Source organism: Rhizobium aureum (genome assembly GCF_030182495.1).
GTDB lineage: Bacteria > Pseudomonadota > Alphaproteobacteria > Rhizobiales > Rhizobiaceae > Rhizobium > Rhizobium tropici_C.
This window is the reverse complement of sequence record NZ_JAQJCI010000013.1, coordinates 54415-164816: the sequence shown is the minus strand read 5'-3', so window position 1 is coordinate 164816 and position 110402 is coordinate 54415. Positions and strand designations below refer to the sequence as shown.

Genomic DNA, 110402 nt, shown 5'->3' with positions numbered 1-110402 from the left:
TTATATCGATAAATAAACCTCCACCTACGGTGGAGGACTGGACGAGTTCTACACGGTAGTTGAGAGACCTCCTGCTTGAACCGCTGGGGTGGCCCAGACTTCGAACAAGGAGGTTTTATGGATGAGCAAACGCTCTCGCATGCGACGTGGGACTGCAAGTATCACATTGTTTTTGGCAGCAAATACCGCACGAAAAGACTTTACGGGTCGGTTTCGCATATTGTCGGCTTCTTGAAGGGCAAGACGGCCCTTTACGTAGCGAACAAATATGCGCGCAAGCGCCGCTACAAAGGGTATCACTTTTGGGCACGCGGGTATTTCGTATCGACGACGGGCTATAACGAGCAGGTCGTCAGACAATATATCCGTAATCAGGAAAAGGCCGACAAAGCTTCCGACTTTGCCGACCTCTTCAATCGTAGCTACTAAGCGCTAACAATACCGCTTCTAGCGGTTCAAGCGCAGCGTTTCAAACCTCCACCTCTGGTGGAGGTCATGACTTTTCAGCGAATTAGGATGGTGGGCGTGACAGGGATTGAACCTGTGACCCCTACGATGTCAACGTAGTGCTCTCCCGCTGAGCTACACGCCCATCCGATGGCGGCGCATAGATCACAAAACCTTGGTGGCCGTCAATAGGCTTTTTTTCGGTTTTGTGACGTGGCCGCCGAAAGCCTTACGCGGCAAGGAGTTTGTTGACTTCGTCGACGAGTTCCCGAAGGTGGAAAGGCTTGGAAAGAACCTTGGCATCCTTCGGCGCCTTCGAATCGGGATTCAGCGCGACGGCGGCAAAGCCGGTGATGAACATCACTTTCAGGTCCGGATCGAGTTCGGTAGCGCGGCGCGCCAGCTCGATACCGTCCATCTCGGGCATGACGATGTCGGTCAAAAGCAGCGAGAACGGCTCTTCGCGCAGCCGGTCGTAAGCGCTGGCTCCATTGTCAAAGGACAAGACCTTGTAGCCGGCTTTTTCGAGTGCCTTCACGAGAAAGCGACGCATGTCGTTGTCGTCTTCGGCAAGAAGTATCTTCTGGGTCATCATCTCTATCGCTAATCAACTTTGTCTGTTGGACTTGTCCAGCTTTTAGGTTAGCGCAGCGCCGTAAACAAGCCGTGAATAGTCGGCCAAAACGCGCCAATCCTGCTTTTGTTCAAAGCATGACTTCGTTCTGCGAAAACGCCCTGCGTTTCCGCCGAGCGGACATCGGGAGATTTCGAATACGGCGCTTTGGATTAAGGCCATTTCGGTCAAGTTACTATGGACTTGCGGTCATGCAACTGGCAACATGATTACTGCGACAAGTTGTTGACATGGTAAAGACGTTGATGTCCGCGGAAATGCGTAGTTTCGAGATTTTCGAGGTATCGGAGCCCGCCTCCCAGACCATACCGTTTGTCTACAGCTCGCCCCATAGCGGTCGCATTTATCCCCCCGATTTCATCGCCCAGTCCCGCCTGCAGGGCATCGCCATCCGCCGCTCGGAAGACCATTATGTCGACGAGCTTTTTTCGGCGGCAAGTTCCCTCGGCGCACCGTTGCTGCTTGCCAATTTTCCGCGCGCCTATATCGACGTCAATCGCGAGCCCTATGAGCTCGATCCGCGCATGTTCGACGGCGCCTTGCCGCCTTACGCGAACATCAATTCGCTGCGGGTCGCCGGCGGGCTCGGGACGATCCCGCGAATCGTCGCCGAGAATATGGAAATCTATGCGCGGCGCGTGCCGGTCGAGGATGCGTTGAAGCGCATCGACACGATCTACAAGCCCTATCATGCAACGCTTCGGCGGCTGATTGCGCGCACCCATGTCAAGTTCGGCTTCGGCGTGCTGGTCGATTGTCATTCCATGCCAGGCAATATCCGCATCGCCGGCAGCAATATGCGGCCCGATTTCATCCTCGGCGATCGCTATGGCACCAGCGCCTCGGCAGAGCTTTCGCGTGCCGCCATGCAGATCCTCGAGGAACTCGGCTTCAACGCCGTGCGCAACAAGCCCTATGCCGGCGGCTTCATCACCGAGCATTACGGCCGTCCCTCGCGCGGGCTGCATGCGCTGCAGATCGAGGTCAACCGGTCGCTCTATGTCGACGAGACGACGCTGGAGAAACGGCCGGATTTCAACGAGGTCGCGGCTGCCATTACGCTTTTCATGAAGCGCATGGCCGAGCATGTGGAATCCTATACGGGCGATCCGGCGTTGGCTGCCGAGTAGGGATATCTTGCCCTTGGCGGGCGAGAAAGCAAAATTAGCATGTAGCTTCAGCCAAGTGCTGGATTTTGCAAGAGAGAGGGTAGGCGGGAGCGCTCGCAATCTCCGAATTGGGCGAGCAAGAAACGGACCCTCGCTCTTGCAATTTCAATGGCTTAGAAATTGCGTCAGACTTTTGAAGGCGACACGTCCGGTATCGCAATTCCTACACCAGTGAAATTGCTTTCTCGCCCGCCAAGGGCGAGATGCCCCTGCGCTTGCCGCTCCATCCCACAAAACAAATATAGCCTTAGCAAAAAAGAACCGCGCTCGTGGCGCGGCTAAGTCTAGGGAGGAAACACCCAAGGAGGGTATTTACAGTCAGAAGACTGTAGCTGGATACTGATATCGCATTGCACAAATGTCAAGCACTTTATTGCACTGCAAAATATTTGGGCAGATTCAAAAATCCTGCCTGATTGGCGGGCAGGGCGCCTGTTGCATCATCATCCGGTTTGCTTCAGGGCCTATATGGGATATGACATCGCCCATCCTGTCATTTACGTGGATTGACCATGCTTCCCGATCGCTCGTTCTTCTATCGTCTGGCCGAGGCGGCCAAGGCCGAAACCCTGCCGCGCTTTCGTACCGGTGTCGATGTGGTCAACAAGGAAGCCAAGGGCTTCGATCCGGTGACGGAAGGGGACCGCGCCGCCGAAGAGGCGATTCGCGCATTGATCGAGGCCGAATTTCCCGACCATGGCATTCTGGGCGAGGAGCACGGCAGCGTCGGGCTCGATCGCGAGCATATATGGGTCATCGATCCGATCGACGGCACGCGCGCTTTCATCTCTGGCGTTCCGGTATGGGGAACGCTGATCGGCCTGCAGAAGAACGGCCGCGCCCTCATGGGGATGATCGACCAACCTTTTACGGGCGAGCGCTATTTTGCCGATGGCAATGGTTCCACCTATTCGGGGCCGGATGGCGAAAAGCGGCTGCAGGTCCGCGATTGCGGCAGCCTTTCGAACGCCATCCTCTTCACCACCTCGCCGCATCTGTTCGTCGGCGAGGAGCTTGCCAAATATCGCGAGATCGAAAGCCAGGTCCGGCTTTTCCGTTATGGCACGGATTGCTATGCCTATGCGCTGCTGGCCGCAGGCCATATCGATCTCGTCATCGAGAATTCGCTGAAACCCTATGATGTCGGCGGCATCATTCCTGTCGTTGAGCAGGCCGGCGGCATCATGACCACCTGGGATGGCGGTCGGCCGGAAATGGGTGGAACGATCATCGCCGCAGGCAGCCGCGCTGTTTATGAACAGGCTTTGGCTGTGCTGTCTCGCTAGAGCAGCTCAACTTTCACGGAGTTTCTAAGCCGCTCAGGCTTCCGCTTCGATCTCATAGGCATTGGTTTCGGCGTCGCTGCCGGGGATGAAGGCGTGGATCGCGGCGAGTGCCTGATTGCGATAGATGTCCCGTTCCTGCAGGATTTCATGCTTGGCGCCGTGAATGGGAACGAGCTGGGCGGCACGGAAATAGCGTGACAGCCGTTCCTGATCGGCATAGGGCACGACGCCGTCGCGCGTCGGCGCGATCAGGACGGTGGGGACGTGGATTGAAAACAGGTGTTCGGGCTTATTGACCCGTTCGATCGCCCGCAAAGCCTGCGATAGCCAGCGCGCCGTCGGCGGACCCAGGCAAAGCTGCGGATAAGCCGCGCCGATGCCGATGTTGCGGCGGTAGCGCTGCTCGTCTGTCGTCAACGGGTTGTCGGCGAAGGGTCTTTCCTTGAATTTCTTGCTGAACTGCATGCGGCCCAGGCCGATGCCGCTGACCGCACCGGAGAGGAAGCGGATAAAGCCGGGTGAGACGCCGTGCCCGGTCAAGCCGATGAAGGGGGCAGACAGCACCATGCGCTCAATTCGGCTCGCAAGCCTCGGCGCGGCAGACAGGGCAATCAGCCCGCCCGTCGAATGAGCAAGGAGAAAAAAGGGCAGACGTGTATCCGGCAGGACGATCTTGTCGAGGAAGGCGGTCAGATCCCGCTCGTAATCGGAAAAATGGCGGATATGGCCGCGCAACGGGTCTTTCAGCAGTCGCTCGGATCCGCCCTGGCCGCGCAGATCGAAGGTCGCAACCCACAGGCCCTTGGCCGTGAGGTTACGGATCGTCTCGAAATATTTCTCGATGAATTCGTTGCGGCCCTGTAGCAGGACAACGGTTCCCTTCGCGACCGGCTGCTCGCAGCGGAAGACGGCGTAGCGCAGCTTGCGTCCGTCGAAACTTTCGAAGAAGCCTTCGGTGCGGTTTTCCGGTACCGGATTGTCTGCCGTGGAATAGAGGATCGAATCCATGACGGTGTCGCGCCTCGCTGACCAATGTTTCATCTCAAGGGGATAGCGCAGGCTGGGGGAATTGCAACAGGTTTGTTGGCGGCTCCGGCAATCGATTCCGTGCTCCTAAAGACGATAATCCTCAATCGGCGATTCCGATGGCACTATCGTTTTTCTCCGTTTCATCTTCTTGCGCAGCTTTGCGAATGTTCGGCCGTTGATATCACCTGCGGGAATGGAAGACATGGCAATCACCGAAATTGCGGATTCAAGAATTCTTATTGTCGGCGGCAGCTCCGGAATGGGGTTGGCGTTGGCGAAACGCGCGCTCGCAGCCGGGGCGGAGGTCATCGTCGCTGGACGGAACGCGGATAAGCTCAAGCGCGTTTCAACGGAACTTCAAAGCCCATCGCTTTTCGTCGAGACGGTCGATATCACGCAAGAAAGCCAAGTCGCCGGTCTGTTTGAGCGCATCGGCCGGCTCGACCATATCGTAAGCACCGCCGCCGATATCGAAGGCGCTTATGAGCTGCTGCCTTCGCTGGACCTCAGGGCTGCGCAGAGGGTCGTGGAAAGTAAATTCTACGGCCCGTTGCTGCTTGCGAAATATGGGTCGCCCTTACTCTCTGCCACTGGCTCCATTACGTTCACGTCAGGCATTGCCGCTTATCGTCCGGCCACCCGGGGGTCGGTGGTCGCTGCGGTCAATGCTGGCCTGGAAGGGCTGGTTCGCGCGCTTGCAGTCGAGTTGGCGCCCATTCGGGTGAATGCCGTTTCACCGGGGTGGGTCGATACGCCCATCTGGACGTTCGTTGCCGGCGACCAAAAAGAAGAAACCTTAGGTGCCATGGCAAAACGGCTGTTGGTCGGACGGGTGGGCCAACCGGAAGACATCGCCGACGCTATCAGCTTCCTGATGGGCAACGCCTTTACAACGGGGACGGTACTGCATGTCGAGGGCGGGCATCGGCTGATTTAGCGGACGCAAAGCCGGTGCTTGCGAACGCCAGGAACAGCTTCAAAGCTGGCGGCTGAACACGCCTGCGCCGCCAGATCATCACAAGCGAAGCTGTCCGCATCGGCCCCGGCCAGGGCATTTCGTCGAGTTCGCCACGATGGAGTGCGTCCGCGACGGCAAACCACGGAACCAAGCTCGATCCTGTACCGGCAGCCACGAGGCGAGCAATGGTACCGATGCTGCCGACTTCGGCGGCGAGCTTTGGTGCTGCCATCCCTGCCGCCTCGAATGCCTTGTCGAACAGGTGCCGGTAGACGCAGCCGGCTTCGGTTGCCACGAAGTTCATCGAAGCAAGTGCTGCCAGATCGCTTGTCTTCGATGATGCCTCCTGTGCGGGAGGGGTGATGAGGATCAACGGCTCCGTCGATATCACCCGCTTTGCGAGGCGTTCATCAACCTCGCCCCTGTCAAAACAGAAGGCGACGTCGATCTCACCGGTTTCGAGCTTGCGCAACAGGTCGCCACTGCCCGCTACCTTCACCCGCAGATCGATATCGGGATGATCGCGCTGAAGGGCCGGCAGCCATTGCGGAAGCTTCATGGAAGCAATGGTCTCAAGCGCGCCGATCGTCACCGTGCCAGCCGCAGCCGCCGAGGCTGCTTCAACGGTAGCGCGCGCCTCGTTGGCGATTGCCAATAATTCCTCGGCATAGGGTTTCAGTGCCTCGCCAGCCGCCGTCAGCTCCAGGCCCGATCTCGACCGGATAAAAAGCGCAGTGCCCAATTCGGCTTCAAGCGACTGGATCTGGTCGCTCACGCTCGATTGCGCGAGATGGACCTCTTCGGCTGCGCGGGTGAAATTCCGGTTCCGCGCGACCGCCAGAAATGTCTTGAGTAATCGGGGGTGCATCGAGCCGTGCCGAACCAAAATGACAAGCGCCATTTAAAGCTGGACGGCGCTCAATATTCGTCAGGCTGCCACATCCCTTGTATCGACGTCAATGCACGACGGGATGGCCGTCGGAAGATCAGAAAAAGCGGGCCAGCGGTGTCGGCAATTCGTGGTGCCCTTGAAGGCGCCTGCGGTATGACGTCGATCGCGATGCCTTTCCGTCAAGCCTTCGGTGTCGCTCCGCGCCGCTCCAGCGCGGTTTTGCGAATGATGTCTGCGATCTCCGGGCTGCTGCTCGATAGCATCTGGAAATCCGACGCATAGAGCGACAGCAGGGAGACTTCGGTCGCGGCGCTGACGGTTGCCGAGCGGGGCTCGCCGGTGATCAGCGCCATCTCACCGAAGAAACTGCCGGAGCCGAGTTCCACCGGGTTCGGCGTCGCGACGCTGACGCGGCCCTCGACGATGAAGTACATCTGGTCGCCGGCCTCGCCCTTGCGGCAGATGATGCCGCCTGCCGGCACGACACGCGGTCTCAGCGCTCTGACAATCTCAATAAGCGCGGCCGAACCAAGTTTCTGGAAGAGCGGCACCGCGGCAACCAGTTGCCAGTTGCGCACGAAATCCTGGCGGCGAACCTCTTCGTAGAAGCCGGTGGCGAGGATGCCGGCCCAGAGCGCGAAAATGCCGATTCCGCTCATCATGACCAGGCCTGCGAGGACGCGGCCGGCGAAACTTTGCGGAATCTCGTCGCCATACCCTGTCGTCGACAGCGTCACCACCGCCCACCACATCGCCAGCGGGATGCTGCCGAACTTGTCGGGCTGAACGTCGCGCTCGATGATATAAGCTACGAGCGCCGCGCCGAACAGAACGATGCCGAAGATCGAGGTGACGCCGATCAGGTTGCGCGCTTCCTTGGTCAGGACCCTGCCGAGCAGCCGGAAGAAGATCGAGCCGCGCAGTGGCTTCAAAAGCCAGATGGCGCAATAGAGGCTTTGGTCGCGGCCGCGGACGAGAAGGAAGGCGGCCAGAGGGACCAGAACAGCCAATATGTCGACGGCGATTTCCGGTGCGCTGCCGCGAACGCCTTTCGTCCGCTGCACGATCAGCGTCTCGATCAGTTGCAGACCGTAGGCAGCCCAGATGCCGGCGAGCAGAACTTGCAGGATGAGCCTGGTCTGTCCAGTTATATCAGGCGTCGTGAGTGCCGCCACGGTCAACAGGCCGATTGCAGCGAGCACCGCGTTCAGCGATGCGGAAATCTTCGAAAAAGGGAGCGCCGACATTCAATACCCCGGGGTGGGTCGCCACTTACCTGCAACAGGATGAACTAGAATAGGATGGCTTCAATCCAAACGTAAAGGGCTCGCAGGATATGCGTGGCCGCCAAGTGTCGTCGGCTATCGCTGCCCGACCTCAAGCGGAAGGCCCTTGAAAGGCTTGATTTCCTTGAGTACGAAGGTCGTCTGCATTTCCTTGATGCGTGGCAGCCGGCGAACGACCGCCATGGCGAAATCCGCATAGCTGTCGAGATCGGTCGCCACCACTTGCAGCAGGAAATCCGCGTCGCCGGCGATGCTGTAGCAGGCTACGACTTCGTTGAGCTTCAAGACGTCGCGTGAGAATTCCTCGGCCTCCGCTTCGCTGTGGCTGTCGATCTTCACTCTGATGAAGGCGAGAACGCCGAGACCGATCCGCCGTCTGTCCAATGTTGCCGCATAACCCTGGATCACACCTGTTTCCTCCAGCTCGCGCACGCGCCGCCAGCATGGCGACGTCGAGAGCCCGACTTTCGAGGAAAGCGCCTGATTCGTCAGGCGTCCGTCCTTCTGAAGCGCTTCGAGGATACGCAGATCGACGGGCTCAAGGGGCTTAGGCATATCCGACCTCAAATTCAACGGAATTTGGTACTCTCTACCATATTCACGTTATTATTTGCAACGAAAGGTAAGAATTCCCCTGATCTCGGAGATATCCTGTACGCCCATAACTCAATAGCAGCAGGTCGCCATGCTTCCCGATATTCGTGTTGCCATCATCATCAATCCGGCATTGCCGCTCGGTCTGATCGCCAATACCACCGGTGCCATCTCGATCGGGTTGGGTGCAAAGTTTCCCGCGCTCGCGGCCAGGCAATTGACCGACAAGGAGGAGCGTACGATCGACATCAGCTCGAACATGCCCGTTCCGATACTGCAGGCGGATGCGGAGACCATACGATCTCTTGTGTTGAAGACCTTGCCGGTGGAAAACGACCGCGCGATCGTTCCGTTTCCTGCCTTTGCCCGAGCGCTGCACGATTATAGGGACTATGAGGCGACGTTTCCGGATCGCGATCTCGCCGGCGAGGCGATCGACGGCCTGGGGCTGGCGGGGCCTTCGAAATGGGTGAAGTCGTTGACCGGTTCGCTGAAGCTTTTGCGGTAGGGTCGTCGCTAGGTCGCTGCGTAGCGAGGCATGGTTTTCGGCATCGGCGAGCTTGTCGTCCTCGTCCCATGCTGGTAACGGCTATAGGATGAAACTCCCTCAACCACCCCGTGCAGTCGTGTTCGACATGGATGGACTGCTCTTTGACACCGAGTCGCTCTACATACGTTCGCTGATCACGGCGACTGCGGAGTATGGCTATGAAATGACATGGGATTTGTACCGTCCCATGATTGGTTCGCCTTGGCATGTGAACCGCCATTCGCTGCTTCTTCTCTATGGCTCCTCTTTTCCGGTCGACGATGTGCGATCTCTCTGGCTCAAGCATTTCAGCGTCTTGGGCGAAACGGAGCTTGCTCTGAAAGCAGGGGTTTCGGAATTGCTGGATCTTCTGGACGAACTCGATATTCCACGAGCGATAGCGACGTCCTCATTCCGTCATAGCGTCGATCATCATCTCGAAGCCCACGGCTTGACGCATCGTTTCCATCAGATTGTCGCGTATGGCGACTATGCGGAAAGTAAGCCCGCTCCCGATCCATTTCTGGCGGCTGCCGCCCGGCTAGGTATCGAGCCATCTTCCTGTCTCGCTCTGGAAAATTCACATAACGGAATAAGATCTGCCTCCGGAGCCGGCATGATGACAATCATGGTGCCGGATCAGATGGAACCCAATGAGGAAATCCTGAAACTTTGCTTGGGCTCGGCTTCCAGCCTGCATGAAGTACATCGGCTCATAGCCGCGGCGAACGGACGACTTTCGATCTAAGCAATCAGTCTCGGTGGATTTCCATTCAAGACGGGCTGCTATCGCTCTCGTTCTGCGAAAAAAGGCCGGCTTGCGGAGATAGAGAGATCCGCTTCGCCGGCCGAGCAAGGACTGAAGAAGAAGGGACGATACACTTCAGTCATCGGACGATGGTTGTTCCGATGATTTGAAGATATGGCCGCCAGCCTGAACGGGTTCCGAACCATGCGTTCATCTGCGGTTCACGCAGGGTTTTTCTTGGAATTTCCTCAACCGCGCGGGGTCTTGAACTCCGCAAAAGCGATCACCATCTCTTTTTCGCGGGTGCCAAACGGGCTCGCAGAACCGTCCCGAGGCTGCCCGGAGTGGGGCCGTGGGGCAAAACTTGAAATCGCAATTGTCGCTCACAGGAGGACTTCATGCGTCACGTAGACTTCTCTCCCCTTTATCGTTCCACCGTCGGTTTCGACCGTCTGTTCACCATGCTCGACACCCTTGCCCAGCCGGATCAGGCACAGACCTATCCGCCCTACAACATCGAGCGCACCGGTGAAAACACCTATCGCATCACCATGGCCGTTGCCGGTTTCGATGAAAAGGAACTGAGCATCGAGGCTCACGCCCATGTCCTTCACGTCAAGGGCGAAAAGAGTGAAGAGCCGGCTGAAACCAGCGAATATCTCTATCGCGGTATCGCCAAGCGCGCCTTCGAGCGCCGCTTCCAGCTCGCCGACCATGTCGAGGTTCAGGCTGCTTCGCTAAAGAATGGTTTGCTGCACATCGATCTGCTGCGCAACATTCCGGAAGCCATGAAGCCCCGCCGCATCTCCATCGCGGCCGAACAGGTGGATGCTCCGAAGTCCATCGAGGCTCACATCAACTAAGGCGGGCCGGCGGTCCCCGACCGCCATGTCCGGGCCGGCGGATTTAAGCCGTCAGGTCCGGGCTGACGGACTAAAGTTCGTCATGCCCTTGATCCTCCCAAGATCAAAAAAGAAGCGGCGCTCCATCCGGGCGCCGCTTTTGTTTTGTCGCGATGTCGAAAGCTTCAGGCAGCGTTGGTGGCTTCGCCGGACTTTGCACCTGCTTGTGCCTTTTCAGCCTCGCGCCGCTTGGCTGCATCGGCATATTTCTGGGCAAGCACGGCGCAGGTCATCAGCTGGATCTGATGGAACAGCATGAGCGGCAGCACGATGGCGCCGATACCCTGGCCGGCGAAGATGACGTTTGCCATCGGTACGCCGCTTGCCAGCGACTTCTTCGAGCCGCAGAAGGTAATGGTGATCTCGTCAGCCTTCGAGAAACCGAGCGCGCGGCTGCCGAACATGGTGATGCAGATGACCATGGCAAGCAGAACCATGTTGGCGACGATCACGGTGGCGATGTCGACCACCGAAAACGTGTGCCACAGCCCCTCGACGACGGCTTCGCTGAAGGCGGAATAGACGACCATCAGGATCGAGCCGCGATCGACCGGCATCAGGATCTTCTTCTTCGAGCGGATCCAGTCTCCGATCCAGGGCTGCAGCAGCTGGCCGGCGATGAAGGGAGCGAGCAGCTGCAGCATGATCTGCCACAAAACATCCCAGGAAAAGCCGCCCTGACCGCCTACGGAAAACAGGATGCCGACGAGCAGCGGCGTCAGAAACATGCCGAAGATGTTGGAGGCGGAGGCGGCGCAGATCGCGGCGGGCACGTTGCCGCCGGCAATGGAGGTGAAGGCGATGGAGGATTGCACGGTCGAGGGCAGCACGCTCAGGAACAGCATGCCGGTATAGAGCGACACGGGCAGGATGCTGTTCGGGACGATATGCCCCATGGCCAGCACCAGCAGCGGGAAGATGCCGAAGGTCGTCAGCAGGATGACGAGGTGCAGCCGCCAGTGGAGCATGCCGGCGATGACGACATCGCGCGACAGGCGCGCGCCATGCAGGAAGAACAAGAGCCCGATGGCGAAATTGGTGGCGATGCCGAAATAGTGAGCGCTTGCCCCCTGTACCGGAAAGAAGGACGCCGTCAGAACGGTGAGCACCAGCAGCATGGTGAAGGTGTCAGGAAGAAAGCGGCGCATCGTGCCTACCCAATCGCATTGCAAGTGATGATGACTCCTTGCAGATAGACCTATTGTGATCCACGATGCAAGGAATAACAGTTATCGCAATACAGGATAAGCCATGCTTGATCTCACGCAGTTGCGCAGCTTCGTCGCCGTCGAGCAGATGGGCAGCTTCACACTGGCCGCGGAGCGGCTCGGTCTCGGGCAATCGACCGTCAGCCAGCATATACAGCGGTTGGAAACGGAGATCGGACGCAAATTGCTGGCGCGGGACACACATCGCGTCGTTTTGACCGATGACGGTGAGGCGCTGCTCGGACATGCGCGCCAGATGCTGTCGATCGAAGGGGAGGTGCGGCAGCTTTTTGCCGGCAACAGCCTGCGCGGCAATCTTCGGCTCGGCGTTTCCGAGGATTTCGTCACCAGCCAGCTCCCCGACGTGCTGGAGGAATTCGTGCGTTCGCATCCCTCCGTCGATCTGGAGTTGACGGTCGCGCTCAGCGGCACGCTCTATGAAATGCAGGACAATGGCGATCTCGATCTGGTGCTTGCCAAGCGCCGGCTCGGCGATGCGAGAGGCAAGCTCGTCTATCGCGAGCCGCTGGTCTGGCTGGCGCGCGATCCGGAGCGCATTCGCAGGCTTGCGGCACCTCTGCCGTTGATTGCCTTTCCCGCGCCCAGCGTCACCCGCGCGGTGGCGCTGGAGGCACTACGCCGGCAGCAGGTGCCATGGCGGATCGTCTGTACCTGTGGCAGCCTTAGCGGGCTGACGGCTGCCGCCCGCGCCGGCATGGGCGTTCTCGTCCAGCCGCAGAGCATGGCGCCCGCCGGCCTGAGCGAAATTGCGCCGGGCTGGCTGCCAGCGCTGGAGGATGTCGAATTCGTGCTTGTGCCACGCAAGGGTGCCAATCAACTTCTGATCGACGCGCTGTCGGAAGACATTCTGACAAAGGTCCGCGGGCCGAGATCGAACTGAGAGCAATACCGCTCGCAGCCTCGCGACAAAAGCAATCCGGATCATGCGGATAGCGCTGGGAATTTTCCGGGATTTCCTTTGCCGGCTGTCGTTTTCCTTCACGCTCTGCGCCTTGCGACACCTGAGATTCAGTTCAAAGTCAGCTTCCGCTGCTATCTTGGGTGGCGATAGGTGAACTGCTGGAGGATATTCGTCTCGATGATATATGGTGCCATCTTCATTTCCGGACTTGTAGCTTGCGTCGTGGCAATGACGATGATCGTTCATCATAAACCCGCGTCCGATCGCGATGATTTATCGAACTTTGCAATGTTCGCCCATCGGAATTAAAACTAACCCTCGTTGTCGCCATTATGAGCGCCGTCCGGTTGAATCCGGCTCCGGCGCTTTTTTCATGCGGGTCACGCAAGGCAGGCGAGGAAGTTCGCCACATCGGCCTCGGTCGTGGCGAAGCTGGTAACAAGGCGGATCAGGGTTTCATCATTGCCGATCAGGTCCGGTTGGGATTCCGGGATAGGCCATTCATAGAATTTTGCTCCCTTGTCTTCGGCCGTCTTGGCGGAGGATTTCGATATGATCGCAAAAACCTCGTTGGAAGCCGTCGGCCAGGCGAGACGGGCGTCCCGCACCCTTTCGATGCCGGCGCGCAGACGATCGGCCATGCCATTGGAATGGCGGGCCAGATCGAGCCAGAGGCCGTCCTGGAAATAACCGTCGAACTGGGCGGCAATGAAGCGCGACTTGGAGAAGAGCTGGGCGGCGCGCTTGCGGATGAAATGCATCTCCTTTGCCTTCTCCGGATCGAAGAAGACGATCGCTTCAGCGCACCAGCAGCCGTTCTTGGTTGCGCCGAAGGAAAGAATATCGACGCCGCGCTTCCAAGTCATTTCGGCTGGCGTGGTGCCGAGCGCGACGAGGGCGTTGGCGAAACGCGCGCCATCCATATGTAGCGGCAGGCCGTTCGCCTTGGCAACGGCAGCGATGGCATCGATCTCCGCAAGCGAATAGACCGTGCCGATTTCCGTCGCCTGCGTGATCGTCACGGCGGCGGCGCGGCCGTGATGGACGGCATCCTGCGGGAAACGGGCGATCTTGGCGGCGAGCGCCTTGGGATCGATCTTGCCGAGAGCGCCATCGACCGTTGCAAGACGTGCGCCGCTGAAGAAATCGGGTGCGCCGCATTCGTCTTCGGCGACATGCGCCTCGCTGTGACAGAAGCTGATGCCGCCTGGCTTCTGGACGCTGGCGAGCGACAGGGAATTGGCGGCCGTACCCGTTGCGACGAAGAAGACAGTAACCTCGCGCTCGAAAATATCAGCGAATTTGGCTTCGACATGCTGGTCGAGGTCGCTCGTGCCGTAAGCGGAGGCAAAACCGCTGGACTCAGCGAGCAGACGCTCGGCGACTTTAGGATGGGCGCCGGCCCAGTTATCGGAAGCAAAGAACATGAAGGTGCACCAGATGAAGGAGGAAATTGCGGTGAGATTAGATAGGGTCAGCCGGACATTACGCCAATGCTAAAACCTATCAAGAGGATGAGTTTGAGGAATGCATCACAGAAATTGATCTACGCAATCAACAAATAAAATGATGCGCCGCAGCGAAACTTTATTGCTCTATTTATGCAGCAAAGGCAATCTTACGTCTTTCGTTGACGAATTTTTGCCGTTTTGCTCTTGCGAAGACCTGAGCTTTCTGGCATAGAGCTGATGAATTAGGACAGGGTTGCTGTCCTATTTTGGCCGCCGAGGCCGAAGATGTGCCCGAGGGTCCTGACGATGTCGGGATTTCGAGCTATAGTTATCCGGAGCGTGCCCTTTCAAGCCTTTCAGGCGGCGGGCAATGCGGCGGTGGAATAGCAAGGCGCGGAACGCTGACGACGGGCTCCATTCAAGGGGCCGCGGTTCGCGGCCGGGATCTTCACAATGCAACAGCGCAGTCGCGCGTCGGCCCCGGAAACGGACCGCGCGGGACGAAGGAGCGCCCGCGATGCGGGCCTTATCGGAGGGAAGACGATGACGAACAGGACGACGTCCACGAGTTTTGACCAGACCGCTGCAGTGAACGCTGCCGCTACGGCCAAGACGTCGAAACGCGCTGTTGGCATCCCGCCGAAACAGGGCCTCTACGATCCGCGTAACGAACATGACGCCTGCGGCGTCGGCTTCGTCGCGCATATGAAGGGCCAGAAGTCGCACCAGATCGTGCGCGACGGCCTGTTCATTCTCGAAAACCTGACGCATCGCGGTGCTGTCGGCGCCGATCCGCTGATGGGCGACGGCGCGGGCATCCTCGTGCAGATCCCCGACCGCTTCTTCCGCGAGGAGATGGCCAAGCAGGGCGTGATCCTGCCGAAGGCCGGTGAGTATGGCGTCGGCCATTTCTTCCTGCCGCGCGACGAGGCGCTGATCGAGCATTTCAAGACCGCCATCACGCAGGTCGTTGCCGAGGAAGGCCAGGTTCTGCTCGGCTTCCGCGACGTGCCTGTCGACAACTCCTCGCTGTCGAAGGCGCCTGATATCGCCGCCACCGAGCCGCACCATGTGCAGGTCTTCATTGGCGCCGGCCGCGATGCCGGTACGAACGAGGAGTTCGAGCGCCGCCTCTTCACCCTGCGTAAGGTGATCTCCAACCGCATCTATGCGGAATATGAGGGCGAGGAGAGCAGCTTCTACCCCGTGTCGCTGTCGAGCTCGACCATCGTCTACAAGGGTATGTTCCTTGCCTATCAGGTGGGCGCCTACTATAAGGATCTCTCCGATCCGCGTTTCGAGACGGCGGTTGCCCTCGTGCACCAGCGTTTCTCGACCAACACCTTCCCGTCGTGGAAGCTTGCGCATCCCTACCGCATGGTCGCGCATAACGGCGAAATCAACACGCTGCGCGGCAACGTCAACTGGATGGCCGCCCGCCAGGCTTCGGTCTCTTCGCCGCTGTTCGGCGAGGATATCTCCAAGCTCTGGCCGATCTCCTATGAGGGACAGTCGGATACGGCGTGTTTCGACAACGCGCTCGAATTCCTCGTACGCGGCGGATACTCCCTGGCGCATGCCATGATGATGCTCATCCCCGAGGCGTGGGCCGGCAACCAGCTGATGGCGCCGGAACGCAAGGCGTTCTACGAGTATCATGCCGCCCTGATGGAGCCTTGGGATGGCCCTGCCGCCGTCGCCTTCACAGATGGCAAGCAGATCGGCGCGACGCTCGATCGTAACGGCCTGCGGCCGGCCCGCTATCTCGTCACCAGCGACGACCGCATCATCATGGCGTCCGAAGCCGGCGTTCTGCCTGTCGAGGAAGAGAAGATCATCCAGAAGTGGCGCCTGCAACCGGGCAAGATGCTGCTGATCGACATGGAAAAGGGCCGCATCATCTCCGACGACGAGGTGAAGTCGGAACTGTCGACCAAGCATCCCTATCGCAACTGGCTGAACCGCACGCAGTTGATCCTGGAAGACCTGAAGCCGGTGGAGCCGCGGGCGCTGCGCCGCGACGTGTCGCTGCTCGACCGCCAGCAGGCGTTCGGCTACACGGCTGAAGACACCAAGCTCCTGATGTCGCCGATGGCGACGACAGGGCAGGAAGCCGTCGGCTCCATGGGCACGGATACGCCGATCTCGGCCATGTCCGACAAGTCGAAGCTGCTCTATACCTACTTCAAGCAGAACTTCGCGCAGGTGACGAACCCGCCGATCGATCCGATCCGCGAGGAGCTCGTCATGAGCCTTGTCTCCTTCATCGGCCCGCGTCCGAACCTGCTCGATCACACCGGCATGGCCAATGCCAAGCGCCTGGAAGTGCGCCAGCCGATCCTGACCAACGGCGATCTCGAAAAGATCCGCTCGATCGGTCACACCGAGGATCGCTTCGACACCAAGACGCTCGACTTCACCTATGATGTCGAACGTGGCGCCGAAGGCATGCCCGAGATGCTCGACCGTCTCTGCGAGCGGGCGGAAGCGGCCGTTCGCGGCGGCTACAACATCATCGTGCTTTCCGACCGCCAGATCGGACCGGACCGCATCGCGATCCCGGCGCTGCTGGCGACGGCTGCTGTCCACCATCACCTGATCCGCAAGGGCCTGCGCACCTCGGTCGGTATCGTCGTCGAAACCGGCGAGCCGCGCGAAGTGCATCACTTCTGCCTGCTGGCCGGCTACGGGGCGGAAGCGATCAACCCCTATCTCGCCTTCGACACGCTGCTCGACATGCATCAGCGCGGCGAATTCCCGAAGGAAGTGGACGCGACGGAAGTCGTCTACCGCTACATCAAGGCGGTCGGCAAGGGCATCCTCAAGGTCATGTCGAAGATGGGTATCTCGACCTATCAATCCTATTGCGGTGCGCAGATCTTCGATGCCGTGGGCTTGCAGCAGGAGTTGGTCGACAAGTATTTCTTCGGCACGGCGACCATGATCGAAGGCATCGGCCTTGAGACGATCGCCGAGGAAACCGTCTCCCGTCACAAGGCTGCTTTCGGCCGCGATCCGCTGCTGGCAAGCACGCTCGACATCGGCGGCGAATATGCCTACCGCATGCGCGGCGAAAGCCACGCCTGGACGCCGGATGCGGTGGCTGCCCTGCAGCATGCCGTGCGCGGCAATGCCGAGGATCGCTATCGCGAATTCTCCGAAATGGTCAACGAGTCGGCACTCCGGATGAACACGATCCGCGGTCTCTTCAAGATCAAGGGTGCGGAAGCGCTCGGTCGCAAGCCGATCTCGGTCGACGAGGTCGAGCCGGCTGCCGATATCGTCAAGCGTTTCTCCACGGGCGCCATGTCCTTCGGTTCTATCAGCCGCGAGGCGCATACGACGCTGGCCATCGCCATGAACCGCATCGGCGGCAAGTCGAACACTGGCGAAGGCGGCGAGGAAGCCGACCGCTACATGCCGCTTTTCGACGGTTCGCCGAACCCGGAACGTTCCGCCATCAAGCAGATCGCCTCCGGCCGTTTCGGCGTGACGACCGAATATCTCGTCAACGCCGACGTGCTGCAGATCAAGGTCGCGCAGGGCGCCAAGCCCGGCGAAGGCGGCCAGCTGCCGGGCCACAAGGTCGATGCGACGGTTGCCAAGACCAGGCATTCGACGCCGGGCGTCGGCCTTATTTCGCCGCCGCCGCATCATGACATCTACTCGATCGAAGATCTGGCACAGCTGATCTACGATCTGAAGAACGTCAACCCGACCTCGGATGTCTCGGTCAAGCTCGTCTCTGAAGTCGGTGTCGGCACGGTTGCCGCCGGCGTTGCCAAGGCGCGCGCCGACCACATCACCGTCTCGGGCTATGATGGCGGCACCGGCGCTTCGCCGCTGACCTCTCTGAAGCATGCCGGATCGCCCTGGGAAATCGGCCTTGCCGAAACCCAGCAGACGCTGGTGCTGAACGGGCTGCGCTCGCGCATCGCCCTGCAGGTGGATGGCGGTCTGAAGACCGGCCGCGACGTCATCATCGGCGCGCTGCTGGGTGCCGACGAATTCGGCTTTGCGACCGCGCCGCTGATCGCGGCCGGCTGCATCATGATGCGCAAGTGCCATCTCAACACCTGTCCGGTTGGTGTCGCCACCCAGGACCCGGTTCTGCGCAAGCGCTTCAAGGGCGCGCCAGAGCATGTCATCAACTACTTCTTCTTCGTGGCCGAAGAAGTGCGCGAGATCCTCGCCTCGCTCGGCGTTGCCAAGCTGGACGATATCATCGGCGCTTCCGAGCTTCTCGAAAAGGATGAGATGCTTGCCCACTGGAAGGCTAAAGGCCTCGATTTCAGCCGTATCTTCCACAAGGTCGATGCGCCGAAGGAAGAGACCTACTGGACGACGGTGCAGAAGCACCCGATCGACGACATTCTCGACCGCAAGCTGATCGAGAAGGCGGAGCCGGCGCTCGCTTCCAAGACGCCGGTCGCCTTCGAAGTCGACATCAAGAACGTCGATCGTTCGGCCGGCGCGATGCTGTCGGGTGCGGTTGCCAAGCGCTATGGCCATCGCGGCCTGAAGGACGACACGATCAACGTCACCCTGAGGGGCACCGCCGGTCAGTCCTTCGGTGCGTTCCTGGCGCGGGGCGTGACCTTCAACCTCATCGGCGACGGCAATGACTATGTCGGCAAGGGCCTTTCGGGCGGCCGCATCATCATCCGTCCGCCGGAGAATTCGAAGATCGTTGCCGAAAACTCGATCATCGTCGGCAACACCGTGCTCTACGGTGCAACCGAAGGCGAGTGCTACTTCCGCGGTGTCGCGGGTGAGCGCTTTGCGGTCAGAAACTCCGGCGCGATCGCCGTCGTCGAGGGCGTGGGCGACCATGGCTGCGAATATATGACCGGCGGCGTCGTCGTGGTGCTCGGTGAAACCGGGCGTAACTTCGCGGCCGGCATGTCGGGCGGCGTGGCCTATGTGCTCGACGAGAAGGGCGATTTCGCCCGCCGCTGCAACATGGCGATGGTCGAGCTGGAGCCGGTTCCTGAAGAAGACGAGCTGCTGGAGAAGCTGCATCATCACGGTGGCGACATCATGCATAAGGGACGCGTCGACGTCTCGGATGACATGACGCGCCATGACGAAGAGCGTCTCTTCCAGCTGATTTCGAACCACGTCCACTATACGGGCTCGACGCGAGCCAAGGAGATCCTCGATCACTGGGCCGACTACCGCCCGAAATTCCGCAAGGTCATGCCGGTCGAATACCGCCGCGCCCTTGAGGAAATGGAGCGCAGCCGGATGAGCGTGGCGGCGGAGTAATCCGCCCCGGTTCTGAAACCAGCCGAGGGTTTCGCCTCGCATTGCGATCGCCATCATGGCGATCGCGACTGTCGAATAGCGGAATCGGATTTGAATTAAAGTGCCGGACAGGGAAACCGAGATGACCCTCAGGCACGGGAGCCATGAGCTCCTCTTTTAGAGTGAGGAAACGAAAGCATGGGCAAGGTAACAGGCTTCTTGGAAATCGACCGGCAGGTGGCGAAGTATCAGCCGGCGTCGGATCGCATCCGGCATTTCCGTGAATTCACGATCCCCATGTCGGACCAGGAAGTGCAGAAACAGGCAGCCCGCTGCATGGACTGTGGCATTCCCTATTGCCACGGCCCGACCGGCTGCCCGGTGCATAACCAGATCCCCGATTGGAACGACCTCGTCTACAACAACAATTGGGAACAGGCGATCCACAACCTGCATTCGACCAACAACTTCCCGGAATTCACCGGCCGCGTCTGCCCCGCGCCTTGCGAGGAAGCCTGCACGCTGAACCTCGAAGATGCGCCGGTCGCAATCAAGACCGTTGAGCAGGCGATTGCCGACAAGGCCTATGAGCTCGGCTTCATCCGGCCGCAGCCGGCAACCGTGCATACGGGCAAGAAGGTCGCGATCATCGGCTCGGGTCCTGCCGGCATGGCAGCCGCCCAGCAGCTCGGCCGCGCCGGTCACGACGTCCATGTCTACGAGCGCGAAAGCAAGCCGGGCGGCCTGCTGCGTTACGGCATTCCGGACTTCAAGATGGAGAAGAACTTCATCGACCGCCGCGTCGAGCAGATGAAGGGCGAGGGCGTGACCTTCCATTGCGGCGTCAATGTCGGCGTCGATATCAAGGTCGAGCAGCTTCTGGCCGACCATGATGCCGTGCTCTATTGCGGCGGCTCGGAAACCCCGCGCGAAGCCGGCATTCCAGGCACGACGCTGGCCGGCGTCCATGACGCCATGCCCTATCTCGTGCAGCAGAATCGCCGCGTCGGCCGCGAAAACATCGACAGCGTCGGCTGGCCTGCCGATCCGATCCTGGCCGGCGGCAAGCACATCGTCGTCGTCGGCGGTGGCGATACGGCATCCGACTGCGTCGGCACGGCGTTCCGTCAGGGCGCAGTGAAGGTGACCCAGCTCGACATTCGTCCGCAGCCGCCGGAAAAGGAAGACAAGCTCGCCGTTTGGCCGTTCTGGGCAACGAAGATGCGCACCTCGTCCTCGCAGGCCGAAGGCGCGGTTCGCGAATTCCAGGTCGCGACGCTCGAATTCATCGGCGAAGACGGCGTTCTGACAGGCGTGAAGTGCTGCGAAGTGGACGATCGCCGCAAGCCGATCGCCGGCACGGAATTCGTCATCCGCGCCGACCTCGCCTTCATCGCCATCGGCTTCCGCGGCCCGTTCACCGACAGCGTGCTCAAGGAACTCGACGGCAAGCTGACTGTGAATACCGACCGCCGCGGCTCGACCAACGTCGTTGCCAACGACAAGGACTACAAGACCTCGGTCGACAAGCTCTGGACCGCCGGTGACGTTCGCCGTGGCCAGTCGCTGGTGGTCTGGGCGATCCGCGAGGGCCGCCAGGCCGCGCGCGCGATCGACGAGGCGTTGATGGGTTCGACGGTTCTGCCGAACTAAGTTTCGCTGTCCTCTCGCTCAAAGTTATCGAAGGCCGGGTTCGTTACAAACCCGGCCTTTGTCGTTACCGGCTTGCGGCGATATTCCAGCTGTAGACACAACGGTCGAGTCCGATGGCGATTTCGAGCACCGCGACGTCATGGTCTATCGCCGGCCCCTTCTTCGGCTGGCTGCGGTAGCGCTGAGGGAAATCCGTGCGTTTCGAGATCGAGCAGACTTCCATCCATTTGTCGCCATTGTCGACCTCGATATCCATAGTGATTTCGGAATAGGCCGGGAGACGGTCGGAAGGCACGATTCGCGTCGGCAGATGGATCACCGAGGCGATCATCCGGCGGACCGGTTCGAGGGAGGCGGCATGATAGTCATTGCCGCTATCGGCGGTGAAGGCGCATTGGAATTCGAGCTGCCAAAACTCCTTGAGCCGCACATGCTTGCTCGGCTGGTCCTGTTCGCGGCGATAGGATTTCCCGGCCTGCCAGACGCACAAGGGCAGCCGCGTTCTGGAATGGTTTCCGAGAAGATGCTGCATGTAGACATAGGTTGACGGCGTCGTTTCCGGCCGAAGCACAAGTTCGGTCTCGGTGTTCGACATTCGCTCCTGCACCCATATGTCCGAATTGGAATAGGCATCTGAGACAAGGCTTCGAGGCATCAGGGTCGGAGCCTCGATCCTGCGGAAATCCCAGGCGGGGTTTGCGGATCGCAGGAAGTTCGCGACTTCATCGGAAAAGAAGCGGACGAAATCGTCGCGCAGCTTGATGTCCCGCTCTTCCCAGTGAACGAGCGAATTGACGTTATAGATATTGAGCACGTGCCATTCTCCATGGGCAACGTTGATATTTTGAGGTTGAGGGCTTTACGTCCAGCAGCCGCCGGACGCATCAACGCCTCCGGCTGTCACGACTGGACGCGGAGACCTCGGCCGGAGAAAGCGCACAAAACCGCAACCTGCAGGCAGGTGCGGTAACGATCGATCTGATCTGCGCTGTTGGTGCTCATGCAATTCTTCTATTGGCGGTCCGCGAGCTTGTCAAACCGCTCCGGCGCACCTATCGCGCCACCGATCCCGGCAACCGGTAGTCGTCCACGCGGCCGGCCGGCGCCGGATCCATTCGGCCCTTGTCGACGAGCAGATCGCGGGGCGAAGGTGTCGTCACGGCGGGGGCGGGCGCGCTGCCCAGCAGTTGCGAGCCGCCATCGAGATCGGGGTCGGAAAGGCTTATCGGCTGCGTGCGGGTTATTTTTTCCATCTCGGTTGCGGGCAGGTTGGCCTGCTGCGCCGGCAGTGGATTGCCCGTGTCGAGGCGGGTGATGTCGGGGCTCGCCTGATCTCCCAATATCCGGCGTGCCGGCTTTTCGACATAGAAGGCGACCTTGCGCTTGCCGGCCACCGTCAGGTTGACGCCATCGGCCGTCCTCAATCGAACTTGCTGGCCGTTTATATCGGAGCCGGTGACGATGAATTCGCCGTTCTGGTCGGTAAAGCCGTCCCATATGTCGATGAACTCACCGCCGACGCTGGTGGTCTGGCTCTGGTAGATCTGGTTGAGCTTGACCGCACCGGCGCTCAGCTGATCGGAGCCGAAGGAGGGCAGCCCCACCCAGAGCAGCGGGATATGGCGGCTCGTCACCAGCTTGGCGAATTGCTGCACGCGCTCTTCATAGGCGAGGAACCACGGATCTGTGCCGTATTTCTCGTTGAGCCCGTCGCCGATCATCTGCTGGCGGTCATTGGCGCCGATCATGACGACGACCATGGCCGGCTTCAGCTGATCGATCATCCCGGGCAGCTGCTGCGGCCAGTTGTAATAATCCTGCCGGACGAGGCCGGAAGCGACATTGCCGCGGGCCTGAATGACGACGCCGGGGGAGGTGGAGAAGGCATCCTCCAGTCCCGCCGCCAGGCCGCTCGCCAGGAAGTCGCCGACGACGAGGATGGTTTTGGCATCGGGAAGCTTCTCCGCCGGTGACGGCGTTTCCGGCTGTACGACTGGCTGCCGAGGCGGTGGGGTCGGCCGTTTGCGCGGTTGGACCTTTCGACGCGGTGGCGGCTGCTCGGCCGGCTGATCGAGGTAGTCGGGCTCGCGGGTGCCGAACAACATATCGAACAGGTTTCTGCGCGGCCGCTCCTGCGCTTCGGCTGTGCTCCACAAGCCGCCGAACATGATGATGATTGCAAGGAATGCCGTAAGGACAATCCTTGCTGTTGCCATGGTTGCGCGGGCAGGTCGTTTTGTCATAGCTATTTTTCCGCTGACGCCCCGCGATCGCATGAGGATAAATTTCCCGCCAAGCGATCTCCGGTTCGTTCCAGGCGGCCTACTTGCGCAGCGCCTTTAGCAGGCCCATCGAAGGCTCGCCATCCGCATCCATGCCCATGCGTTGCTGAAGGGCTGATATCGCAGCCTTGGAACCCGAGCCGAAATTACCGTCGACGACGCCGTCGTAATAGCCGAGCTCTTTCAGGCGCGTCTGCAGCTCGAATTTCTGCTTGACGTCGAGCGCGCCGCTCGGGCGCGGCCAGGATTGCTGCATGCCGCCATAGCCGGCGATCTGGTCCGCGAGCAGGCCGACGGCCAGCGCATAGCTGTCGGAAGCGTTGTAGCGCTTGATGGTGAAGAAGTTGCCCGTCATCAGGAAGCCGGGACCATCCGGGCCGCCTGGCATCTTCAGCTGCGCGCGGTCGGAGGTCGTGCGGAAACCCTTGCCGTTGGGACGCACGAAGCCGAGAGCCGCCCATTGAGCGATGGTATGGGTCTTGCCGGCCTGCGCGGCGCCGCCGGGCGGCACCACGACTTCATAACCCCATGTGCGCCCAGTATCCCAGCCGTTCTTGGCAAGAAGATTGGCCGTGGTCGCCAAGGCGTCGGGAATGGAGTTCCAGATATCCGGATGGCCGCTGCCGTCGGCATCCACGGCGTAGAGCAGGTAGCTGGTCGGGATGAATTGCGTATGGCCCATGGCGCCTGCCCAGGAGCCGTTCAACTCCTTGCGCGAGATATCGCCCTTCTGCAGGATCTTCAGCGCGGCGACCAGCTGCTTCTTGGCATAATTGGCCCGCTTGGGATCGGCGTAGGCGAGCGTCGCAAGCGCGCGGGGCACATAATGCAGCCGATCATTCTTGGCCAGGACGGCGCCGTAGTTCGATTCCATCGACCAGATCGCCAGCATGATATTTCTGTCGACGCCGAAGCGCTGTTCGAGCGCGCGCAGCGTGGATGCATATTTGACCGCCATCTTCCGGCCAATATCCACGGTATAGGGATTGACACGGGAGTCGAGGTAGTCCCAGATTTGGGACTTGAACTCCGGTTGATACTGCGCTTTTTCGAGGACCGTGGGGTCTGGGTCCGTCACGCCGGCAAATGCATCGCGATAGGTCGATTGTGTGATGCCGCTCTTTGCAGCGGTGGCGTAGAAGCCCGCGATCCATTTCTGGAACCCAGGGTCAGCATTGGCGTTAACGGGGAAGAATCCCGCAAAGGCGCCGAGCGCGAGCGCCAGAGCGAGACCACGAAGGGAGTTTTTGCGGTTTAAGGTCATCTACAGCCTGGTCCATCAATCGTTGGATTTCGGTGCGGCGAAGCAAATGGCATTCGCCCAAGCGTGACACTAAAGGAACGAAGTCAACAAATTCTTTACCATGGAAGTGAGGGCCAGTCATTATTTGCAAAACAGTAGCAAATCTAATCTACTGACGTTTCGAATGGCTTGGCGCCAGCGTTTAATGCCCAGGAGGTATGAGTGGGACAGCATAAGAAGGTGCGTAAGGCAGTATTTCCGGTTGCCGGACTAGGGACGCGGTTCTTGCCGGCGACCAAGGCGGTGCCGAAGGAAATGCTGACTGTCGTGGACAAGCCGGTGATCCAATACGTCGTCGACGAGGCGATGGAAGCGGGCATCGAGCATTTCGTCTTCGTGACGGGCCGCAGCAAGCACGTCATCGAAGATTATTTCGATATTCAGTTCGAACTCGAGCAGACGCTGCGCCAGCGCAACAAGAATGCCGAACTGTCTCTGCTGAACGGCCTGCTGCCGAAGGCCGGTACGGCGAGCTTCACACGCCAGCAGGAGCCGCTCGGCCTCGGCCACGCCGTCTGGTGCGCCCGCGAGATCGTTGGCGACGAGCCTTTCGCGCTTTTGCTGCCCGACATGGTCATGCGCGCCGAAAAGGGCTGCATGAAGGGCATGATCGAGCTTTATGAGCATAGCGGCGGCAACGTCATCGCCGTCGAGGAATGCGCGCCCGACCAGACCCATAAATACGGTATCGTCGGTGTCGGCGAAGCGATCGGCAGCGGTTTCCGCATCACCGAAATGGTCGAAAAGCCTGCCAAGGGCACGGCTCCGTCCAACTTCTTCATCAACGGCCGCTATATCCTGCAGCCGGAAATCTTCCGCATCCTGGAAAGCCAGGAACGCGGTGCCGGCAACGAGATCCAGCTGACCGACGGCATGCTGAAGCTCGCACAGACGCAGGATTTCGCCGGCTATCACTTCCAGGGCCAGACCTTCGACTGTGGCGCAAAGGATGGCTTCATCCTCGCCAACGTCGCTTTCTCGCTGGCGCGCGCCGATATCCGCCCGACCATCGAAAACGAGCTGAAGGCGCTGATCGCCGCCCTGAAATAAGCGCTTGCAATCTTCACAGGCAAAGCATCGAGGCCCGGTCATGCCGGGCCTCATGTCGTCTGCGCGGACAAAATTCACGGTACGGAGTGCAGTTTGAGGTCAGCGCTTCACCGTCAAGCCGACGCCGGCCTGAAGCTGGTGCGTGTCGTCGCCGGCCTTTCTGGTGGTCAGCTGATAGCCTATATTGCTGGTCAGATCGAGGTAGCGGTTGATCCCCCAGGTCAGGCCGAAAGCTGTGTCGTATTCGGTTTCGTCGGAGGCGCCGCCGTTGGAAGGATAGTCGCGCCAGATCGTTCCGCCCGTCACTTTGGCGGTCAAGTCGTCGCGCAGCTGATGGCTTACGGTGCTTGTCAGCTGGTAGGCGGTATAGCCGCTGAGGCCAGCCGTGGTGGAGGGCTGGACCGTGGTCGAGAGACCGATGCTGATATCCGTGCCGCGCTGCGGCGACCAGGCAAGATTGCCGTCGATCGTCGGCGAGTCCACGGACGCGAGGCGCGAATCATCGAATTGCGTGTGCTGATAGCCGAAGCCGAGCTCGCCCCTGAACTTTTCGCCAAGGTCGAATTCGACGCCGCCCTTGCCGCCATAGCTTTGGTTCGAGCGGGCATAGCCGTTGCTGTCGCGGGTCTGATCGTAGATTGCGCGGCCGAGATTGACTTCCACGAAGGGAATGATGGCGGGCGAGAGCTCGTAGCCGATACGTCCGCGCCAGGTGCCGGCCGTCTGGTCGCGGTCGCTGAGCGTGACCTTGGTTCCGTCGGAAAGCACGGCATCGGAATAGACCGTCCGCGTCAGCGCCAGTGCCGTCGTGCCACGCAGCAGGCCGAAGTCACGTTCCAGCGAAAGTCCGGTCGTGAATTGGTTGACCGCCGATTGCTTCGAGGCGCCGGCGATCGCGTTCGGGTCGCTCGTATCCTCGCGGTAGAACTGGTAGCCGGCGGTGAGATGCGCCGTGGTATCGGCGGGAAGATCGAGCCGCAGGTCGGCATTGAGATTGATGGTCGGCTTTTCTTCGCTCGTGCCGCTGAGGTTCTTTTGCCAGACGCCTTCGCCGGTGACGGTCAGGGCATGACGATCCCAATCCGAGGTCAAGGTGCTGCGCAGGTCAGTCTGCAGGAAAGTGCGATTATCCTTGGTCGAGCCGGTGCGATCCCGCTCGACATTGATGGACTGGTTGACGGAAGGGCGCAGGGTGAAGGTGCCGAGCGGTATGCCCTGGGCATCTGCGCGATCCGGATACTGGCGCGCCTTCAATCCATCGACGGTCGGTTCCGGCAGGTTGACGCGGCGCAGGTCGTTATCGAGCGTGGAGCCCGTGGTGGTGGGATCGACGCCGTCAAGGCGAAGGCGCATGTTCGGGGGTGAGTCGCTGTTCGACGCGCTGGCGGAGGCCGCGTTCGTCGGCTGGACCGGCTGCGCGCCGCTTGCGGAGGTGGTCGTCGGATCAGCCGGCGATGCCGATGCAGGCAGGCTGTCGTCGAGGTTCTGATCGGGCGAGAGAGATTGCGCATAGGCCGACATCGGCGCGGCGAATGCGATGCCCCAGCCGAGAACGGCAAAGGTCGCCCATGCCGTTAGCTGGAGGGCACCATGACCCGCCTTATCCTTGCCGATGTTCATTTTATTTATGTCTGACCCTGCTGGAAATGTCTTAAAATTCTTACCCAAGTGTAAAGCGGCGTGGTTAACGCTTGGTTGCCAAAGGACTACGCGCCGATGTGGATCGGCAATATTATCGACATGATATGGCCGGCCGGCGCTGCGGGCATAAGTCGATCTTTAGTGGACAGATTTGCAGAAAAGCGTTAGGCCTCGCTCATGAATAAGAGAGCTGTAAGACTCATCGAGAACGGTGCGATCGAATCCGCGATACGAACGATCGAGACCGAGAGACGGGGCATGGAGGCGCTGGAACGCGCTCTGACCAACGGTCTGGCCGAGCCCTTCAGCCGCGCGGTGGAGATCATCGGCGATATCAGCGGCCGTGTCGTCATCACCGGCGTCGGCAAGAGCGGCCATATCGGCAACAAGCTCGCCGCAAGCCTGGCCTCTACTGGAACTCCTGCCTTCTTCGTGCATCCGGTCGAGGCCAATCATGGCGATCTCGGCATGATCACCCAGGATGATGTGATCATCGCCATCTCCTGGGGCGGCGAAAGCGCGGAACTGCGCGGCATTATCAGTTATTCCCGCCGCTTCTCGATCCCGATGATCGCCATTACCTCAGGCGAGGCTTCCACTCTTGCACGCGAATCGGATGTGGTTCTGCTGCTGCCGAAGGAGCAGGAGGCTTGCCCGCACGGTCTGGCACCGACCACATCGACGCTGCTGCAGCTTGCCATCGGTGACGCACTGACCGTGGCGCTGCTGGAGGCGAGGGGCTTCACGGCCGAGGATTTCCGCACCTTCCATCCGGGTGGCAAGCTGGGCGCCAGCCTGTCGCATGTCGCCGATATCATGCACAAGGGTGATCGCGTGCCCCTGGTCAAGCTTGGCACCGGCATGCCGGAGGCGGCGATGACGCTGTCGCAAATGCGCTTCGGCTGTGTCGGCGTGATCGATGACGACGGTTGCCTCTGCGGCATCGTCACCGACGGCGATATTGCCCGTAATCTCGGCACCAGCCTCGCCGAGATGCGCGTGGACGAGGTGATGACCCGCAATCCGAAGACGGTCAAGGAAACGACGCTGGCAACGAGCGCCATGGCCGTGCTCAATCGCCACAATATCTCGGCGCTGATCGTCGTGGACGATGCACGCCGGCCGATCGGCGTCGTGCATTTCCACGATCTGCTGCGGATCGGTGTAGCCTGATCAGACGGGTTCGACCGTAAGCTCGCGGCCATTGCTGGCGACGACCTTGACGCGCGCGCCGATGGGCAGGTCCGGCCCGCTGACCGTCCAATAGGTATCGTTCAAGCGAATGCGACCCCGGCCCTCGCTGATCGGCTGATCCAGTGTTGCCGTTCGTCCGACCAGGCTGGCGCCGCGCTGATTGAGGAACGGCTCGTCCGTAACCTGGTCGTTGTTGTAGAGATAGCGTCGCCCGATCAGGGTGACGATCACGGCCGTGGCGGCGAAGACGAGCCCTTGCACCTGCCAGACCCAGAAGGCGCTGTCCCAGAAAAGCAGCGACAAAGCGCCGACGATGATGCCGGCCAGGCCGATCCAGACCAGGAAGAAGCCCGGAAGGATCAGCTCGGCGGCGAGCAGCACCAATCCGAACAGCCACCAGCTCCAGGGGCCGAGTTCCACGGCAAGATTGTCGAACATCTCAGCTCTCCCGAGATGGCAGCGGATTGACGGAAGGCGTGGTGCGAACCGCGCCCGACCGGGGGCGGGACGGTTGCGGGGCGCCATTGCCGTCGCCATTGTCACCGAAGACTTCGCGGGCGATGGCGCCGATGCCGCCGAGCGAGCCGATGATGGAGCTGGCCTCCACGGGCATCAGCACCACCTTCGAATTGCCGGCGGAGCCGATCGCGGTCAGGGCTTCCGTGTATTTCTGCGCAATGAAGTAGTTGATCGCCTGCACATTGCCTTCGGCGATAGCTTCGGAGACCACGCGAGTCGCCTTCGCTTCCGCTTCGGCGAGACGCTCGCGCGCCTCGGCATTGCGGAACGCCGCCTCGCGCTGGCCTTCCGCCTGCAGCACGGCTGCCTGCTTGGCGCCTTCGGCGCGTAGAATCTGTGCGTTGCGCAGGCCCTCGGCCTCCAGAACCTGCGCGCGCTTTTCACGCTCGGCCTTCATCTGCCGCGCCATGGCATCGACCAGGTCCTTCGGCGGCTGGATATCCTTGATCTCGACGCGCGTCATCTTGATACCCCAGGGTTCGGCCGCTTCGTCGACCACGCGCAGCAGCCGCTCGTTGATCATATCGCGGTTCGACAGCAATTCATCAAGGTCCATGGAGCCCATGACCGAGCGGATGTTGGTCTTGGTGAGATTGAGGATCGCATTTTCGAGATTGGTGATCTGATAGGCGGCCTGGGCCGCGTTCAGCACCTGAAAGAAGGCGACTGCATCGGCCGAGATACTGGCATTGTCCTTGGTGATGACTTCCTGCGTCGGCACGGATAGAACCTGTTCCATCACATTCATGCGGGCGCCGACCGTTTCGATGAAGGGCACGATCAGGTTGAGCCCCGGTTCCAGCGTGCGGGTATAGCGACCGAAGCGCTGGACCGTGTAGCGATATCCCTGCGGCACGGTCTTGATCCCCGCGAACAGGACCAGGATGACCAGGACGATCAGGGCAATCACGACGATGCTGAAACCACCGACTACCATCGAATTCCTCCATGGACGCGCCCGCCTGCGGCGGAACCGCGTCGCGTCAATCGCTGCCGCTCTGCCTCCAATCGCTCGCCCGAGCATAAGAGGCGGCAGCTCAATCAGATGTGGTGGGTTAGCATGTTCTCGACAAGTGAGGAATGGGCACCGAAGGGGAGGTGCTTGCAAACTCCAATCAATCAATTGCGACCGGGTCTTGCTTCCGGCGGTTGATCTTCATACTTTATTATGGAAATTTCCGGCTCCGCTGTTCCGCAGCCTTTCGAGCCAAGTCATCGCGCATCACCAGGGTGGAGCTATGAATATCGATAGGACCTTACGGTCGGTCGTGGCCGTGCACGCCTCAATTCCGGAAGATGCTTTCACAGCGGCAACGCTCGGCACCCGCAGGGAAGGCAGCGGCGTGGTTATCCGGGGCAATGGGCTCGTCTTGACCATCGGCTACCTGATTACGGAAGCCGACAATGTCTGGCTGACGACCAATAGCGGCCGCGTCGTGCCTGGCCATGTCCTGGCTTACGATCAGGAAACCGGCTTCGGCCTGGTGCAGGCGCTCGGCCCGCTCGACGTGCCTGCCCTGGAGTTCGGCGACGCCGACAAGGCCGAGATCGGTGATGAGGTCGTCGTGGCCGACGGGATCGGCCAGTTCGTCGAGGCGAAGATCGTCGCCAAGCAGGAGTTTGCCGGCTATTGGGAATATCTCGTCGATGAGGCGATCTTCGTTGCACCGGCGCATCCCTCATGGGGCGGCGCGGCTCTTCTCGATGAGGATGGCAAGCTTCTCGGCGTCGGCTCGCTGCATTTGCAGATGGCGACCCAGAATGGCGACAGCGCCGACATCAACATGATCGTGCCGATCAACCTGCTATTGCCGATCCTGGACGATCTCATCAAACGCGGGCGGGTCAACAAGCCGCCGCGGCCCTGGCTCGGCGCCTTCTCGGCCGAAAGCAATGGCGATGTCGTTGTCATGAGCGTCACTGAGGGCGGCCCGGCTGCCAAGGCAGGGTTGCGCCGGGGCGATATCATTTCGGAGATCCGTGACGGCGAGGTCGACGGTCTCGCCGACTTCTACCGCAAGGTATGGGAGAGCGGGCCGGCTGGCGCCGAGATCCCCATGCGGGTGCTGCGCGACGGCCGCGAAGCCTGGCTGCGCGTCAAGTCGGCGGATCGCAGCAGCTTCCTCAAGAAGCCGCAGCTGCAATAGGTTTCGAGCGGTTCAGCTTTTCACGGAATCTCTGAACCGCTTCATCTCTTTGTGCCGCGCTATTCCGGCCGGCCTCTTACACCCAGCCGAGCAGTTCCCGCCGCACGACCTTTTCCAGCACCTTCATGCCGTCTTCGCTGTCGTTGAGACAGGGAATATGGGTGAATTTCTCGCCGCCATTGTGATGGAAGGATTCAGCCGCCTGTTCGGCGATCTCTTCCAGCGTCTCCAGGCAGTCGGAAACGAAGCCGGGATTGAGCACCGCGATGCGCTTGGTGCCGTTCCTGGCAAGCTCCTCCACCGTCTTGTCGGTGTAGGGCTGCAGCCATTCCTCCGGGCCGAAGCGGGACTGGAACGTGACCATGAACTGATCTTCGGAGAGGCCAAGCTTCTCGCGCAGCAGCCTGCCGGTCTTCTGACAGAAACAGTAATAGGGGTCACCAAGCTTGAAGTAGGACATGGGTATGCCGTGGAAGGAGGCGATGATCTTTTCCGGCTGCCAGTCCAGCGTCGAGAGGTGACGGGTCACGGAATTGGCAAGCGCCTCGATATAGGTCTCGTCGTCGTGATATTGCGGCACGGTGCGGATCGCCGGCTGCCAGCGCATCTTCTGCAGTTTTTCGAACGCCTTGTCGTTGACCGTCGCCGTCGTAGCCGCCGCATATTGCGGATAGAGCGGAAAGAGCACGATGCGCTCGCAGCCATCGTCCTTCAGTGCCTGGATGCGATCGGCGATCGAAGGCTGGCCGTAACGCATGGCCCAGTCGACCTTGACGTTGGGCAGGTCGCGCAGCCGCTCGGCCATCAGGTCGGACTGGTTGCGCGTATAGGTGCGCAGGTAGCTCTCGTTCTTGTCCTTGTTCCAGATCGTCTCGTAGGCCTTGCCGACTTTCTGAGGCCGGGTATTGAGCACGATGCCGAACAGGATCGGGTACCATTTCCAGCGCGACCATTCGATGACGCGGCGGTCTGTCAGGAATTCGCGCAGGTAGCGGCGCATCGAGGAATAGTCTGTGCCGTCAGGCGTTCCCAAATTGATGAGCAGCACGCCGACCTTGCCGTATTTCACGCTGGGGTGATCGGGCGAAAGCGTGGTCAGGTCAGCTGTCATCGATTGAATTCCTCTCAAGATACGAAGCACTTCACATAAGAACAAAAGCCGGCCCGGGAAAGCCCGGACCGGCCCTCTCATACGAGACAAATCGTCCTCACTTGGTCGGGACCCTCAACTTTTCGCCGATCGTCAGGTGGTGCGGCTTGATATTGCGGTTGGCGGCCACGAGTTTGTGCCACTGATTGGCGTTGCCGTAATAGGTCTTGGCAATATCCCAGAGCGTATCGCCGGCGACGATGACATGAGTCGTCGGTGTCGTCGTTGGTGTCTTGGGCGGCTCGCTGGCGGCAGCTGCCGGTGCGGTTGTCTCCGGCGTTGTTGCCGCGGGCGCGCTCGTCGCGGGTGCCGACGTTGCCGGAGTTTCGGTCGCGGGTGCTGCCGTGGCGGGTGTTGACGCCGCCGGATCCGACTTTGGCGGAGTGGATGGCGTCGCCGTCGGATTTGTCGGCATGGTCGTGCTCGGTGTCGTGACGGTCGGTGGCGAAGAGGCGGGCGGCGTCGTGGAAGAAGCTGCGCCGCCATCCGCGGCCGGTGCCGGCTTCTGCTCGGGCGCGGCCTGCTGTGTCGCATCGGCCGGTTTTGCCGGCGCGGGCTGCGCCGTTGCCGCGACGGTGCCGACCTGGGTTATGCGGCCGTCTGTGTAGGGCTTGTAGGGGTTGTGGGCGCCAAGATAATCGGCGACCACCGATTCCAGATTGGGGCCGAAATCATAGGCGTTCTTGCCATCCTTGGCGAAGACCGCATAACCGTCGCCGCCGGCGCGCATGTAATTGTTGCTGACGATACCATAGGTTTTTTCCGGATCGATCGGCTTGAATTCCGTGCCTTCCTGTACCTCGACGGAGACGAGACGGCTGCCTGCGGGCTTGGTCTTGTCGAAGCTGTATTTGAGGCCGGCAACCTGGGGGAAGCGGCCGGCGCCCTCATCGATCTGGCTGAGGCCGTTTTCCAGCGCCGCCTTTACCTCCGCGCCGGTCAGCTGGAAGGTCGCAATCGTGTTCTGGAAGGGCAGCACGGTCAGAACATCGCCCATGCTGACATCGCCGGCGCCGATGGAGGCACGCAAGCCGCCGCCGTTCTGGATGGCGATGGAAATGCCCTGCGTCTTGGTGCGGTCGAGCATTGCATCGGCTACGAGATTGCCCATGGAGCATTCCTGAACGCGGCAGACTTCACGCGCGCCTTCAATGGGTCCTTGCGAGCTGCCGATGACCTTCTTGCGCAGTTCCTCGATCGGCTTGGCCATTTCCTGCACGCGGGCTGCGATCGCCGGATCGGGCTTGATGGAGGCATCGAGCAGGATCGGGTCGCCCTTGGCATCCTTGACGATGCCGTTATCGTCGAAGGTGACGACGAGGTCACCGAGATACTTGCCATAGGAGGCGGCCTGGACGACCGGCACCTTGTAGCCCGCCGGATTGTCGACCATGGTCGGGTAAGGGCCGGCTGCCTTCGGGTCGGTGTTCGACAGGAGCGTGTGGGAATGGCCGCCGACGACGATGCTGACGCCGGCGATCTTGGCGATCTTCTCGACATCGCGCGGATAGCCGACATGGGTGAGAGCGATGATCTTGTTGATGCCCTGCGATTTCAGCGCATCCACCTCGGCGCTGATTGCGGCGGCATCGTCGGTGATCTTCACATGCGGGCCGGGCGAGGCCAGTTCCGGCGTTTCGGTCGTTACCGCACCAACGATGCCGATCTTCTGGCCGCCGACATCGAGCACGATGGATTTCTTGATGCGCTCGCCGAGCTTCGACTGATCGTCGACCACCAGATTGGCGGTTACGACCGGGAACTGTGCCTTGTCGAGGAAAGCTGCAAGCGGGCCTTCGCCATCGTCGAACTCATGGTTGCCGACCGTCATGGCGTCGATCTTCACAGCGTTGAGGAATTCGACCTCGGCCGCGCCCTTGTAAGTGGTATAGAACAGCGAGCCCTGGAAATTATCGCCGGCATCGAGAACCAGCACATTCTGGCCGGCAAGTGCGGCGCGGCGCTGGTCGATGATGGTCTTCAGCCGGGCTGCACCGCCGAAGCACTCATTCTTGGCTTCCTCGGCTGCCGAGCAGGTCGCATCGAACTTGTTGATCGATTCCACGCGCGAATGGAAATCATTGAAATGCAGGATGTTGAGCTGATAGTCCGCGAAGGCGGCGCTGGTGCTGAGCGCCAGCAGCGTGGCGGCCAAAAGGCCCACTCCGAAGGGCTGCTTCATCTGTCTCTCCTGTTGGTCATCGCAATCCGGCCCGCCCGTGCCCATGGCGGTCCCCCCTGCCGATGTTTTCATCACGGGCAAGCGAGTGCAAGCAAAAGCTGTTGGCTTCATTAGGATTTTTACAAGCAGGGAAATGTGCGCCGGATCAGGCGCATGCCTCGGCGGAGGCGGGGCCGTAGGATTCCCGCAATGCCGCAGCGGCACTCCAGCCGGCGGCGCAGAAGATCAGCAGGCAGCAAAGGGAGGCTGCAAGATGAAAGCGCCGTTTCCGCTTCCGGTAGAGAAGGATCGCGCCGGCGCCATAGACCAGCAAGGCGGGCAAGGCGAAGATCAGGACGCCGATCGGGCCGTCGCAATCGAGCGCATCGATGCCCTGAGCCCGATAGGTATTGACAGGGAGAACCGTCGCCATAACAGCGGCGGGGAGAGCTGCGACAAGAGCGAGATAAAGGACCAGCACGCCGCGCATGATGCCTTATTCATCCGGCAGGCCCATATCAGCCCTGGCGATTGAGCGAGAAATGCCCGCCGGTTTCGGAGGTGCAATTGAGCTGGCTCGGATTGGCCAGGAAGCAATTCACCTTCGACGACGTGCGCTTGACGTTCGAATAAAGATTGATCTGGATCATGCCGGATGGATCGGTCGTGTAGGTTCCCGAGGCCATCTGCTGGTTCGTGCCATCAGTGGTATGCGTTTCGAATCGGCCGCTCGAGAATGTCGAGTTCAGCCCATTCGAATCGGCCCAGCGGCCTTCAACGGAATTCCCTTGCGGTTGGCCGCCGGTGTTCATTCCCATCGGCGGCGGCCTCGATCCGCCGAAATCGACGCAGGCGGACAAGGCTGACGCGGCAGCAACGAGGGCAAGCATGGTTCTTATCTTCATAAATGTCTCCCGCGAATAATGGCGGACTAAAGGCGCATCGGTTGCAAGGAAGATGACGCGACCATCGGGCTAAAGCAAGGCTCCACCACCGATCTGCTTGATTTATCTGGCTTGCGTAACAAAAATGCCCGCACGACTTGTGCGGGCATTCGGGTCTGGCATCAAGCTGACACTATACCCTTAGCGAACCAGAATGTTCCGGAACTGCCAGGGGTCCTTGGTGTCGATGTCCTCCGGGAAAAGGCCCGGGCGGCCATCGAGCGGGGTCCAGTCGGTGTAGTGACCTTCGACCGGGCCGAGATAGGGCAGCTGCACTTCGAGGCAGCGCTTGTAGTCGACTTCGTCGGCTTCGACGATGCCGGCCTTCGGGTTTTCCAGTGCCCAGACCATGCCGGCGAGAACGGCTGATGTCACCTGCAGACCGGTGGCGTTCTGGTAGGGGGCGATGCGGCGGGTCTCTTCGAGAGACAGGCGCGAGCCGTACCAGTAGGCATTCTTGGCATGGCCATAAAGCAGCACGCCGAGTTCGTCGATGCCGTCCTCGAGCTCGTCCTCGTCGAGAACGTGATGGACCGGCTGCGGCGTGCCGCCGTTGCCGAACATCTCGTGCAGCGAGAGCACGGCGTCGTTGGCCGGATGATAGGCATAGTGGCAGGTCGGGCGGAAGGTCACTTCGCCGTCCTTGTCGCGAACGGTGAAATAGTCGGCGATCGAGATCGACTCGTTGTGGGTGACGAGGAATCCGTATTGCGGGCCAGGCGTCGGGCACCAGGTGCGGACGCGGGTGTTGGCGCCCGGCTGTTCCAGATAGATGGCGGCCTGGCAGCCCTTCTTGTGCTTCTTGGCGTTCTTCGGCATCCACTCTTCATGGGTACCCCAGCCGAGCTCGGCCGGCTGCAGGCCTTCGGAGATGAAGCCTTCGACCGACCAGGTATTCCAGAAGACGTTGAGCGGCTTCGGATGCTTGGTGCGCTGCGTGTCCCGCTCGGCAATATGGACGCCCTTGACGCCGACTTTCTTCATCAGCTTGGCCCAGCCTTCGCGGTCGTGCTGATCCGGCTCGTCGAACTTCAAGCCGATATCCTTGGCGAGGTTGACGAGCGCCTGCTTGACGAACCAGGAGACCATGCCCGGATTGGCGCCGCAGGTGGAAACGGCCGTCGTGCCGCCCGGGTTCTTCGCCTTTTCCTTGCGGACGGTTTCGCGCAGCGCATAGTTGGTGCGGTCGGCATTCTTCATGCTCTTGTCGAAGTAGAAGCCGAGCCAGGGTTCGACGACGGTATCGATGTAGAGCACATCGAGCTTGCGGCAGAGCTTGATGAGATCGAGCGAGGAGGTGTCGACCGAGAGGTTGACGCAGAAGCCCTGGCCGCTGCCTTCCGTCAGGAGCGGCTTCAGGAGATCCTTGTAATTGTCCTTGGTGACATATTCCTTGATATGACGGACGCCATGCTTTTCGAGGATCGCCAGGTGCTCGGCGTCCATCTGCGGGTCAATGACGACCATCCGGCTTTTGTCGAATTTGAAATGGCGCTCGATCAGGGGCAGGGTGCCGCGGCCGATGGAGCCAAAGCCGATCATCACGATCGGACCGGTAATTTCGGCATATACCGGATAGTTCTCTTCCGTCATTCTTTTCTCCTTCGAAAGGCAGGACGCCGTTCGGTTTGCGAAATTCAATCAGAGTTGGCGCGAAAACGCGAGATGAGCGGCTCTAATCATAATTTGATGTCACAATAAAGAGCTGTTCAGGGTTAGCCGGGCAAAGTCAAGAAGGCCAACATACACGCCATATGCGACGAGTTTGTTGCCTTCAAGGTTTGTTTTTACTGACCTATGGGAAATGCAGCGCCGGCCGCGCTCAGCCTTTCAAGGCTTCCAGGTCATCGGTAACGGTGGTCAGCGCGATTTCCTGGATCTCATAGACGGCGATGCCATGAATGGTGAAGGGGTCGGCTGCAGCATAGGCCTCCAGTTCGGTACGCTCGCCGCGGGCGAAGATGACGCCGCCGGTGCGCGGCACCTTGCGGCCGGAGGCCAAAAACCATCCCTTGGCATAGCCTTCCTTCACCCAGGCCATGTGCGGCTCCATATACCTGTCAGCTTCGTCATTGCCCTTGAGATAGGTGAGTGAGAGGATGAACATTCAATCATTCCATAGGAGTTGCGCGCGGATCAGGCCGCGCAGGGAGTTTCCGACGTAAAGGGTATGGTCTTTAAGGTCGTCGACGCGGATGCGGCCGACGCGGGCCTTGCGCTGGCAGATGAGTTCCGTGCGCAAGACGCCGGCAAGCAGTCCGGCGGAAATCGGCGGAGTGCGCAGCGCGTCCGGACCATCCTCGATGAAGACCGAGGTGATCGTGCCCTCGCACAACTCGCCCTTCTCATTGAGCAGCAGCACCTCGTCTGCTTCGTCAGGCCGATATTCCGCGCGCGCTGCCTCATAAACTGCGCGGCGCGTGGTTTTGACGCGCAGCAGCTTGTCGGCGGAATCGAGCCGGGTTGCGGCAATGCGGACCCGCCAGACGGTGTCGGGTGGCAGCGGGACAAAGGGGGCCGTCGTCACTGCCGTCTGGCCTTCACGATCCAGCGTCAACCGAACCCTCAAAGGCACAGCGGTACCGGCAATCGCCTGTTCCAGTTTTCCGAGCACGTTCTTCGGAGCTGAAAAGCCGAGGCGGCGGGCGGAGCGCTGCAGGCGGGCGAGATGCAGGCGCAGGCGAACGAAGCCGGTTTCCGGCTCGTAGCGCAGCGTCTCGATCAGGGAAAAATCCTCTACCGGTCGATCCATCGGTCCCCCACGGCAAAGCGCGCCTTGAGGAGGCATTCCTCATATTCCGCTTCCGCCGTCGAATCGAAGACGATGCCTCCGCCGACATTGAACACCGCGCGGCCGTCTTCGAAAAGCGTGATCGTGCGGATCGCCACCGAAAAACGCATGGCACCACCAGGCGAGATCATGCCGATCGCGCCGCAATAGGCGTCGCGCGGGCTGCCTTCGAGGTCGTGCAGGATTTCCATCGCCCGCATTTTCGGCGCGCCGGTGATCGAGCCGCAGGGAAAAAGTGCTGCGAGGATATCGCGAATGGTGATGCCGGGAAGCAGCTTCGCCTGCACATGGCTGACCATCTGGTGCAGCGTGGGATAGGTCTCGATTTCGAAAAGCTTGGGAACGTCCAGCGTGCCGACTTCGGTGATGCGCGAGATATCGTTGCGAAGCAAGTCGACGATCATGCGGTTTTCGGCCTGCGTCTTCTCGTCGGCGAGCATGGCGGCGATGATCTCGTCGTCATCGGCGGCATCCTTGCCGCGCTTGGCCGTGCCCTTCATCGGATGCGTCTCGATCCAGCCATCCTCGTCCGTGCGGAAGAAAAGCTCCGGCGAGCGCGACAGGATGATCGGCCCGCCGAGATCGACGAGCGCGCCGTATTTCACCGGCTGCCGTTCGATCAGCGACCAAAAGGCAGCGCGCGGATCGCCGTTCCAGCGGGCACGGATCGGCATGGTGAGGTTTGCCTGATAGCAATCGCCCTGACGCAGATGCCAATGCAGCCTGTCGAAGCGCTCCTTATATATCTCGAAATTCCAGCCGGCCTTCGGCTCTGTGAGAAACTCCTGGTTTTCCGGGCGCTGCGCCGGCTGACCGAGTGGATGGCCGTCGGCGGCCGGCGCATCGAAAACGCCGAAACATAGCAGCGGTGTTTCCCTGTTTTCCTCGGCGAAGGATGCGAGTTTTTCCTCGAAGAGATGCCCGGCCTCGTAGGCCATGTAGCCGGCCAGCCATTTTCCCTCTTGCCTGGCCCTTTCCATGCGATCCAGCGCATCGAAAAACTGCACGCGCGTATGGGCCATGATGACCTCGGCCGGTTCGGCGAAGATCATCACCTGTCCTGTGCTGTCGTCCCTGAAGAGGACGTAGGGTATGGCATCGGCCATGCGCGGATTTCGATCCAGTCTTTGTTCAGTGATCCCGAGGCATGATTGCATATGCCGTTACGCTTGGCCTCTCACCCCAACTCTCTCCCCGCATCGGCGGGGTGAGGGGCCAAGCGCAAAGCTTCGGCAACAGCGAAGATGCCTGGCCTGCTTTTCCTTAGAGCAGACGGGATTTCAGTTCTTATCTAGCGCTTCCAGCTCGTCGATCAGCCCTTCGATCATCGACAGTCCCTTGCTCCAGAACGACGGATCGGTCGCGTCGAGGCCGAAGGGCTTCAGCAGTTCGGAGTGGTGCTTGGTGCCGCCGGCCTTCAGGAGCTCGAAATACTTGTCCTGGAAACCCTTTTCGGCGTTTTGGTAGACGGCATAGAGCGAGTTCACCAGGCAATCGCCAAAGGCATAGGCGTAGACGTAGAAGGGCGAGTGGATGAAATGGGGGATATAGGCCCAGTAGGTCTCGTAGCCCTCGGAAATCTTGATCGCCGGGCCTAAGCTCTCTGCCTGTACCGAGAGCCACAGCTCGCCGATATTGTCCGATGTCAGCTCGCCATTCTTGCGGGCAGTATGAACCTTGCGCTCGAATTCGTAGAAGGCGATCTGGCGGACGACCGTATTGATCATGTCCTCGACCTTCTGGGCGAGCATGGCCTTGCGTTCGCGCTTGTCGGTGGTCCTGTCAAGGAGCGCGCGGAAGGTCAGCATCTCGCCGAAGACCGAGGCGGTTTCCGCGAGCGTCAGCGGCGTCTGGCACATCAGCGCGCCCTGGCCGCCGGCCAGCACCTGGTGCACGCCATGGCCAAGCTCGTGCGCCAGCGTCATGACATCGCGCGGCTTGCCCATATAGTTGACAAGAACATAAGGGTGGGCCGAAGGGACCGTCGGATGGGCAAAAGCGCCCGGCGCCTTGCCCGGGCGCACCGGCGCGTCGATCCATTCCTCGTCGAAGAAGCGCTTGGCAATGGCGGCCATTTCCGGCGCGAAACTGCCATAGGCGGAAAGAACCGTGTCTTTCGCTTCGGTCCAGGGGATCAGGGCGTTGGGCGTCTCCGGCAGCGGTGCATTGCGGTCCCAGAAGTTCATCTGGTCCATGCCGAGCCACTTGGCTTTCATCTTGTAATAGCGATGCGAGAGGCGCGGATAGGCCTCGCGCACGGCCGCCGCCAGCGCATCCACCACCTCGCGCTCGACGCGGTTGGCCAGATGCCTGCTGTCGGCGATATCCTCGAAGCCGCGCCAGCGATCGGCGATTTCCTTGTCCTTGGCGAGCGTATTAGTGATGAGCGTGAAAGTGCGCAAATTGGCCTTGAAGGTTTCGGCAAGCGCCATGGCGGCCTTGCGGCGTATCTCCGGATCCTGCTCCTGCAGCATATTCAAGGCGACTTCCAGTGGCTGCTTCTCGCCGTCGATCTCGAAGCGCAGTTCCGCCATCGTTTCGTCGAACAGGCGGTTGAAGGCGGCGGCACTCGTCATGGATTTTTCCAGGAACAGCTGTTCCAGCTTGTCGTCGAGCTGATGGGGCTTGTCCTTGCGCAGGTCGACGATCCACGGGCGATAGTGGCCGGCGGCGGGGTCGTTCGCCATGCAGGCGTCCATCACCGCATCGTCGATACGGTTGAGTTCCAGCGCGAAGAACAGGAGATGCGAGGAGTAGTCCGTCAGCTTAGCCTGGACATCGCCATAGAGCTTGCCGTTGGCCGGATCGGCCGTATTGGAGAAATAGGTGAGCCCGGCATACGAGCCGAGGCGGCCCATGATGTCGTCAAGCGCTTCATACTCCTTGAGGGCCGCGCCGATACCGGCATCGCCCGATTTGGCGGCGGCATCGGTAAGCTTTCCCTTCCACTTTTCCTCGAAGGCGACGGCCATCTTGCCCGCCCTTTCCATGTCATTGAGGAAGGCCGGCGAGGTCGCGGACGGATAGAGGTCGCTGAGTTTCCAGGCTGGCAGGTCGCCAAGCGCTTGTCCGACGGCCTGGCTTGCGGAAAAGTTAAGGGATCGATGGAGCGAGGTCGGGCTCATGGGCGATATTTCCTCTGCTTTTATTTTTCGGAACGTCCGGTCCGTTCGTGTCTAATCGGCCGAAAAGCATGCTGCAAGGCCTGATTTCCTTGCATTGGCGCTTGAAACATAAGCGATATTACATTCGTCATAATGATTAAAATGCGATGATTTGGCAAAACTTCATGTTCAAGCCTTTCTGCGAGTGTTCGCTTCAGGTTTCGCATGAAGTGAGGCACCAATGACCGTTTACAATAGCGCCAAGGGGGGCGCGCAGATTCTCGTTGTTGAGGATGATCCGATTCAACGCCGTCTGCTGAAGAATGCCATCGAGCGGCACGGACACGTCGCTCATTTGGCAGAGAATGGCCGTCTCGGCCTCGAAGTTTTGAAGCGCAGCAGCGATCAGATCAATGTGATCGTGCTCGATCTCATGATGCCGGAAATGAACGGCATCGAGTTCCTGGGCGCCCTGAACGATATGGGCATCGATCTGCCCGTGATCGTTCAGACGGGGCAGGGCGGCATCGATACCGTGGTGCAGGCCATGCGGGCCGGCGCCTTCGATTTCGTCGTCAAGCCGGTATCGCCGGAGCGTATCGCGGCGTCGATCGCCAATGCGCTGAAGCTGGACCAGCGCGAGGCCAAGGCCCGCGCCGGGCGCAAGTCGCGCTCGAGCAGCATCACTTTCGACGATATCGTCTCGGCAAGCCCGGCGATGATGCGTGTGATCGACCTTGCCCATCGCGCGGCGCAATCGAATATTCCCGTGGTACTGGAAGGCGAATCCGGCGTCGGCAAGGAACTGGTCGCGCGCGCCATCCAGGCAGCCAGCGACCGTGCCGGCAAGCCGTTCGTGACGGTCAACTGCGGCGCCATTCCGCACAATCTGGTCGAAAGCATCCTTTTCGGTCATGAGAAGGGCGCCTTTACGGGTGCTGCGGAGCGCCATGTCGGCAAGTTCATGGAGGCCGATGGCGGCACGCTATTCCTCGACGAGATCGGCGATCTGCCGCTTGATGTCCAGGTCAAGCTGCTGCGCGCCGTTCAGCAGGGCGAAATCGAGACCGTCGGCGCGCGCGTCGCGCAGAAGGTCAATGTCCGGCTGATCTCGGCGACCAACAAGGATCTGATCGAAGAGGTCAAGGCAGGGCGGTTCCGCGAGGATCTCTATTATCGCCTCAACGTCTTCCCGATCACCATGCCGGCATTGCGACGCCGCAAGGAAGATATTCCCCATCTGGCACGCGCCTTCGCTGACCGATTCGCGCTCGAGCAGAAGCTCGACCATCCGCTCGGAATCAGCAACGACGCTCTTGCGCTGCTGACGGCCTATGATTGGCCGGGCAATATCCGCCAGCTCGAAAACGCGATCTTCCGCGCCGTCGTTCTGTCTGAAGGGCCCGAACTGCGCGATACGGATTTCCCGCAGATCGCCGCGCAGTTGCCCGGCTACTTCGCCGCCGAGCACCCGACGTTAGTTGTGGATAATTCGCAGGCGCACGCGGCGGATAACATTGCAACGGAGAGAGCGGAACGGGCCGCACGCCCCCTTCTTCAGGCTGCGGCTGCAACCTCTTCTCTTCCGGGCGGCGATGCTTCCGAGAGCGCTTCCGACAATGTCATCGTCAGCACCAATACATCGGGCGATGTCAGAAAACTGGCGGATGTCGAGGAAGAACTCATCCGATTTGCCTTGAAATTCTATCGCGGACAGATGAGTCAAGTGGCGAGAAAGCTCGGGATCGGCCGCTCAACTCTCTACCGAAAGTTGAAGGACTACGGCATAGACCCGGATGACCCGCAAAAAAACGCCGCATGAGTGGTGATTTAACGTTTAGGCAAGCATATTTTGTTACCCGTCGTAAAGCACTTGTTAGTGCATCGTTCACCATGTATGAAGAGGGCGACCATGTGTGGCATTTTTGCCATCGTGTCACCGCAATTGACAGCCATTTGGAACACGATGCGACATTGTCTGTCGGACGGGGATCGAATTGCCGAATTTGAGTGGAAATACCAAGCCTAAAAGCTTGAGCTGGCATTCTGCGTGCTCTGACTTATTTCGCAAGGTGGCCAAGGTTGCAGCCGTTGGCCTCCTTGCCTTGGCCGTTTCCACCCCTGTTTTCGTCGGCACCCCTTCGCAGGCCGGCGGTGAAACCCGCAGCCTCAAGATCTATTACGTCCACACCGGCGAAAAGGCCGTCATCACCTATAAGCGTAATGGCAAGTTCGATCCGGACGGCCTGGAGAAGCTGAACCGCATCCTGCGCGACTGGCGCAAGAATCAGCCGACCAAGATGAATCCGCGCCTGTTCGATCTGATCTGGGAAGTCTACCGCGAAAGCGGTTCGCATGAATTCATCTACGTGATCTGCGGCTTCCGTTCGCCCGGCACCAATGAGATGCTGCGCACGCGCTCCGCCCATACAGGCGTTGCCAAGAAGAGCCAGCACATGCTCGGCAATGCGATGGATTTCTATATTCCAGATGTCAAGCTCACCAAGCTGCGCGAGCTTGGCATGAAGCTTCAGGTGGGCGGCGTCGGCTATTATCCGACCTCCGGCTCCCCCTTCGTCCATATGGATGTCGGCGGTGTGCGCGCCTGGCCGCGCATGGATCGCCAGGATCTTGTCCGCCTGTTCCCGGACGGCAAGACCATGCATATTCCGGCGGATGGCCGGCCGCTGCCGGGCTATCAGCAGGCAGTTGCCGACTATAAGCGCCGCATGTCGTCCGACGATATTCAGATCGCTAGCTCCTCGTCGCCGCGCCGCGGCTTCTTTGCCCGCCTGTTTGGCGGCGGCGGTGCGGATGAGGAAGAGGACAATGCGGAAAGTGGCACGGCGGCAGCGCCGGTGGCCGTGGCTTCGGCAACGCGTAAGGGTCAGCCGGCTCCGGTTGCGAGCGATGATGGTGACGATAGCGCCGCTCCGGTCCAAACTCCCGCTCAGGTTCAGGTTGCGAGCGTAAACGCTCCCGTTCCGCAGGTTCGTCCGGCCTTTGGCAATCAGCCTGCCGGCAGCGATGTTGCGTCCGCCCTTGTCTCGCCGTCGCGTAACGCCGCGCAGGACGCGCTTGCGGCGGCAATGCCGAACACGGACGATCAGCCGCAATATGCCGATCTTCGCTCCTATCACGTGCCCGTTCCGGCCTTGCTCGATCGGCGTGCGCCTGGCGATGCCGAGCTGGCCTCGGCCGAGGCTGATATGAAGGGCCAGGTCGCTTCCGTACCGGTGCCGGCACAACGCCCCGAACTTGCTGAAAACCTTTTGGCGTCCACTGACGCGGATCAGGAAGCGCTCGACGATCAGGCCGATGTCGCCGCCCTTTCGCCTTCGGTCGTCGCCGCCCTCGAGCAGAGCCGTCCCGATCGGTCCGATGCGACTGCTGCGGTTACCCCGCCGCTTAATGATGTTGCCTCGAAAGATCAGATTGCGCCGGTCAGTGACGGGGCAGCGGGCGGGAACGGTGCCGCTCAGGCTATCGCGTCGGTCCTGCCGCAGCAGCGACCTGCGCAGCAGATGCCGATGCAGGTGGCGGCGCTCGCGCCGATCCGCAACGAGGTCAAGGCCAGCAGCCGTCGCTTCAACGACAGCTTCGATACTGTGACGCCGCAGGAACGTCCGATTGCCGCCGGCATAGCAACCAAGGGCTCGCGGCCGAGTAAACAGGATGCGGTAGAGGCCGATGCTGGCCGCGCTACCGTGACGACCGCGCCGACGCTGACGGAGAAGATGATTTCGCAGTGGGCGATCGCAAAGGCCCGCGTCGAGATCGTCAATCGCCCCGTCAAGGCGCCACGTTTCGTCAGCGCGACGCTGCGTGCCCAGCCGACCGCCGTCTACACGGATGGCTTCAAGATGCAGACGGCATCGATCGATCCGGAGCGTTTCAGCGGTTCCGCCGTGAACTTCCTTCAGGTGAAGAAGTTCAATTCGGTCGAATAGGCTGAGATTCCTATTCTATGCAGTCCTCGCGGAGCCGCTTGGGCTCCCTTTGCATATGGCGGGTGCAGCTGAGATACAGTGCTGTTGCTCACAGGTGACACCGCATCCGCTTTCAGGTTCAAGTCAGCTTTTATTCATCCTGGCCTCACGCTTCATTCAGCGTCGTTTCATTCAGCCGGATTAGGGCGGCAGTCTTTCCAAGGCTGGATATCCGCGTTTGAATCGAAAGACAGCAATCATCATCGGCAATGGCAAGCTGCCGCGCGATCTCTCGGAGATCGTGGACAGAGCGGATTTTACAATGCGCTTCAACGAGCCGAAGGCGTCGATCGGCATGAGCGGATCGCGCACCGATATTCTCATGCTCGCAACCTCCAGCAAGCCGATGCAACGCCGGCTGACGGATCCGGCCTTCCTGGCCAGCGCCACCTTCAGGGCCGCAAAGGAGGTCGTGCTTGCCTACCATCCCGTCATCATCGGCAAATATCACCCCAAGCCCAACTTCCTTTCGCGCCTGAAAGGCAGGAGAAGCGACTGGACGATGCGGACGATCGAACTCGTCGGCGCTGCCGGCAAGGAGATCCGCATCATGCCGCCACAATTCTATATCGAAGGCTGTGAGGAGCTTGGCGTGAGCGAATGCCGGATGCGCCAACTCTTTCCAAGCACCGGCTTTTTCGGCATCCGCTATGCCCTGTCGCGTTTGCCCGCCGACGAGTGGGATGTCAAGCTGTGCGGCTTCAGCTGGGAAGGATGGAAGCGTCATGCCTGGCTGGACGAGCGCCGCTGGGTCGACGACAAGATGGCGAGCGGGCGCATCAGCCTGCTCGTCTAACCTTCTTTCAGTTGTCGAGTCGATTGAAAACAACCGTTTTCAGTTTCGGCTCAGGTTAGCCTAAGTTCGCTTTCATTCACGGTTGCTAGAGCCTCGCGAAAAGGACCGAGGTACTCTTAATGCAAACCCACGAATTCAACCCGTCTTCGGCGCTGCCGCTCGAAAGATCTCATGCGGGATTCGAGTTCGATCATGCGCCCAATCCCGCCGACGCCAGACTGGAAGAAGCCAAGCAGCCCGTCATTCGCGGCTTTATCATTCATCTGGAGCGCGCCCGTGACCGCATGCCCCAGGTCGAGCGGCTTGCAGCCAGACTGCCGGTGCCAAGCGAGGTCATCGAAGCGGTCGATGGGCGCACTCTGACGGATAGCGCGGTCGAGCGCGTCTATCGCCGCCGACTGCAGAAGCCGTATTATCCCTTCGAAATGAGCATGGGGGAAATCGCCTGCTTCCTGTCGCATCGCAAAGCATGGGCCGCCATTGTCGAGCAGGGTATCGATGCTGGCCTCGTCTTCGAGGACGACGTCGAGATCGATGATGCGTTCCGGGCTGCCTTTGCCGCAGCCAAAACTTGCCTGAAGCCCGGTTCGTTCATTCGTTTTCCATTCCGCATGGGCAGGGAGCATGGCAAGTGCGTTCTCTCCGAGGGCGGGACCAATGTCATCCAGCCGATCCGGATCGGTCTCGGCATGGTGGCCCAGCTCGTCAGCCGCGATGCGGCTATCCGCCTGCTGGAGGCGACATCGGTTTTTGATCGCCCCGTGGATACGACCGTGCAGATGAGCTGGTTGACCCGCGTATCTCCGCTGGCGGTCCTGCCAGGCGGTGTACACGAGATTTCTCCGCAGCTTGGCGGCAGTACCATCAAAAGCGACAGGACGTTGGCGGAACGGCTTTCCCGAGAGGTGTTGCGGCCACTCTATCGCGCGAAAATTGCCCTTCGTTCGCGCCGCTTCATCTGAGACGCCATATCGTGACCGTTCCAATTCTCGCTTATCATCAGATTGCGGTGCCGCCGTCGCGCAAGGCGCCGTATAGAAGCATGGTCGTTCATCCCGAAGCCTTCCATCGTCAGATGGAGTGGCTGAAAAGGCTTGGCATTCAGGGCATGACGCTGCGTGAGGCAATGCCCTACGTCCGGGGAGAAAAATCCGGCAGGGTCGCCGCCATCACCTTCGACGACAGCTATGCCAATGTTTACGAGAATGCATTGCCGGTGTTGCAGGAGTTCGGCTTCACGGCCACGAATTTCGTGGTGGTGAACCAGATCGGCGGCAGCAATGTCTGGGATACGCCCATCGGCGTGGCGCATGCGCCCTGCATGTCGGTCGAACAATTGCGCCACTGGCACAGCCTGGGGCACGAGGTAGGATCGCACACGCTCGATCATGTACGCCTCCCGCGATTGCCGATGGAAGAGGCACGGCGCCAGATCACGCATTCGCGCGAGCTGCTGGAAGACCTGCTCGACGAGGGCATCTCGTCCTTCTGCTTTCCCTATGGTGACGAAACGCCGCTCGATCGCGTATTGACCTATGAGGCGGGCTATAGCGCCGCAACGACGACCCGGCGCGGCCGCGCGCGGTCGGCCGACGATCCGTTCGGTTTGCCGCGAGCGACCATCCGGCGCAACGACAGCTGGATGCATTTCGTCAAAAAATGCATCCTCGGATAACGGGCGGTCGCCAATTCACGGCGGCACCGGTCATGGCTGCTTTTCCGGTGCAGGAGCGCGATCCGCAATGGTCTGCCCATTGTGATCGGTGAGCGTGATGGGGCTGCCGACATGGTTTCTCATCGGCGTGGCCGGTGGCATGAGGGTCCATGTGAAATAGGCGATCAGGCCACAGACACCGAACAGAAAGACGGTGAGAATGGCCGGAAAGGACCATTCTTTCGTGAACATCGGTGTCTGCGGGTGAGGCTTGAACGTGGCGCGGCGGCCGGCGGCCGTCTTATTGAGCTGTGTCGGCATCATTGCCTCCAAAACTAGGCGTCCAGGCGGATTGGGAGCCGAGATATTTCAATGCGACGGCGCACGGGATGCGCACCAGCCATTGCCTTGTTGCGAAGACCCGCTTGCGCATGATCTCTCTCCATTGTCTGCCTGGATGAAGCACGTACGACATTCGCCGTTTCAGCTCAATGCGGCAATTTGGTATGGGCAACCGTGCCCGTTTACATGCTGTGTCGAGGTCGGCTACAGATGAGCGATGAGGCCTGCGCTGGCGGATTGGCGGGCCTCCCATCGTCTATTATCGTGCGCGGCGGATCGCTCTCCGGTGCATGCGCGCAAAGGAATTGGAATGCCCATCGAGTCCTGGAAAGGCGGCGAGGTCGACGTTGCCGTGATCGGTGCCGGAGCCGCAGGTGTGGGCGCTGCCCGGCAATTGCAGCGGCTTCGTCCGGATCTCTCTATCCTGTTGCTGGAAGCCTCCGATCGCGTCGGCGGTCGCGCGCGCACGGTCCATCCGTCCGGTGTGGGTGGAACCGCGCTCGACCTCGGCTGCGGCTGGCTGCATGGCGCGCGTACCAATGCCTGGACCGGAATCGCCGAAGAAGTCGGCCTGACCGTCGATCGCACGCCCGCGCCCTGGAGCGATGGCGGGCATCGGCTCGAGCAAGACGATCCCGGGGTAAAGGCCGCGGGCGCCGCCGTGAACGGATTTTTCGGACGCGCCTATGCTTATGAAGGCGAAGATGATGCGGATCTTTCGACCCTGGTGGCACCGGACGATCCTTGGAGTGAACGGATCCATGCCGTCGGCGCGTTCATGACCGGAGGAGAGCTCGACAAGTCCTCGGTGATCGACCTTGGCCGCTATGATCCCGGTCCTGGCCCGGATTGGCGGGTGCGGCAGGGCTACGGAACGCTGGTTGCGACCTATGGCCTGCCCGTGCCGACCGTCCTTGGCGTCGAGGTCGGTCACATCGACCATAGCGGCGCCGCCCACATCGTGCTTTCCACGAGCAAGGGCGAGCTGCGGGTAAAGACCGTCATCGTCACCGTCTCCACCAATGTCCTGGCGGCCGAACGCATCGCCTTCTGGCCGCATTTGCCGGAGAAGATCGAGGCCGCATCGCGTCTGCCGCTCGGCCTGGCCAACAAGCTTTTCATTCGCATTGCCGAGCCGGATATGTTTCCGGAGGATACGCATGTCATGGGATCGCAGCACAATCGCCGAACAGGTGCCTACCAGCTGAGGCCGTTCGGCGCGCCTGTGATCGAAGCCTATTTTGCCGGTGATCTTGCGCTTGATCTGGAACGGCAAGGCATGGAGGCGATGTTTGCTTTTTCAGTGGAACAGCTGAAGCGCGTCTTCGGTTCGGATGTCGGCGCAACATTGTCGCCCCTTATCAGGTCCGCCTGGGCGGGCGAACCCTTCGTCGGCGGGTCCTATTCCTACGCGACGCCCGGCGCGTCCGATCTTCGCGGGGTATTGGCCGCCGCCCGCGATAATCGGTTGTTCTTTGCCGGGGAAGCCTGTTCGAGGGCGCGATACTCGACGGCGCATGGTGCCTACGAGACCGGGGCGGCGGCCGCCGAAGCGGTTGCGAAAGCGCTGTGACAGGAGGTTGGTATGAGGGGCGCGCCGGCTGGGGAAGGGAAATGACGATTTGCCTCATAAATTTCTGAAAATCACTCTTAAACTTGCGCAGGAACAGGCGTAAACGCAATCAAATACCACCCGATTTGATTTAAACCATCCTTCGGGAGATGGGCGGCGAAAACCGCGATAAAAGAAGCATTGGAGGAGCCATGAGCAACGGCGACACGTTAACCTTCGCCATCGAGAAAAATCCGAATCCTGCAACGGCCAGCGAGCGCGAAGCGCTGCTGCAAAATCCGGGTTTCGGTCGCATCTTCACCGATCATATGGCGACCATCCGCTATTCGCAGGACCGGGGCTGGCACAGCGCCAAGATTGAGGCGCGCAAGGCGCTGCCTCTCGATCCAGCGACCGTGGCGCTTCATTATGCGCAGGAAATCTTCGAAGGCATGAAGGCCTACCACCTGCCCGATGGTGGGGCAGCCCTCTTCCGTCCGAGCGCCAACGCACGGCGTTTCCAGAATTCGGCCGAGCGGCTGGCCATGCCGCGCTTGCCGGAAGAGCTCTTCGTCGAGTCCGTTCGCGAGCTGGTCAAGATCGATCGCGAATGGATCCCGACTGCGGAAGGTTCGTCGCTCTATCTCCGGCCGTTCCTGATCGGCACGGAAGTCGCTCTCGGCACAAAGCCATCGGCAGAATACATCTACTGCGTCATTGCTTCCCCGGTCGCCTCCTTTTTCAAGGGCGGTGGATCGGCTGTCACGCTCTGGGTCTCGGAGAATTTCACCCGCGCGGCTCCTGGCGGCACGGGTGCGGCCAAGTGCGGCGGCAATTATGCGGCAAGCCTTGCCGCATTGGCCGAAGGTCAGCGCGAAGGCTGCGATCAGGTCGTCTTCCTCGATGCCGTCGAAAAGCGCTGGATCGAGGAGCTTGGTGGCATGAACGTCTTCTTCGTCTTCGATGATGGATCTCTGCAGACGCCGCCGCTGACCGGCACGATCCTGCCGGGCATCACGCGCGATTCGCTGATCAAGCTCGGGCGCGACATGGGCCTGACTGTCCGCGAAGAGCCCTATTCGATCGAGCAGTGGCAGGCCGATGCCGAGAGCGGGCGCCTGCGCGAATCCTTCGCTTGCGGCACGGCGGCTGTCGTGACGCCGATCGGCAAGGTCAAGGGCCGCAAACATAGCTTCATCATTGGCGATGGCAATGCCGGCGTGACGACACAGCGCCTGAAGGCCGCGCTGACCGATATCCAGTTCGGCCGGGCGCCGGATAAGAATGAGTGGCTGGACCGCCTGTTCTAAGCGGACCATGAACCGATACCCGGCGGGAAAGGCATATGAGCTCTCCCGTCGGCTCTGACACAAGAACGGTTCAGCTTTTCGTAAAATATCTGAACCGCTCAATCTCTTTGTTTCACGCAATTCCGGACGGAAAACAGCTGCGCACTTTTCCTGGAATTGCTCCAGAGATCGCATCGTCACCCGAAACATCGGAGTTGTTGTGATGACCAGCGTCAGCGAACGTTCCGGCGGTGAGCCGGGCGAGGAGATCGGTTTTGTCGGCCTTGGCGTCATGGGCCAGCCGATGGCTCTCAATCTTGCAAAATCAGGCACTAGGCTGGTGGTCTGGAACCGCTCTGCGGCAGCGGCCGATCCGTTGCGCGAGGCGAATGCCGCGGTGGCGGCGAGTGCCGAGGAGGTGTTTGCGCGCACGCGCGTCGTCATTCTGATGCTCGTCAACGAAACGGTGCTGGATGAGGTCCTGCAGCGCGGGACGCCGGGCTTTGCCAAGCTGGTCATCGGGCATGTCGTGGTTTCGATGGGAAGCAATTCGCCGGGCTATTCGCGTGGGCTTGCCGCCGATATTCTCGCCGCCGGCGGGCGCTATGTCGAGGCGCCGGTTTCGGGCTCGCGCAAGCCTGCAGAGACGGCGCAGCTCGTCGCGATGCTCGGCGGCGACGCGGAGACGGTCGCCGAAGTGCGACCGCTGCTTGCGCCCATGTGCCGCGAAACGATCCTCTGCGGTCCCATCGGCAATGCGCTGCTGATGAAACTGACAGTCAATCTCTATCTTTGCACGATGCTGGCGGGGTTGGCCGAGGCGGCGCATTTTGCCGAGAGAAACGGGCTCGATCTCACCACCTTCCAGGCCGCGATCGATTCCGGTCCCATGGCGAGCGACCTGACACGCGTGAAAATTCCGAAGCTCATCGCCAGGGATTTTTCAGTGCAGGCCGCAACCGCCGATGCGTTCAACAGCACAAACATGATCGCCCAGGCGGCGCACGCCGCCGGCATGGCGTCGCCAGTTCTCGATCTCTGCCGCACGCTCTATGGAGAAAGCGTGGACCTCGGCAACGGACGGCTCGATATGATGTCTGTGATTGCCGCCATCGAGGCTCGCACATCGGCCCTCGACCGATCCTAGGAAAGCGCTGTGCCGGCACCTATGTTGCATTGAGACGGAAACAGACACTGCCGAAAGGAAGACGGATATGCCGGCTGCTGCGGACCACAATCTCTTTCGCCAACTCGGTTTGAAGCACCCGCTGATCGTTGCGCCGATGGCGGGCGGTCCCTCATCGGTGGAGCTTGTGGCGGCTGCGTCGGCTGCAGGAGCGCTCGGTGCCATGGGGGGCGCCTATTCCAATGCCGCTGCCATCGAGGCCTTTGCGGATCAGGTGCGCCAGCGAACCGATCGTCCGTTTTCGATCAATCTTTTCATTCCGCATTCGATTCCCGAAGTTGCGGCCGATCGGCTTGAGCGCGCAGTGGCGGCGACCGCCCGGTACAGACAGGAACTGGAGCTGCCTTCGCCGCAGCTTGCGGCTCCCTATGAGGAGGATTTCGACGCGCAATTCGAAGCCGTGTTGCGCGTCAAACCGGCATGTTTCAGCTTCGTCTTCGGTCTGCTCCCCATCGACCATATCCGCGAGGCGAAAAAGGCTGGTATCCCGCTGATCGGCACGGCGACGACGCTTGAGGAGGCGAGGGCACTGGAAGACAGCGGCGTGGATGCGATCGTGCTGCAGGGCTTCGAAGCGGGCGGGCACCGCGGCATTTTCGATGCCGGGGCAGCGGATCCGGAAATCGGCATGCGCGATCTCCTGGCGCAATGCGTCGGCACCATTCGCGTGCCGCTGATTGCAGCCGGCGGTATCATGACCCCGAGCGATATCCGGGCGGCGCTGCAGGCGGGTGCGCAGGTCGTGCAGATGGGCACGGCCTTCCTTGCCTGCACGGAGGCCGGAACGTCGGCTCCCTATCGCAAGAAGCTTGTCGAAACATCGGAACGCAGGACGCGCACGACACGCGCCTTTTCGGGCCGCTTTGCGCGCGGGATCGAGAACCGCTTCATGGACGAGATGGATGGGAAGCCGGACGCCATCCTTGCCTTTCCGGCGCAGAACAAATTCACGCGGGACATACGTGCTGCGTCGACGGCGAAGGGATTGCCGGATTTCCTGTCTCTCTGGTCGGGAACCGGCAGGGGCGAGCTGTGGCAGGGGAGTGCCGCCGAATTGATCGGTCGTCTTTTCGCAGAGTGATGCGCTTAAAAAGAAAGGAGCCGGCAAACCGGCTCCCGATCGTCTCGCAAGGCTTGTGAAGCCTCGATTATTCCATGCCGAGTGCGGCCATGTAGGTCTGCAGGATGGATTCTTCTTCCAGACGTTCGTTCGCGTCCTTCTTGCGAAGGCGGATGATGGTGCGGATCGCCTTGGTGTCGTAGCCGCGGCCCTTGGCTTCGCCCATCACATCCTTGATATCGGACTGGATGGCGGCCTTTTCTTCTTCGAGGCGCTCGATGCGCTCGATGAATTGACGCAGTTCCGCCGCGGCCACGTTCTCGACGCTGTTCTCTTCCATGCACTTCTCCTAAAGGGTCTCAAAGGGTCGCTTACAGCCGGTCGCAGATGAGATCGGTCGGTCACCGATAGGGGCACATCGCTTCAGGGCTTGCGCGGGATTTCGAATTCGATCGGGCAGTTGACGTGCCGCGAATGGCGCGCAAGGTCAAGCCGGATTGGTGAAGGGAGCGTTAATCTTTTGGCTTGTTCTGCTCGAAAGCGGCTTTTTGCACAGGCGAGGCTTCTTTCTGGTGCAGGTTTTTCCAATCCTCGTAGGACATGCCGTAGATCATTTCCCGGGACTCATCCTTGCTGACGGGGAGGCCTGCCTCTTCGGCCGCTTCGCGATACCAGTTGGAGAGGCAGTTGCGGCAGAAACCGGCCAAGTTCATCAGGTCGATGTTCTGAACGTCGCTGCGTTCGCGCAAGTGTGCCACGAGGCGGCGGAAGGCGGCGGCCTCAAGCTCGGTCTCTTGTTCCTTGGTGAGCGTGGTCATCTGTTACTCCTCTGTTCGCTTGCCGGCCTAGTAGATCTCGTAAGGACCGGTGCGCGAAGGATATTGCTTATATTCATGGAGCGCCGGATCGGCGTTTATCTCCGCGAAAATCGGTGCCAGGCGATCGGCCCATTCGGCAATGCCGGCCTCGTCGCCGATCAGATCCTGCCGGACTTCCAACAGTGCATGCGGAATGCCCTTCATCATGCAATGGCGGAACATCGTGTCGTTGCGCAACGCACCGTCATACGGCTCATTGTCACCAATGACGAGATTGGTATCGGCGCCGAGCTTTGCAAGGAGCGGCGCGACGGCGCGATCGTCGTTATCCCAGAGCACGCTTGCATGCCAGGGCCGAGGAACACCCTTCCACGCCGGCGTGAAGGAGTGCAGCGACAGGATCAGAGGTGCCTTGCCCGTCGTTGTGGCCACCGCTGAAATCGTCTCGTCGACGGCTTGATGGTAGGGCCGGTGGAAGGCTTGGATGCGGTAATTCCACTCTTCATTCGTGATCGGGTGATTGCCTGGGATGATCGCCCCGTCCGAGATCTTCATGATCAGGGTCGGATCGTCCTCGCCGCGGTTCGGATCGATCAGCAGGCGGGAAAAGCCGCCGAGGACGCCAGGCACACCCAACCTCTCGCAGAGATGACGGCACAGGCTTTCGATACCGATGTCGTAGGCAATGTGGCGGGAGAAGGCGGCTTCCGGCAGGCCGAGGCTGCCATAGCGCTCAGGTAGATGCCGCATGGCGTGATCGCCAAGAATGACCATGCCTTTGTCACGATTGCCGGATATGATTTCGAATGGTCTGAAGTCGGTCATGCAGATTGTCGGTTATCGAAATTTTCAACTCTTTGTTTGATTGCATGTGCGGATGGAAGGTGCAAGGTTTGCAGCTTCGACCGGATGAGGAACGGCGCGGGGCGCCGTCACCATCCCGCGAAGAAAATATAATCGATTAGAGTTGCGTTGACATTCATGGGATGGCGGCGCAAGAAGACGCAACAACGAATAACCGGGAGCCAATTGGAAGCCGTGTCCAGCCAAGTCGCGCCACGTTTCGTTAAGCGGTCAGGTCCGCTCGCCCGAATCGCCTTCCTCATTCTCGCCGCGGCAGCGCCGTTCTTCTTCATGCCAAATGCGGCTCATGCCGACTTCCGCGTTTGCAACGGCACGCAGAATCTCGTCGGTGTCGCGATCGGCTACCGTGCGAAGGATGGCTGGGTGACGGAGGGATGGTGGCAGGTTCCGGCGACCACCTGTGCCACGCTGATCGAGGGGCCGCTTCAATCCCGCTATTATTATCTCTACGCAGAAGATGCGGCTCGCGGCGGCCGCTGGACGGGCGACGTCGAAATGTGCGTGGCGGAAAATGAATTCAAAATCCCAGGTGTGAAAGACTGCTACGCTCGTGGCTACCAAAAGATGGGATTCAAGGAATACGACACGGGGCGTCAGGCAAGCTGGATGGTTCAGCTCTCCGATACCTCGGGCAGCCAGGAAAGCCAGAATTGATGAGACGAAACCGCAAAGTCAAAATCCTCGCAACGCTCGGTCCGGCATCCTCTTCGGAGGAAATGATCCAGAAGCTCCATGAGGCCGGGGCAGATCTGTTCCGCATCAACATGAGCCATGCCAGCCATGACCTGATGCGCACGCTGATCCAGCGCATTCGCGCCGTCGAAGCCCGCTGTGGCCGCCCGATCGGAATTCTCGCCGATTTGCAGGGTCCCAAGCTGCGTGTCGGCAAGTTTGCCGAAGGCAAGGTCGATCTCAAGCCCGGCCAGACGTTTACGCTCGACAATCAGGATACGCCCGGCGACAACACGCGCGTGTTCCTGCCGCATCCGGAAATCCTGGAATCGGTTCAGCCCGGCCATCGCCTGCTGATCGATGACGGCAAGCTGGCGCTGCGTGCCGAGAAGTGCGACGGCAAGAGCATCGTCACCACGGTCATTTCGGGCACGAAGATTTCCGACCGCAAGGGCGTCAGCCTGCCCGACACGCTGCTTGGCGTCGGCGCGCTGACCGACAAGGATCGCACCGATCTCGATGCCGTTCTCGCCACCAACGAAGTCGACTGGGTGGCGCTTTCCTTCATCCAGCGTCCGGAAGACCTGACGGAAGTCCGCAAGATCTCCCATGGCCGCGTCGGCCTGATGTCGAAGATCGAGAAGCCGCAGGCCGTCGAGCGCATCGAGGAAATCATCGAGCTTTCCGACGCGCTGATGGTGGCCCGTGGCGACCTCGGCGTGGAAATGCCGCTGGAAGCCGTTCCCGGCATTCAGAAGCAGCTGATCCGCGCCTGCCGCCGCTCCGGCAAGCCGGTGGTCGTTGCCACGCAGATGCTGGAATCGATGATCTCCGCGCCGGTCCCGACCCGCGCTGAAGTGTCCGACGTCGCGACCGCCGTCTTCGAAGGCGCCGATGCCGTCATGCTGTCGGCAGAATCCGCCTCCGGCGACTATCCGGTCGAAGCCGTTTCCATGATGGCTTCGATCGCCGGCACGATCGAGCGCGAGCCGCATTATCCGGGCATCATCTATGCACAGCGTGCGCTTCCGGAAGCGACCGGCGCCGATGCGATCTCGCTCGCCGCCCGTCAGATCGCCGAGACTCTGAAGCTCGCCGCCATCGTCTGCTACACCTCGTCGGGCACGACCGGCCTGCGCGCCTCGCGCGAGCGTCCGCAGGTTCCGATCCTGGCGCTGTCGCCGATCATCCAGACGGCGCGTCGCCTGTCCGTCGTCTGGGGCATGCATTGCGTTGTTACCCACGATGCGACCGACCTCGACGACATGGTCAACAATGCCTGCCGTATCGTTGCCGAGGAAGGCTTCGGCAAGCCGGGTGACCGCATCATCATTTCGGCCGGCGTGCCGCTCGGTACGCCCGGTGCCACCAACATGCTGCGCATTGCCTATATCGGTTCGGACGGTCAGTCCGGCGTGTGATTGCCGACATCTGATTGCGGCAGCGCCTCAAACATCCGAAACCCGCTGTCGAAAGACGGCGGGTTTTTTCTTGAGCCGAAGCGCCTGCAATCCCAGGTAGGCGGATGAAGAAGGAGATATGCCAATGAAAGTCGGATTTATCGGATTGGGCCAGATGGGCAGTGCCATGGCCGTCAATCTTATCAAGGCCGGGCATGAGGTGACCGTCTACAATCGTTCGCGCGACAAGGCCGAGGCTCTGGCCGGCGAGGGCGCCAAGGTTGCGGCGACCGTGGCGGAAGCGTGCGCCGGCGAGGCAGTCTTCACCATGCTCGCACATGACGATGCGCTATCGGCCGTCGTCCATGGCGATGGCGGCGTTCTGGCAAGCCTTGGTAAGGGTGCAGTCCATATCTCTGCAAGCACAATCAGCGTGGCGATGTCCGAGCGGCTCACCAAAGAGCACACCGCGGTGGGCCAGCGCTTCGTTGCCGCGCCCGTCTTCGGCCGTCCGGACGCTGCTGCTGCGGCGAAGCTTTTCGTTGCCGCCGCGGGTGCGCCAGACGCCATCCAGTCGGTTACGCCGCTCTTCGACGCGATCGGTCAGCGGACTTTCGTCCTCGGCGAGGAGCCGAAGGCAGCCAATCTCGTCAAGGTCAGCGGCAATTTCCTCATCGCTTCGGTCATCGAGTCGCTGGGCGAGGCTATGGCGCTGGTCGAGAAGGGCGGTGTCGACCGGCATGCCTATCTCGATCTCTTGACCTCGACGCTCTTCAACGCGCCTGTCTACAAGACCTATGGCGGGCTGATCGCGGATCGCAAGTTCCAACCAGCCGGTTTCGCCGCACCGCTCGGCCAGAAGGATATCCGGCTGGCGCTCGCTGCCGGCGAGGCGCTGAACGTGCCGCTGCCATTGGCGAGCCTGCTGCGTGACCGGTTCCTCAACCTGCTGGCGCATGGCGGCGAGGAGCTGGACTGGTCGGCGATTGGCGCGCTGGCGGCGAAAGATGCGGGGTTGGTGGGGTAGTTCGGCAGCTGGGAGATTTATCCATAGCTGATCGAGTTTGCGGAGGTGCATACCCCCTCTGTCACTGCGTGACATCTCCCCCACAAGGGTAGGGGTATCGCATATGAGCGGAGATCGCCGCTGTCCCCCTTCTCCCCAGCGGGGAGAAGGTGCCGCCAGGCGGATGAGGGGGGTGCCCGCCAAGACCACTAAAATTCATGAATTCAAATAGATAACCCCCTCATCCGACCCTTCGGGCCACCTTCTCCCCGAGGGGAGAGGAGCTTATGGTGCTCGTCCGCCTCCATATGCGATAGCCCTGCCACAAGAGGGGAGATCGTTTGGAGTTTGCAGGCGCCTTTAACGATACAACGCGCTTCAGTCTCTGCGGATACAAAGTTGGTTGGAGGCGTGTCGATGCCGCGGGTCACCAATCTCCCCCCTTGTGGGGGAGATGTCGCGATAGCGACAGAGGGGGTATCATAGGTGCGGTAGACTGAAAGCCTCCGCCAAGCCCCCTTGCTAACCACCTTCCCACATGCAACCCTTGCTCATTCCAAAAGGAGGGGACTCCATGCATCTCACCACGCTGCTTGCCTTCGCCGCCGTTTCCTTCATCGGTATCGCGACGCCGGGGCCGACTGTGCTGCTGGCGCTGACCAATGGTTCGCGTTTCGGCGTCAGGCGCGCCTTGCCGGGCATGATCGGGGCCGTCCTTTCCGATGCCGTTCTGATCAGCGCCGTCGCTATCGGCCTCGGTGCCCTGCTTGCGGCTTCGGAATTCTGGTTCTCGGCGCTGAAGTGCGTGGGTGCGGCTTATCTCGCCTTTCTCGGCATCATGATGCTGCGGTCGAAGGGAAGTATCGAGGGTGCGTTGCAGGCGAGCGCGAGCCAGGCGAAGGGTACGGCCTTTGCCATCGGCCTGAAGAGTTTCATGGTCGCCGTGACCAATCCGAAGGGCTATCTCTTCTTCTCGGCCTTCCTGCCGCAGTTCATAGACCCTTCTGGGCCGCAGCTGCAGCAATATGTCGTGCTGGGCGCCGTCTTCGCCGCACTCGATTTTATGATCATGTTCGGCTACGCGGTCTTCGGTTCGCAGGCGGTCCGCGTCCTGAAGTCGGAAGGGGCTAAATGGCTGGAGCGCGCCTGTGGCGGCGCGCTGCTGGCTCTTGCCGGGTCGCTGGCGCTGTATCGTCGCGCCGTGAATTGAGGTTATTGACGGCTCAATGCCGCCTCAAAAACTTCCCTGTCGACATTGCCGCCCGACGTGACTGCGATCACCGTATCGCCGTCGATGTGCCTGCCGTGGAAGAGCGCTGCCGCGAGTGCGACGGCGCCGCCCGGTTCAACGACGATCTTCAAACGGGTGAAGGCGAGCGCCATGGCTTTCTGCGCTTCCTCGTCCGTGACGACTAGGCCGGGGCCGCAGAGGCGCTTCATGATCGGAAAAGTGATATCGCCCGGCTGGGGGCTGATGATGGCATCGCAGATCGAGCCTTGCAGCGCGGCATTGCGCTCGATCTTACCCGAAACCAGCGAACGGGCGGTGTCGTCGAAATTTTCCGGTTCGCACGGGCGTACCTTGAAACCCGGCGCGCGGGATTCGAGCGCGAGTGCGATACCCGAGGTCAACCCGCCACCGCCACAAGGAACCAGGACGCTGGCTGTCTCGATGCCTTCCTCTGCCGCTTGTTCGGCGATTTCCAGCCCGGTCGTTCCCTGGCCGGCAATCACCTGCGGTTCGTCGAAGGGCTTGATGAGAGTCAGGCCTCGCTCCTTGGAAATACGGGCGCCGATCTCGTCGCGATCTTCCTTCACGCGATCATAGAGCACGACTTCGGCGCCGAAGGCGCGGGTATTGGCGATCTTCAGCTTCGGCGCATCCGCCGGCATGATGATGACAGAGGGAATGCCGTGCAGCTTGGCGGCCAACGCCACGCCCTGGGCATGATTGCCGGAGGAGAAGGCGATGACGCCTCTCGAACGCACGGCCGGCTCCAGCGCCGAAACAGCCGACCAGCCGCCGCGAAACTTGAAGGAGCCGGAGTGCTGCAGGCATTCGGCTTTCACGAACAGGCGGCGCCCGGCGATCTCATCGAGAAAAGGCGAGGAGAGAAGTGGTGTGCGCCGCGCCCGACCGCCGAGGCGAGTGCGAGCGGCTTCGATCATTGCGATATCGACCATGGACGGATCACTCTTCTGATTAGAAAGGCTTTCCCTCCATAAAGCGCGCCGCTTCCCTTTGAAACAAGGAGATTGTCTCCGTGACACTTCAGGCGAGGTTGGGCAGCGAGAGATGCCCGACGTCGTAGATCTGCAGACCAGACCTGGCCGGATCTTTCGGCGGCTCGGCCAGCAGGCGGAAGCGCACCAACGTCCAGTGGGTCGGCTCGAAGGCGGCGACCGAGGCCAGTGCTTCGCTGTTCGAGAGGGCTTGCGCTGCCGCCTCAGTTTCGCTCGCGCGGAGCTCGGCGAGCGAGGTTCCGGCATCGATCGTGACCACCTCGCGTGTCGCGAATTTGGCGCGGCGGATACCCGCAGATATCTCGGCGTGCCAGGCGATCCAGGTGTTGACCTGGGGGCGGCCGAAATTCTCGGTCAGGGCGAGGAAGCCGGGGCCGCAGACGAAGTCGCTCAGGCCTTCTCCCTCCTGCCACACGTAGAAGGGGGAATAGAAATTCTGCTGGCTTCCCGTGACGGCATCGCCCTTTCTCGCCGTCAGGTAGGCCTTGAATTTCAAGCCCGGAAGGTTGTCGAGCAGGGGACCTTTGTCGCGGATACGGCGATCGATGATCGTCATGTCGTAATCCGCGGGGAGGGGGAAGTTATATTGCATGGCGATCATCGGTCATTCCTCCAGCCAGGTCACGGCGCTGCCATCCTGCGCCGCCTGGATGCTGATATAGGAGAAGGCATTCTCCGGCGCCGCACCGTGCCGATGGCGCTCGTTGGGCGCGAAGCTGATACAGTCGCCGGCGCGCAGTTCCTCCGCCGGGCCGCCGAAACGTTCGGCAAGCCCGACGCCGGACAGGACATAGAGGATCTGTCCGTGCGGATGCGTATGCCAGCGTGTCATGACGCCGGGTTCGAGTTCGCAGCGCATGGCTGTGAGGCCGCCGTTCTCGCCATTCTCCACCAGCGACTCCACCAGGAAGGAGGCCGTGGCGATGCCCTCGGGCGATGGCCGCATATTCGTGCCGGCGCGATGGATGGCGGGCGACGGGGTAGATGTGGTCTGAGGCATGGCTCTCAAGCCTGTTCGATCATTTGCGCGATGCCGTCCGAAAAGGACCAATCCTCGCGTGTCGCCGTCGTGATGGTGATCATGATGTCCTCGGGACGGATACCGGGCGAATCGGCAAGAAGTTCGGCGACCCGGCGATAGAAGGTCTTCTTGACCTCGGTACTGCGGGGCTTGCCGATGGTGACGTCGAAGAAGATGTAGTTGTCCGAACGCGGCTTGCTGGCGAAATAGGTCCGATCGAAGATGAGCTCATGTGGCTCCAGCTGATGAATGGACTGGAAGCGATCTGTCGGCGGCACGTCGAAGGCTTCGACCAGAGCGCGGTGGAAATTATCCGAAAGCGCCTTGAGATATTCCGGCGACTTGCCGCGCAGAAGGGTGATGCGGGTGAATGGCATGGGGTGCTCCTGTTTCCGTTTCACTTGACGAGCACTGAATGCCAGCGGATAATCATCCTGAAAATCAGATAATTCTGGATTTATAGTCCCAAAAATATGGATGATTCTCCATGCGAAAAGTCATCTTCGATCTCGATGTACTGCGCAGTTTCGTCACCGGCATGGATCTCGGCAGCTATGCCAAGGCGGCCGACAGGCTCGGGCGTTCGACCTCCGCCATCAGCGCCCAGCTGAAGAAGCTGGAGGAGCAGGCGGGTACGCCAATCTTCCGCAAGGCGGGGCGTGGGCTGGCGCTGACGGAGGCCGGCGAGACGATGCTTGGCTATGCCCGGCGGCTGCTGGATCTGAACGACGAGGCGGCCACGGCGCTGCATGGGACCGAGCTTGAGGGCTGGGTGCGCCTGGGTCTGCAGGAGGATTTCGGGGAAACCCTATTGCCCGAAGTGCTTGGCCGTTTTGCCCGCGCCCATCCAAAGGTGCGCATCGAGGCGCGGGTCGTACGCAATGCGGAACTGATTGAGCGGGTGACCTCAGGCAAGCTCGACTTGGCGCTTGCCTGGAGCGACGGTTTCCGCACTGCTTATACGGACCGTATAGCCGAAGTACCGCTCTGCTGGGTCGGTCCGGCCAATGGCACGATTCAGTGGCGTGCCGATAGCGGTGAGGTCATGCCATTGGCGTCGCTGGAAGCGCCATGCCTGTTGCGTAATATCGCCACGAAGACGCTCGATCGGGCTGGTATCGGCTGGCGGATATCCTTCGTCAGCCCAAGCCTCGGCGGCCTTTGGGCTGCGACGGCAGCGGGCCTCGGTCTGACACTGCGCACGCCGCTCGGCCTGCCGCAGAAGGTGCGGCAATTAACGCCTAATGAAGCGGGTCTGCCGGCTTTGCCGAAGCTTGATCTCGTGCTGCATCGTGCCGAGGCGGAGGCTAGCCCGGCGACGGAACGGCTGGCGTCGATCATGCTGCAGGCGGTGCGGCAGACCATCGAGACCGTGCCGAAGAGCCGGATATTGGAGGATGCGCCGGCTCATGATGTCATCACCGCCTGAGATCCGGCGCTGGATTTGGAAGGTTCTTTCGACAGGTTGGCTATACGGATTTCGGCCTCGGCTGCCACTATTTCCAGATCGCGCGGCTGGCCCCCCAGATGTTCGATGGCCGCGATCGCAACATCCGTCGTCACATAATCCGGCTTGTGGCCGAGATTGCGGATGGTGATGAGTTTGGCACCGGCGATATCCTGCGCAAGCCCGCGCGAATGCAATTCCTCCAGCACGATATCATCGCTGTCGCCGGTAATGATGACAGTAGGTGCCTTGATCTCGCTGTAGCGCGGCGCATGGGTAGAGACATAGGCAAAGAGATTGACGACATCGATTGCGTTGTTGCGGAAGGTCCGCGGCCGCAATACGAGTTCCGGCGCTGTCTTCATGACGTAGTCCGCCGGCCGGGCATTCGGATGGAAGATGTTGAGCGTGCCGGTATCGACCCGGCGCAGGCCGATCGGGATGACGAAGAGCTGGGTAAAGAGCCAGCCCAGGACGGGCATGGCGGCGAGCGTGTAGTACCAGTCGACGCCGCCGGACCAGGGATGTGTTGCCGGGGCGAGGAAGAGCAATCCCGCCGTTTTTTCGGGATGGCGCATGCCGAAGGCGGCGGCGATGGCGCCGCCGAAGGAGTGACCGATGATGATGGCGCTCTTGATGCCGCGCCCATCCATCAGCCTTGCGATAGCATCGGCCTGGCCGGAGGGAAGGGCATTTTCAGCAGTCCCGCGTTCGGAATAGCCGTGGCCCGGCCGATCGACGAACAGCATCTCGGCCCGGCCGCGCAAAGGTGCCGCAAAGGCTTCGAACTGATCGCGCAGATTGCCGCTGGCGCCATGGATGAAGACCAGAGCCGGCAGGTCCGCCGTCGCCGGGCGCGGCAGATGCACGGCGTTGAGGCGATAGCCGCCGATGTCGGTGAGCTCGCCGATATTCGGATAGGTCTGCTCGATGGCGCGCGTCTTGTAGGCGGAGAAGCCCGCGGCAATGGCAAGAAGCAGGACAATGGCGGCGAGAAGAGAATCGAACATTGCGGCACAGATCAAATATCGTAAGACACTAATCTAGCGCATTCCTGCGGTTTTTCATCCCTTCCAATCAGCCAAGGGATGAGCGTTCGCGGCCACGGTATCAGGTGCGGCTGCCGGCAACCTTTTCCGAGAGCTTGCCGGCTTCTTCCTGCGCTGACCGATTCGCCGGATACACTTCCAGAAAGCGCTCCCAGGCCCTGAGGGCGAGCGCATCATTATCACGTTCGGTCAGGATCGCCGCCATGCCGGCCAGTGCGCCGAAATGGCGCGGCTCTATGCGTAGGACCTGATTGATGTCTTCCATCGACTTGCGATAGTCGCCGATCGCGAAATTCAGAGTCGCGCGGCGATTCCAGCCTTCAACATAGTCTGGTTTCAGCGAGATCACCTGATCCAGATAGTCCATGGCGGCGGCATTGCGCTTCTCTTGGATGGCCTTGTCGGCCCATTGCATCAGGAGATTGATCGTGGCGCTGCCGGAATCGCTGAGTTCGGCATTGATCTGATCTGCGATCAGGCTGGCCTGATCGGGATCGCGCTGGCGCTTCAGCGCCGTAAAGAGATTATCGAGCCGTTGCTTCGGCGACAGGCTGCCGGAGGGATCATCGGGACCCTTCTTCTCCATTATGTTCGGTTCGTCCGCGAACGCCGGATGGGGAGCGGAGGCCGTCAGAGCAAGCAGAATCGGCAGGGCTAGATATGACAAAGCAAAAACGCGCATGGCGGGCATAGTAGCCCGCCAATGTCGAAGATCAAAACCAAATTTGATGCGATCAACTAAAACTGAGCGTCGGATCCATAGGATCCGAGCCGCGCGCTATATCAGCCCTGACGAGCCTTGTAGCGCGGGTTCAGCTTGTTGATGATGTAGATACGGCCCTTGCGGCGAACCAGACGGTTGTCACGGTGACGCGCCTTGAGCGACTTGAGCGAATTCTTGATCTTCATTTTTCTGATCCGCGATCTCTGAGGGGGAATGTCACATTCGCCCGGGTCTTTTAACAATCAAAAGCGCGCTCGGGGCGCGCTCTTTAGGGTGGGGAGCAAATACCCTGTCATACCGGGCCTGTCAACCATGTCAGGGGCTTTTTCCCACGGCTCTCAGCGCAGAAGCTGTGTGACATGCCCCATCTTGCGGCCTGGCCGTGCTTCGGTCTTGCCGTAGAGATGCACCAGCGTGTCGTCAAGGAGCAGCCATTCCGGCAATGCCTTGATGTCATCGCCGATCAGATTGGTCATGACACAGTCCGAATGACGCTGAGGATTTCCGAGCGGCAGGCCGGCGACGGAACGGATATGCTGCTCGAACTGCGAGATGACGCAGGCGGCTTCCGTCCAATGGCCGGAATTATGGACGCGCGGCGCCATTTCATTTGCGATCAGGCTGCCATCGGCCAGCACGAAGAACTCGATGCCGATGACGCCGACATAGCCGAGCGCCGTCAATATCTTTTCCGCAGCTTCGCGCGCGGTGTTCGCCGTCTCCTGCGAAATGCTCGCCGGCAGCGTGGAGGTGTGGAGAATGCCATTGCGATGGACGTTCTCGGCCGGATCGTAGCAGGCAACCTTCCCGTCACTGCCGCGAGCAGCGATGATCGAGATTTCGCGCTCGAAAGAGACGAAACTCTCCAGAATCAGCGGCACGCTGCCCAAGGCCGCATAGCCGCCCTCGGCGCTGTCGGCGGTGGAGCGATAGACGCGCTGGCCCTTGCCGTCGTAACCGAGGCGGCGCGTCTTGAGCACGCCCTGACCGCCGAAATCGGCGAGCGCCTTTTCCAGGTCTTCCTGGCTGTCGACGGCATGGAAGCGGGCCGTCGGAATGCCGCAGCCATTGATGAAGCGCTTCTCGATCAGCCGGTCCTGTGCCATTTCAAGCGCCTTCGGCGGCGGATAGACCGTTACCTGCAAGGCAAGATCCTCGGCGGCGGTCACCGGCACGTTTTCGAACTCATAGGTCACGACATCGCAGCGCTTCGCCAGTTCGGCAAGCGCGGCCGCATCGTCGTAGGCGGCGGCGATCTGCTCATTGGCAACATGGGCTGCCGGACAATCGGCCTGGGGCTCGAGGATGACAGTGCGGAAGTTCAGGCGTGCGGCCGCCATGGCCAGCATGCGGCCAAGCTGGCCGCCGCCGATGATGCCGATCGTCTTCGCGTTCATAGGTCGTCCATCGGATATTCGGCGACCGCGGCACTCTGGCGGGCGCGCCATTCGTCGAGCCGATCGGCGATCTCTTCATCGCCAAGCGCCAGCACGGCGGCTGCAAGCAGGGCGGCGTTGACCGCGCCGGCCTTGCCGATCGCCAGCGTACCTACGGGAATGCCGGCCGGCATCTGCACGATCGAAAGAAGACTGTCCTGCCCGGAGAGCGCACGGGATTGCACCGGCACACCGAAGACTGGGAGCGGCGTCATGGAAGCCGCCATACCCGGCAGATGCGCCGCGCCGCCGGCGCCGGCGATGATGACCTTGAAGCCTTCATCCTTCGCCCCCTTGGCAAAATTCACCAGCCGGTCGGGCGTACGATGAGCCGAGATGATGCGCGCATCATAGGTGATTTCAAGCGCTTCCAAAGTATCCGCGGCATTCTTCATGGTTTCCCAGTCGGACTGGCTTCCCATGATGATGGCGACAGGCGGTCTTTCGGTCATCATCGTTGCTTTGCACTCCTCAGGCTATGATATCGGGGATGATTTGGTCTTCCAGCTTGGTCAGCTTGTCCTTGATGACGAGCTTCTTCTTCTTCATGCGCTGGATTCGAAGGGCATCGCAGCCCGTCTGGATCATGGCATTGATTGCGGCGTCATAATCCTCGTGCTCCTGGCGCAGCCGCGCCACGATCAGCCTGATTTCCGCCTGTTCCTGATCGGCCATGTTCATTTCCCCAGCATATAGCGGAATCGTATTCGTTCCGTCTCGTGAATCCCGCAAGCTCCTATCACCAAATGACGGTAACTGGAAGTTATCCTTCATCACGAATTTGCCGTCTATAGGCCACGTTTTCGCCTTCGACAAAGGCTTGATATTATGGCACAGTGGGAGGGTTGACACCTAGAGCCTTGGCGAATGGATGGTCAGGGCTCTTAAAGAGGAAGGAAGGGTCATATGACTGTTCAAGCTCATCTTGAATCGCTCGAAAAGAAACATGTCGCGCTCGAGGAGGCGCTGCATGCGGCAATGTCATCTCCCTCTAGCAATGATACGGAAATAGCCGACATCAAACGCAGGAAGCTGCGCGTCAAGGACGAAATCCAACGTCTGCGTTCGTCAGTTCACTGACATAACGCCCTAAAGTTCAAGAAGCCATCGATCTTGGGGGCAAGGGAGGCAGATCGAAATTTTTCCAGCCAGGATCGATGAGCATTTCCGCCAAAAAAACGGATGCGCCAACATCATAGTGTCAAGGGTAGAGGTTGGCGCAATTTTCTTGAAGTCGCGAAAGCGAAGATAATTTCAGGACCAGAACTGATCCAGCCATAAATTCAGCTTGTCGAAACCGCGGCTGTTGACGGCGTATATGCGCTTCGTGCCTTCATTGGTGACGGAAACGAGATTGCTGTCGAGGAGCGCCTTCAAGTGCTGCGACACCGCCGGGCGGCTGATCGGCAGGCCCTGCGCCAATTCGTTGACCGTCTTGGGTGCGCGGCGCAATTCCTCCAGCAAATAGCGCCGGTTCGGATCCGCGATGGCTGCGAAAGGGTCCATGGTCGACATGGCCGAAAGCTACGTCAAACACCAAGGGGCGGCAAGTTAATTGTGCGCTGCATGATATATTGCGCGACGGGCTTATCGGCTGCGCCGAGAATGTCCCGGATTTACGCCACAGATCGCCGTTTCAGCCGCTGCCCCTTGTCAGAGAGAGCTAACGGATTTACTCACGACTATCGAACCGGTGCGCCATCGCTGACGATGGAAGCCGAAACCATGGAAGCTCGCATGACCGTGCCCGAAGATCGTTGCCGCCTCGTTCTCATCGTTCCCGACATTGCCGATATCGAGCAGCAGGTAAAGGTCGTGGCCGATGCGCTGAGGGGCGGGGATGTCGCCTCGGTGATCATTCCCCAATACGGGCTGGATGACGGCACGTTTCAGAAACATGCGGAAAGGCTGGTGCCGGTGGTGCAGGCGGCGGGTGCGGCGGCGCTCGTTGCCGGGGACAGCCGCGTAGCCGGCCGGGCCAAAGCCGACGGGCTGCACATTGCCGGCAATATTGCCGAACTTACCGAAGCCGTCGAAAAATTCGTGCCGAAGCTGATCGTTGGCGGCGGCAACGCGGCCGACAGGCATAACGCGCTGGAGATTGGTGAGCTCAGACCGGACTACATCTTCTTCGGCAAGCTGGACGGCGACATCAAGCCGGAGGCGCATCCGAAAAACCTGGCGCTCGGCGAATGGTGGGCCTCCATGATCGAGATTCCCTGCATCGTCATGGGCGGCACCGATCCGAAGTCGGCGCTGGACGTAGCCCTGACGGGTGCCGAGTTCGTCGCACTGCATAAGGCGGTTTTTGCCGATCCTGCGGCGGCTCCGTCCATCGTTGCCGAAGTGAACGCGCTTCTGGACGAAAAAGCGCCACGGTTTGAGGATTGATAGCGGTTCATGTCGTCAAAGCCTCGATTCCGCCATAGACCTTTTCTTGTCGCGCTCACGGCCGGGCTGACGATATTTCCACTGCTGGCTGCAGCGCAATCGGATAGTGGCGCCACGTCGTTGCCGGGCGTCAAGGCGCCGGCAGAGAAAGGCGCGCGGCCTGATGACAAGGTTCAGGCCGATGACGCTTCCTCTGTGCCGGATGCACCGGCAGCCAACGAAAGCGTCGTGACGCGGCCGCTGGGTGCCGATGCCGGCACCTTCAAGACCGAGAAGATCCAGCCGGGCAGCGAGCCGAAGGCCGAGGGCGACATGAAGCCCTCGGAAGGCGTCGGGGTGTTCGAGCGCATGGGTGCCAATCTGCCTGCCCTGCCGCCGGAAAAACCCTTCAAGGGCAAGGTCGACGACGCCTATGGCGCCTTCCAGCGCGGCTACTATCTGACCGCCTTCCAGCGGGCTCTGCCGCGGGCGCAGCTCGGCGATCCGGCCGCGCAGACCCTCATTGCCGAGCTGATGTCGCAGGGATTGGGTGTCAAGCGCGACACCAAGGACGCCGCTTTCTGGTACAGCAAGGCCGCCGAAGGCGGCGATGCCACCTCCATGTTCAAATACGCGCTGATCCTGATGGAAGGCCGCGATGTGCCCCGCGATCAGAAAAAAGCGGATGAATGGATGAAGAAGGCTGCCGAAGCCGGGCAGCCTTCGGCCGAGTTCAACGTGGCGCAGATGCTGACGGCTGAAAATCCCGGCGCGAAGGGCCTGCAAATGGCGCTTCCCTATTATGAGAAATCCGCCGAGCAGGGCATTGCCGACGCGCAATATGCCGTCTCGCAGCTCTATCTCAACCTTCCCGACCTGCCGCCCGAGAAAAAGGCCCGCGCGCGGGAGTGGCTGTCTCGCGCCGCCAATTCAGGCTTCGACACCGCGCAGCTCGACATGGGCCTCTGGTTGATCAACGGCATCGGCGGCAAACAGGATCTCGAAAACGGCTTCAATTGGATGCGGGTCGCCGCCTATCGCGGCAACGTCGTCGCCCAAAACAAACTCGCGCATCTTTACATCAATGCCATCGGCACGAAGCAGGATCCCGTGGCTGCGGCCACCTGGTATGTCATTTCCCGCCGCGCCGGTCTGAAGGATGCAGAGCTCGAGGATTTCTATCAGGGCATCGAGGACTATCAGCAGAAGGCGGCCATCGATGCCGCGAACAAGTATCGTCGCGCGCGGTAGCAGCCGGAGGTGAAACCAGCGTGACGGGCCTGATGTGATGTCAGTTTGCGCGTGCCATAGCCTCGCCACTTGAAATTCTCCCGATTTTATGGTCTTGAGGCCGCCAATCTTTATTTCCGCTGACGCTCCCGCTCCGTCGGGGCCTGCTTTCGGGCCGCCCGGTCAGCGCTTTCTGCATTATCCAAGGAAACCCGATGGCCCGTTCTGCTCTTCTCAATGTCATGGTTCAGGCTGCCCTCAAGGCAGGCAAGTCGCTCAGCCGCGATTTCGGTGAAGTGCAGAACCTGCAGGTTTCGGTGAAGGGACCGGGCGATTTCGTCAGCCAGGCGGATCTGAAGGCGCAGAAGATCATCCGCGACGAGCTGATGAAGGCACGCCCCACCTACGGTTTCCTCGGCGAGGAAAGCGAAGAGGTCAAGGGCACGGACGGCGCTCATCGCTGGATCGTCGATCCGCTCGACGGCACCACCAACTTCCTGCACGGTATTCCGATGTTCGCCGTTTCGATCGCGCTTGAGCGCAATGACGAGATCGTTGCCGGCGTCATCTTCAATCCGGCGACCGATGAACTCTATACAACCGAACGCGGCGGCGGCGCATTCCTCAATGACCGTCGTCTGCGTGTCGCTTCGCGCCGCGTGCTGTCGGACAGCGTCATCGGCTGCGGCGTTCCGCATCTCGGCCGCGGCAATCACGGCAAGTTCCTGGTGGAGCTGCGCCATGTCATGGGCGAAGTCGCCGGTGTGCGCCGCCTCGGCTCCGCATCGCTCGATCTCGCCTATGTGGCGGCCGGTCGTTTCGACGGTTTCTGGGAAACCGGTCTTTCACCCTGGGATATCGCGGCCGGCATTCTGCTGATCCGCGAAGCCGGCGGTTTCGTCTCGGATTTCCACGGCGGTAACGACATGCTCGGCACGAGTTCGATCATCTGCGGCAATGAGCACATCCAGAAGGCGCTCGCCGAAGTGGTTAAGCGTCCGATCCCGACGAAGTAAGCCATTCCCCCATTCGCTTTTTCGAATGACAAAACAGTCTGTTGCCAACGGGCTGTTTTGTGCTTTCCGTCTCTTCAATTCGGCACAATGTTGCTCTAGTCTCCGCCTGCGGAAGATACGGTGGCGGAGCGTGTGATGGAAAATGTGAATCTGTCGGATCTCGGATCGACCGACAACGTATCGGGCAATTACACCTACAAGCTCTCAAGCCCGATGGCCTTCTTCTGGACGATGGTTCTTTTTCTGGTCATCGTCGGCTTCATCGTGGCCATTCTTTTCCGTCAGGCCCAGGTCGCCTTCCTGCACAATCCCGGGCTCAACGGCCTGATCCTCGGCGTTCTGGCCGTCGGCATCCTGCTGGTCTTCAATCACGTGCTGATGCTGAGGCCGGAGGTTCGCTGGTTCAACCATTTCCGTGCCGTCGGCAATGCGGACAAGGTCGGCCGCAATCCACGGCTGCTCGCGCCGATGCGGGCGCTGCTCGGCAACCGCCGCGCGATGCAGCTCTCCACCGCGACGCTGCGCTCCATTCTCGATTCGATCGCCACGCGCCTCGACGAATCGCGCGATACGTCGCGCTATCTCATCGGCCTCTTGGTCTTTCTGGGTCTGCTCGGCACCTTCTGGGGTCTGATCGGCACCATCGGTTCGATCAACGACGTCATCCAGGGCCTCGATGCCGGCACCGGCGACACCGGCGATATTCTGAGCGCCCTGAAGACCGGGCTTTCCGGCCCGCTGGTAGGCATGGGCACGGCCTTCTCGTCGTCGCTGCTCGGCCTTTCCGGCTCGCTGATCCTCGGCTTCCTCGACCTGCAGGCCGGCCGTGCGCAGAACCGCTTCTACACGGAGCTCGAAAACTGGCTGTCGTCGGTCACCGATGTCGGCTCCGATATCGCCCCGGTCATCGAAGGCGCGGCCGGCGCCTCTTCGGAGGACGTGCGGGCGCTGTCGGATTATCTGCGCAAGATTGCCGAGGAGGGCGGCGGCCAGCGCTCGGTGACCGCCATGGCCAATCTTGCCGAAGGTATTCAGGGCCTGGTCAAGAACATGCGCAACGAACAGCAGATGCTGCGTGACTGGATCGAGGCGCAGCAGGAAGAGGCGAAATCGATGCGCCGCACGCTCGATAGGCTCGCCGACCGCATCGGCCACACCGAGAAGACCGGGAGCAAGTAAGCCATGGCGCTCGCCCGCAACCGACGCCACCAGAGAAGCGTCGACTATTGGCCAGGCTTTGTCGACGCGCTCTCCACGCTGCTGATGGCCATCATGTTCCTGCTGACGGTGTTCGTCGTCGGCCAATTCATCCTCAGTCGCGAAATTTCCGGGCGTGACGAGGTCCTCAACCGCCTCAACAGCCGCATCAACGATCTTGTGGAGCAGTTGGCACTCGAAAAGAACGGCAAGCAGGATCTGGAGGATACAGTTGCCAACCTCCAGGCGTCGCTGTCATCGGCGGAAAGCGAACGCTCGCGTCTGCAGTCTCTGCTTGCCGCGGGTTCCGGCAGCAGCCAGGCCGCCGAACAGCGGGCCGGTACGCTGACGCAGCAGCTCGACGAGCAGAAGCAGGTGAGTGCGCGGGCTCTCACCCAGGTCGATCTCCTCAATCAGCAGATTGCCGCACTGCGCAGCCAGATCGCGGCCGTAGAAGCCGCACTCCAGGCTTCCGAGACCAAGGATCAGTCGTCGCAGGTGAAGATCGCCGATCTTGGCCGGCGGCTGAATGTGGCGCTGGCGCAGCGCGTACAGGAGCTGAACCGCTACCGTTCGGATTTCTTCGGCCGCCTGCGCGAAATCCTCTCCGACCGCGATAACATCCGCATCGTCGGCGACCGTTTCGTGTTCCAGTCGGAAGTGCTGTTCCCATCGGGCTCGGCCGATCTCAATCCGGCCGGTCAGACGGAAATGACCAAGCTTGCGGCAGCTCTCATCGACCTTTCCAAGGAAATTCCGCCCGAGATCAATTGGGTGCTGCGTGTCGATGGCCATACCGACAATGTGCCGCTTTCGGGCAGTGGCCGCTATCCGGACAACTGGGCTCTGTCGTCGGCGCGCGCCATCGCTGTCGTCAAGTTCCTGATCTCGCAGGGCGTCCCCGCTGACAGGCTTGTTGCGGCCGGTTTCGGCGAATTCCAACCGATCGCACCGGGCGATACGCCGGATGCTCGCGCCACCAACCGCCGTATCGAACTGAAGCTGACCGAAAAATAATTGGTCATTGCTGGGGCGACGCGATCTTATCGAGGCGTGCCTGCAGGAACTGCCGCACGGCTTCGCTGTCACTGAGGCCGATCGCGGTGCGATACGCGTGGGAGGCGCTTTCCGTATCTTCGGCCTCGGTCAGCAGGTGGGCGCGCACGGCCCAATAGGGCTGATAGTTGACAATGTCGCGCTCGGCTATCCGGTCAAGCAGAGCCAAGCCCGCTGCCGGACCTTCCACTTTGCCGGTAACGGCCGCGTGGCTGACGCGCGCGCCAGCCGTCGGCGTCATGATCACGAGCGCTTCATAGAGCTTGGCCAGAGCGGCCCAGTCGGTCGCGCCGGAGCGTCGCCGGTCGGCATGCACGGACTGGATCGCAGCCTGGCACTGGAACGGACCGAAACGCCCGAACACGCCGGCCTTTCGCAAGAGATCGTCGGCTTCCAGAATCATTTCGGCATCCCAAAGGGCCATGTCCTGTTGATCGAGAGGGATATATCGTCCATTCGCGTCGCGCCGCGCTTCACGTCGGGATTGGCTGTAGAGCATCAGCGACAACAAGCCCGCCGCCTCCGGCTCCTGGGGCAGTGTCGCGAGCAAAGTGCGGCCGAGCCAGATGACCTCCTCCGCGAGGGATCTTTGCTTGCCGATCTCTCCGTCGACCCCATCCCAGCCGAGCCCATAGGCGGCATATATCGCCGAGAGCACGCTTTCCAATCGGTCCGGCAAGACGGACCGTTCCGGAACGATAAAGGGAATATGTGCGTCGCGGATCTTGATTTTTGCCCGCACCAGCCGCTGGCTCATGGCTTGCGGCGAAACGAGGAAGGCCTTGGCTATGGTTGCGGCATCGACGGCCAGCACGGACTGCAGCATCAGCGGCGTGTGGGCCGAGCGATCCAAAGCCGGATGGGCGCAGACGAAGAGGAGCTTCAGGCGCTCGTCCGGAAAGGTGGAATTGTCGGCATTCATGCGTTCCTCCGCTTCTTCGAAGGCCATCATGATCCTGTCGCGCGCTCCGGCCTTGACGTTCTCGTGCCTGACCCCGCGAAGGAGGTTACGCTTGGCTGCAACCAGCAGCCAGGCTTCCGGATTGTCAGGGATGCCGCGTTCCGGCCAGGTGCTCAGCGCTGCTGCGATCGCATCGGACAAAGCATCCTCGGCCGCCGGCACGTCACGGAAGCGCGCGGCGAGAAAAGCAACCAGCTTGCCGTAGGATTGACGCGCCGCTTGCTCGGCAGCGCGTCGGGCATCCGATGCCATGATGGCTACATCTGCAATCGCGGCCGTATCTCGACCGAACCTTGCTGGGAGATCGGTACGCGTAGCGCCCATTCCAGCGCAGCATCGAGATCCGGCACATCGATCAGGTAGAAGCCGCCAAGCTGTTCCTTGCCGTCAGGGAAGGGACCGTCCTTTACCTCATGATCCTCGCCCTGGCGACGGATGACCGTTGCCGTCTCCGGCGCAGTCAATCCCGCGCCTCCGGTCATGATGCCGGCCTGGATCAGCGCCTGTGTGTAGGCGATCCAGCCGTTCTTGTAGGTCGGATCGGCGCGACGCCCAAAATCCTCGGCTGATTCACGGATGATCAAAGCATATTGCATGAGATAAGTCTCCCATTTGCAGTTTTGACGATAGCCGGACGGCGCACACCGGAAAGCTGAATGCCGGAATATACAACACCGCTGGCAAAACGGCTTCCTGCCGCTTCGATATAATGAGCCGCAAGACCGACCGAGTTCGACACTCGCGGAAAGATTTTTTTGAAATTGATAGCCGAAATCAAAACGGCCGGCATGCCCAAGGGCAGTCGGCCGAAATGGCGTTACAACGGATGCTGACGCGAAATCTTAGGCGGTTGCGGTCGTCTGGTCGTCGATGACGGCGCCGCCGACATGCGCCTTGATCGATTCGATGGCATGCAGGGCCGAAGCCTTCGCCTTGTAGCCTTCGGAACCGAACATGGTTTCGCCGTTCGAGGCTTTGAAGCGGAAGCGAAACTCGCCGGCCTTGTCCTTGTAGACTTCAAATTTATACATGGTGCACGTCTCCTAGAATCGCATCAGCGCGGGATAACGCGGAAAATCTAGCTCAACTTCAAAGTTATTTCCATATGGTTGTATTTTCGGCAATGGAGCACCGTACACACTATTCTGTGGCAAGCATGTGTTGCTCTATGCCCGCATCGAACTGCAGGCGCGCAAGCTTGGCATAGATGCCGCCGTGGCGGATCAGGCTCTGATGCGTGCCTTCCTCGACGATACGGCCCTGATCCAACACCAGAATGCGGTCGGCCTTCAGCACGGTTGCCAGGCGGTGGGCGATGACGAGGGTGGTGCGTGTTTCCATGAGGCCTTCCAGGGCCTTTTGCACCAGGGTTTCGCTTTCCGCATCAAGGGCGGACGTCGCCTCGTCGAGTAGCAGGATCGGCGCATTCTTCAGGATGGCGCGGGCGATGGCGATGCGTTGCCGCTGGCCGCCTGAAAGCGTTACGCCGCGCTCGCCGACTTGCGTGTCGTAGCCCTGTTCCAGACGCGAGACGAATTCGTCGGCCTGTGCGGCGATGGCGGCGGCGCGCACTTCCTCGCGAGAGGCATCCGGGCGGCCGAAAGCGATGTTGTCATGGATGGAGGCTGCAAAGATCGTCGTCTCTTGCGGCACGATGGCGATGCGCTCGCGCAAGGCGTCCGGCAAAACATCCCGAGCGTCGATGCCATCTATGGCAACACCGCCCTTCTGCGGATCATAAAAGCGCAGCAGCAGCGAAAAGATCGTGCTCTTGCCGGCTCCGGACGCGCCGACGATCGCGACCGTCTCTCCCGGCTTCACGGAGAAGGAGAGCCCATGCAGCGCCGATCTGTTCGGTCGCGACGGGTAGGAGAAGTGGACGTCGGAAAAATCCACGCGGCCCTGGGGCGGCTGCGGCAAGGGGAGGGGATTGGCCGGAGCTGCGATCGGCGATACCTCTGCAAGGAGCTCGCCCAGGCGATCGGCAGCACCTGCGGCCTGGGACAGCTCGCCCCAGACCTCCGACAGCGAGCCCAGCGAGGAACCAGCGATGACGGAATAAAGGAGGAACTGGCCGAGCGTACCCGCCGACATCGTGCCGGCGAGCACGTTCTGCGCCCCGACCCAGAGAACGGCGACGATGCTGCCGAAAACCATGGCAATGGCGAAGCCCGTCAGCAGCGAACGGGATCTGATCGCCGCGCGTGCCGCCTGATAGGCATCCTCGACCGCGCTGCCATAGCGCCGCGAGGCGGCGATCTCGCCATTATAGGCCTGTATGGTGCGGTTGGCTGCGATGGTCTCGTTGGCATAGGCGGATGCCTGCGCCAGCGTCTCCTGCGCGGCACGCGAGCGCTTGCGCACGGAACGGCCGAAACTGACCAGCGGCAGGACGATGATCGGGATGGCGATCAGGACGATGCTGGAGAGCTTCGGGCTGGTGACGATCATCATGATCACGGCGCCGAGACAGAGGATGAGGTTGCGTAGCGCCACGGAGGCGGTAGCGCCGACCGCGGACTTGATCTGAGTCGTATCGGCCGTCAGGCGCGAGACGATCTCGCCCGACTGGTTGACATCGAAGAAGGAGGGCGACAGTCGCGTGACGTGGTCGAAGACCTCGCGGCGCATGTCGGAGACGATGCGCTCTCCGATGGAGATGACGAAATAATAGCGCAGCGCGCTCGCCGCGGCGAGCACAAGGGCCATGCCCAGGATCGCAATGAAATAGCTGTCGATCAGTCCACGATCGGCCTGATCGAAGCCGTGGTCGATCATGCGGCGCACGGCGACCGGCAGAGCGAGCGAGGTGACGGCTGCAAGGACGAGCGAAACAAGCGCTCCGGCCGCCATGCCGCGATATCGCCTAAGGTATGGCGCCAGTCGTCCAAGGGGACGGATTGTACTGTTTTTCTTTTCCTCTGCCGGGCCAGTCTCTGACAAGTCGTCTCCAATCCCCATATCAGCAAGGGACTCGACGTTTCGCCCCTTGTTATCGCCGCTGCCTTCATGTATAGGCACGCCATCTTAATTGGAAGCCGTGGCCTTTAACGGACTGCGGCTTCATTTATTCAATCGGTTCGGTTGCCGCAATGCCTTGCGACAAATGGACCCTGGCATGACAGGAAGATTGTTATGAAGGCCAACATTCATCCCGACTACCACACGATCAAGGTAGTCATGACCGACGGCACCGAATATGAAACCCGCTCGACCTGGGGTTCTGAAGGCGCTGTCATGAACCTCGAAATCGACAGCAAGTCCCATCCGGCTTGGACCGGCGGTAACCAGCAGATGATGGACCGTGCCGGCCGCGTTTCGAAGTTCAACAAGCGCTTCGGCGGTCTCGGCATCTAATCGCTCTGCGATGTGCCGTTTGAAAAGAGCCCGGTTTTGCCGGGCTTTTTTGCGTTGATACAGAGCCTCGCACCCTCATCGCACGCGCCGCAGGTAATCTGCGCGGTCGAACGGGTTTGCTGCTGCGCGCTCCCGAACGCGGTGCGGACCCGATAGCGGTGCATAATGATCGAAGGCGTGATCCAGGACACCCGCTCCGGCCGACAATCCCGGCAACTGCCTTTGAATGGCTTGGATCATGGATGATGCCACGATGCCTTCCAGCCGTGCCAGCCCACCGTCGATCAACGATTTTTTCACCGATGCCCCGGATTTTGCCAGCAAGCTATGCACGCCGGTCAGCGCCGTCGCTGGTATCTCGATATGAAAGTGCTCGATGGGCTCGCACAGGATCGTGCGCGCGGACGAAAGCGCCGATGCCAGCACCAGCGGCGTCAGCTTGCGGAAGTCCACCGCCGTCGTGGCCGGCGAGCTTTGACGCGCCGCCGTGATGGCGACGTGGCAATCGATTACTTGCCATCCGAAAAGTCCTTCTTTCAATGTTTCGAACGTGGCTTCCTCGACGGCCCGGTAGAAGCTTGCCGGCATCTGGCCGACGTCCACTTCCAGGGCAAAGCTGTTGCCGGTGCCTTCCGGCCGTGGCTCGACGCGCAATCCCACGGTTGCGAGAAACGGATTGGGTTCCCTGAATATATGCTCAACCGCGCTCCCCGTTCCGACCGGCCTTTCGACATAGATGACGGTGCTTTCCTCGAAGGCGATGTCCAGGCTGAACTCGTTCGAGAGCGTCGCCTGGATGACCTCTTTCTGCACCTCGCCATAGAGCGAAACGTATATTTCGCCGGTTTCCTCGTTGGAGCGCAGGTTGATGAGCGGATCCTGTTCCGCGAGTTGACCAAGGGCGAGCCAGAGCGCCGCGGTTTCGGAGGGGCGCATCGGGCGGATGCGTGTTTCCAAAGTAGGCGGCGCAAAGTGGCGAAGACCTCCAAGTGACGTCTCGGTGCCGATCCAATCGCCGATGCGGGCATTCGCGAGCCCGCCAACCTTGGCGATCTGCCCCGCGCTGATCTGCGTGACCTTGTCCGCTCGGCCGCTCCGGAAAAGCTGAAGGCTGCTGATCTTTGCCGGGCCGCGAGAAGTTTCGATGTCATCTCGAAGGTTGATCGTGCCCGATGCCAGATAGAGATAGGCGAGCTTCTCGCCGCCCCATCCGCGTTCGATCTTGAAGATCGTTCCGGAAACCGGACCATCAGGATTCGGACGCCGGCTCGGAAGCAAGGTTTCGATTGCCGAGATCAGGGGGGAGATGCCAAGGCCCCGTGTCGCCGCACCGGCAAATGCCGGGTGAATCAGAGATTTTGCCACCTGATCGACGAGGGCGCGCTTCAGCCTTTGTCTCGTCAGGCGCTCCGGATGAAGCACGCAATCGGCCAGCATGGCGTCGTCGTTGACTGTAAGCGCTTCACATAGGTGCGAGAAATGAGGATTGCTTCCAATATCTGCGGCTTCCACGACAGCGAGCCTGCCGCCGGCATTGCGGACATCCGACATCGTAACCGGGCGAACCGCCAGCTGGGTCGCAAGATCCTTGAGAACGTCATCGTAACGCGCGCCGAGGCGATCGATCTTGTTGATGAAGAACAGGAAGGGGATGCCCAGGCGCCGCAATGCGCGGACGAGCACGCGCGTCTGCGGCTGCACGCCCTCCACCGCCGAAACGACGACCACGGCCGCATCGAGCAATTGTAGGATCCGTTCGATCTCGGCGATGAAGTCCGGATGGCCTGGTGTGTCGATGAGGTTCACCGTCACATCGCCGATGGCAAAGGAAACCACCGCCGCGGCAATGGTGATGCCGCGTTGTTTTTCGAGTTCGAGACTGTCGGTCTGCGTATTGCCGGCATCGACACTGCCGAGTTTGTCGATTATGCCGGTGTCGAAAAGGAGTCGCTCCGTGAGGCTAGTCTTGCCTGCGTCTACATGGGCGAGAATGCCCAGATTCAATGTGCGCATAGTCCATCATCTTCTCAGAATTTCGGATTTGATTTTCGTGAGAAGTGAGTCGGCGCATTGGGTCCTCCACGCACATCGATATCGGCTTGCCAGCCTTTCGTATGAGAAAGACTGGCACTTCTTTTTACAGATGTTTCGCGGAATCCGTCAACCTTTGCCCGGTTTCTACTCTGGGCTTAACTTTGCGTGCAGTTTTTCCGGGTGTGGAATAGCCGCCAAAACGAAACCGGCCGCGCCAGGCGCGACCGGTTCAAACTCATAACCGACAGTTCGAGTAGCTCAGTTGCCGCCGAAGGCAGTCTGCAGCAGGGTCAGCTGTGCTTTGACGCTGTTCTGGTTATCGGGAACCATCGCAGTCTCGGTCGGGCGATAGATCTCGCGGTCGAGCAGGGCGACGCGGTTCTGCAGGCGCAGCGAACGCTCGACCAGATCGCGGAAAGCTTCCGGCAGATCGTTCCAGCCCGGAGCGCTGCGGTCGACATTGAAGCCGTCGAGACGAACCTTGTTCTTTTCGGCCAGCACCTGGTCGCGTGACATTTCGCCATTGTTGACGGCGCGCTGCAGCAGCAGCCAGGAGGCCATCTGCATGAGGCGGGTGGTCAGCCGCATGGATTCGGCGGCATAGAGCACGGAAGCCATGCGCGGCAGAACCTTGGAGGCGGCGCGGCCCTGGCCGTCGAGATAGCCTGCGGTTTCCTCGACCAGCGACATGCCTTCAGAATAAAGTGCCCTGAACTGCGCCGACGATGCGGCATGGCCAGCAAAGCTGATCGTGTTCAACCCAAGTTCCGACATCGAATAAATCCCTGCTTCACGCAACACTTTTGTTCAGGAAAAGCCGGTCAAGTCCCTAAGAGCTTTCGGCATCCGCTTTTATGACTTTAGGATGCTGGTTTTAACTGAAATCCGCAAGGCGATTCTTAAGAAAGGGTTAATCTCCACAGTTTCGATGGAAGCGGTGTTACAAGATGAAAAAAGAAGAGCCGCAAAAGCGGCTCTCAAGGTAAAACAGGGAGAAAAATCAGACCAATTCGCCAAGTGGAGGAACTGTCTGAGTCCAGAGCGAATCTGGATGATCATAGTAATATGTCGTAAAGCTTAACATTCGGTTGAGCATGTATTGATTCCGGGCTCGGCCGTACGGATTTCATGCTGTCGCCACGCGCCTGGAACAAGGGCTTCATAAACGGAAGAGGCTCTCCGCCGCCTTTCGTCCGGATGCCTTGGTTTCGATTTCCTCTTGCAGCCGGGCGATCTCGCCCTCAAGCAATGCTATGCGGTTTTTGAGCTCGTCCACCGATAGCAGCGATAGATCGCTGCCGATTTCATGGGCTGACGGCTGTTGCGGACGATCATCATCGAATAAGCTCATTTCGGCTCCTCCTTTCCCTTTTGGGGGATCAGGTGCCGTAATTTACAGTTATATCGTCCTTTTTTGAAGTCTCGCTCCGCGCGAGCGCCATGCTCTCGGGCGTGATCATCTGCGCATTGGCTGAAGGCATGGTCGTATAGGCGTCGCGATCGCCCGCGGGCTTGGCGGCGCGCATGCGGCTGCGGAAGATCGAATAGGCCGTGATCAGCACATGAGCGATGGCCGTCACGAAGAACAGCGCATAGGGGCCGATGGCGGACATGACCGGTCCGCCGAGCGTCGGGCCGATGATGGTGCCGATGCCGTAAAGCAGCAGCAGGCCACCGGAAACCTTGACGAAATCTTCCGGTGCGGCGAAGTCGTTGGCATGGGCAACCGCGATCGGATAGAGGGTGTTGGCCACCGAGCCATAGATTACCACCATGCCGATGAGGAAGGCGGGACTGCCGGGCTGCACCAGAAAGAGCAGCAGGCCGTCGAGTGCGGCAACGGCGGCCATGCCCGCCAGCACATAGCGTCGGTCGATGCGGTCGGAAAGGCGACCTGCCGGCAGCTGCATGACGGCGCCCGCAAAGATGGTCAAGCTCATCATCAGCGCGATATCGCTTTGGGAAAGGCCGGCATTGGCGCCGAAGACGGCGCCGAGCGTACCATAGGCGCCGTTGGCGATGCCGACGAGGAGGATGCCGATCGAGGCGACGGGCGAATTGCGGTAGAGCGCCTTCAGGTCGAGGCTGACGGCCTTGAGCGGCTGCGGGGAGGCGGCGGTCGACAGCGTCGTCGGCAGCATGGCGACGCAATAGCAGATGCCGCACATCATGAAGAGGATGGGCGTGTGGATGTCGGCAAAGGGCACCATCATCTGGCCGGCAACGGCGCCGATGAGGGTGATGCCGATATAGAGCGAGAAGATCGCGCCGCGGCTCTCATTGGTGGCGCGCTCATTGAGCCAGCTTTCGATGATCATCGAGGTGCCGGCGGTGCAGAAGCCGGTGACGGCGCGCAGCGCCACCCACCAGATCGGGTCGACGATAATGCCGGTCAACAGCGCGATGATGGCGATAACGGAGATGAAGCCCGAAAAGGCGCGAACATGGCCGATGCGCCTTACCAGCTTCGGCGCAGTCAGGCAGCCGAGCACGAAGCCGGTGGCCCAGGTCGTACCGAGCAGACCGAGCGTCGTGGTCGCATAGCCTTCGGCGGTGCCGCGTACGGGCAGCAGCAGGCTGTGCAGGCCGTTTCCCGTGAAGAGGAAGAGCGTGCCGAACAGCAGAGCGAGTACGGGCAAAATATTTCTTTTCATGCTCCCCACCTTCGTGCGGCTCCGCTTAAGGAACCGATAAGACAGGATCCCGCCCTGTCTGTTTTCAGTATTGATTGTGTCCCGGATTGCCGCTATCGGCCTGTAGAAACAGTCTGTTGGCGCGGAAAGATGTCCGTCCTGTGGCGATTACAGCATGAACGCGAAAGCTATGCAGCGGTTTTTGGTCGCGGCGGCTCTCACTCTTGCGAAAATGGGGAAAAAGAGCGTGACAAAAGCCATAGCGGTGCTGCTTCTGCTCGCCATGGCGGTGCACATCATCAAGCCCCTGGGGCTGCCGGGACTGAAGCGCAGGGCTGATTTCTGGAAGATCGCCATCTTCGCCTTTGCCATCTGGACAGTGGCGTTGGTCATCAATGAAGTATTTTAGGGCGCTGCAGGGCTGGATTCGGGCTTTCGGCGGGCCGCTCGTGGCAGCCTAAAGCAGGACCTCGCCGCGCATGACGCGGACGCTGCTGCCGGACAGCAAGACTTCATTTACCGTGCCGGCAGTTTTCTTGACCTCGACGCCGATGAGGCTGCGTCTTCCCATCTCCACGCCCTGCTCGATGGTGATCTTCACGTCCGCATCCCGGGCCGGCAGCAGTGAGGTGAGGTAGGCGCCGAGGGCGGCGGAGGCGCTGCCAGTCGCCGGGTCCTCCGTCACATTGTCGAGCGGCGCAAACATGCGGGCGCGGATTTGCCACGGATTTTCAGCTGAACGCAGGTAGAGAAAGAGCGAGAAGCCGGTCTTGTCTTCTTTGTGCCGCGCGGCCGCTTCGGCAAAAACAGCCGCGTTCGGCCTTGCCTTTCCAAGCGCCTCGAGACTGTCCAGTTCGGCAAAGGCAAAGGGCAGCCCAACGGAGGCGAAGGTCGGGGCATGCGTGGTTTTACGGATCGATCGCGGATCGATCTGGACGCAACGCGCAATCAAGTCATCGGCAATCGTTTCGCCGATCGTCAGGCTCGCCGGCGCGCGTATGCTTGTGCTTGTAACGGCGCCATCGGTGCGCAAGAGCGTCACCTCCACCAGGCCGGCATCCTCCTCGAAGGTCAGCCTGTCACCTGTGGGCTTTCCGAAGATCCCCTGCTGCTGGCCGAGAACGAAGGCGGTGCCTACATTCGGGTGGCCGGCAAAGGGAATCTCAGCCGTCGGGGTGAAGATGCGAACGCGCGCAGTGTGATCGGGCTTTTCGGGCGGCAGCACGAAGGTCGTTTCTGAATAACCGAACTCGGCTGCGATCTTCTGCATGGCCTCGCTGCTGAGACCACGGGCATCGGGGATGACGGCCAGCGGATTGCCGACGAAACGCTCCGATGTGAAGACGTCGACGGTAACATAGGCAACAGTGTTCATGGCAGCCCCCAGAGCTTCGGTAGATCTGTGAGGATTTAGCCGCTGGCCGGCTGGTGCTGGAAGTGCGAACTTGTGCCGGTGACAACTTCACCAGCGGTCACCATTGAAGGTCTGGCTTCCGTATCAGCTTTAAGGCCCCATCACGGCGATTGCTTTAATTGCTCTGGAACTGCTTGAGCACGCTGGACCAGAGCTCGACCAGCTCGGCACTGCCCGTATCGCCGGGCTTCGCACGTACAGCCGTGTGAACGAGAACCAGATGTGTTGTCGGATCGACGAGAATGCGCTGGCCGGCTCGTCCGTCCAGAAAGAACGTTCTGCGCGGGCCGGGCATCAGCCAGGTTTGATAGCCGTAGCCCCATGGGTTCGTCTCATGATTGACTGCGAGGAACGAGCCCTGCTTGACCGGCTGCGTCGCATCGAGCAGCCACTGGCGGGGTATGATCTGCCGGCCGTTCAAGGTGCCGTCATGGGCGAGCAGCATGCCGAAGCGGGCATAGTCGCGAAGTGTCGCGCTGAAACAGCAGTAGCCGACTTCCTGGCCTGTCTTGTCGACCTGCCAGTTCGCGCTGGCTTCCGCACCCATCGGCTGCCAGATGCGGGTCTGCAGATAGTCCGCCATGCTCATGTGAGTGGCGTGGGTGAGGACGAGGCTCAGTCCTTCGGTATCGAGATTGCTGTAGTGCCAGACCGTATCCGGAGGCGCGACCCGCTTGTTGAAGCGGGATATGGCTGTAATGGGGTCGAGCTTTTCCGGGCCAAGTAGTGAATTGCTGAGATGAATATTGTCGTCGGGGTTGCCGAAGTTCTCGGTGAAGGCAATGCCGGAGGCCATGCGCAGCAATGCGCAGCAATGCGCGGATCGGCGTGGCGCCCATCTCCGTGCCTTTCAGCTCCGGCACATAGGTTTCAACCGTATCGTCGATCGAATGAATGGCGCCCTCGGAAATCGCAATCCCGATCATCATGCCTGTCAACGTCTTCGCCAGGGATTGCGAAACGAAGCGGTCGTGATCGTTGCGGCCGTATTGATAATGTTCGAACAGGATCGTGTCGTCGTGTGCAATCAGCAATCCCGTGGTGGGATTGGTGTCCAGATACTTCGACAACGAAGCAACTTCCGTGCCGAAGGTGAACTTGATTGAAAGTTCGGAAGGGGCTCGAAGTAATGGCAACGGGTGCTCGGCGGCTGCGATCGTGTGCGTTGGTGCGAGCTGATCGGCGTGACTGAAGTTGCCGATCATGTTCTTTTGTTCGCTCAGCGGCAGACCGACGGGATAGCCGAGTTTCTCGCCGTAGGCCTCTGCGTCTGGCCCGGTCGGTGAGAAGACGGGAACAGCCGACTGAAATTGCTGGGCGCGAGAAATGTTTATTTGTGCAACTAATACTACAGCAAGAACAGCAACAAAGCTACGCCAAGCAAGCATATGGCAACCCCTCTATTTGGCCCGTTTATTACAAGTGGGACAACCAGTGCCGCGTTTTCGTAACATCCATTTGACATGGTTTGTTTTCCGATATCACGGCAAGCCTATTCTTGTCATTGGGACAGATGTGACTTGCTCTGTTCTGAACGTCCGGCTGGATATTCCTCGAAAGCAAAAAACCCCGATCGCATCGCGATCGGGGTTTTTCGTTCATTCGAATACTCAAGCGGTTCAGCTTTTCACAGCGTCATCGAACTGCTCTATCCCATTGTTTCCACGCAATTCCGGGAAAATTGCAGTGCACTTTCCCCGGAATTGCTCCAGCTGATATCAAGCAGCCTGTTCGCGATCCTTCGTCCAGCTGCCCTTGGCGGCGAGATAGTTCATCTCGGCGCGATGGGTAAAGGCGCGCTGGCCGGCTGCGACGTTCTCGGCCTTGCCGCCCCAGGCCTTCAGCGCGCTGTCCTGCAGGGCGCGGCCGTAGGAGAAGGTCACGTGCCAGGGCAGATCGTAACCGGAGTTGATCGCGGAGAGATGGGCGGTTGCCTCTTCCGTCGACTGGCCGCCGGAGAGGAAGGCGATGCCGGGAACGGCTGACGGAACGGTTTCCTTCAGTACCTTAACAGTGCGTTCGGCGACCTGCTCGACGGAGGCCTTGCGGACCTTCTTGCCGTCGATGACCATGCTCGGCTTCAGGATCATGCCTTCGAGCTTGATGCGGGCTTCTGCGAGCTCCTGGAAGACGATCTGCAGCGTCCAGCGGGTGACTTCCTCGCTGCGGTCGAGGCTCTGCGTGCCGGGTTCGCCATCCATCAGCACTTCCGGCTCGACGATCGGGACGATCTTGGCCTGCTGGCAAAGAGCGGCATAACGGGCGAGCGCGTGGGCGTTGGCCTTGATGGCGCCATAGGTCGGCAGCGTATCGGAAACGGCGATCACGCCGCGCCACTTGGCGAAGCGGGCGCCGGCTTCATAATATTTCGCCAGGCGGTCGGCGAGGCCGTCGAGGCCTTCGGTGACGGTTTCGCCGGGGAAGGCGGCGAGCGGCTTGGCGCCGACATCGACCTTGATACCGGGAATGCTGTCTGCAGCCTTGATGATATCGACGAAGGGGGTGCCGTCCGCTGCCTTCTGGAAGAGGGTTTCCTCATAGAGGATGACGCCGGAGATGTACTTCTTCATGGCGTCGTCGGAGCGGAAGAGCATTTCGCGATAGTCGCGGCGGCTCTCTTCCGTTGATACGAGAGAGATGGCGTCGAAGCGCTTCTTGATCGTGGCGGTGGATTCGTCCGCCGCCAGGAGGCCCTTGCCACCAGCAACCATCTTTACGGCAATGTCTTCAATTCGTTCGCTCATTTTGTTTCTCCAAGGCGATTTCAATCGGCGACAGGATCAATATAGATCGGCGATAACAGAAGTGTAGAAGGAGGGAAATGGCTGGCTAACTAATTGAAACGATTGAAATGATTTCAACCGTTTGAAAGTTTTAGACGCTATCCTAGCACTCATGGAAAAGCCGCGAAAGCTTTAGCTTTCGCGGCTTTGATCAATCATCGCGAAGAGGTTTTCTTACTTGCCGTTCTGCAGAACGGCGACGCCGGGAAGAACCTTGCCTTCCATCCATTCGAGGAAGGCGCCGCCGGCCGTCGAGACATAGGTGAAGTCGTCGGCAACGCCGGCGTGGTTGAGTGCCGAGACGGTGTCACCCCCGCCGGCGACCGAGGTCAGCTTGCCGGCCTTGGTGCACTCGGCAGCATATTTGGCGACCGCGACGGTGGCGGCATCGAAGGGAGCGATTTCGAAGGCGCCGAGCGGGCCGTTCCAGACCAGCGTCGTGGCGCGGCCGATCCAGCCATTGACGGCTTCGACCGACTTCGGGCCGACATCGAGCACCATGGCATCGGCGGGGATGGCGTCGATCGCCACGACATCGTTATCGGCTCCGGCCTTGAATTCGCGCGCGATGACGCCGTCTTCCGGCAGAACGATCGCGCAGCCGGCCGTGGCGGCTTCGATCATGATCTGCTTGGCGGTGTCGGCGAGATCGTGTTCGCAGAGCGACTTGCCGACATTGGTGCCGCGCGCGGCGAGGAAGGTGTTGGCCATGCCGCCGCCGATGACAAGCGCATCGACCTTCTTCACCAGGTTCGTCAGAAGGTCGATCTTGGTGGAAACCTTGGCGCCGCCAACAATGGCGACAACCGGGCGGACCGGATTGCCAAGACCCTTCTCCAGGGCTTCGAGCTCCGCTTGCATCGTGCGGCCCGCATAGGCCGGCAGCAGGTGGGCGAGGCCTTCCGTGGAAGAGTGGGCGCGGTGCGCGGCCGAGAAGGCATCGTTGACATAGATATCGCCATTGGCGGCGAGGGCCTTGGTGAAGGTTGCGTCGTTCTTTTCCTCTTCCTTGTGGAAGCGGGTGTTTTCCAGCAGCAGGATGTCGCCATTGTTCATCTTGGCAACGGCGTCGGCGGCCGGAGCGCCGATGCAGTCGGAGGCGAAGAGAACGGCGTGGTCCAGAACTTCCTCCACGGCGGGCACAATCAGTCCGAGGGACAGATCCGGGGAGGGGCCATCCTTCGGGCGGCCGAAATGGGCAAGCAGAATGACCTTGGCACCCTTTTCCGACAGTTCGAGAATCGTCGGAGCGACACGTTCGATGCGGGTCGCATCGGTGACCTTGCCATCCTTGACCGGCACGTTGAGGTCGACGCGCACGAGCACGCGCTTGCCGGTGATGTCGGTGAGATCGTCGAGAGTTTTGAAGGCTGCCATGGGAGGATCCAATGTTGTTGGTGGCGAAAAGTGCGCCGACCATACTACGGATGATCGGAGACGCAAGGCCATTCAGGCGTCGTTTTTTCCGGCATTTGAATCGTTTGAAACGCTTGCTTCCGGGTGTTCCCGACGCCTCTGCAGGTGAACGCGGATGCTCTTAAAAATATCGTGGAGATTGATGAAGATCGGCATCAGAACAGGCGGCTCCACCGCTTCGAGCGACATGCCGACCGACTGGATGTGGTCGTTCTCGTCGAGATCGCGGACGATCAGAATGATCTCGCCCAGGCGAACGCGATCCGCATAGTCGGCCTTGCCACCCAGGCGATGGCGCATGAGTTCAGCGATGGTAAGCCCCTTCTCCTGTTCGCTCAGCAGGCCCGGCCCATAGGCGGCATCGAGATCGGCGGCGGGGCGCAGCGGCGAGATCGAGAAGGCGCCGAAGAACTCGGCATCGTCGGGATCGACCGGGGCGCGGCTGGCAAAGAGGCGGTCGAGAAGCCGGGAATAATTGGGCGAGATGAAGAGATAGACGATATCGTTTTCGCGCAGGCGACCGGCATATTGATAGCGCATGGATTTGCCGTCGCGCACGACGAGCGAAGGCATGGCCCAGCGCGGTATGCGTTCGCCGCGCAGGACCGGGCTGTCCTTTACGACACGATAGGAGAGGAGTTCGTGGTTGACGGTGCCGGGCAGGTCGACCTCGACCTTGTCGATCGCTCCCATGCGCGGGGGAACGATGAGGCCGAGGCGGCGCGCCATGGGTTTGATGGTCCAGCCCTGTACGAGCAGCGACACCAGCACGACGATGAAGGCGACGTTGAAATACGTCTGGCCTGATTGCAGGTTGCCGAGGATGGGCATGATGGCCAGCAAGATGGAGACCGCGCCGCGCAAGCCGACCCAGGCGACGAAGCCGGTCTCGCGCTGGGTGTAATCGAAGGGCAGCAGGCAGAGCCACACGGCGATCGGTCGGGCAATGAAGATCAGGAAAAGAGCCAACGCCGCGGCGGGTATGGCAATGGCCGGAAATTGCGACGGCGTGGCGAGCAGGCCGAGAACGAGGAACATGATGATCTGCGCCAGCCAGGTCATGCCGTCCTGGAAGCGCTTGATCGAGGCTGAGGCCGGCATCTTGCGATTGCCGGCGTAAATGCCGGCGACATAGACGGCCAGGAAACCGCTGCCGCCGACAGCGCCGGTGAAGGAGAAGACGAGGAGCGCCAGAGCCAGCACGAAGATCGGCGTCAGGCCGCGATCGGTTTCCAGCCGGCTGACGATGAGCACGATCATCATGCCGCCGAGCAGGCCAAGGACGACGCCAAGCCCCATCTGCTGGATGAAGGTGGCGAGCATGGCGAGATTGATGCCGGCATAGCCTTCGCCGCTTGCGAGCAACTCGACCAGGGCGAGCGTCAGGAAGATCGCCATCGGATCGTTGGTGCCGGATTCGACTTCGAGTGTCGAGCGAACCTTGTCGCGGATATTGATGCCGCCGATGCGGAGCAGGAAGAAGACGGCCGCGGCGTCCGTCGAAGCGACAATAGAGCCGAGCAGCAGCCCCTGCAGCCAGGTAAAGCCGAGCAGCCAGGTGGCGGCAAGGCCGAACAGCGCCGCCGTCGCGATGACGCCGACGGAGGCGATGGTCAGCGCCGGTGCCGCGGCAAGCTTGAAGGCCTGGATCGGCGTGCCGTAGCCGGAATCGAAGAGGATGATGGCAAGAGCCAGCGAGCCGAGAATATAGGCGAGATAATTGTTGGAGAATTCGATGCCGAGCCCGTCGGTGCCGGCGGCAAGCCCGATCATCAGGAAAAGCAGCAGCAAGGGTGCGCCGAAGCGGAAGGCGAGGAGGCTGGAAAAGGCCGCAATGAGAACAAGGACCGTGCCGACCAGCACGATGACGTAAAATGCCTCCACCTTGTCTTCCCCTTTCCCTGCGCCGCTGGGCCAAAAGCCCGGAATGCGGAAGTCCCTTCGTCATCCCATCATGCAGTCTTGCCGGTCATATTGGCAAATATGGCCTCATTCAGAGGAGAGCTTTACGACTGAAGCCCACTCTGACGGTTGCGACGGCGTGGTGTGATGCGCTTTTGCCAGAACGGCGAAGCGGCTTGGAATGCCTGGGAGACGTCCTGTCCAAAATTTATTGGTAAATCTGGACCATAGCAGGGCAGGGAGAACAAAGATTGAGGCGTTTTGAAGGGCAATTGCGGTTGGGGTTGCTGAAACCCCGAGAATGCATTTCGAAAGCGACCACAGGTGGCGAGTGAAGTGCTCACGGTGCCTTATGACTACCGAAAGGCTTGTGCGTGGATCCTCGGGTCAAGCCCGAGGATGACGATGCTTGAGAATAGGCCAAAGACACCGCGACTTTGGAGATGTATTTCGCTGATTAACTGCGTGGTGACAGGTGAATTCTTGTCTAAGAAAACTATCGTTTGCCCGGGCCCATCCCCAAAGCCCCGTCATCCTCGGGCTTGACCCGAGGATCCACGCACAAGCGAGCATGATTTCATGCAAGACATGAATGGGTAAGAGCTGTCAGGATGGGCGCAGCTCAAACATCCACGCGCCTGAAATAGATCGGATAATCGATCACCAGCCCATCCTCGTCCACTGGGAGGTCGACGCTGAAATCCCTGTCTTCGGCGGCGTAGCGATAAAGTTTCTCCGGCACGATGCAGGTATAATGCTGGCCGTCGCGCACCGGCTCGAACGTGTCGAATGGGATATAGAGCATGGAAAGCTTGGCGGTTCCGCTTTCCGGCGTCATCTCCAGCCGGCGAATCGGCAGGCTGTTGGTGAAGGGCGAGCCGTAGAGATCGATATCGATGCAGCCGTCGAATTGCGGCAGGGCCACGCCATCCTCGGTACGCCAATGTCCCTTGCCGTCGGAGACCAGCGCGAGACGGCGTCCATCGGTGGCTTCGACGGAGAAGGAAAGAACCGCCCAATGGGTGGAGCAATCGATGCGGTAGTAAACGCCGTAGGGCGTGCCGCCGCGGGCACCAATGATAATGCCGGCGGCGCGGATGGCCGCGGCGCCGGCATGATCGAGAGGGGTGATCGTCAGGTGTTCCAGCCCGTCTCCTTCCATGGGACGCCAGCGGACTGTCGTCGGAAGGAGCGGGCGGAAGGCCATGATCAGATCGTCTTGGCGAAGGCGACGGCCGTGTCGGACATGCGGCTCGAGAAGCCCCATTCGTTGTCATACCAGGACAGGACGCGCACGAAGTTGCCTTCCATGACCTTGGTCTGGTCGGTCGCGAAGATCGACGAGTGGCTGTCATGGTTGAAGTCGCGGGAAACCAGCGGCTCGTCGGTGTAGCCGAGGATGCCCTTGAGCTTGCCGTTCGATGCAGCCTTGATGGCTTCGTTGATTTCACCGACCGTCGTTGCCTTCTTGGCCACGAACTTGAAGTCGACGACCGAGACGTTCGGCGTGGGAACGCGAATCGACGTGCCGTCGAGCTTGCCCTTGAGGTGCGGCAGAACGAGACCGACAGCCTTTGCGGCGCCCGTCGACGTCGGGATCATGGACAGGGCTGCGGCGCGGGCGCGGTACAGGTCCTTGTGCATGGTGTCGAGCGTCGGCTGGTCGCCGGTGTAGGAGTGGATTGTCGTCATGAAGCCATGGTCGATGCCGACGGCGTCATCGAGAACCTTGACCACCGGCACCAGGCAGTTCGTGGTGCAGGACGCATTGGAGATGACCAGGTGCTCCTTGGTGAGCTGGTCATGGTTGACGCCGAAAACGACGGTCAGGTCAGCGCCGTCGGCAGGAGCCGAAACGATGACGCGCTTGGCGCCGGCCGTCAGGTGAGCGGCGGCCTTGTCGCGGGCGGTGAAGATGCCTGTGCATTCCATCGCGATGTCGACGCCGAGATCGCGGTGCGGCAGGGTTGCCGGGTCCTTGATCGCCGTGACCTTGATCGGCTTGCCGCCGCCAACGATGATCGTATCGCCTTCGACCTTCACTTCGGCGGGGAACTTGCCGTGGATGGAATCGTAACGCAGCAGGTGGGCGTTGGTCTCGACCGGGCCGAGATCGTTGATGGCAACGATCTCGATGTCGGTGCGGCCGGATTCGACGATCGCACGCAGGACGTTACGGCCGATGCGGCCAAAGCCGTTGATAGCAACTTTTACAGTCATTGAATGTCACTCCCGTTCACTCAGGGTGTTTATCTATTGGATTTGAGAGCGCTTGTCAGCGCCCTCAGGAAAGCTTTGCCTCAGCGGCGGCGACAACGGCCTCCGTCGTGATGCCGAAGTGCTTGTAGACGTCCTTGTAAGGAGCGGAAGCGCCGAAGCCCTTCATGCCGATAAATGCGCCTTCAGGTCCGATGAAGGCATCCCAGCCTTCGCGAACACCGGCTTCGACGGCAACCTTGACCGGCGAGGTGCCGATGACGTCCTTGCGGTAGGCGTCCGGCTGCTCGAAGAAGAGTTCGGTGCAGGGAACGGAAACGACGCGCGTGGACACGCCCTTGCCTTCGAGCACGGCGCGGGCGGCAACGGCGAGTTCGACTTCGGAGCCCGAAGCGAAGATCGTCACCTTGGCGTCGGCATTGCCGGCCAGCGTGTAGGCGCCGAGTTCGCAGAGGTTCTTCTCGCTATATTCCGTACGGGCGGCCTGCAGGTTCTGGCGGGTCAGCGCGAGACCGGACGGACGGTTCGTCGTCTTGATAGCGATCTGCCAGCATTCGGCCGTTTCAGTTGCGTCCGCCGGGCGGAAGAGCTGGAAGTTCGGGATGGCGCGCAGGCTGGCGACCTGCTCGACCGGCTGGTGGGTCGGGCCGTCTTCGCCGACGCCGATGGAATCATGCGTCAGCACGTGGATGGCGCGGATACCCATCAGGGCAGCGAGGCGGAGCGGCGGACGGCAATAATCCGAGAAGATCAGGAAGCCGCCGCTATAGGGGATGAGACCGCCGTGCAAGGCGATGCCGTTCATGGCAGCGGCCATGCCGTGTTCGCGGATGCCCCAGTGCATGTAACGGCCGGAGAAATCGGTCGGGGTGATCGACTTCATCTGGCTGGTCTTGGTGTTGTTCGACGGCGTCAGGTCGGCCGAACCGCCGAGCGTTTCCGGAATGAAGCCGTTGATGACTTCGAGCGCGTCTTCCGAAGCCTTGCGGGTTGCGACCGTGGGCTTGGTTTCCGCGAGCTTCTTCTTGTAGTCGCTGATGGCGGCGTCGAATCCGGCAGGCAGCTTGTGATCGAAGCGGCGGGTGAATTCGGCCTTCTTGGCCGGGTCGGCTGCGGCAAGGCGGCCTTCCCAGGCTTCGCGGGTGCCGATGGAGCGTTCGCCGGCAGCGCGCCATTCACCGAGGACGTCATTCGGGATGACGAAGGGCTCGTAGGGCCAGTTGAGCGCGACGCGGGTTGCGGCAATTTCCTCGGCGCCGAGCGGCGAGCCATGGACCTTATGGGTACCCTGCTTGTTCGGAGCGCCGAAGCCGATGATCGTCTTGCAGGCGATCAGCGTCGGGCGGTCGGACTGGTGGGCGGCTTCGATGGCGGCGCTGATGGCAGCCTGGTCGTGACCGTCGATTTCGATCGTGTTCCAGTGAACGGCCTTGAAGCGGGCGACCTGGTCGGTGGAGTCCGAAAGCGAGACGGCGCCGTCGATGGTGATGGAGTTGTTGTCCCAGAACAGGATCAGCTTGTTGAGCTTGAGGTGGCCGGCCAGCGCGATCGCCTCATGGCTGATGCCTTCCATCAGGCAGCCGTCGCCGCACATGGCATAGGTGTAGTGATCCTGAAGTTCCGAGCCGAATTCCTCGCGCAGCTTACGCTCTGCGATCGCCATGCCGACCGCATTGGCAATGCCCTGGCCGAGCGGGCCGGTGGTGGTTTCGATGCCGGTGGCGTGACCATATTCCGGATGGCCGGCGGTCTTGGAGCCGAGCTGGCGGAAGCGCTGGAGCTCTTCGACCGTCATGTCGGGATAGCCGGTCAGATAGAGGACCGAATACAGCAGCATCGAACCGTGTCCGGCCGAGAGCACGAAGCGGTCACGGTCAGGCCAAAGCGGGTTCTTCGGATCGAAGCGCAGATATTTGCCAAAGAGAACGGTGGCAACATCAGCCATCCCCATCGGCAAACCGGGGTGACCGGAATTGGCCTTCTCGACAGCATCCATGGCAAGGAAACGGATCGCATTCGCCATCCGGTCGTGTTGTTCGCGAGAGTTCATGGGTTTTTCCGCAGTGTTCCGGGTTCGGGGGATGGCCGCACGCTTGGGAGGGAGGCCATCGGTTGAAAGGCGGATGAAAGCGACACTCTTCCGAACGTCATTTCCAACGTCGCCTCAGGCGGCTGAGACATAGCAGTTAGGGCGAGCAAGTCAACAAATCGAGGGCTCAATCCGACCCTCCAACGGCAATTTTTTAACATTTGCCCGTTCACTTTTACAAAAGACGACAATGATGCGACAAGGCCTGTGCAGCCGGAAAAGGCGGCATTCATCCACAGAATAGGGGGCCTGCCACATGGCAGCCTTTATTGACGTGCTGTTGCCGAGTTGAATATTGTTGCGAAATCAGACAAGTGGCCGGATGTTTTGATTCGGGCCTTGCGCGGAGAAGCGAAGGGTATGACACCTTCAGGCAAAACGGTGGACGCGGCGCTCGCTCAATTGCGCCAGGCACTCTCGACTTTGGAGAGCGCCGTCGACGGGCGGTTCGAGCGGGAACGGGCGCAAAGCGATATAGAAGGCGAGGTCCGCAGGGTTCACGCCGATCGTTCCCGCCTTGCCCAGGAATTGGACCAGGCCGAGTTCCGTGCGAACCGGCTCGAGGAGGTCAATCGGGAAGTGTCGCGCCGGCTGGTTACGGCGATGGAAACCATAAGAGCCGTGCTGGACCGCTGATCCCCTCGGGAGGCAGCCGTCGCAGCGCGGCAGTGATCGGAAAGTCGAATGGCGCAAGTAACGGTAACGATCGACGGCAAAGCCTACCGGATGGCCTGCGAAGAAGGTCAGGAAGATCATCTGACGGATCTCGCCAATCGCTTCGATCGCTATGTCATGCATTTGAAAAGCCAGTTCGGCGAAATCGGCGATCTCCGGGTCACCGTCATGGCCGGCATCATGATCATGGACGAAGTATCGGAATTGACCCGGCGTGTGTCTTCGCTGGAGGCCGAGCTGGAAACCCTGACCAGCAGCCGGGATACGACCGTGGCGGCCAACGCGCGCGCCGAGGAAACGCTGGCAAGCGTCATCGATGAGGTGACGGCGCGCATTCACGGCATTACGGAGAAGCTCCTCGCCCGGCCGGGCGCCGAACAGGCTTGAGTTTATTTCTGCGGATGCCAGCTGCGGCCCTCTGGTGCGACGACATAATCCGCTCTATATAGTTTTGGCGGTCTGCGCTTCCCGACAGGAACCACAATCCCTGGGGCCATACTCGATCCAAAGGGAGCTGTCCCTGACCAGGCCCGTGGGCCTGGCCACACGGTGCCCACCTACGTTTGTAGGCACCCAGGATCGTAAACATCCATCGGTCGTCGTGGATCGCTCTTCAATTTTCCGGCTCAGGGCCAATTTTCCCAGCTGATTGCAAAGGAAGGCGCCGCGCAGTTCTGCTGCCGCGCTGACGCCACTCCTCCTCCCCTTAACTTTTCGACCGCAGATAGGCGCCACGCTCCAGTTCTGCCCGGTTCGTCGCGCTGCGCAGCCGCAGCAGGTCCTTGCGGGCGATCAGGCCGACGAGGCGGCCGGTCTGCGGCTCGACGACGGGAACGCGTCCCGTGTCGGCCTGGATCATGATATCGGCGACGCGTCCCACAGTATCGTCAGCATAGGCGACCGGGAGCGATGTATCCGAGATAACGTCATAGAGCGATTGATCCATGAGGTCCGGCTCGCTGTGCCAACGCAGAGCATCGGCGCGCGAGATCATGCCGACCAGGCGGTCATTGTCGCCGACGACGGGATAGAAGCGGTGCGCATCCGACTGCTCTGTCATCCGGTGCAGCGCTTCCGACAGGCGCATGGCGGCAGGCAGGGTGTCCACCTTTGCGATCATGATGTCGCGGGCGCGGGTGAGCTCGAACGGGTCTATGCCGTATTCGCGGGTGATGTGCTGGCCGCGCCGTGCGATCTTTTCCGTCAGAATCGATCGTTTCAGCAGAAGGACGGTGACGGCATAGGCCGAGACCGTTGCCGCGAGCAAAGGCACCAGCGCGCCCATGTCTCCGGTCAGCTCGACGGCGAAGAATGTACCGGTGAGCGGAGCGCGCATGGTGCCGCCCATCATGGCCGCCATGCCGAGCATCGCCCAGAAGCCGGGATCGCCGGGCAGGGCAAGGCCGACGAGCCAGCCGAGCGCGCCGCCGAGGATCAGCAGCGGTGCTAGAACGCCGCCCGACGTGCCCGAGGAGAGCGCCACCAGCCAGATGCCCGCCTTGACAAGCAGGATCGCCAGCACTGCACCGACGGCGATATGGCTGTGCAAGAGATCGGCGATGATGTCGTAGCCGACGCCCAGCGCACGTGGTTCGATCAAGCCGCCGAGCCCGACGACGAGGCCGCCGAGGGCTGGCCACCACATCCAGTGGATCGGCAGCTTTTCGAAGGCATCCTCGATCTTATAAAGCAGGGTGGTCAGCAGGCCGGATTGCAGGCCCGAGACGATGCCGAGGCCGGCGGCGAGCGCGATGCCCCACCAGGAGAGCGACATCTCGAAATGCGCGGGGAAGAGCGGGCCGCTGCTGAGCAACAATGGACGCCAGATGACCGAAACGCAGGCGGCGACAGCCACTGGAATGAAGCTGCGCGGCTTCCATTCGAACAGCAGCAGTTCGACGGCGAGCATGACGGCCGCGATCGGCGTGCCGAACACCGCGGTCATGCCGGCGGCCGCGCCGGCAACCAGCAGGGTCTTTCTCTCGGCCGCACTCATATGAAAGAGCTGCGCGAAGAGCGAGCCGATGGCGCCGCCAGTCATGATGATAGGGCCTTCCGCACCGAAGGGGCCGCCGGAACCGATCGAGATTGCCGATGACAGCGGCTTCAGCACCGCCACCTTCGGCGACATGCGGCTGCCGCCGATCAGGATCGCCTCGATGGCTTCGGGAATGCCGTGGCCGCGGATCTTTTCGGAACCGTAGCGTGCCATGAGGCCGATGACGATGCCTCCGAGAATGGGAGCGGCGATCATCCAGGGCGAGCGTGCCACCATGGCGAAGGAGAGCGGCGCGGTGCTGATCTTGAACAGCCAGAGGGCGTTGCTGACGAGCGCGATGAGATTGATAAGCCCCCAGGCGGCGAATGCGCCGCCGGTGCCGACGACAAGCGCCATGGCAATCAGCACCAGGACACGCTTGTCCGTGGTGAAATCGCCATTGTCCTTGCGGGAAGCTCCGCCGGAGAAATCGCGACTGTGACTTTGTAAGGTTACAGTGTCCTGCATTTGCGCCTTCTGTTCCAGAGCATTTTCCTGTTCTCACGCATTCCGGACGGAAAACCGCTGCGTACTTTTCCCGGAATGTTCCAAGCGCGCGGCCGTCCTTCAGCCACTCCCCGCTTTGAGATGGCAAATATATCGTAATGCGATATAAATCAACTGAGGCGCGGTGCGATCTGCAAGATTCGTTTTCGGCACTATAGTTCCTTGATCTGGAGCACGGTGTTGCCGCAAAACCGCTGAAGATTTTGCGCGACATGCTTTAGGACCGCGGGCGGCGGCAATGAGGACGATTTGATGGTGCGACGTTTGGATGAAGCTCTTTCACAGGCGGATTACGAGGCGCTGGCGACGCTGCGCTATACCCTGCGCAAGTTCATGGATTTCAGCACCTCGGCTGCCCATGAGGCGGGTCTGCCGCCGCAGCAGCATCAGGCGCTGCTGGCCATCAAAGGGAATGGCGCCGCCGAAGCGATGACGATCGGCATGCTCGCGGAAAAGCTGCTGATCGCGCCGCATACGGCGACGGAACTGGTTGGGCGCCTGATTGAGGGTGGCTATGTCACCCGCCATCCCGATCTCACGGACAAGCGCCGGCAGATCCTGCACTTGACGGAAAAGTCCGAAGAGGTTCTCCAAATGCTCAGTTCGATCCATCTGGTCGAAATCCGTGAGATGGCGCCGCGACTGATCGAGGTTCTGACCCAGCTTCAGGCTGAGGTCCACAATGATTGAGGGCGCCATTGCCTGGTGATACCGGCAATGGCGCGAGGGATCATTGGCCCAAGCGGATACCGCCGTCGCAGATCAGCGTGTGACCGCTGGTGAAGCCGTTGCCGATCAGGAAGGCGATGGCTTCGGCGATCTCCCGTGGTTTGCCGACGCGGCCAACCGGCGTGCGCGCAGCGAAGCCGGCAAAGGTCGGCTCCTTCTGTTCTTCGCTTAGGAAATCCCACCAGGGGGTATCGACGACGCCAGGAGAAACGCAGTTCACCCGGATGGGCTTGAGTTCGACGGCGAGGATCGGCGCCAAAGCGGCGATGGCGGCATTGATGGCTCCGAGCCCGGCGGTTCCGGGCATAGCCGCCTGCGCCGACACGGCGGAGACGAAGGTGATGCTGCCCTGTTTCGACAGATAGGGCAGGCAGGCCTGAGCGCAGGCGAAATGCGCCAAAGTCTTCTGCTCGAAGCCTTTCCTGACATCGGCAAGGTCGACCGTGGCGAAAGGGCCGGCGCCATTGCCGCCACCCAATGCCAGCACGAGATGATCGACCGGTCCGATTGTCTGGAAGGCCTCGCCAAGGCGGCCAAAGGCGGCCGCATCCATGGTGACGGTGGCAATATCGTTGTTGAGGTTTTGCCGAGCTGCCTGGAGTTTGGCGGCATCGCGCCCGGTAATGGTGACGCGATAGCCTTTTTCGAGAAGATGGGTGGCGGTCGCAAGGCCGATACCGGAGGAGCCGCCGATAATAGCGATGTGTTGAGACGACATGCATGTCTCCTTTTGAGGACAGAGAGTGATGGAAGGGTGTGGTTCAGGCGGTGCGGGTAAGGCTTTGGCTGAGTGTTCGCAGGTTCCGGCGCGCGGTTGGGTCATAGGCCTGGGCAATGCCGCGGGATGGGCGCAGTCCGTCGTAATAGAGGCCCGTATGGCCTTCCAAGCCGCTGCCGACAGCCAGATTGAGTATGGCATCGGCACCCTGATCGACGGAGCTCAGCGGTGCGACACCCGCCTGACGCACCATGGTCGTGTCCATATAGGTTGCCGGATGCAGGCAGTTGACGGAAACGGCGGAGCCGGCGAGCTCCTCTGCCAGATCGAAGGTGAAGATGATCTGCGCCAGCTTGCTCTGGCAATAGGCGCGCACGCCGCTGTAGCCGCGGGTCAGCATGACATCGGAGAAGTCTATGGCTTGCTGACCGACCGAGGAAACATTGACGATGCGGGCGGGAGCGCTTGCCTTCAAGAGCGGCAGGAGCCGGCGCGTCAGCAGAAAGCCGGCGAGATAGTTCACGGCAAAGCGCAGTTCATGTCCATCGCGGCTCTCCTGGCGTCCACCGCCGCCGCCACTGGTGCCGATACCGGCATTGTTGATCAGGACATCCAGGCGCTCATGGTCGCGTTCGACGGCATCGGCAAGCGCGCGGACCTCGTCCAGCGAGGAGAAGTCGGCGACATAGAAGACTGCATTGCCGCCCTTATCGCGAATGCCGGAGACCACTTCTTCCGCCCGCGCCCGGCTGCGGCCGTGGACCAGCACCTTGGCACCGGTCTCCGCCAATCTTTCGGCAACCCGCCGACCGACGCCATCGGTCGAGCCCGTGATCAGGATCGTCTTACCGCTCATATCCATCGCAACAGCCTCCATGTAGCTTACGCCAAATACTTTGGCAGCTTGCTAAGGCGACAAACAGTTTCGACTTTATCCTAGTATTAATCCTGCTATGCTGAGGCATGACCATCAATCAAAACCAGACCATCCTCGAGGCCCGGCGTCGTGAATTCGGTGCCTTCCTGCGCTCTCGCCGAGAAAAATTGACCCCGGCAAGTGTCGGGCTTCCGGCAGGGTTTCGCCGCCGCACGCCTGGGCTCAGGCGCGAGGAGGTGGCGCTGCTCGCCGGCGTCGGCGCCACCTGGTACACATGGCTGGAGCAGGGCCGCGACGTGCGCGCCTCGGCGGAGGTTCTTTCGGCGCTGGCCGACGCGCTGCGCCTTGATCCCGCCGAACGGCGGCATCTCTTTACGCTGAGCGACCGGCCGTCGGCGGAGGTTCCCTCGCACGGACCCGAGGATGTGCCGGCCGCGTTGTTGCACATGCTTGCGAGCCTTAAAGGTCAGCCTGCCTATGTTCTCGGCCGGCGCTGGGATGTGCTGGCCTGGAATGCTGCGGCCGTTGCAATATTCGGCGATTACAGCCGGCTGCAGGGCGATGCGCGCAACAGCATCCATCGGGTTTTCACCGATCCCGCCCATCGGCAGCTATTGGTCGATTGGGAGATCGTGGCGGCGAATTCGCTGGCGATGTTTCGTGCCGACAGTGCCCGTTATGCCGGCGATCCGGATTTCGAGCGGCTGATCGCCGCCTTGACGCAGGCAAGCCCGGAATTTCGTGTTTGGTGGCCGAGGCAGGATGTGCTGCGGCCGCTGACCGGTCACAAGCGTCTGCGCCATCCCGAAGGTGGCCTTATGACATTCGAATATACCGCGCTTGCCGTCATGGATCGGGCCGATATGAAGTTGGTAGTCTATACGCCACTCGACGAGGATGGATCGAGCGACAGGCTGGAGCAACTGTTGGGCCGAGTTGGTATGGCATAACCCTTCGGCTTCCATCGAGCGCAGCCATTACTCCGCTTTTCAACCTTCCAAATCGCTTTTCAGCCGATCGAGGATAGTGAGCGCATGGCCGGCATAAGCGCTGATCCAGCGATCGTGGATCTGCTTGATCGGCAAGCTGTTCAGATGGTTCCAACGCTCGCGTCCTTCCTTTTTGGCGATCACGAGGTCTGCATCTTCAAGCACCTTCAGATGCTGCATTACGGTGCAGCGGTCCATATCCGTAAAAGCCTCGCAGAGCATGCCCGTCGTTCGCGGCGCATCCTTGAGCATATCCAGAATTTCGCGCCGGCGACGATGCGCAAGGGCCTTGAAGATGAGGTCGCTATGCTTCCGGCTTGCCAGCACCAATCCGAGCCGGCGGCCGGTTTCATTTTTGCCTGGCTGATGCCGCAGACGGGAATTTTGTCGAGCGACCCGGCTCGGACGGTCTGCCGGGTGAGGCAATCCGAGTAGGTGGTACCGCCAGGTGACCGCGTCGCAGATTCCTGATAGGGAGCAGCATGCGGGGGAGTGGGAAGATCACTTTTGTGTGTGGATAAGCTTAAAAGCCGGGTGAATGACAAAATCCTTTAAATAATAACAGATTCATTGGTGGCGGAACGGGGCCTGCGCCAAAATTGCCTAAATTCAGAACGATGGGAGCGCGCGTCATACCGGGCCTGCTGAAAGAAGCGTATGCGGCAACACGAAGACACACTGCCGGTGTTACTGGATGTTCCCGATAATCAGGACCGGCAAAGGTCATTATAAACAGGTAGAAGATGTCGAGCCCAATCGATCTGGAAAATGCCGATGAGGAATTGGAAGAGCGTGGCGGTTTCGTCGGTCTGTTGAACCGCTATCGCGCGCTGATCGTCGCCCTTCTCACCGTCGCCGTCTTCTGCATCGCCGCCTATGCGATCTACGATCTGACCAATGAAGTGCGCTATGACGACGTCGTTCACGCCCTGACGACGACCAAGATCTCTTCGGTGCTGCTCGCACTGCTGTTCACCGGCCTGAGTTTCGCTTCCCTGATCTTCTACGACCAGAACGCGCTTGAATATATCGGCAAGCGGCTGCCGTTCCCGCATGTGGCGCTGACCTCCTTCAGCGCCTATGCGGTCGGCAATACCGCCGGTTTCGGCGCGCTCAGCGCCGGTGCGATCCGCTATCGCGCCTATACCCGGCTCGGCCTCTCGCCAGATGACATCACCCGCGTCATCGCCTTCGTCACGCTTGCCTTCGGTCTCGGACTGGCCGCCGTCGGTTCGATCGCGTTGCTTGTCATCGCCGATGAGATCGGCCCGTTGATCAATGTCAATGGATTGTGGCTGCGGCTGGTCGCCATTGCCATCCTCGCTGCACTTGCTTTCGTCGTCTATGCCGGCCGCAACGGTCGCGAGGTGCGCATCGGGCCGATCGCCGTCCGCCTGCCGGATTCGCGGACCTGGTCGCGGCAATTCCTCGTCACCGCTTTCGATATCGCCGCATCGGCCTCCGTGCTCTACGTGCTGCTGCCGGAATCCTCGATCGGTTGGCCCGGCTTCTTCGCCATCTATGCCATTGCCGTCGGACTTGGCGTGCTCAGCCATGTCCCGGCCGGCTTCGGTATTTTCGAAACGATCATCATCGCCTGGCTCGGCAGCTCGGTGAACGAAGATGCGGTGCTGGGTTCACTGGTCCTCTATCGCGTCATCTACAACGTCATACCGCTCGTCATCGCGATTGCCGCGATCTCCGTGGCGGAGCTGCGCCGCTTCGTCGATCATCCCGTCGCGTCGAGCATGCGCCGCATCGGTGCCCGTCTCATGCCGCAGCTGCTGTCTGCTTTTGCACTGCTGCTCGGCATGATGCTGGTCTTTTCGAGCGTGACGCCGACGCCGGACCAGAACCTGATCGTGCTTTCCGACTATCTGCCGCTATCGCTCGTCGAAAGCGCGCATTTCCTCTCGAGCCTTCTCGGGCTTGCGATCATCGTCGCGGCGCGCGGCCTCAGCCAGCGTCTCGACGGCGCCTGGTGGGTCGCGATCTTTTCGGCGCTGCTGGCGCTGTTCTTCTCGCTGTTGAAGGCGATCGCCATCGTCGAGGCCGGGCTGCTCGCCTTCTTCGTTTTCAGCCTCATGGTCAGCCGCCGCCTGTTCAGCCGGCCCGCTTCGTTGCTCAACCAGACGCTTACCGCCGGATGGCTGACGGCGATTGCCGTCATCTGCATCGGCGCCATTGTGGTGCTGTTCTTCGTCTATCGCGATGTCGGATACAGCAACGAGCTCTGGTGGCAGTTCGAATTTGCCGACGAGGCGCCTCGCGGCCTTCGCGCAGCGCTCGGCATTTCCATCCTCTCCTCGGCGATCGCGATCTTCAGCCTGCTGCGTCCCGCGACAAAGCGGCTGGAGCCTGTAACCGACGACGCGGTGACGCGCGCCGTCGAAATCGTTCGCAAGCAAGGCGTGGCCGACGCCAATCTGGTGCGCATGGGCGACAAGAGCATCATGTTCTCTGAAAAGGGCGATGCCTTCATCATGTATGGCAAGCAGGGCCGCTCCTGGATCGCACTGTTCGATCCGGTCGGTCCGCGCCAGGCGCTGCCCGATCTCATCTGGCGCTTCGTCGAGGCTGCGCGAGCCGCAGGATGCCGTTCGGTATTCTACCAGATTTCGCCGGCGCTTCTGTCCTATTGTGCGGATGCCGGTTTGCGTGCCTTCAAGCTCGGCGAACTGGCCGTGGTCAACCTTGCCAATTTCGAACTGAAAGGCGGCAAATGGGCCAACCTCAGGCAAACCGCGAGCCGCGCGGTCCGCGACGGACTAGAATTTGCCGTTATCGAGCCTCAGGATATACCTGCAGTCATGGATGAGCTTGCCCATGTGTCGGACACATGGCTTGCCGATCACAATGCCAAGGAAAAGAGCTTTTCGCTTGGCGCGTTCGACCCGGATTATGTGTGCTCGCAGCCGATCGGCGTGTTGAAGAAGGATGGTAAGATCGTCGCTTTTGCGAATATCCTGATGACGGAGACCAAGGAAGAGGGATCCGTCGACCTGATGCGTTTTTCGCCCGATGCCCCGAAGGGTTCGATGGACTTTCTGTTCGTGCAGATTCTCGAATATCTCAAGGAGCAGGGCTTTCAGCGTTTCAACCTCGGCATGGCGCCGCTGTCGGGCATGTCGAGACGGGAATCGGCGCCGGTTTGGGACAGGGTCGGAGGGACTGTCTTCGAGCATGGCGAGCGTTTCTACAACTTCAAGGGGCTTCGTGCCTTCAAATCCAAGTTCCATCCTGAATGGCAGCCGCGCTACCTGGCTGTTTCGGGAGGTGTCAGTCCAATGATCGCGTTGATGGATGCCACATTCCTCATCGGAGGCGGACTTAAGGGGGTCGTGAGGAAATGATCTTGAAATACGCAATGTCGTTGGCTTTCGCCGGCATGGTGTCGCTGAGCCTTCTGGTATCGGGGCCGGCGCGCGCTGAGGCCGACGATGCCAAATATGATCTGGGCATGATCCCCGCGCCGCACATCATGCGTCCGCAAGGTAAGGTGACGAGCGAAGTCGTTCTGATTTCCGACCTTGCTGGCTGGAGCGACAAGGAAAAGGCGGTCGCCGACAAGCTCGTTGCCAACGGCACGCTGGTCATCGGCATCGATTATCCGTCCTTTCTGGCTTCGCTCAACAAATACGACGTCAGCCAGAACGACGGCTGCATCTACATCGTCGCGGATCTGGAATCGCTGAGCCAGCAGGTGCAGCGCTCCTTTGCCGACAGTACCTATCAGCTGCCCATCATTGCCGGCGTCGGCGCAGGCGGCGCCATGGCGCTGACCATTGCCGCCCAGACGCCGGATGCGACGATCGCCGGCACGCTGGCCGTCGATCCGACCGCCGGCATCGGTCTGAAGCAGGAGCTCTGCACGCCGGCCGAGAAGAAGACCGATGGCGACATGGTGTCCTTCGGCCTGCAGGAAGGTGCGCTGCCCAACCCGATCCTCGTGACTTTCACGCCGAATGCACCGAAGGATGGACGCGACCATGTCGAGGAGATCCAGAAGGAACATCCCGACGTTCAGTCGACGGATTCGGGCAATGGCGATACCTATGCGACGCTCGAGGCTTCGCTTGCCGATCTGATGAAATCGATCGACAGCTCCAAGTCGCCGCTTGGCCTTCCCCTCGATGTCATGGAAACGACGCCGACCGAAGATACGCTTGCGATCGTCTATTCGGGCGATGGCGGCTGGCGCGATATCGACAAGGAGGTCGGCAGCTATCTGCAGGATCAGGGCATCCCCGTCGTGGGCGTCGACTCGCTGCACTACTTCTGGTCGGAGCGGGATCCGCAACAGACGGCCGATGATCTTGCCCGCATCATCGATTTCTACACCAAGCGCTTCAAGGTCAAGCACGTGGTGCTGGTGGGCTATTCCTTCGGCGCCGATGTATTGCCGGCGAGCTATAATCGCCTGAAACAGGCCGAAAAGAACAAGATCGTCCAGATGTCGCTGCTTTCTCTGTCACAGAAGGTCGACTATGTGATCTCGGTCATGGGTTGGCTCGGCGCTTCGAGCCAGGGCAAGGGCGGCGATCCCGTCAACGACCTCAAGTCCGTCAATCCGAAGATGGTACAGTGCGTCTACGGCAAGGACGACGACGAGGATGTCGCATGCCCGCTGTTGAAGGGCACCGGCGCCGAAGTCATCGCCATGGATGGCGGTCATCATTTCGATGACGACTACGAGGCCCTGGCGAACCATATCATCAACGGCCTGAAGAGCCGCCTCGGCGAGTAGCATTCATGACGCGCGGCATGCTTGCTTGCCGCGCGTCCCATCCTGTTCCTTCCCGTTACCGCAGGCAGATGCCTTTTCCTGGATGCTCGGCGCAGCATTTGTTTGCTTCTTGCCGCGGCTGCCGCTAGTCGGAAGGATACATAGCATGAGCGCCGGTTTCACGCCGCTCGCCGTCACATCCAGAAAGGTCCATCCTTGTCCGCTGCATCGTCCTCCGCCTTCACCAAGACCTATTCCGGTTTCCTGTTCGACATGGACGGCACGATCATCAATTCGATTGCTGCTGCAGAGCGTGTCTGGGGCAATTGGGCACGCGCTCAGGGTCTTGATGTCGAGAAGTTCATGCCGACCATGCATGGCAAGCGCGGGGTCGATACCATCGGCCAATTGAATCTGCCTGATGTCGATCCGATCGCGGAGGCGCTGAAGATCACCGAAGCCGAGATCGCCGATGTCGAGGGTGTCATCGCGCTGCCGGGCGCCGTCGATTTCCTTGCATCACTGCCGCCGGAGCGCTGGGCGATCGTTACCTCGTCGCCCTATCGGCTGGCGCTGGCGCGGCTGGACGCGGCCGGGATCCCGGTTCCGCGCTTCATGGTTACCGCCGAAGACGTGAAGGTCGGCAAGCCTGATCCGCAGGGCTATATTCTCGGCGCGCAGCGCCTCGGCCTCAGCCCATCGGAGTGCCTGGTGTTTGAAGACGTCTTGGCCGGCGTCAAGGCGGGCGAAGCGGCCGGTGCCGATGTGGTGGTCATCACCGCCACGCATTCGCATCCGATCGAGACCGGTCATACGACGCTGCAGAACTATGAGAATGTTCGCGCGCATGTGGATGGCGACGGAAAATTGTCGATCACCCGCAAGGACTGAAAGAGCTGACTTCCTTCTGCGACGGCTGGATGTCGCTTTCGCGCTTTGCAACGGGCGCCCGGCTCATTATGTTTTCGCGATATCATAGATACTTGCGAAGATCCGATGAGCCCCAAAGAGCTGAAAGCCCGATACCGTAACGAATGCCTGGCGGCGCGCGATGCCATTCCGGCCGATGAGCGCATCGAAAAAGGCCTTGCCATGCTTGCCCATGGCGGCGATGTCATCGATGTCGAACCGGGGACGGTTGTCTCCGGCTTTCTGCCAATCCGCTCCGAAGTGGATATAAGGCCGCTGATGGCGCGGCTGCGGGAACGTGGTGCACGGCTTTGCGTGCCCGCCATCCTCGACCGCAACACGATCGTCTTTCGGGAGCTTGTTGCGGGTGCGCCGCTGGTTCCCGTCGGATTCGGAACTTTCGGCCCGGGTCCCGATGCGGCGGTGTTCGATCCCGATGTCATGCTCGTGCCGCTTTCGGCCTTTGACAGAAGCGGGCATCGTATTGGTTATGGGGCGGGCCATTACGATCGCGCTATCGAGCGTTTGCATCAAAAAGGCTTGAATCCCCAGCTGATCGGCATTGCATTCGATTGCCAAGAAGTGCGATCAGTACCGGCTGAGCCGCATGATGTCCGTCTTGACGCGATTTTGACCGAGAGCGGACTCAATTTCGTTTCGGAAGTGATTGGATAGCGAATGCGGCTGCTTTTTCTGGGAGATATGGTCGGCAAGACGGGACGAACCGCGGTGTGGGAACGCCTGCCGGGGCTCGTATCCGACCTGAAGCTCGATTTCGTCGTCGTCAATGGCGAAAACGCCGCCGGCGGATTCGGCATCACCGAGGTCATCTTCCTTGAGACGATCAATGCCGGCGCCGATGTCGTGACAACGGGCAACCATGTCTGGGACCAGAAGGAAGCCGTTGTATTCTGCGAGCGCCACGACCAGTTCCTGCGCCCCGCCAACTATCCGGCCGGCACGCCCGGCCGCGGCTCCGGCCTCTATTATGCCCGCAACGGCGCCCGCGTCCTCGTCGCCAACATCATGGGCCGCGTCTTCATGCATCCTGAGCTGGACGATCCCTTCAAGTCGGCAGAAGCCATTCTTGACGCCTGCCCGCTGAAGGAACAGGCCGATGCGATCGTCTTCGATTTTCATGCAGAGGCGACGAGCGAGAAACAGTGTTTCGGCCATTTCGTCGATGGCCGTGCGAGCTTCGTCGTCGGCACCCATACGCATGTGCCGACCGCGGACGCGCAGATCCTCAATGGCGGCACCGCCTATATGTCGGATGCCGGCATGTGCGGCGATTACGATTCTTCGCTCGGCATGGACAAAGAGGAACCGTTGAACCGCTTCATTTCGAAGATGCCGAAGGGACGTTTCGAGGCGGCTTCGGGGCCTGCCACCATCTGTGGCGTCGGCGTCGAGATTTCCGACACGACGGGATTGGCCGAAAAAATCGCGCCGCTGCGGCTCGGACCGCGTCTTGCGGAAACCATTCCGGACTTCTGGCGCTGATCGCTGCACTAGAGCCGGATGATTTTAGGTCAGGTCGACCTAAAATCTGAATCCGCTCTATAATTCATCATCGGCATATGATGACGCGATTGTGAGCAATCCCATCTGATTGCCGCTGGACCCGTTTCCGATCATGTCGCATCCTTCGGCCACTATCTGGCTTGAGGGGATGGCATGTTACAGCGATTTCCTGTCCTTGCCGTGTTTTTCCTGGCGATCATCCTCAGCTGGAACGTCGCGGACGCCCAGCAGAATCCGGTTCGTCCGCAACCCAGCCAATGCCAGGCGATCGCGCAGTCCCTGCCCAAGGCGACATTCGTCAGCTTTTCTCCTCCCGGTCCGACGCTCGCCAATGATCCGGTTAATGGTGATGTGAAGATCACCTTCCTCGACCATGCCACGCTTTTCATCGAAACGCCGGGCGGCGTTTCCATCGCCACGGATTATAGCGGCGCCTATCCACCGCCCTATACGCCTGAGGTCGTGACGATGAACAAGGCGCATCCGAGCCACTACACGCTCACGCCGGACCCGGCGATCAAATATGTGCTGCATGGATGGAGCGACGTGCCCGGAGAGCCGGCAAAGATCCGCATGACCGTCGGTGATACGCTGATCCGCAATGTCGTCACCGATATTCGTCCCTGGGGTGGCGGCATCGAAGCCAACGGCAATTCGATCTTCATCTTCGAGGTGGCGGGCCTCTGTATCGGCCACCTCGGGCATCTGCATTTCGAACTCACCGACCAGCAATATGCCGAAATCGGCCGGCTCGATGTCGTGATGGTGCCGGTCGACGGCGGCTTGACCATGGGGGCCGACAGCATGAGCCGCGTGGTGAAAAGGCTGCGCTCGTCGCTCATCCTGCCCATGCATCGCTGGGGTCCACCGGTCGATCAGTTCCTGGCCCTGTTCGGTCCCGACTTCGATGTCGGCTATGCGCCGACCGCGAGCGTCACGGTGTCGGTGAAGACCCTGCCGCGCAAGCCGCTGATCTATGTGCTCAAGGGGCTATGACGATTTTCGTTGAGATATATATCCCGTCCATCTATGCAACTTCTGCTAGGCATGATCGATTGTGCTGTACCATTGGGGGAAGCGCATGAATCGGGTTCTTTTCACTGCATTAGTAGCTGCGGCGTTGTCGGAATGCGTCTCATCAAACCCGGTCAACACGACGCCCGATGGCTATCGCATCGAAAAATTCAGCCAGGGAACGGTTTCTATTGGCAAGAGCGCAAATCTGTTGGCCGCTGGCAGTTGGAGCGTGTCATGCCCAGCCGATGCAATGACCGACAAACGCAATTGTAGCATTACGTCCCTGTCGGGGGCTTTGTTCATTGACTACGGCAGTTCGCCGACACCCCAACGCGTCTGCCTCTTGTCACATGATGCGCCGGGCATGACTGCATTGATCAGAGTTGATAACCATCCGGCGGTAGCTACCGATACATATGGTTGCGTTCCGGCAAGCCGGATCATTCAACAGATGAGAAGCGGCAGTACTTTTCTGGCGCGCGTCGGCGCCATCAATGACTGGTCGCCCGATCTACGACCCGTAATCAAGGACGAACGCGCGTCACTCGAGGGATTGAACAAGGCCATGGAAACCGTCGGCGATATTCGGGCAGGCAAGCTTGTCGTCAAGCCATAGGAATGTGGCGGAAGGCCCCGACCGACACCATTATCCGGCTTTTCACTTGAATGAAGGCCGCTTCGCTCTTATAAGGCGGCCATTCCCAACAAAAGACGTGAACAGGGGTGCCATGGCTGGCCATTCACAGTTTAAAAACATCATGCACCGCAAGGGCCGTCAGGACGCGGTGCGGTCGAAAATGTTCTCCAAGCTGGCGCGCGAAATCACGGTCGCTGCCAAGATGGGTCTGCCCGACCCGGCCATGAACGCAAGCCTGCGTCTGGCGATCCAGAACGCCAAGGCGCAGTCGATGCCGAAGGACAATATCGATCGCGCCATCAAGAAGGCTTCCGGTGCCGACACCGAGAATTACGATGCGATCCGTTACGAGGGCTACGGTCCGGGCGGCACGGCGATCATCGTCGAAGCACTGACCGACAATCGCAACCGCACGGCGTCCAACGTCCGTTCGATTTTCACCAAGGCCGGCGGTGCGCTTGGCGAAACCGGTTCGGTGTCCTTCTCCTTCGATCACGTCGGGGAAATCACCTACAAGCCTTCCGCCGGTGATGCCGACAAGGTCATGGAAGCGGCGATCGAGGCCGGCGCCGATGACGTCGAAAGCGACGAAGAAGGCCATGTGATCATCTGTGCCTTCGAATCCCTCGGCGAAGTCGCCAAGGCGCTCGAAGCGACGCTCGGCGAAGCCGAAACTGTCAAGGCGATCTGGCGCGCGCAGAACAACGTGCCGGTCGACGAAGAAAAGGCCCAGTCGCTGATGAAGCTCATCGAAAACCTGGAAGACGATGACGACGTCCAGAACGTCTATTCGAACTTCGAAGTTTCTGACGAAGTTCTGGCCAAGCTCTCGGCCTGATCCTTTGCAGTTATTCAAGAAAAGCCGGCTGTAGAAACGCAGCCGGCTTTTCGCGTTATGGGGCTGTCGCGCGGATAAAATCGTCGCGGAAGGTGGAGAGATCCGGTGCGGCGACATCGGAGACTGCCCAGAAGACCAGTCCATCCGCATGCCATTCGACGAAATTGTAGCCCTCCTTCTCGGCATTGTTTTTGGCTCGCGCAGCGCCCGGCCAGATGAAGAGATTGATGACATGGCCGTGCCGGCGATAGATCAGCGCCGCCACCACCCGCCCGTCGAGATAATCCACCCTGCCACCGACGAGAGGGAAGCCCTGTGTCGCCAGATCGACCACGGGCGGGGAGAAATCGATCTTGCCGTTGAACCATGGTTTGACCGTGTGCTGGTCTGAGGTCAGCACGTCGGTCAGATGGTCGGCGAGCATCGAGCGCACATGGCTTGCGAGAAGCTGATCCTCGATCGTCTGGCTCTGCTGCTGCACGTTCAGCACCAGCATTAGGCTGGCGGCGAGAACGGCAAGCGAGGGCACGAAGCTCCATTCGCGCACGAGCCGCCAGACATGCTGCCACGGGCTGTCCATGTGGCTCACGGCTGCGCGCCTCATCATGGATTGCTCCAGCGTGAGTGCCGCCTGCACGCGGGCATGGACGGTATCAGGCGCCTGCCATTTCACACCCTCGCGTGCGGAAAGACGCTTGACCATCAGGGCATTCTCCATCTCGCCGGCGCAGTCCCGGCAGGTGGCCAGATGTG

General features: G+C 60.6%; 104 protein-coding genes, 1 tRNA gene, 1 other RNA gene and 3 pseudogenes (1 of these 109 running past the window's edge). 49 read left to right on the top strand and 60 right to left on the bottom strand.

The window, feature by feature from the left end:
- Positions 1-117: 117 nt before the first annotated feature.
- Positions 118-429, top strand: a complete 312-nt coding sequence (locus PH552_RS24855) for a transposase (RefSeq protein WP_285166331.1) — start codon at positions 118-120, stop codon at positions 427-429.
- A gap of 88 nt (positions 430-517) precedes the next feature.
- Here the strand turns inward: PH552_RS24855 and PH552_RS24850 are convergent.
- A tRNA-Val gene (locus tag PH552_RS24850) sits at positions 518-592 on the bottom strand.
- 84 nt (positions 593-676) lie between these two features.
- Positions 677-1039, bottom strand: a complete 363-nt coding sequence (gene cpdR1 / locus PH552_RS24845) for a response regulator CpdR1 (RefSeq protein ID WP_004117561.1) — start codon at positions 1037-1039, stop codon at positions 677-679.
- Between the two features lie 272 nt (positions 1040-1311).
- Between cpdR1 and PH552_RS24840 the strand changes: the two genes are divergently transcribed.
- Both PH552_RS24840 and hisN read left to right on the top strand, forming a co-directional pair.
- Entirely contained in the window at positions 1312-2211 is a 900-nt protein-coding gene (locus PH552_RS24840; protein ID WP_245430399.1) for an N-formylglutamate amidohydrolase, read from the top strand.
- Positions 2212-2762: 551 nt separating this feature from the next.
- A complete protein-coding gene (gene hisN / locus PH552_RS24835; protein ID WP_112343308.1) occupies positions 2763-3536 on the top strand; it encodes a histidinol-phosphatase in 774 nt (257 codons plus the stop codon).
- Between the two features lie 33 nt (positions 3537-3569).
- On the opposite strand, the gene PH552_RS24830 is transcribed toward hisN, so the two are convergent.
- Entirely contained in the window at positions 3570-4544 is a 975-nt protein-coding gene (locus PH552_RS24830; protein WP_183764897.1) for an alpha/beta fold hydrolase, read from the bottom strand.
- Positions 4545-4767: 223 nt separating this feature from the next.
- Here PH552_RS24830 and PH552_RS24825 point away from each other — a divergent pair, with 223 nt between their 5' ends.
- A complete protein-coding gene (locus PH552_RS24825; protein WP_112343423.1) occupies positions 4768-5502 on the top strand; it encodes an SDR family oxidoreductase in 735 nt (244 codons plus the stop codon).
- Here PH552_RS24825 and PH552_RS24820 read toward each other — a convergent pair.
- The 3 genes from PH552_RS24820 to PH552_RS24810 form a co-directional block, all read right to left on the bottom strand.
- Positions 5453-6391 carry a LysR family transcriptional regulator gene (locus PH552_RS24820; RefSeq protein ID WP_112343424.1) on the bottom strand — a complete coding sequence of 313 codons (939 nt, stop codon included), beginning with the start codon at positions 6389-6391 and terminating at the stop codon, positions 5453-5455. The two genes, PH552_RS24825 and PH552_RS24820, sit on opposite strands and share 50 nt — an antisense overlap.
- Before the next feature lie 203 nt (positions 6392-6594).
- Positions 6595-7662, bottom strand: coding sequence for a cyclic nucleotide-gated ion channel (locus PH552_RS24815; protein ID WP_183764894.1), 1068 nt, complete (start codon positions 7660-7662; stop codon positions 6595-6597).
- A 114-nt stretch (positions 7663-7776) separates the two neighbouring features.
- Positions 7777-8256, bottom strand: coding sequence for an Lrp/AsnC family transcriptional regulator (locus PH552_RS24810; RefSeq protein ID WP_112343311.1), 480 nt, complete (start codon positions 8254-8256; stop codon positions 7777-7779).
- A gap of 130 nt (positions 8257-8386) precedes the next feature.
- Here PH552_RS24810 and PH552_RS24805 point away from each other — a divergent pair, with 130 nt between their 5' ends.
- From PH552_RS24805 to PH552_RS24795, 3 genes are all read left to right on the top strand, one after another.
- A complete protein-coding gene (locus PH552_RS24805; RefSeq protein ID WP_112343312.1) occupies positions 8387-8803 on the top strand; it encodes a DUF2000 domain-containing protein in 417 nt (138 codons plus the stop codon).
- A gap of 52 nt (positions 8804-8855) precedes the next feature.
- A complete protein-coding gene (locus PH552_RS24800; RefSeq protein ID WP_350223715.1) occupies positions 8856-9572 on the top strand; it encodes an HAD family hydrolase in 717 nt (238 codons plus the stop codon).
- A 398-nt stretch (positions 9573-9970) separates the two neighbouring features.
- Positions 9971-10435: an Hsp20 family protein gene (locus PH552_RS24795; RefSeq protein ID WP_183764891.1), complete on the top strand. Its 465-nt coding sequence runs from the start codon at positions 9971-9973 to the stop codon at positions 10433-10435.
- 164 nt (positions 10436-10599) lie between these two features.
- On the opposite strand, the gene PH552_RS24790 is transcribed toward PH552_RS24795, so the two are convergent.
- On the bottom strand, positions 10600-11622 hold the full coding sequence (locus tag PH552_RS24790) for a bile acid:sodium symporter family protein (RefSeq protein WP_112343315.1): 1023 nt from the start codon (positions 11620-11622) through the stop codon (positions 10600-10602).
- 103 nt (positions 11623-11725) lie between these two features.
- On the opposite strand from PH552_RS24790, the gene PH552_RS24785 reads away from it, so the two are divergent.
- Positions 11726-12583: a LysR family transcriptional regulator gene (locus tag PH552_RS24785; protein ID WP_112343316.1), complete on the top strand. Its 858-nt coding sequence runs from the start codon at positions 11726-11728 to the stop codon at positions 12581-12583.
- Between the two features lie 401 nt (positions 12584-12984).
- On the opposite strand, the gene PH552_RS24780 is transcribed toward PH552_RS24785, so the two are convergent.
- Positions 12985-14031, bottom strand: coding sequence for a threonine aldolase family protein (locus PH552_RS24780; RefSeq protein WP_183764888.1), 1047 nt, complete (start codon positions 14029-14031; stop codon positions 12985-12987).
- A 567-nt stretch (positions 14032-14598) separates the two neighbouring features.
- On the opposite strand from PH552_RS24780, the gene gltB reads away from it, so the two are divergent.
- Complete coding sequence (gene gltB / locus PH552_RS24775) at positions 14599-19323, top strand: glutamate synthase large subunit (protein WP_183764885.1); 4725 nt, start codon at positions 14599-14601, stop codon at positions 19321-19323.
- A gap of 177 nt (positions 19324-19500) precedes the next feature.
- Complete coding sequence (locus PH552_RS24770; protein ID WP_113250010.1) at positions 19501-20955, top strand: glutamate synthase subunit beta; 1455 nt, start codon at positions 19501-19503, stop codon at positions 20953-20955.
- Positions 20956-21019: 64 nt separating this feature from the next.
- On the opposite strand, the gene PH552_RS24765 is transcribed toward PH552_RS24770, so the two are convergent.
- The 3 genes from PH552_RS24765 to PH552_RS24755 form a co-directional block, all read right to left on the bottom strand.
- On the bottom strand, positions 21020-21769 hold the full coding sequence (locus PH552_RS24765) for an aminoacyl--tRNA ligase-related protein (protein ID WP_183764883.1): 750 nt from the start codon (positions 21767-21769) through the stop codon (positions 21020-21022).
- Between the two features lie 238 nt (positions 21770-22007).
- Positions 22008-23198 (bottom strand): SGNH/GDSL hydrolase family protein, encoded by a 1191-nt coding sequence (locus PH552_RS24760; protein ID WP_183764881.1) that lies wholly within the window; start codon positions 23196-23198, stop codon positions 22008-22010.
- A gap of 79 nt (positions 23199-23277) precedes the next feature.
- Positions 23278-24501 (bottom strand): lytic murein transglycosylase, encoded by a 1224-nt coding sequence (locus PH552_RS24755; protein ID WP_112343321.1) that lies wholly within the window; start codon positions 24499-24501, stop codon positions 23278-23280.
- A 201-nt stretch (positions 24502-24702) separates the two neighbouring features.
- Here PH552_RS24755 and galU point away from each other — a divergent pair, with 201 nt between their 5' ends.
- Positions 24703-25590, top strand: coding sequence for a UTP--glucose-1-phosphate uridylyltransferase GalU (gene galU, locus PH552_RS24750; RefSeq protein WP_183764879.1), 888 nt, complete (start codon positions 24703-24705; stop codon positions 25588-25590).
- A 99-nt stretch (positions 25591-25689) separates the two neighbouring features.
- Here the strand turns inward: galU and PH552_RS24745 are convergent, their stop codons facing one another.
- Positions 25690-27210 carry an outer membrane beta-barrel protein gene (locus PH552_RS24745; RefSeq protein ID WP_183764876.1) on the bottom strand — a complete coding sequence of 507 codons (1521 nt, stop codon included), beginning with the start codon at positions 27208-27210 and terminating at the stop codon, positions 25690-25692.
- 198 nt (positions 27211-27408) lie between these two features.
- Between PH552_RS24745 and PH552_RS24740 the strand changes: the two genes are divergently transcribed.
- Positions 27409-28404 carry a KpsF/GutQ family sugar-phosphate isomerase gene (locus tag PH552_RS24740; RefSeq protein WP_113250004.1) on the top strand — a complete coding sequence of 332 codons (996 nt, stop codon included), beginning with the start codon at positions 27409-27411 and terminating at the stop codon, positions 28402-28404.
- On the opposite strand, the gene PH552_RS24735 is transcribed toward PH552_RS24740, so the two are convergent.
- Both PH552_RS24735 and PH552_RS24730 read right to left on the bottom strand, forming a co-directional pair.
- Complete coding sequence (locus PH552_RS24735) at positions 28405-28863, bottom strand: NfeD family protein (RefSeq protein WP_113250003.1); 459 nt, start codon at positions 28861-28863, stop codon at positions 28405-28407. It abuts the gene before it with no gap.
- Between the two features lies 1 nt (position 28864).
- The gene (locus PH552_RS24730; RefSeq protein ID WP_113250002.1) at positions 28865-29881 is read right to left on the bottom strand and encodes an SPFH domain-containing protein; all 1017 of its coding nucleotides are present in this window, start codon (positions 29879-29881) and stop codon (positions 28865-28867) included.
- 301 nt (positions 29882-30182) lie between these two features.
- Here PH552_RS24730 and PH552_RS24725 point away from each other — a divergent pair, with 301 nt between their 5' ends.
- Positions 30183-31091 (top strand): S1C family serine protease, encoded by a 909-nt coding sequence (locus PH552_RS24725; RefSeq protein WP_183764872.1) that lies wholly within the window; start codon positions 30183-30185, stop codon positions 31089-31091.
- Between the two features lie 76 nt (positions 31092-31167).
- On the opposite strand, the gene hemH is transcribed toward PH552_RS24725, so the two are convergent.
- The 9 genes from hemH to PH552_RS24680 all read right to left on the bottom strand — a co-directional run bounded on the left by hemH (position 31168) and on the right by PH552_RS24680 (position 41262).
- Positions 31168-32202, bottom strand: a complete 1035-nt coding sequence (hemH, locus tag PH552_RS24720) for a ferrochelatase (protein ID WP_113250001.1) — start codon at positions 32200-32202, stop codon at positions 31168-31170.
- A gap of 97 nt (positions 32203-32299) precedes the next feature.
- Entirely contained in the window at positions 32300-34423 is a 2124-nt protein-coding gene (locus tag PH552_RS24715; RefSeq protein WP_183764869.1) for a 5'-nucleotidase C-terminal domain-containing protein, read from the bottom strand.
- A gap of 145 nt (positions 34424-34568) precedes the next feature.
- On the bottom strand, positions 34569-34892 hold the full coding sequence (locus PH552_RS24710) for a hypothetical protein (RefSeq protein ID WP_113249999.1): 324 nt from the start codon (positions 34890-34892) through the stop codon (positions 34569-34571).
- Positions 34893-34920: 28 nt separating this feature from the next.
- Complete coding sequence (omp10, locus tag PH552_RS24705; protein WP_112343331.1) at positions 34921-35307, bottom strand: outer membrane lipoprotein Omp10; 387 nt, start codon at positions 35305-35307, stop codon at positions 34921-34923.
- A 180-nt stretch (positions 35308-35487) separates the two neighbouring features.
- A complete protein-coding gene (locus PH552_RS24700; RefSeq protein ID WP_169645664.1) occupies positions 35488-36939 on the bottom strand; it encodes a homospermidine synthase in 1452 nt (483 codons plus the stop codon).
- 229 nt (positions 36940-37168) lie between these two features.
- Positions 37169-37453, bottom strand: a complete 285-nt coding sequence (locus tag PH552_RS24695; protein WP_183764867.1) for a YciI family protein — start codon at positions 37451-37453, stop codon at positions 37169-37171.
- Complete coding sequence (locus tag PH552_RS24690) at positions 37454-38098, bottom strand: aminotransferase class IV family protein (RefSeq protein ID WP_183764864.1); 645 nt, start codon at positions 38096-38098, stop codon at positions 37454-37456.
- Positions 38083-39243: an aminodeoxychorismate synthase component I gene (locus PH552_RS24685; RefSeq protein WP_113249996.1), complete on the bottom strand. Its 1161-nt coding sequence runs from the start codon at positions 39241-39243 to the stop codon at positions 38083-38085. The genes PH552_RS24690 and PH552_RS24685 overlap by 16 nt, the downstream gene beginning before the upstream one ends.
- A 174-nt stretch (positions 39244-39417) precedes the next feature.
- Complete coding sequence (locus tag PH552_RS24680) at positions 39418-41262, bottom strand: M3 family oligoendopeptidase (RefSeq protein ID WP_145644489.1); 1845 nt, start codon at positions 41260-41262, stop codon at positions 39418-39420.
- 220 nt (positions 41263-41482) lie between these two features.
- On the opposite strand from PH552_RS24680, the pseudogene PH552_RS24675 reads away from it, so the two are divergent.
- From PH552_RS24675 to PH552_RS24655, 6 genes and pseudogenes are all read left to right on the top strand, one after another.
- A pseudogene (locus PH552_RS24675) lies at positions 41483-42734 on the top strand (sigma-54-dependent transcriptional regulator); the annotation flags it as partial.
- Between the two features lie 116 nt (positions 42735-42850).
- Positions 42851-43063, top strand: a pseudogene (locus tag PH552_RS33840) (helix-turn-helix domain-containing protein); the annotation flags it as partial.
- Between the two features lie 175 nt (positions 43064-43238).
- Positions 43239-45191 (top strand): peptidoglycan L,D-endopeptidase MepK, encoded by a 1953-nt coding sequence (locus PH552_RS24670; protein WP_145644490.1) that lies wholly within the window; start codon positions 43239-43241, stop codon positions 45189-45191.
- A gap of 217 nt (positions 45192-45408) precedes the next feature.
- Positions 45409-46026, top strand: a complete 618-nt coding sequence (locus PH552_RS24665; protein ID WP_113249993.1) for a glycosyltransferase family 29 protein — start codon at positions 45409-45411, stop codon at positions 46024-46026.
- A gap of 119 nt (positions 46027-46145) precedes the next feature.
- Entirely contained in the window at positions 46146-46988 is an 843-nt protein-coding gene (locus tag PH552_RS24660; RefSeq protein ID WP_183764861.1) for a glycosyltransferase family 25 protein, read from the top strand.
- A gap of 11 nt (positions 46989-46999) precedes the next feature.
- The gene (locus PH552_RS24655; protein WP_113249992.1) at positions 47000-47701 is read left to right on the top strand and encodes a polysaccharide deacetylase family protein; all 702 of its coding nucleotides are present in this window, start codon (positions 47000-47002) and stop codon (positions 47699-47701) included.
- 30 nt (positions 47702-47731) lie between these two features.
- Here PH552_RS24655 and PH552_RS24650 read toward each other — a convergent pair whose 3' ends face one another.
- Positions 47732-48001, bottom strand: a complete 270-nt coding sequence (locus tag PH552_RS24650) for a hypothetical protein (protein ID WP_112343342.1) — start codon at positions 47999-48001, stop codon at positions 47732-47734.
- Between the two features lie 331 nt (positions 48002-48332).
- On the opposite strand from PH552_RS24650, the gene PH552_RS24645 reads away from it, so the two are divergent.
- From PH552_RS24645 to PH552_RS24630, 4 genes are all read left to right on the top strand, one after another.
- Complete coding sequence (locus tag PH552_RS24645; protein ID WP_145644494.1) at positions 48333-49595, top strand: flavin monoamine oxidase family protein; 1263 nt, start codon at positions 48333-48335, stop codon at positions 49593-49595.
- Positions 49596-49786: 191 nt separating this feature from the next.
- The gene (locus PH552_RS24640; RefSeq protein WP_113249990.1) at positions 49787-50884 is read left to right on the top strand and encodes a branched-chain amino acid aminotransferase; all 1098 of its coding nucleotides are present in this window, start codon (positions 49787-49789) and stop codon (positions 50882-50884) included.
- Between the two features lie 202 nt (positions 50885-51086).
- On the top strand, positions 51087-52010 hold the full coding sequence (locus PH552_RS24635) for an NAD(P)-dependent oxidoreductase (protein ID WP_145644496.1): 924 nt from the start codon (positions 51087-51089) through the stop codon (positions 52008-52010).
- A gap of 67 nt (positions 52011-52077) precedes the next feature.
- Positions 52078-53130: an NAD(P)H-dependent flavin oxidoreductase gene (locus tag PH552_RS24630; RefSeq protein WP_113249988.1), complete on the top strand. Its 1053-nt coding sequence runs from the start codon at positions 52078-52080 to the stop codon at positions 53128-53130.
- Positions 53131-53197: 67 nt separating this feature from the next.
- Here the strand turns inward: PH552_RS24630 and PH552_RS24625 are convergent, their stop codons facing one another.
- From PH552_RS24625 to PH552_RS24615, 3 genes are all read right to left on the bottom strand, one after another.
- Positions 53198-53449, bottom strand: a complete 252-nt coding sequence (locus PH552_RS24625) for a DUF2312 domain-containing protein (protein ID WP_069613239.1) — start codon at positions 53447-53449, stop codon at positions 53198-53200.
- A 172-nt stretch (positions 53450-53621) separates the two neighbouring features.
- Positions 53622-53927, bottom strand: a complete 306-nt coding sequence (locus PH552_RS24620) for a DUF1244 domain-containing protein (protein WP_112343347.1) — start codon at positions 53925-53927, stop codon at positions 53622-53624.
- Positions 53928-53954: 27 nt separating this feature from the next.
- Positions 53955-54752: an N-formylglutamate amidohydrolase gene (locus PH552_RS24615; RefSeq protein ID WP_145644498.1), complete on the bottom strand. Its 798-nt coding sequence runs from the start codon at positions 54750-54752 to the stop codon at positions 53955-53957.
- A gap of 204 nt (positions 54753-54956) precedes the next feature.
- Between PH552_RS24615 and PH552_RS24610 the strand changes: the two genes are divergently transcribed.
- From PH552_RS24610 to PH552_RS24595, 4 genes are all read left to right on the top strand, one after another.
- Entirely contained in the window at positions 54957-55445 is a 489-nt protein-coding gene (locus PH552_RS24610; protein WP_112343349.1) for a DUF1036 domain-containing protein, read from the top strand.
- On the top strand, positions 55445-56884 hold the full coding sequence (gene pyk, locus PH552_RS24605; RefSeq protein WP_112343350.1) for a pyruvate kinase: 1440 nt from the start codon (positions 55445-55447) through the stop codon (positions 56882-56884). Before PH552_RS24610 ends, pyk begins: the two co-directional genes overlap by 1 nt.
- Before the next feature lie 124 nt (positions 56885-57008).
- A complete protein-coding gene (locus tag PH552_RS24600; RefSeq protein ID WP_145644499.1) occupies positions 57009-57890 on the top strand; it encodes an NAD(P)-dependent oxidoreductase in 882 nt (293 codons plus the stop codon).
- Between the two features lie 553 nt (positions 57891-58443).
- A complete protein-coding gene (locus tag PH552_RS24595) occupies positions 58444-59079 on the top strand; it encodes a LysE family translocator (protein ID WP_145644500.1) in 636 nt (211 codons plus the stop codon).
- A 2-nt stretch (positions 59080-59081) separates the two neighbouring features.
- Here PH552_RS24595 and PH552_RS24590 read toward each other — a convergent pair whose 3' ends face one another.
- The 4 genes from PH552_RS24590 to PH552_RS24575 all read right to left on the bottom strand — a co-directional run bounded on the left by PH552_RS24590 (position 59082) and on the right by PH552_RS24575 (position 61511).
- Complete coding sequence (locus PH552_RS24590) at positions 59082-60053, bottom strand: threonine ammonia-lyase (protein WP_145644501.1); 972 nt, start codon at positions 60051-60053, stop codon at positions 59082-59084.
- A gap of 88 nt (positions 60054-60141) precedes the next feature.
- Positions 60142-60714 carry a DUF4865 family protein gene (locus tag PH552_RS24585; RefSeq protein ID WP_145644502.1) on the bottom strand — a complete coding sequence of 191 codons (573 nt, stop codon included), beginning with the start codon at positions 60712-60714 and terminating at the stop codon, positions 60142-60144.
- Between the two features lie 3 nt (positions 60715-60717).
- Entirely contained in the window at positions 60718-61113 is a 396-nt protein-coding gene (locus tag PH552_RS24580) for a cupin domain-containing protein (protein WP_145644503.1), read from the bottom strand.
- A 5-nt stretch (positions 61114-61118) separates the two neighbouring features.
- Positions 61119-61511, bottom strand: a complete 393-nt coding sequence (locus PH552_RS24575) for a tautomerase family protein (protein ID WP_145644504.1) — start codon at positions 61509-61511, stop codon at positions 61119-61121.
- 110 nt (positions 61512-61621) lie between these two features.
- On the opposite strand from PH552_RS24575, the gene PH552_RS24570 reads away from it, so the two are divergent.
- Positions 61622-62563 carry a LysR substrate-binding domain-containing protein gene (locus PH552_RS24570; RefSeq protein WP_113249980.1) on the top strand — a complete coding sequence of 314 codons (942 nt, stop codon included), beginning with the start codon at positions 61622-61624 and terminating at the stop codon, positions 62561-62563.
- On the opposite strand, the gene PH552_RS24565 is transcribed toward PH552_RS24570, so the two are convergent.
- From PH552_RS24565 to PH552_RS24540, 6 genes are all read right to left on the bottom strand, one after another.
- The gene (locus PH552_RS24565) at positions 62542-63591 is read right to left on the bottom strand and encodes an alpha/beta fold hydrolase (protein WP_285166330.1); all 1050 of its coding nucleotides are present in this window, start codon (positions 63589-63591) and stop codon (positions 62542-62544) included. The genes PH552_RS24570 and PH552_RS24565 overlap by 22 nt on opposite strands.
- A 100-nt stretch (positions 63592-63691) precedes the next feature.
- Positions 63692-64321, bottom strand: coding sequence for a tetratricopeptide repeat protein (locus PH552_RS24560; RefSeq protein WP_113249978.1), 630 nt, complete (start codon positions 64319-64321; stop codon positions 63692-63694).
- A 92-nt stretch (positions 64322-64413) separates the two neighbouring features.
- Positions 64414-64539 carry a type B 50S ribosomal protein L36 gene (ykgO, locus tag PH552_RS24555; protein WP_003582204.1) on the bottom strand — a complete coding sequence of 42 codons (126 nt, stop codon included), beginning with the start codon at positions 64537-64539 and terminating at the stop codon, positions 64414-64416.
- A 153-nt stretch (positions 64540-64692) separates the two neighbouring features.
- Positions 64693-65751 (bottom strand): 5-(carboxyamino)imidazole ribonucleotide synthase, encoded by a 1059-nt coding sequence (locus tag PH552_RS24550; RefSeq protein ID WP_285166329.1) that lies wholly within the window; start codon positions 65749-65751, stop codon positions 64693-64695.
- On the bottom strand, positions 65748-66242 hold the full coding sequence (purE, locus tag PH552_RS24545) for a 5-(carboxyamino)imidazole ribonucleotide mutase (RefSeq protein ID WP_069613329.1): 495 nt from the start codon (positions 66240-66242) through the stop codon (positions 65748-65750). Before purE ends, PH552_RS24550 begins: the two co-directional genes overlap by 4 nt.
- A 19-nt stretch (positions 66243-66261) precedes the next feature.
- Positions 66262-66465, bottom strand: a complete 204-nt coding sequence (locus tag PH552_RS24540; RefSeq protein WP_075851912.1) for a YdcH family protein — start codon at positions 66463-66465, stop codon at positions 66262-66264.
- 231 nt (positions 66466-66696) lie between these two features.
- On the opposite strand from PH552_RS24540, the gene PH552_RS24535 reads away from it, so the two are divergent.
- The gene (locus PH552_RS24535; protein WP_069613224.1) at positions 66697-66870 is read left to right on the top strand and encodes a YdcH family protein; all 174 of its coding nucleotides are present in this window, start codon (positions 66697-66699) and stop codon (positions 66868-66870) included.
- 174 nt (positions 66871-67044) lie between these two features.
- Here PH552_RS24535 and PH552_RS24530 read toward each other — a convergent pair whose 3' ends face one another.
- Positions 67045-67305 (bottom strand): ArsR/SmtB family transcription factor, encoded by a 261-nt coding sequence (locus tag PH552_RS24530; RefSeq protein WP_034476040.1) that lies wholly within the window; start codon positions 67303-67305, stop codon positions 67045-67047.
- A gap of 222 nt (positions 67306-67527) precedes the next feature.
- Between PH552_RS24530 and PH552_RS24525 the strand changes: the two genes are divergently transcribed.
- The 5 genes from PH552_RS24525 to PH552_RS24505 all read left to right on the top strand — a co-directional run bounded on the left by PH552_RS24525 (position 67528) and on the right by PH552_RS24505 (position 72620).
- Positions 67528-68181 (top strand): thiamine phosphate synthase, encoded by a 654-nt coding sequence (locus tag PH552_RS24525; RefSeq protein WP_169645312.1) that lies wholly within the window; start codon positions 67528-67530, stop codon positions 68179-68181.
- Between the two features lie 9 nt (positions 68182-68190).
- A complete protein-coding gene (locus PH552_RS24520; RefSeq protein WP_169645313.1) occupies positions 68191-69411 on the top strand; it encodes a tetratricopeptide repeat protein in 1221 nt (406 codons plus the stop codon).
- Positions 69412-69605: 194 nt separating this feature from the next.
- The gene (locus PH552_RS24515) at positions 69606-70406 is read left to right on the top strand and encodes an inositol monophosphatase family protein (RefSeq protein ID WP_113249974.1); all 801 of its coding nucleotides are present in this window, start codon (positions 69606-69608) and stop codon (positions 70404-70406) included.
- Positions 70407-70541: 135 nt separating this feature from the next.
- Positions 70542-71585 (top strand): MotA/TolQ/ExbB proton channel family protein, encoded by a 1044-nt coding sequence (locus PH552_RS24510; RefSeq protein WP_169645314.1) that lies wholly within the window; start codon positions 70542-70544, stop codon positions 71583-71585.
- A 3-nt stretch (positions 71586-71588) separates the two neighbouring features.
- On the top strand, positions 71589-72620 hold the full coding sequence (locus PH552_RS24505; protein WP_112343364.1) for a peptidoglycan -binding protein: 1032 nt from the start codon (positions 71589-71591) through the stop codon (positions 72618-72620).
- A 4-nt stretch (positions 72621-72624) separates the two neighbouring features.
- Here PH552_RS24505 and PH552_RS24500 read toward each other — a convergent pair whose 3' ends face one another.
- The 4 genes from PH552_RS24500 to PH552_RS24485 form a co-directional block, all read right to left on the bottom strand.
- Positions 72625-73872, bottom strand: coding sequence for an RNA polymerase sigma factor (locus PH552_RS24500; protein ID WP_169645315.1), 1248 nt, complete (start codon positions 73870-73872; stop codon positions 72625-72627).
- Positions 73873-73877: 5 nt separating this feature from the next.
- Positions 73878-74216 (bottom strand): YciI family protein, encoded by a 339-nt coding sequence (locus PH552_RS24495; protein ID WP_145644511.1) that lies wholly within the window; start codon positions 74214-74216, stop codon positions 73878-73880.
- Positions 74217-74462: 246 nt separating this feature from the next.
- Entirely contained in the window at positions 74463-74651 is a 189-nt protein-coding gene (locus PH552_RS24490; protein ID WP_015341032.1) for a YegP family protein, read from the bottom strand.
- A 109-nt stretch (positions 74652-74760) separates the two neighbouring features.
- A complete protein-coding gene (locus PH552_RS24485; protein ID WP_145644512.1) occupies positions 74761-76581 on the bottom strand; it encodes an ABC transporter transmembrane domain-containing protein in 1821 nt (606 codons plus the stop codon).
- Positions 76582-76755: 174 nt separating this feature from the next.
- Here PH552_RS24485 and rpmE point away from each other — a divergent pair, with 174 nt between their 5' ends.
- Entirely contained in the window at positions 76756-76977 is a 222-nt protein-coding gene (gene rpmE, locus PH552_RS24480; protein WP_034503571.1) for a 50S ribosomal protein L31, read from the top strand.
- Positions 76978-77052: 75 nt separating this feature from the next.
- On the opposite strand, the gene PH552_RS24475 is transcribed toward rpmE, so the two are convergent.
- The 4 genes from PH552_RS24475 to PH552_RS24460 all read right to left on the bottom strand — a co-directional run bounded on the left by PH552_RS24475 (position 77053) and on the right by PH552_RS24460 (position 81665).
- Positions 77053-78990, bottom strand: coding sequence for an elongation factor G (locus tag PH552_RS24475; protein ID WP_145644513.1), 1938 nt, complete (start codon positions 78988-78990; stop codon positions 77053-77055).
- 279 nt (positions 78991-79269) lie between these two features.
- Positions 79270-79785: a protease adaptor protein RcdA gene (gene rcdA, locus PH552_RS24470; protein WP_112343370.1), complete on the bottom strand. Its 516-nt coding sequence runs from the start codon at positions 79783-79785 to the stop codon at positions 79270-79272.
- Positions 79786-80170: 385 nt separating this feature from the next.
- A complete protein-coding gene (locus tag PH552_RS24465) occupies positions 80171-80362 on the bottom strand; it encodes a DUF1192 domain-containing protein (protein WP_285166328.1) in 192 nt (63 codons plus the stop codon).
- Between the two features lie 28 nt (positions 80363-80390).
- Positions 80391-81665 (bottom strand): MFS transporter, encoded by a 1275-nt coding sequence (locus tag PH552_RS24460; protein WP_112343372.1) that lies wholly within the window; start codon positions 81663-81665, stop codon positions 80391-80393.
- Positions 81666-81819: 154 nt separating this feature from the next.
- On the opposite strand from PH552_RS24460, the gene PH552_RS24455 reads away from it, so the two are divergent.
- Positions 81820-82053, top strand: a complete 234-nt coding sequence (locus PH552_RS24455) for a hypothetical protein (RefSeq protein ID WP_112343373.1) — start codon at positions 81820-81822, stop codon at positions 82051-82053.
- Positions 82054-82101: 48 nt separating this feature from the next.
- Here the strand turns inward: PH552_RS24455 and PH552_RS24450 are convergent, their stop codons facing one another.
- The 9 genes and pseudogenes from PH552_RS24450 to tkt form a co-directional block, all read right to left on the bottom strand.
- On the bottom strand, positions 82102-83019 hold the full coding sequence (locus PH552_RS24450; RefSeq protein ID WP_113250486.1) for a PhzF family phenazine biosynthesis protein: 918 nt from the start codon (positions 83017-83019) through the stop codon (positions 82102-82104).
- 154 nt (positions 83020-83173) lie between these two features.
- Entirely contained in the window at positions 83174-83854 is a 681-nt protein-coding gene (locus PH552_RS24445) for a serine hydrolase domain-containing protein (protein WP_285166327.1), read from the bottom strand.
- Between the two features lie 100 nt (positions 83855-83954).
- Positions 83955-84263 (bottom strand): annotated as a pseudogene (locus PH552_RS24440) (serine hydrolase domain-containing protein); the annotation flags it as partial.
- 513 nt (positions 84264-84776) lie between these two features.
- Complete coding sequence (locus tag PH552_RS24435) at positions 84777-85802, bottom strand: class I fructose-bisphosphate aldolase (protein ID WP_112343376.1); 1026 nt, start codon at positions 85800-85802, stop codon at positions 84777-84779.
- A 213-nt stretch (positions 85803-86015) separates the two neighbouring features.
- On the bottom strand, positions 86016-87218 hold the full coding sequence (locus PH552_RS24430; RefSeq protein ID WP_113250488.1) for a phosphoglycerate kinase: 1203 nt from the start codon (positions 87216-87218) through the stop codon (positions 86016-86018).
- 72 nt (positions 87219-87290) lie between these two features.
- A complete protein-coding gene (locus PH552_RS24425) occupies positions 87291-89141 on the bottom strand; it encodes a potassium/proton antiporter (RefSeq protein WP_113250489.1) in 1851 nt (616 codons plus the stop codon).
- Positions 89142-89781: 640 nt separating this feature from the next.
- On the bottom strand, positions 89782-90366 hold the full coding sequence (locus PH552_RS24420) for a putative glycolipid-binding domain-containing protein (protein WP_113250490.1): 585 nt from the start codon (positions 90364-90366) through the stop codon (positions 89782-89784).
- A gap of 2 nt (positions 90367-90368) precedes the next feature.
- Positions 90369-91379 (bottom strand): type I glyceraldehyde-3-phosphate dehydrogenase, encoded by a 1011-nt coding sequence (gene gap / locus PH552_RS24415; RefSeq protein ID WP_112343380.1) that lies wholly within the window; start codon positions 91377-91379, stop codon positions 90369-90371.
- Between the two features lie 64 nt (positions 91380-91443).
- Entirely contained in the window at positions 91444-93426 is a 1983-nt protein-coding gene (gene tkt / locus PH552_RS24410) for a transketolase (protein ID WP_113250491.1), read from the bottom strand.
- Positions 93427-93825: 399 nt separating this feature from the next.
- On the opposite strand from tkt, the gene PH552_RS24405 reads away from it, so the two are divergent.
- From PH552_RS24405 to ssrS, 3 genes are all read left to right on the top strand, one after another.
- Positions 93826-94101, top strand: coding sequence for a DUF4164 domain-containing protein (locus PH552_RS24405; RefSeq protein ID WP_015341018.1), 276 nt, complete (start codon positions 93826-93828; stop codon positions 94099-94101).
- 48 nt (positions 94102-94149) lie between these two features.
- Complete coding sequence (locus tag PH552_RS24400) at positions 94150-94527, top strand: cell division protein ZapA (protein WP_112343382.1); 378 nt, start codon at positions 94150-94152, stop codon at positions 94525-94527.
- Between the two features lie 66 nt (positions 94528-94593).
- Positions 94594-94752, top strand: a non-coding RNA gene (gene ssrS / locus PH552_RS24395) — 6S RNA.
- Positions 94753-94846: 94 nt separating this feature from the next.
- Here the strand turns inward: ssrS and PH552_RS24390 are convergent.
- The gene (locus PH552_RS24390; protein ID WP_113250492.1) at positions 94847-96646 is read right to left on the bottom strand and encodes a chloride channel protein; all 1800 of its coding nucleotides are present in this window, start codon (positions 96644-96646) and stop codon (positions 94847-94849) included.
- Positions 96647-96937: 291 nt separating this feature from the next.
- Here PH552_RS24390 and PH552_RS24385 point away from each other — a divergent pair, with 291 nt between their 5' ends.
- Entirely contained in the window at positions 96938-97375 is a 438-nt protein-coding gene (locus tag PH552_RS24385; RefSeq protein ID WP_113250493.1) for a MarR family winged helix-turn-helix transcriptional regulator, read from the top strand.
- A 40-nt stretch (positions 97376-97415) separates the two neighbouring features.
- On the opposite strand, the gene PH552_RS24380 is transcribed toward PH552_RS24385, so the two are convergent.
- Positions 97416-98132, bottom strand: coding sequence for an SDR family oxidoreductase (locus tag PH552_RS24380; protein WP_113250494.1), 717 nt, complete (start codon positions 98130-98132; stop codon positions 97416-97418).
- A gap of 43 nt (positions 98133-98175) precedes the next feature.
- The gene (locus tag PH552_RS24375) at positions 98176-98994 is read right to left on the bottom strand and encodes an SDR family NAD(P)-dependent oxidoreductase (protein WP_285166325.1); all 819 of its coding nucleotides are present in this window, start codon (positions 98992-98994) and stop codon (positions 98176-98178) included.
- Positions 98995-99095: 101 nt separating this feature from the next.
- Between PH552_RS24375 and PH552_RS24370 the strand changes: the two genes are divergently transcribed.
- Positions 99096-99959, top strand: a complete 864-nt coding sequence (locus PH552_RS24370; protein ID WP_113250496.1) for a helix-turn-helix transcriptional regulator — start codon at positions 99096-99098, stop codon at positions 99957-99959.
- 39 nt (positions 99960-99998) lie between these two features.
- Here PH552_RS24370 and PH552_RS24365 read toward each other — a convergent pair whose 3' ends face one another.
- On the bottom strand, positions 99999-100322 hold the full coding sequence (locus PH552_RS24365; RefSeq protein WP_113250553.1) for an ArsR/SmtB family transcription factor: 324 nt from the start codon (positions 100320-100322) through the stop codon (positions 99999-100001).
- 419 nt (positions 100323-100741) lie between these two features.
- On the opposite strand from PH552_RS24365, the gene mprF reads away from it, so the two are divergent.
- The 8 genes from mprF (at position 100742) to PH552_RS24325 (ending at position 109649) form a co-directional block, all read left to right on the top strand.
- Positions 100742-103351, top strand: a complete 2610-nt coding sequence (mprF, locus tag PH552_RS24360; RefSeq protein WP_113250497.1) for a bifunctional lysylphosphatidylglycerol flippase/synthetase MprF — start codon at positions 100742-100744, stop codon at positions 103349-103351.
- A complete protein-coding gene (locus PH552_RS24355; RefSeq protein WP_113250498.1) occupies positions 103348-104745 on the top strand; it encodes an AcvB/VirJ family lysyl-phosphatidylglycerol hydrolase in 1398 nt (465 codons plus the stop codon). Before mprF ends, PH552_RS24355 begins: the two co-directional genes overlap by 4 nt.
- Before the next feature lie 195 nt (positions 104746-104940).
- Positions 104941-105615 (top strand): HAD family hydrolase, encoded by a 675-nt coding sequence (locus PH552_RS24350; RefSeq protein ID WP_145644518.1) that lies wholly within the window; start codon positions 104941-104943, stop codon positions 105613-105615.
- Between the two features lie 105 nt (positions 105616-105720).
- Positions 105721-106308: a 5-formyltetrahydrofolate cyclo-ligase gene (locus PH552_RS24345; RefSeq protein WP_285166324.1), complete on the top strand. Its 588-nt coding sequence runs from the start codon at positions 105721-105723 to the stop codon at positions 106306-106308.
- Positions 106309-106311: 3 nt separating this feature from the next.
- A complete protein-coding gene (locus tag PH552_RS24340; RefSeq protein WP_285166323.1) occupies positions 106312-107136 on the top strand; it encodes a TIGR00282 family metallophosphoesterase in 825 nt (274 codons plus the stop codon).
- 174 nt (positions 107137-107310) lie between these two features.
- Positions 107311-108153, top strand: a complete 843-nt coding sequence (locus PH552_RS24335) for an MBL fold metallo-hydrolase (protein WP_113250502.1) — start codon at positions 107311-107313, stop codon at positions 108151-108153.
- A gap of 85 nt (positions 108154-108238) precedes the next feature.
- Positions 108239-108790 (top strand): hypothetical protein, encoded by a 552-nt coding sequence (locus PH552_RS24330; protein ID WP_145644519.1) that lies wholly within the window; start codon positions 108239-108241, stop codon positions 108788-108790.
- 112 nt (positions 108791-108902) lie between these two features.
- The gene (locus PH552_RS24325; RefSeq protein WP_095435726.1) at positions 108903-109649 is read left to right on the top strand and encodes a YebC/PmpR family DNA-binding transcriptional regulator; all 747 of its coding nucleotides are present in this window, start codon (positions 108903-108905) and stop codon (positions 109647-109649) included.
- Positions 109650-109704: 55 nt separating this feature from the next.
- On the opposite strand, the gene PH552_RS24320 is transcribed toward PH552_RS24325, so the two are convergent.
- Positions 109705-110402, bottom strand: the 3' portion of a protein-coding gene (locus tag PH552_RS24320; protein ID WP_113250503.1) for an anti-sigma factor family protein. Its footprint extends 100 nt past the window's final position; only the last 698 of its 798 coding nucleotides appear in the window; its start codon lies beyond the right edge, outside the window; it ends in the stop codon at positions 109705-109707.

What these genes read in the sequence shown, in the direction of transcription:
- PH552_RS24855 (WP_285166331.1), top strand. Translation starts at nt 118, where the DNA reads ATGGATGAGCAAACGCTCTCGCATGCGACGTGGGACTGCAAGTATCAC.
- cpdR1 (WP_004117561.1), bottom strand. Translation starts at nt 1,039, where the DNA reads ATGACCCAGAAGATACTTCTTGCCGAAGACGACAACGACATGCGTCGC.
- PH552_RS24840 (WP_245430399.1), top strand. Translation starts at nt 1,312, where the DNA reads ATGGTAAAGACGTTGATGTCCGCGGAAATGCGTAGTTTCGAGATTTTC.
- hisN (WP_112343308.1), top strand. Translation starts at nt 2,763, where the DNA reads ATGCTTCCCGATCGCTCGTTCTTCTATCGTCTGGCCGAGGCGGCCAAG.
- PH552_RS24830 (WP_183764897.1), bottom strand. Translation starts at nt 4,544, where the DNA reads ATGGATTCGATCCTCTATTCCACGGCAGACAATCCGGTACCGGAAAAC.
- PH552_RS24825 (WP_112343423.1), top strand. Translation starts at nt 4,768, where the DNA reads ATGGCAATCACCGAAATTGCGGATTCAAGAATTCTTATTGTCGGCGGC.
- PH552_RS24820 (WP_112343424.1), bottom strand. Translation starts at nt 6,391, where the DNA reads ATGCACCCCCGATTACTCAAGACATTTCTGGCGGTCGCGCGGAACCGG.
- PH552_RS24815 (WP_183764894.1), bottom strand. Translation starts at nt 7,662, where the DNA reads ATGTCGGCGCTCCCTTTTTCGAAGATTTCCGCATCGCTGAACGCGGTG.
- PH552_RS24810 (WP_112343311.1), bottom strand. Translation starts at nt 8,256, where the DNA reads ATGCCTAAGCCCCTTGAGCCCGTCGATCTGCGTATCCTCGAAGCGCTT.
- PH552_RS24805 (WP_112343312.1), top strand. Translation starts at nt 8,387, where the DNA reads ATGCTTCCCGATATTCGTGTTGCCATCATCATCAATCCGGCATTGCCG.
- PH552_RS24795 (WP_183764891.1), top strand. Translation starts at nt 9,971, where the DNA reads ATGCGTCACGTAGACTTCTCTCCCCTTTATCGTTCCACCGTCGGTTTC.
- PH552_RS24790 (WP_112343315.1), bottom strand. Translation starts at nt 11,622, where the DNA reads ATGCGCCGCTTTCTTCCTGACACCTTCACCATGCTGCTGGTGCTCACC.
- PH552_RS24785 (WP_112343316.1), top strand. Translation starts at nt 11,726, where the DNA reads ATGCTTGATCTCACGCAGTTGCGCAGCTTCGTCGCCGTCGAGCAGATG.
- PH552_RS24780 (WP_183764888.1), bottom strand. Translation starts at nt 14,031, where the DNA reads ATGTTCTTTGCTTCCGATAACTGGGCCGGCGCCCATCCTAAAGTCGCC.
- gltB (WP_183764885.1), top strand. Translation starts at nt 14,599, where the DNA reads ATGACGAACAGGACGACGTCCACGAGTTTTGACCAGACCGCTGCAGTG.
- PH552_RS24770 (WP_113250010.1), top strand. Translation starts at nt 19,501, where the DNA reads ATGGGCAAGGTAACAGGCTTCTTGGAAATCGACCGGCAGGTGGCGAAG.
- PH552_RS24760 (WP_183764881.1), bottom strand. Translation starts at nt 23,198, where the DNA reads ATGACAAAACGACCTGCCCGCGCAACCATGGCAACAGCAAGGATTGTC.
- PH552_RS24755 (WP_112343321.1), bottom strand. Translation starts at nt 24,501, where the DNA reads ATGACCTTAAACCGCAAAAACTCCCTTCGTGGTCTCGCTCTGGCGCTC.
- PH552_RS24745 (WP_183764876.1), bottom strand. Translation starts at nt 27,210, where the DNA reads ATGAACATCGGCAAGGATAAGGCGGGTCATGGTGCCCTCCAGCTAACG.
- PH552_RS24740 (WP_113250004.1), top strand. Translation starts at nt 27,409, where the DNA reads ATGAATAAGAGAGCTGTAAGACTCATCGAGAACGGTGCGATCGAATCC.
- PH552_RS24735 (WP_113250003.1), bottom strand. Translation starts at nt 28,863, where the DNA reads ATGTTCGACAATCTTGCCGTGGAACTCGGCCCCTGGAGCTGGTGGCTG.
- PH552_RS24730 (WP_113250002.1), bottom strand. Translation starts at nt 29,881, where the DNA reads ATGGTAGTCGGTGGTTTCAGCATCGTCGTGATTGCCCTGATCGTCCTG.
- PH552_RS24725 (WP_183764872.1), top strand. Translation starts at nt 30,183, where the DNA reads ATGAATATCGATAGGACCTTACGGTCGGTCGTGGCCGTGCACGCCTCA.
- hemH (WP_113250001.1), bottom strand. Translation starts at nt 32,202, where the DNA reads ATGACAGCTGACCTGACCACGCTTTCGCCCGATCACCCCAGCGTGAAA.
- PH552_RS24715 (WP_183764869.1), bottom strand. Translation starts at nt 34,423, where the DNA reads ATGAAGCAGCCCTTCGGAGTGGGCCTTTTGGCCGCCACGCTGCTGGCG.
- PH552_RS24710 (WP_113249999.1), bottom strand. Translation starts at nt 34,892, where the DNA reads ATGCGCGGCGTGCTGGTCCTTTATCTCGCTCTTGTCGCAGCTCTCCCC.
- omp10 (WP_112343331.1), bottom strand. Translation starts at nt 35,307, where the DNA reads ATGAAGATAAGAACCATGCTTGCCCTCGTTGCTGCCGCGTCAGCCTTG.
- PH552_RS24700 (WP_169645664.1), bottom strand. Translation starts at nt 36,939, where the DNA reads ATGACGGAAGAGAACTATCCGGTATATGCCGAAATTACCGGTCCGATC.
- PH552_RS24695 (WP_183764867.1), bottom strand. Translation starts at nt 37,453, where the DNA reads ATGTTCATCCTCTCACTCACCTATCTCAAGGGCAATGACGAAGCTGAC.
- PH552_RS24690 (WP_183764864.1), bottom strand. Translation starts at nt 38,098, where the DNA reads ATGGATCGACCGGTAGAGGATTTTTCCCTGATCGAGACGCTGCGCTAC.
- PH552_RS24685 (WP_113249996.1), bottom strand. Translation starts at nt 39,243, where the DNA reads ATGGCCGATGCCATACCCTACGTCCTCTTCAGGGACGACAGCACAGGA.
- PH552_RS24680 (WP_145644489.1), bottom strand. Translation starts at nt 41,262, where the DNA reads ATGAGCCCGACCTCGCTCCATCGATCCCTTAACTTTTCCGCAAGCCAG.
- PH552_RS24660 (WP_183764861.1), top strand. Translation starts at nt 46,146, where the DNA reads ATGCAAACCCACGAATTCAACCCGTCTTCGGCGCTGCCGCTCGAAAGA.
- PH552_RS24650 (WP_112343342.1), bottom strand. Translation starts at nt 48,001, where the DNA reads ATGCCGACACAGCTCAATAAGACGGCCGCCGGCCGCCGCGCCACGTTC.
- PH552_RS24645 (WP_145644494.1), top strand. Translation starts at nt 48,333, where the DNA reads ATGCCCATCGAGTCCTGGAAAGGCGGCGAGGTCGACGTTGCCGTGATC.
- PH552_RS24640 (WP_113249990.1), top strand. Translation starts at nt 49,787, where the DNA reads ATGAGCAACGGCGACACGTTAACCTTCGCCATCGAGAAAAATCCGAAT.
- PH552_RS24635 (WP_145644496.1), top strand. Translation starts at nt 51,087, where the DNA reads ATGACCAGCGTCAGCGAACGTTCCGGCGGTGAGCCGGGCGAGGAGATC.
- PH552_RS24630 (WP_113249988.1), top strand. Translation starts at nt 52,078, where the DNA reads ATGCCGGCTGCTGCGGACCACAATCTCTTTCGCCAACTCGGTTTGAAG.
- PH552_RS24625 (WP_069613239.1), bottom strand. Translation starts at nt 53,449, where the DNA reads ATGGAAGAGAACAGCGTCGAGAACGTGGCCGCGGCGGAACTGCGTCAA.
- PH552_RS24620 (WP_112343347.1), bottom strand. Translation starts at nt 53,927, where the DNA reads ATGACCACGCTCACCAAGGAACAAGAGACCGAGCTTGAGGCCGCCGCC.
- PH552_RS24615 (WP_145644498.1), bottom strand. Translation starts at nt 54,752, where the DNA reads ATGACCGACTTCAGACCATTCGAAATCATATCCGGCAATCGTGACAAA.
- pyk (WP_112343350.1), top strand. Translation starts at nt 55,445, where the DNA reads ATGAGACGAAACCGCAAAGTCAAAATCCTCGCAACGCTCGGTCCGGCA.
- PH552_RS24600 (WP_145644499.1), top strand. Translation starts at nt 57,009, where the DNA reads ATGAAAGTCGGATTTATCGGATTGGGCCAGATGGGCAGTGCCATGGCC.
- PH552_RS24595 (WP_145644500.1), top strand. Translation starts at nt 58,444, where the DNA reads ATGCATCTCACCACGCTGCTTGCCTTCGCCGCCGTTTCCTTCATCGGT.
- PH552_RS24590 (WP_145644501.1), bottom strand. Translation starts at nt 60,053, where the DNA reads ATGGTCGATATCGCAATGATCGAAGCCGCTCGCACTCGCCTCGGCGGT.
- PH552_RS24585 (WP_145644502.1), bottom strand. Translation starts at nt 60,714, where the DNA reads ATGATCGCCATGCAATATAACTTCCCCCTCCCCGCGGATTACGACATG.
- PH552_RS24580 (WP_145644503.1), bottom strand. Translation starts at nt 61,113, where the DNA reads ATGCCTCAGACCACATCTACCCCGTCGCCCGCCATCCATCGCGCCGGC.
- PH552_RS24575 (WP_145644504.1), bottom strand. Translation starts at nt 61,511, where the DNA reads ATGCCATTCACCCGCATCACCCTTCTGCGCGGCAAGTCGCCGGAATAT.
- PH552_RS24570 (WP_113249980.1), top strand. Translation starts at nt 61,622, where the DNA reads ATGCGAAAAGTCATCTTCGATCTCGATGTACTGCGCAGTTTCGTCACC.
- PH552_RS24565 (WP_285166330.1), bottom strand. Translation starts at nt 63,591, where the DNA reads ATGTTCGATTCTCTTCTCGCCGCCATTGTCCTGCTTCTTGCCATTGCC.
- PH552_RS24560 (WP_113249978.1), bottom strand. Translation starts at nt 64,321, where the DNA reads ATGCCCGCCATGCGCGTTTTTGCTTTGTCATATCTAGCCCTGCCGATT.
- ykgO (WP_003582204.1), bottom strand. Translation starts at nt 64,539, where the DNA reads ATGAAGATCAAGAATTCGCTCAAGTCGCTCAAGGCGCGTCACCGTGAC.
- PH552_RS24550 (WP_285166329.1), bottom strand. Translation starts at nt 65,751, where the DNA reads ATGAACGCGAAGACGATCGGCATCATCGGCGGCGGCCAGCTTGGCCGC.
- purE (WP_069613329.1), bottom strand. Translation starts at nt 66,242, where the DNA reads ATGACCGAAAGACCGCCTGTCGCCATCATCATGGGAAGCCAGTCCGAC.
- PH552_RS24540 (WP_075851912.1), bottom strand. Translation starts at nt 66,465, where the DNA reads ATGGCCGATCAGGAACAGGCGGAAATCAGGCTGATCGTGGCGCGGCTG.
- PH552_RS24535 (WP_069613224.1), top strand. Translation starts at nt 66,697, where the DNA reads ATGACTGTTCAAGCTCATCTTGAATCGCTCGAAAAGAAACATGTCGCG.
- PH552_RS24530 (WP_034476040.1), bottom strand. Translation starts at nt 67,305, where the DNA reads ATGTCGACCATGGACCCTTTCGCAGCCATCGCGGATCCGAACCGGCGC.
- PH552_RS24525 (WP_169645312.1), top strand. Translation starts at nt 67,528, where the DNA reads ATGACCGTGCCCGAAGATCGTTGCCGCCTCGTTCTCATCGTTCCCGAC.
- PH552_RS24520 (WP_169645313.1), top strand. Translation starts at nt 68,191, where the DNA reads ATGTCGTCAAAGCCTCGATTCCGCCATAGACCTTTTCTTGTCGCGCTC.
- PH552_RS24515 (WP_113249974.1), top strand. Translation starts at nt 69,606, where the DNA reads ATGGCCCGTTCTGCTCTTCTCAATGTCATGGTTCAGGCTGCCCTCAAG.
- PH552_RS24510 (WP_169645314.1), top strand. Translation starts at nt 70,542, where the DNA reads ATGGAAAATGTGAATCTGTCGGATCTCGGATCGACCGACAACGTATCG.
- PH552_RS24505 (WP_112343364.1), top strand. Translation starts at nt 71,589, where the DNA reads ATGGCGCTCGCCCGCAACCGACGCCACCAGAGAAGCGTCGACTATTGG.
- PH552_RS24500 (WP_169645315.1), bottom strand. Translation starts at nt 73,872, where the DNA reads ATGGCATCGGATGCCCGACGCGCTGCCGAGCAAGCGGCGCGTCAATCC.
- PH552_RS24495 (WP_145644511.1), bottom strand. Translation starts at nt 74,216, where the DNA reads ATGCAATATGCTTTGATCATCCGTGAATCAGCCGAGGATTTTGGGCGT.
- PH552_RS24490 (WP_015341032.1), bottom strand. Translation starts at nt 74,651, where the DNA reads ATGTATAAATTTGAAGTCTACAAGGACAAGGCCGGCGAGTTTCGCTTC.
- PH552_RS24485 (WP_145644512.1), bottom strand. Translation starts at nt 76,581, where the DNA reads ATGGGGATTGGAGACGACTTGTCAGAGACTGGCCCGGCAGAGGAAAAG.
- rpmE (WP_034503571.1), top strand. Translation starts at nt 76,756, where the DNA reads ATGAAGGCCAACATTCATCCCGACTACCACACGATCAAGGTAGTCATG.
- PH552_RS24475 (WP_145644513.1), bottom strand. Translation starts at nt 78,990, where the DNA reads ATGCGCACATTGAATCTGGGCATTCTCGCCCATGTAGACGCAGGCAAG.
- rcdA (WP_112343370.1), bottom strand. Translation starts at nt 79,785, where the DNA reads ATGTCGGAACTTGGGTTGAACACGATCAGCTTTGCTGGCCATGCCGCA.
- PH552_RS24465 (WP_285166328.1), bottom strand. Translation starts at nt 80,362, where the DNA reads ATGAGCTTATTCGATGATGATCGTCCGCAACAGCCGTCAGCCCATGAA.
- PH552_RS24460 (WP_112343372.1), bottom strand. Translation starts at nt 81,665, where the DNA reads ATGAAAAGAAATATTTTGCCCGTACTCGCTCTGCTGTTCGGCACGCTC.
- PH552_RS24455 (WP_112343373.1), top strand. Translation starts at nt 81,820, where the DNA reads ATGAACGCGAAAGCTATGCAGCGGTTTTTGGTCGCGGCGGCTCTCACT.
- PH552_RS24450 (WP_113250486.1), bottom strand. Translation starts at nt 83,019, where the DNA reads ATGAACACTGTTGCCTATGTTACCGTCGACGTCTTCACATCGGAGCGT.
- PH552_RS24445 (WP_285166327.1), bottom strand. Translation starts at nt 83,854, where the DNA reads ATGGCCTCCGGCATTGCCTTCACCGAGAACTTCGGCAACCCCGACGAC.
- PH552_RS24435 (WP_112343376.1), bottom strand. Translation starts at nt 85,802, where the DNA reads ATGAGCGAACGAATTGAAGACATTGCCGTAAAGATGGTTGCTGGTGGC.
- PH552_RS24430 (WP_113250488.1), bottom strand. Translation starts at nt 87,218, where the DNA reads ATGGCAGCCTTCAAAACTCTCGACGATCTCACCGACATCACCGGCAAG.
- PH552_RS24420 (WP_113250490.1), bottom strand. Translation starts at nt 90,366, where the DNA reads ATGGCCTTCCGCCCGCTCCTTCCGACGACAGTCCGCTGGCGTCCCATG.
- gap (WP_112343380.1), bottom strand. Translation starts at nt 91,379, where the DNA reads ATGACTGTAAAAGTTGCTATCAACGGCTTTGGCCGCATCGGCCGTAAC.
- tkt (WP_113250491.1), bottom strand. Translation starts at nt 93,426, where the DNA reads ATGAACTCTCGCGAACAACACGACCGGATGGCGAATGCGATCCGTTTC.
- PH552_RS24405 (WP_015341018.1), top strand. Translation starts at nt 93,826, where the DNA reads ATGACACCTTCAGGCAAAACGGTGGACGCGGCGCTCGCTCAATTGCGC.
- PH552_RS24400 (WP_112343382.1), top strand. Translation starts at nt 94,150, where the DNA reads ATGGCGCAAGTAACGGTAACGATCGACGGCAAAGCCTACCGGATGGCC.
- PH552_RS24390 (WP_113250492.1), bottom strand. Translation starts at nt 96,646, where the DNA reads ATGCAGGACACTGTAACCTTACAAAGTCACAGTCGCGATTTCTCCGGC.
- PH552_RS24385 (WP_113250493.1), top strand. Translation starts at nt 96,938, where the DNA reads ATGGTGCGACGTTTGGATGAAGCTCTTTCACAGGCGGATTACGAGGCG.
- PH552_RS24380 (WP_113250494.1), bottom strand. Translation starts at nt 98,132, where the DNA reads ATGTCGTCTCAACACATCGCTATTATCGGCGGCTCCTCCGGTATCGGC.
- PH552_RS24375 (WP_285166325.1), bottom strand. Translation starts at nt 98,994, where the DNA reads ATGGATATGAGCGGTAAGACGATCCTGATCACGGGCTCGACCGATGGC.
- PH552_RS24370 (WP_113250496.1), top strand. Translation starts at nt 99,096, where the DNA reads ATGACCATCAATCAAAACCAGACCATCCTCGAGGCCCGGCGTCGTGAA.
- mprF (WP_113250497.1), top strand. Translation starts at nt 100,742, where the DNA reads ATGTCGAGCCCAATCGATCTGGAAAATGCCGATGAGGAATTGGAAGAG.
- PH552_RS24355 (WP_113250498.1), top strand. Translation starts at nt 103,348, where the DNA reads ATGATCTTGAAATACGCAATGTCGTTGGCTTTCGCCGGCATGGTGTCG.
- PH552_RS24345 (WP_285166324.1), top strand. Translation starts at nt 105,721, where the DNA reads ATGAGCCCCAAAGAGCTGAAAGCCCGATACCGTAACGAATGCCTGGCG.
- PH552_RS24340 (WP_285166323.1), top strand. Translation starts at nt 106,312, where the DNA reads ATGCGGCTGCTTTTTCTGGGAGATATGGTCGGCAAGACGGGACGAACC.
- PH552_RS24335 (WP_113250502.1), top strand. Translation starts at nt 107,311, where the DNA reads ATGTTACAGCGATTTCCTGTCCTTGCCGTGTTTTTCCTGGCGATCATC.
- PH552_RS24330 (WP_145644519.1), top strand. Translation starts at nt 108,239, where the DNA reads ATGAATCGGGTTCTTTTCACTGCATTAGTAGCTGCGGCGTTGTCGGAA.
- PH552_RS24325 (WP_095435726.1), top strand. Translation starts at nt 108,903, where the DNA reads ATGGCTGGCCATTCACAGTTTAAAAACATCATGCACCGCAAGGGCCGT.